The 111,431-nt window shown below is 53.6% G+C and carries 97 protein-coding genes and 4 tRNA genes (1 of these 101 only partly in view); 43 read left to right on the top strand and 58 right to left on the bottom strand.

Annotation, left to right across the window (positions count from 1 at the left end; genetic code table 11):
- A tRNA-Val gene (locus tag ACKC9G_RS06435) sits at positions 1 to 77 on the top strand.
- 23 nt (positions 78 to 100) lie between these two features.
- Positions 101 to 177 (top strand) — tRNA-Val (locus ACKC9G_RS06430).
- 77 nt (positions 178 to 254) lie between these two features.
- Here ACKC9G_RS06430 and ACKC9G_RS06425 read toward each other — a convergent pair.
- Together ACKC9G_RS06425 and ACKC9G_RS06420 are read right to left on the bottom strand one after the other, a co-directional pair.
- A complete protein-coding gene (locus ACKC9G_RS06425) occupies positions 255 to 677 on the bottom strand; it encodes an organic hydroperoxide resistance protein (RefSeq protein WP_411404108.1) in 423 nt (140 codons plus the stop codon).
- A gap of 215 nt (positions 678 to 892) precedes the next feature.
- Complete coding sequence (locus tag ACKC9G_RS06420; RefSeq protein ID WP_411404107.1) at positions 893 to 1,339, bottom strand: MarR family winged helix-turn-helix transcriptional regulator; 447 nt, start codon at positions 1,337 to 1,339, stop codon at positions 893 to 895.
- A 172-nt stretch (positions 1,340 to 1,511) separates the two neighbouring features.
- Here ACKC9G_RS06420 and ACKC9G_RS06415 point away from each other — a divergent pair, with 172 nt between their 5' ends.
- Positions 1,512 to 2,042 carry an N-acetyltransferase family protein gene (locus tag ACKC9G_RS06415; RefSeq protein ID WP_411404106.1) on the top strand — a complete coding sequence of 177 codons (531 nt, stop codon included), beginning with the start codon at positions 1,512 to 1,514 and terminating at the stop codon, positions 2,040 to 2,042.
- 18 nt (positions 2,043 to 2,060) lie between these two features.
- Here ACKC9G_RS06415 and uvrB read toward each other — a convergent pair whose 3' ends face one another.
- Positions 2,061 to 4,094, bottom strand: coding sequence for an excinuclease ABC subunit UvrB (gene uvrB, locus ACKC9G_RS06410; protein ID WP_411404105.1), 2,034 nt, complete (start codon positions 4,092 to 4,094; stop codon positions 2,061 to 2,063).
- A 348-nt stretch (positions 4,095 to 4,442) separates the two neighbouring features.
- Between uvrB and ACKC9G_RS06405 the strand changes: the two genes are divergently transcribed.
- The 5 genes from ACKC9G_RS06405 to ACKC9G_RS06385 all read left to right on the top strand — a co-directional run bounded on the left by ACKC9G_RS06405 (position 4,443) and on the right by ACKC9G_RS06385 (position 8,495).
- A complete protein-coding gene (locus ACKC9G_RS06405; RefSeq protein ID WP_411404104.1) occupies positions 4,443 to 6,341 on the top strand; it encodes a methyl-accepting chemotaxis protein in 1,899 nt (632 codons plus the stop codon).
- 124 nt (positions 6,342 to 6,465) lie between these two features.
- A tRNA-Asn gene (locus ACKC9G_RS06400) sits at positions 6,466 to 6,541 on the top strand.
- Positions 6,542 to 6,583: 42 nt separating this feature from the next.
- Positions 6,584 to 6,659 (top strand) — tRNA-Asn (locus ACKC9G_RS06395).
- Positions 6,660 to 6,804: 145 nt separating this feature from the next.
- Positions 6,805 to 7,977 carry a chromate efflux transporter gene (gene chrA, locus ACKC9G_RS06390; RefSeq protein WP_411404103.1) on the top strand — a complete coding sequence of 391 codons (1,173 nt, stop codon included), beginning with the start codon at positions 6,805 to 6,807 and terminating at the stop codon, positions 7,975 to 7,977.
- Positions 7,974 to 8,495, top strand: a complete 522-nt coding sequence (locus ACKC9G_RS06385) for a thermonuclease family protein (RefSeq protein WP_411404102.1) — start codon at positions 7,974 to 7,976, stop codon at positions 8,493 to 8,495. Before chrA ends, ACKC9G_RS06385 begins: the two co-directional genes overlap by 4 nt.
- A 72-nt stretch (positions 8,496 to 8,567) precedes the next feature.
- Here ACKC9G_RS06385 and ACKC9G_RS06380 read toward each other — a convergent pair whose 3' ends face one another.
- The 15 genes from ACKC9G_RS06380 to ACKC9G_RS06310 all read right to left on the bottom strand — a co-directional run bounded on the left by ACKC9G_RS06380 (position 8,568) and on the right by ACKC9G_RS06310 (position 30,109).
- A complete protein-coding gene (locus ACKC9G_RS06380) occupies positions 8,568 to 8,849 on the bottom strand; it encodes a ComEA family DNA-binding protein (protein WP_411404101.1) in 282 nt (93 codons plus the stop codon).
- 125 nt (positions 8,850 to 8,974) lie between these two features.
- Positions 8,975 to 9,478, bottom strand: coding sequence for a hypothetical protein (locus tag ACKC9G_RS06375; protein ID WP_411404100.1), 504 nt, complete (start codon positions 9,476 to 9,478; stop codon positions 8,975 to 8,977).
- A 266-nt stretch (positions 9,479 to 9,744) separates the two neighbouring features.
- On the bottom strand, positions 9,745 to 11,394 hold the full coding sequence (locus tag ACKC9G_RS06370) for a tyrosinase family protein (RefSeq protein ID WP_411404099.1): 1,650 nt from the start codon (positions 11,392 to 11,394) through the stop codon (positions 9,745 to 9,747).
- Positions 11,395 to 11,655: 261 nt separating this feature from the next.
- A complete protein-coding gene (locus ACKC9G_RS06365) occupies positions 11,656 to 12,273 on the bottom strand; it encodes a VOC family protein (protein ID WP_411404098.1) in 618 nt (205 codons plus the stop codon).
- A gap of 97 nt (positions 12,274 to 12,370) precedes the next feature.
- Positions 12,371 to 14,161: a sodium-extruding oxaloacetate decarboxylase subunit alpha gene (gene oadA / locus ACKC9G_RS06360; protein WP_411404097.1), complete on the bottom strand. Its 1,791-nt coding sequence runs from the start codon at positions 14,159 to 14,161 to the stop codon at positions 12,371 to 12,373.
- 23 nt (positions 14,162 to 14,184) lie between these two features.
- A complete protein-coding gene (locus ACKC9G_RS06355) occupies positions 14,185 to 15,603 on the bottom strand; it encodes an acetyl-CoA carboxylase biotin carboxylase subunit (protein ID WP_411404096.1) in 1,419 nt (472 codons plus the stop codon).
- 148 nt (positions 15,604 to 15,751) lie between these two features.
- The gene (locus ACKC9G_RS06350; RefSeq protein WP_411404095.1) at positions 15,752 to 16,228 is read right to left on the bottom strand and encodes a hypothetical protein; all 477 of its coding nucleotides are present in this window, start codon (positions 16,226 to 16,228) and stop codon (positions 15,752 to 15,754) included.
- A 246-nt stretch (positions 16,229 to 16,474) separates the two neighbouring features.
- The gene (locus tag ACKC9G_RS06345; RefSeq protein ID WP_411404094.1) at positions 16,475 to 18,469 is read right to left on the bottom strand and encodes a methyl-accepting chemotaxis protein; all 1,995 of its coding nucleotides are present in this window, start codon (positions 18,467 to 18,469) and stop codon (positions 16,475 to 16,477) included.
- A 155-nt stretch (positions 18,470 to 18,624) separates the two neighbouring features.
- Positions 18,625 to 20,622: a methyl-accepting chemotaxis protein gene (locus ACKC9G_RS06340; RefSeq protein ID WP_411404093.1), complete on the bottom strand. Its 1,998-nt coding sequence runs from the start codon at positions 20,620 to 20,622 to the stop codon at positions 18,625 to 18,627.
- A gap of 247 nt (positions 20,623 to 20,869) precedes the next feature.
- Positions 20,870 to 21,982, bottom strand: a complete 1,113-nt coding sequence (locus tag ACKC9G_RS06335; protein WP_411404092.1) for a hypothetical protein — start codon at positions 21,980 to 21,982, stop codon at positions 20,870 to 20,872.
- 172 nt (positions 21,983 to 22,154) lie between these two features.
- Positions 22,155 to 25,082: a response regulator gene (locus tag ACKC9G_RS06330; protein ID WP_411404091.1), complete on the bottom strand. Its 2,928-nt coding sequence runs from the start codon at positions 25,080 to 25,082 to the stop codon at positions 22,155 to 22,157.
- Entirely contained in the window at positions 25,079 to 26,191 is a 1,113-nt protein-coding gene (locus ACKC9G_RS06325) for a substrate-binding domain-containing protein (protein WP_411404090.1), read from the bottom strand. Before ACKC9G_RS06325 ends, ACKC9G_RS06330 begins: the two co-directional genes overlap by 4 nt.
- A gap of 97 nt (positions 26,192 to 26,288) precedes the next feature.
- Positions 26,289 to 27,218, bottom strand: a complete 930-nt coding sequence (locus ACKC9G_RS06320; protein ID WP_411404089.1) for a LysR substrate-binding domain-containing protein — start codon at positions 27,216 to 27,218, stop codon at positions 26,289 to 26,291.
- A gap of 548 nt (positions 27,219 to 27,766) precedes the next feature.
- Entirely contained in the window at positions 27,767 to 28,612 is an 846-nt protein-coding gene (locus ACKC9G_RS06315) for a universal stress protein (protein ID WP_411404088.1), read from the bottom strand.
- Between the two features lie 12 nt (positions 28,613 to 28,624).
- Entirely contained in the window at positions 28,625 to 30,109 is a 1,485-nt protein-coding gene (locus ACKC9G_RS06310; protein ID WP_411404087.1) for a SulP family inorganic anion transporter, read from the bottom strand.
- 756 nt (positions 30,110 to 30,865) lie between these two features.
- On the opposite strand from ACKC9G_RS06310, the gene ACKC9G_RS06305 reads away from it, so the two are divergent.
- The 7 genes from ACKC9G_RS06305 to ompW all read left to right on the top strand — a co-directional run bounded on the left by ACKC9G_RS06305 (position 30,866) and on the right by ompW (position 40,251).
- A complete protein-coding gene (locus ACKC9G_RS06305; protein ID WP_411404086.1) occupies positions 30,866 to 32,896 on the top strand; it encodes a putative bifunctional diguanylate cyclase/phosphodiesterase in 2,031 nt (676 codons plus the stop codon).
- Between the two features lie 323 nt (positions 32,897 to 33,219).
- On the top strand, positions 33,220 to 34,458 hold the full coding sequence (locus ACKC9G_RS06300; protein WP_411404085.1) for an amidase: 1,239 nt from the start codon (positions 33,220 to 33,222) through the stop codon (positions 34,456 to 34,458).
- Complete coding sequence (locus ACKC9G_RS06295; protein WP_411404084.1) at positions 34,451 to 36,022, top strand: gamma-glutamyltransferase family protein; 1,572 nt, start codon at positions 34,451 to 34,453, stop codon at positions 36,020 to 36,022. The genes ACKC9G_RS06300 and ACKC9G_RS06295 overlap by 8 nt, the downstream gene beginning before the upstream one ends.
- 113 nt (positions 36,023 to 36,135) lie before the next feature.
- Complete coding sequence (locus ACKC9G_RS06290; protein ID WP_411404083.1) at positions 36,136 to 36,948, top strand: sulfite exporter TauE/SafE family protein; 813 nt, start codon at positions 36,136 to 36,138, stop codon at positions 36,946 to 36,948.
- A gap of 10 nt (positions 36,949 to 36,958) precedes the next feature.
- Complete coding sequence (locus tag ACKC9G_RS06285; RefSeq protein ID WP_411404082.1) at positions 36,959 to 38,188, top strand: pyridoxal-phosphate-dependent aminotransferase family protein; 1,230 nt, start codon at positions 36,959 to 36,961, stop codon at positions 38,186 to 38,188.
- Between the two features lie 45 nt (positions 38,189 to 38,233).
- A complete protein-coding gene (locus tag ACKC9G_RS06280) occupies positions 38,234 to 39,445 on the top strand; it encodes an allantoate amidohydrolase (RefSeq protein WP_411404081.1) in 1,212 nt (403 codons plus the stop codon).
- Between the two features lie 164 nt (positions 39,446 to 39,609).
- The gene (ompW, locus tag ACKC9G_RS06275) at positions 39,610 to 40,251 is read left to right on the top strand and encodes an outer membrane protein OmpW (RefSeq protein WP_411404080.1); all 642 of its coding nucleotides are present in this window, start codon (positions 39,610 to 39,612) and stop codon (positions 40,249 to 40,251) included.
- Between the two features lie 68 nt (positions 40,252 to 40,319).
- Here ompW and ACKC9G_RS06270 read toward each other — a convergent pair whose 3' ends face one another.
- From ACKC9G_RS06270 to ACKC9G_RS06260, 3 genes are all read right to left on the bottom strand, one after another.
- Positions 40,320 to 40,793 carry a PA2169 family four-helix-bundle protein gene (locus tag ACKC9G_RS06270; RefSeq protein ID WP_411404079.1) on the bottom strand — a complete coding sequence of 158 codons (474 nt, stop codon included), beginning with the start codon at positions 40,791 to 40,793 and terminating at the stop codon, positions 40,320 to 40,322.
- A gap of 303 nt (positions 40,794 to 41,096) precedes the next feature.
- Positions 41,097 to 41,264 (bottom strand): DUF1328 domain-containing protein, encoded by a 168-nt coding sequence (locus ACKC9G_RS06265; protein WP_411404078.1) that lies wholly within the window; start codon positions 41,262 to 41,264, stop codon positions 41,097 to 41,099.
- A 122-nt stretch (positions 41,265 to 41,386) separates the two neighbouring features.
- The gene (locus ACKC9G_RS06260) at positions 41,387 to 42,082 is read right to left on the bottom strand and encodes a BON domain-containing protein (RefSeq protein ID WP_411404077.1); all 696 of its coding nucleotides are present in this window, start codon (positions 42,080 to 42,082) and stop codon (positions 41,387 to 41,389) included.
- Between the two features lie 487 nt (positions 42,083 to 42,569).
- Here ACKC9G_RS06260 and ACKC9G_RS06255 point away from each other — a divergent pair, with 487 nt between their 5' ends.
- On the top strand, positions 42,570 to 43,151 hold the full coding sequence (locus ACKC9G_RS06255; RefSeq protein WP_411404076.1) for a flavodoxin family protein: 582 nt from the start codon (positions 42,570 to 42,572) through the stop codon (positions 43,149 to 43,151).
- A gap of 57 nt (positions 43,152 to 43,208) precedes the next feature.
- Here ACKC9G_RS06255 and ACKC9G_RS06250 read toward each other — a convergent pair whose 3' ends face one another.
- Positions 43,209 to 44,057, bottom strand: a complete 849-nt coding sequence (locus ACKC9G_RS06250) for a hypothetical protein (protein ID WP_411404075.1) — start codon at positions 44,055 to 44,057, stop codon at positions 43,209 to 43,211.
- Positions 44,058 to 44,304: 247 nt separating this feature from the next.
- On the opposite strand from ACKC9G_RS06250, the gene ACKC9G_RS06245 reads away from it, so the two are divergent.
- Positions 44,305 to 45,513, top strand: coding sequence for a multidrug effflux MFS transporter (locus tag ACKC9G_RS06245; RefSeq protein ID WP_411404074.1), 1,209 nt, complete (start codon positions 44,305 to 44,307; stop codon positions 45,511 to 45,513).
- Between the two features lie 234 nt (positions 45,514 to 45,747).
- On the opposite strand, the gene ACKC9G_RS06240 is transcribed toward ACKC9G_RS06245, so the two are convergent.
- From ACKC9G_RS06240 to ACKC9G_RS06210, 7 genes are all read right to left on the bottom strand, one after another.
- Positions 45,748 to 45,969 carry a hypothetical protein gene (locus tag ACKC9G_RS06240; RefSeq protein ID WP_411404073.1) on the bottom strand — a complete coding sequence of 74 codons (222 nt, stop codon included), beginning with the start codon at positions 45,967 to 45,969 and terminating at the stop codon, positions 45,748 to 45,750.
- A 236-nt stretch (positions 45,970 to 46,205) separates the two neighbouring features.
- Entirely contained in the window at positions 46,206 to 48,098 is a 1,893-nt protein-coding gene (locus ACKC9G_RS06235) for a TRAP transporter permease (protein ID WP_411404072.1), read from the bottom strand.
- A gap of 5 nt (positions 48,099 to 48,103) precedes the next feature.
- Positions 48,104 to 49,036 carry a TAXI family TRAP transporter solute-binding subunit gene (locus ACKC9G_RS06230; protein WP_411404071.1) on the bottom strand — a complete coding sequence of 311 codons (933 nt, stop codon included), beginning with the start codon at positions 49,034 to 49,036 and terminating at the stop codon, positions 48,104 to 48,106.
- A gap of 121 nt (positions 49,037 to 49,157) precedes the next feature.
- The gene (locus ACKC9G_RS06225; RefSeq protein WP_411404070.1) at positions 49,158 to 50,474 is read right to left on the bottom strand and encodes a 2-oxo acid dehydrogenase subunit E2; all 1,317 of its coding nucleotides are present in this window, start codon (positions 50,472 to 50,474) and stop codon (positions 49,158 to 49,160) included.
- Positions 50,475 to 50,486: 12 nt separating this feature from the next.
- Positions 50,487 to 51,464 (bottom strand): alpha-ketoacid dehydrogenase subunit beta, encoded by a 978-nt coding sequence (locus tag ACKC9G_RS06220; RefSeq protein WP_411404069.1) that lies wholly within the window; start codon positions 51,462 to 51,464, stop codon positions 50,487 to 50,489.
- Positions 51,457 to 52,668 (bottom strand): thiamine pyrophosphate-dependent dehydrogenase E1 component subunit alpha, encoded by a 1,212-nt coding sequence (locus tag ACKC9G_RS06215; RefSeq protein WP_411404068.1) that lies wholly within the window; start codon positions 52,666 to 52,668, stop codon positions 51,457 to 51,459. Before ACKC9G_RS06215 ends, ACKC9G_RS06220 begins: the two co-directional genes overlap by 8 nt.
- 548 nt (positions 52,669 to 53,216) lie before the next feature.
- Positions 53,217 to 54,233, bottom strand: coding sequence for an NADP-dependent oxidoreductase (locus tag ACKC9G_RS06210; protein ID WP_411404067.1), 1,017 nt, complete (start codon positions 54,231 to 54,233; stop codon positions 53,217 to 53,219).
- 132 nt (positions 54,234 to 54,365) lie between these two features.
- Between ACKC9G_RS06210 and ACKC9G_RS06205 the strand changes: the two genes are divergently transcribed.
- The 14 genes from ACKC9G_RS06205 to ACKC9G_RS06140 all read left to right on the top strand — a co-directional run bounded on the left by ACKC9G_RS06205 (position 54,366) and on the right by ACKC9G_RS06140 (position 65,952).
- A complete protein-coding gene (locus ACKC9G_RS06205; RefSeq protein WP_411404066.1) occupies positions 54,366 to 54,917 on the top strand; it encodes a TetR/AcrR family transcriptional regulator in 552 nt (183 codons plus the stop codon).
- A gap of 130 nt (positions 54,918 to 55,047) precedes the next feature.
- Positions 55,048 to 55,536: a hypothetical protein gene (locus tag ACKC9G_RS06200; RefSeq protein WP_411404065.1), complete on the top strand. Its 489-nt coding sequence runs from the start codon at positions 55,048 to 55,050 to the stop codon at positions 55,534 to 55,536.
- Positions 55,537 to 55,883: 347 nt separating this feature from the next.
- On the top strand, positions 55,884 to 56,303 hold the full coding sequence (gene rbsD, locus ACKC9G_RS06195; protein ID WP_411404064.1) for a D-ribose pyranase: 420 nt from the start codon (positions 55,884 to 55,886) through the stop codon (positions 56,301 to 56,303).
- Positions 56,304 to 56,369: 66 nt separating this feature from the next.
- A complete protein-coding gene (gene rbsK, locus ACKC9G_RS06190) occupies positions 56,370 to 57,308 on the top strand; it encodes a ribokinase (RefSeq protein ID WP_411404063.1) in 939 nt (312 codons plus the stop codon).
- Positions 57,309 to 57,613: 305 nt separating this feature from the next.
- Complete coding sequence (locus tag ACKC9G_RS06185; RefSeq protein ID WP_411404062.1) at positions 57,614 to 57,841, top strand: hypothetical protein; 228 nt, start codon at positions 57,614 to 57,616, stop codon at positions 57,839 to 57,841.
- Between the two features lie 318 nt (positions 57,842 to 58,159).
- On the top strand, positions 58,160 to 58,753 hold the full coding sequence (locus ACKC9G_RS06180; protein WP_411404061.1) for a hypothetical protein: 594 nt from the start codon (positions 58,160 to 58,162) through the stop codon (positions 58,751 to 58,753).
- 264 nt (positions 58,754 to 59,017) lie between these two features.
- The gene (locus ACKC9G_RS06175) at positions 59,018 to 59,689 is read left to right on the top strand and encodes a GntR family transcriptional regulator (protein ID WP_411404060.1); all 672 of its coding nucleotides are present in this window, start codon (positions 59,018 to 59,020) and stop codon (positions 59,687 to 59,689) included.
- A gap of 124 nt (positions 59,690 to 59,813) precedes the next feature.
- Complete coding sequence (locus tag ACKC9G_RS06170; protein WP_411404059.1) at positions 59,814 to 60,605, top strand: amino acid ABC transporter ATP-binding protein; 792 nt, start codon at positions 59,814 to 59,816, stop codon at positions 60,603 to 60,605.
- Positions 60,606 to 60,626: 21 nt separating this feature from the next.
- On the top strand, positions 60,627 to 61,544 hold the full coding sequence (locus tag ACKC9G_RS06165; protein WP_411404058.1) for an aminotransferase class IV: 918 nt from the start codon (positions 60,627 to 60,629) through the stop codon (positions 61,542 to 61,544).
- Positions 61,545 to 61,576: 32 nt separating this feature from the next.
- Positions 61,577 to 62,413 carry a transporter substrate-binding domain-containing protein gene (locus tag ACKC9G_RS06160; protein ID WP_411404057.1) on the top strand — a complete coding sequence of 279 codons (837 nt, stop codon included), beginning with the start codon at positions 61,577 to 61,579 and terminating at the stop codon, positions 62,411 to 62,413.
- A gap of 85 nt (positions 62,414 to 62,498) precedes the next feature.
- Complete coding sequence (locus ACKC9G_RS06155; RefSeq protein WP_411404056.1) at positions 62,499 to 63,161, top strand: amino acid ABC transporter permease; 663 nt, start codon at positions 62,499 to 62,501, stop codon at positions 63,159 to 63,161.
- An 11-nt stretch (positions 63,162 to 63,172) separates the two neighbouring features.
- Positions 63,173 to 63,841 (top strand): amino acid ABC transporter permease, encoded by a 669-nt coding sequence (locus ACKC9G_RS06150; RefSeq protein WP_411404055.1) that lies wholly within the window; start codon positions 63,173 to 63,175, stop codon positions 63,839 to 63,841.
- Positions 63,842 to 64,139: 298 nt separating this feature from the next.
- Positions 64,140 to 65,141 (top strand): DUF3829 domain-containing protein, encoded by a 1,002-nt coding sequence (locus ACKC9G_RS06145; protein WP_411404054.1) that lies wholly within the window; start codon positions 64,140 to 64,142, stop codon positions 65,139 to 65,141.
- Between the two features lie 193 nt (positions 65,142 to 65,334).
- A complete protein-coding gene (locus ACKC9G_RS06140; protein ID WP_411404053.1) occupies positions 65,335 to 65,952 on the top strand; it encodes a LysE family translocator in 618 nt (205 codons plus the stop codon).
- 80 nt (positions 65,953 to 66,032) lie between these two features.
- On the opposite strand, the gene ACKC9G_RS06135 is transcribed toward ACKC9G_RS06140, so the two are convergent.
- From ACKC9G_RS06135 to ACKC9G_RS06125, 3 genes are all read right to left on the bottom strand, one after another.
- A complete protein-coding gene (locus tag ACKC9G_RS06135) occupies positions 66,033 to 66,953 on the bottom strand; it encodes a bestrophin family protein (RefSeq protein WP_411404052.1) in 921 nt (306 codons plus the stop codon).
- A 185-nt stretch (positions 66,954 to 67,138) separates the two neighbouring features.
- On the bottom strand, positions 67,139 to 67,396 hold the full coding sequence (locus ACKC9G_RS06130) for a hypothetical protein (protein ID WP_411404051.1): 258 nt from the start codon (positions 67,394 to 67,396) through the stop codon (positions 67,139 to 67,141).
- On the bottom strand, positions 67,393 to 67,980 hold the full coding sequence (locus tag ACKC9G_RS06125; RefSeq protein WP_411404050.1) for a hypothetical protein: 588 nt from the start codon (positions 67,978 to 67,980) through the stop codon (positions 67,393 to 67,395). The genes ACKC9G_RS06130 and ACKC9G_RS06125 overlap by 4 nt, the downstream gene beginning before the upstream one ends.
- Positions 67,981 to 68,440: 460 nt before the next feature.
- Between ACKC9G_RS06125 and map the strand changes: the two genes are divergently transcribed.
- Positions 68,441 to 69,229 (top strand): type I methionyl aminopeptidase, encoded by a 789-nt coding sequence (map, locus tag ACKC9G_RS06120; protein WP_411404049.1) that lies wholly within the window; start codon positions 68,441 to 68,443, stop codon positions 69,227 to 69,229.
- Positions 69,230 to 69,352: 123 nt separating this feature from the next.
- Here map and ACKC9G_RS06115 read toward each other — a convergent pair whose 3' ends face one another.
- From ACKC9G_RS06115 to ACKC9G_RS06105, 3 genes are all read right to left on the bottom strand, one after another.
- Positions 69,353 to 70,210, bottom strand: coding sequence for a pirin family protein (locus tag ACKC9G_RS06115; protein WP_411404048.1), 858 nt, complete (start codon positions 70,208 to 70,210; stop codon positions 69,353 to 69,355).
- An 86-nt stretch (positions 70,211 to 70,296) separates the two neighbouring features.
- On the bottom strand, positions 70,297 to 70,743 hold the full coding sequence (locus ACKC9G_RS06110; RefSeq protein ID WP_411404047.1) for a DoxX family protein: 447 nt from the start codon (positions 70,741 to 70,743) through the stop codon (positions 70,297 to 70,299).
- A 144-nt stretch (positions 70,744 to 70,887) separates the two neighbouring features.
- On the bottom strand, positions 70,888 to 71,802 hold the full coding sequence (locus ACKC9G_RS06105; RefSeq protein ID WP_411404046.1) for a LysR substrate-binding domain-containing protein: 915 nt from the start codon (positions 71,800 to 71,802) through the stop codon (positions 70,888 to 70,890).
- Between the two features lie 129 nt (positions 71,803 to 71,931).
- Here ACKC9G_RS06105 and ACKC9G_RS06100 point away from each other — a divergent pair, with 129 nt between their 5' ends.
- A complete protein-coding gene (locus tag ACKC9G_RS06100; RefSeq protein WP_411404045.1) occupies positions 71,932 to 73,155 on the top strand; it encodes an MFS transporter in 1,224 nt (407 codons plus the stop codon).
- Between the two features lie 123 nt (positions 73,156 to 73,278).
- Entirely contained in the window at positions 73,279 to 74,079 is an 801-nt protein-coding gene (gene dkgB, locus ACKC9G_RS06095) for a 2,5-didehydrogluconate reductase DkgB (protein WP_411404044.1), read from the top strand.
- Positions 74,080 to 74,185: 106 nt separating this feature from the next.
- Here dkgB and ACKC9G_RS06090 read toward each other — a convergent pair whose 3' ends face one another.
- The 6 genes from ACKC9G_RS06090 to ACKC9G_RS06065 all read right to left on the bottom strand — a co-directional run bounded on the left by ACKC9G_RS06090 (position 74,186) and on the right by ACKC9G_RS06065 (position 81,995).
- A complete protein-coding gene (locus ACKC9G_RS06090) occupies positions 74,186 to 74,965 on the bottom strand; it encodes an HNH endonuclease (RefSeq protein ID WP_411404043.1) in 780 nt (259 codons plus the stop codon).
- Between the two features lie 75 nt (positions 74,966 to 75,040).
- Positions 75,041 to 75,745: a hypothetical protein gene (locus ACKC9G_RS06085; protein WP_411404042.1), complete on the bottom strand. Its 705-nt coding sequence runs from the start codon at positions 75,743 to 75,745 to the stop codon at positions 75,041 to 75,043.
- 100 nt (positions 75,746 to 75,845) lie between these two features.
- Positions 75,846 to 76,637, bottom strand: a complete 792-nt coding sequence (locus ACKC9G_RS06080) for a hypothetical protein (RefSeq protein ID WP_411404041.1) — start codon at positions 76,635 to 76,637, stop codon at positions 75,846 to 75,848.
- A 414-nt stretch (positions 76,638 to 77,051) separates the two neighbouring features.
- Entirely contained in the window at positions 77,052 to 77,558 is a 507-nt protein-coding gene (locus tag ACKC9G_RS06075; RefSeq protein ID WP_411404040.1) for a GNAT family N-acetyltransferase, read from the bottom strand.
- Positions 77,542 to 79,731: a response regulator gene (locus ACKC9G_RS06070; protein ID WP_411404039.1), complete on the bottom strand. Its 2,190-nt coding sequence runs from the start codon at positions 79,729 to 79,731 to the stop codon at positions 77,542 to 77,544. The genes ACKC9G_RS06075 and ACKC9G_RS06070 overlap by 17 nt, the downstream gene beginning before the upstream one ends.
- Positions 79,732 to 79,916: 185 nt before the next feature.
- Positions 79,917 to 81,995, bottom strand: coding sequence for a response regulator (locus ACKC9G_RS06065; RefSeq protein ID WP_411404038.1), 2,079 nt, complete (start codon positions 81,993 to 81,995; stop codon positions 79,917 to 79,919).
- Positions 81,996 to 82,368: 373 nt separating this feature from the next.
- Here ACKC9G_RS06065 and ACKC9G_RS06060 point away from each other — a divergent pair, with 373 nt between their 5' ends.
- The 3 genes from ACKC9G_RS06060 (at position 82,369) to ACKC9G_RS06050 (ending at position 88,075) form a co-directional block, all read left to right on the top strand.
- Entirely contained in the window at positions 82,369 to 85,962 is a 3,594-nt protein-coding gene (locus ACKC9G_RS06060; protein ID WP_411404037.1) for an acyl-[ACP]--phospholipid O-acyltransferase, read from the top strand.
- Positions 85,963 to 86,158: 196 nt separating this feature from the next.
- On the top strand, positions 86,159 to 86,671 hold the full coding sequence (locus tag ACKC9G_RS06055) for a DUF4377 domain-containing protein (RefSeq protein ID WP_411404036.1): 513 nt from the start codon (positions 86,159 to 86,161) through the stop codon (positions 86,669 to 86,671).
- A gap of 261 nt (positions 86,672 to 86,932) precedes the next feature.
- Positions 86,933 to 88,075, top strand: a complete 1,143-nt coding sequence (locus ACKC9G_RS06050) for a helix-hairpin-helix domain-containing protein (RefSeq protein WP_411404035.1) — start codon at positions 86,933 to 86,935, stop codon at positions 88,073 to 88,075.
- 79 nt (positions 88,076 to 88,154) lie between these two features.
- On the opposite strand, the gene ACKC9G_RS06045 is transcribed toward ACKC9G_RS06050, so the two are convergent.
- The 3 genes from ACKC9G_RS06045 to puuE all read right to left on the bottom strand — a co-directional run bounded on the left by ACKC9G_RS06045 (position 88,155) and on the right by puuE (position 90,680).
- Positions 88,155 to 88,706, bottom strand: coding sequence for a hypothetical protein (locus ACKC9G_RS06045; protein WP_411404034.1), 552 nt, complete (start codon positions 88,704 to 88,706; stop codon positions 88,155 to 88,157).
- Positions 88,699 to 89,598 carry an EamA/RhaT family transporter gene (locus ACKC9G_RS06040; RefSeq protein WP_411404033.1) on the bottom strand — a complete coding sequence of 300 codons (900 nt, stop codon included), beginning with the start codon at positions 89,596 to 89,598 and terminating at the stop codon, positions 88,699 to 88,701. Before ACKC9G_RS06040 ends, ACKC9G_RS06045 begins: the two co-directional genes overlap by 8 nt.
- A 143-nt stretch (positions 89,599 to 89,741) precedes the next feature.
- Positions 89,742 to 90,680, bottom strand: coding sequence for an allantoinase PuuE (gene puuE, locus ACKC9G_RS06035; protein WP_411404032.1), 939 nt, complete (start codon positions 90,678 to 90,680; stop codon positions 89,742 to 89,744).
- A gap of 227 nt (positions 90,681 to 90,907) precedes the next feature.
- Between puuE and ACKC9G_RS06030 the strand changes: the two genes are divergently transcribed.
- Complete coding sequence (locus tag ACKC9G_RS06030; RefSeq protein ID WP_411404031.1) at positions 90,908 to 91,804, top strand: M15 family metallopeptidase; 897 nt, start codon at positions 90,908 to 90,910, stop codon at positions 91,802 to 91,804.
- Between the two features lie 9 nt (positions 91,805 to 91,813).
- Positions 91,814 to 92,245, top strand: coding sequence for a hypothetical protein (locus ACKC9G_RS06025; protein WP_411404030.1), 432 nt, complete (start codon positions 91,814 to 91,816; stop codon positions 92,243 to 92,245).
- A gap of 48 nt (positions 92,246 to 92,293) precedes the next feature.
- Here the strand turns inward: ACKC9G_RS06025 and ACKC9G_RS06020 are convergent, their stop codons facing one another.
- The 6 genes from ACKC9G_RS06020 to ACKC9G_RS05995 all read right to left on the bottom strand — a co-directional run bounded on the left by ACKC9G_RS06020 (position 92,294) and on the right by ACKC9G_RS05995 (position 99,129).
- Positions 92,294 to 93,073, bottom strand: coding sequence for an NYN domain-containing protein (locus ACKC9G_RS06020; RefSeq protein WP_411404029.1), 780 nt, complete (start codon positions 93,071 to 93,073; stop codon positions 92,294 to 92,296).
- Positions 93,074 to 93,226: 153 nt separating this feature from the next.
- A complete protein-coding gene (locus tag ACKC9G_RS06015) occupies positions 93,227 to 94,348 on the bottom strand; it encodes a M24 family metallopeptidase (RefSeq protein WP_411404028.1) in 1,122 nt (373 codons plus the stop codon).
- A gap of 64 nt (positions 94,349 to 94,412) precedes the next feature.
- Positions 94,413 to 95,660, bottom strand: a complete 1,248-nt coding sequence (locus ACKC9G_RS06010; protein WP_411404027.1) for a M20 family metallopeptidase — start codon at positions 95,658 to 95,660, stop codon at positions 94,413 to 94,415.
- A 57-nt stretch (positions 95,661 to 95,717) separates the two neighbouring features.
- A complete protein-coding gene (gene nikE / locus ACKC9G_RS06005) occupies positions 95,718 to 97,343 on the bottom strand; it encodes a nickel ABC transporter ATP-binding protein NikE (RefSeq protein ID WP_411404026.1) in 1,626 nt (541 codons plus the stop codon).
- The gene (locus ACKC9G_RS06000) at positions 97,343 to 98,170 is read right to left on the bottom strand and encodes an ABC transporter permease (protein ID WP_411404025.1); all 828 of its coding nucleotides are present in this window, start codon (positions 98,168 to 98,170) and stop codon (positions 97,343 to 97,345) included. Before ACKC9G_RS06000 ends, nikE begins: the two co-directional genes overlap by 1 nt.
- Before the next feature lie 11 nt (positions 98,171 to 98,181).
- A complete protein-coding gene (locus tag ACKC9G_RS05995; protein WP_411404024.1) occupies positions 98,182 to 99,129 on the bottom strand; it encodes an ABC transporter permease in 948 nt (315 codons plus the stop codon).
- 38 nt (positions 99,130 to 99,167) lie between these two features.
- On the opposite strand from ACKC9G_RS05995, the gene ACKC9G_RS05990 reads away from it, so the two are divergent.
- A complete protein-coding gene (locus ACKC9G_RS05990) occupies positions 99,168 to 99,299 on the top strand; it encodes a hypothetical protein (RefSeq protein WP_411404023.1) in 132 nt (43 codons plus the stop codon).
- A 107-nt stretch (positions 99,300 to 99,406) separates the two neighbouring features.
- Here the strand turns inward: ACKC9G_RS05990 and ACKC9G_RS05985 are convergent, their stop codons facing one another.
- Both ACKC9G_RS05985 and ACKC9G_RS05980 read right to left on the bottom strand, forming a co-directional pair.
- A complete protein-coding gene (locus tag ACKC9G_RS05985; protein ID WP_411404022.1) occupies positions 99,407 to 100,981 on the bottom strand; it encodes an ABC transporter substrate-binding protein in 1,575 nt (524 codons plus the stop codon).
- Between the two features lie 262 nt (positions 100,982 to 101,243).
- A complete protein-coding gene (locus tag ACKC9G_RS05980) occupies positions 101,244 to 102,521 on the bottom strand; it encodes a M20 family metallopeptidase (protein ID WP_411404021.1) in 1,278 nt (425 codons plus the stop codon).
- 75 nt (positions 102,522 to 102,596) lie between these two features.
- Between ACKC9G_RS05980 and ACKC9G_RS05975 the strand changes: the two genes are divergently transcribed.
- Together ACKC9G_RS05975 and ACKC9G_RS05970 are read left to right on the top strand one after the other, a co-directional pair.
- The gene (locus tag ACKC9G_RS05975) at positions 102,597 to 103,445 is read left to right on the top strand and encodes a GntR family transcriptional regulator (RefSeq protein ID WP_411404020.1); all 849 of its coding nucleotides are present in this window, start codon (positions 102,597 to 102,599) and stop codon (positions 103,443 to 103,445) included.
- 98 nt (positions 103,446 to 103,543) lie between these two features.
- Complete coding sequence (locus ACKC9G_RS05970) at positions 103,544 to 104,389, top strand: MurR/RpiR family transcriptional regulator (protein ID WP_411404019.1); 846 nt, start codon at positions 103,544 to 103,546, stop codon at positions 104,387 to 104,389.
- 110 nt (positions 104,390 to 104,499) lie between these two features.
- On the opposite strand, the gene ACKC9G_RS05965 is transcribed toward ACKC9G_RS05970, so the two are convergent.
- From ACKC9G_RS05965 to ACKC9G_RS05955, 3 genes are all read right to left on the bottom strand, one after another.
- Positions 104,500 to 105,522 carry a DUF2955 domain-containing protein gene (locus tag ACKC9G_RS05965; protein WP_411404018.1) on the bottom strand — a complete coding sequence of 341 codons (1,023 nt, stop codon included), beginning with the start codon at positions 105,520 to 105,522 and terminating at the stop codon, positions 104,500 to 104,502.
- A 128-nt stretch (positions 105,523 to 105,650) separates the two neighbouring features.
- Positions 105,651 to 106,715 (bottom strand): HlyD family secretion protein, encoded by a 1,065-nt coding sequence (locus ACKC9G_RS05960; RefSeq protein WP_411404017.1) that lies wholly within the window; start codon positions 106,713 to 106,715, stop codon positions 105,651 to 105,653.
- A complete protein-coding gene (locus ACKC9G_RS05955; RefSeq protein ID WP_411404016.1) occupies positions 106,712 to 107,182 on the bottom strand; it encodes a MarR family winged helix-turn-helix transcriptional regulator in 471 nt (156 codons plus the stop codon). Before ACKC9G_RS05955 ends, ACKC9G_RS05960 begins: the two co-directional genes overlap by 4 nt.
- Positions 107,183 to 107,435: 253 nt before the next feature.
- Between ACKC9G_RS05955 and ACKC9G_RS05950 the strand changes: the two genes are divergently transcribed.
- The gene (locus ACKC9G_RS05950; RefSeq protein WP_411404015.1) at positions 107,436 to 108,431 is read left to right on the top strand and encodes a hypothetical protein; all 996 of its coding nucleotides are present in this window, start codon (positions 107,436 to 107,438) and stop codon (positions 108,429 to 108,431) included.
- 34 nt (positions 108,432 to 108,465) lie between these two features.
- Here the strand turns inward: ACKC9G_RS05950 and ACKC9G_RS05945 are convergent, their stop codons facing one another.
- The 3 genes from ACKC9G_RS05945 to ACKC9G_RS05935 form a co-directional block, all read right to left on the bottom strand.
- A complete protein-coding gene (locus ACKC9G_RS05945; protein ID WP_411404014.1) occupies positions 108,466 to 108,702 on the bottom strand; it encodes a hypothetical protein in 237 nt (78 codons plus the stop codon).
- 117 nt (positions 108,703 to 108,819) lie between these two features.
- A complete protein-coding gene (locus ACKC9G_RS05940; protein WP_411404013.1) occupies positions 108,820 to 109,686 on the bottom strand; it encodes a dienelactone hydrolase family protein in 867 nt (288 codons plus the stop codon).
- Positions 109,687 to 109,773: 87 nt separating this feature from the next.
- Positions 109,774 to 111,431, bottom strand: partial view of a Lon protease family protein gene (locus tag ACKC9G_RS05935; protein ID WP_411404012.1) — the 3' portion only. The gene runs 739 nt beyond the window's last position; 1,658 of the gene's 2,397 nt are visible here — the last part of the coding sequence; its start codon lies beyond the right edge, outside the window; it ends in the stop codon at positions 109,774 to 109,776.

The raw sequence follows: 111,431 nt of genomic DNA, 5'->3' as shown, positions 1-111,431 counted from the left end.
AGGACTATAGCTCAGTTGGTTAGAGCACCACCTTGACATGGTGGGGGTCAGCAGTTCGAGTCTGCTTAGTCCTACCACTTCGATAGCCTCTCAAGATTTTAGGACTATAGCTCAGTTGGTTAGAGCACCACCTTGACATGGTGGGGGTCAGCAGTTCGAGTCTGCTTAGTCCTACCAAATTCTGCAAAAAAGCCGTCTAAGCGATTAGACGGCTTTTTTCGTTTCAGTCATCGAGCGCTGTGCTGATGGCTACATCACACCAGATTCAGCGTCACGTTGATGTTGCCGCGAGTGGCGTTGGAGTAGGGGCAAACCTGATGGGCTTTTTCGATCAGTGCTTCTGCTTCTGTTTTATCCATCTCGGGCAGGCTTATATCCAGTACCACATCAATCGCAAAGCCCACGCCTTTTGGATTCGCGCCGATGCCCACTGTTGCCTTGATGCTGGGTTCTTTTGGCAAGCGGATCTTGTCCTGTCCTGCTACAAACTTCATCGCGCCAATGAAACAGGCGGAATAGCCAGCGGCAAAGAGTTGCTCGGGGTTGGTGCCTTCGCCGCCTGCGCCTCCCAATTCTTTCGGGGTGCTCAGTTTCACATTCAGGCGATCATCCGAGGAAACGGAACGGCCATCACGACCGCCAGTGGAAGTGGCCTGTGCAGAGTAAAGGATGTTCATTGAGTCTTCTCCAAAATAATTTGTTATCGCGATAACTAGTTGGGGTGTTAAAAATGCCGCAATCCCAGGTGTTTAAAGCAGGCGATGCGGCGTGTGAAAATTAAGTTATCGCAATAACTATTATTGCGCAAGTAATATCTTCTTCATACGTAAATTCTTTTGAGGGTGCGAACTGCTATATCTTCAGTGGGATGTGACTCTGGAGGATCTGCGGCTCAGCTTTCCAGATGGCGGCTCAATTTTTCTCGCAGACGATCCAGCTGGGATTTTAACTGGCTAAAGTCTTCAGCGCTGGTGGCGCAAGCATCGATGATACAACGATTGACTTCACGGCCCTGAGCTTTGAGCGCCAGGCCTTTGGTGGTGAGCTGAATATTCAGTGCACGATCATCATCCAGTGCACGCATGCGCTTTATCAGACCATCGGCTTCGAGGCGTTTTACTACCGGCGTAAGTGCGCCTGACTTCTGGCCAAGACGTGCTCCGATATCCTTAAGACCAATGCCGTCTTCTTCCCACAGAATCAGCATGATCAGATACTGCGGATACGTCAGCCCCAGAGGTTCAAGCAATGGCTTGTAGATCTGAGTCATCGCCAGTGAGGTGGAGTACAGTGCAAAACAAAGCTGATTATCGAGATGTAGAGGATCAAAATTCTGCATAAAAGCTGCGCCGTGTTGTGACTGTAACTTAGCCTGAAGCGTAGTGATGAGCTTGCAGGTCACCGCTGTGTTTCTGCAGGGCAGGATAGTCAATCTGCTGGCCGGGGGATATGCTTTTTGCTGATTTTACAGGTCCGGCCTGCTCGTTCAGGCGGTTCAAAGGAAGTGTGCTATGGCGTCGGTTGACCATCCCATCGAGATTATTCCTGTCTCTGCCAAGGATTTTCCGCTGGAAGCGCTCAGCGAATTGCTGAGTGATTGCGTCAATCAAGGCGCTTCCATCGGTTTTTTGGCGCCCTGTGAGCGTAGTGTGTCGATGAGCTACTGGAATGCGCTTAAGCACAGCCTGAATGATGATTTATTGCTCTGGGTCGCGAGCACGCAAGGTCGCGTTGTGGGGACAATACAGCTTTCCTGCTGCACCAAGGCGAATGGCCTCCATCGAGCGGATGTACAAAAGCTCATGGTTAGTACTGCCAGTCGGGGCAAGGGCATTGCCCAGCAATTATTGGCGAGGCTGGAGTCGGCGGCGCAACAGAAGGGTATTCGCTTGCTGGTACTGGATACGGAGACAGGCTCCAAAGCAGAAGCCCTTTATGCCCGCTGGGGCTGGCAGCGTGCCGGCCAGATTCCGGATTTCGCTGCCTCACCCTTTGGAGAGCTTCGGCCCACCACCTTGTATTACAAACATCTGCCTGGATGAAAAAGACGGATGTAAGGTCTATTGCATCAGGACTTTTTTCTTAAGTTCGCTGAGTTCATCGCGGTAGCGAGCGGCTTCTTCAAACTCAAGATTCTTGGCCGCCTTGAACATCTTCTCTTCCAGCTCAGCAATCATTTTGGTGAGCTGCTTGGGTGACAAATGCTCGGTGTCGAGAATCGCTTCTTTCAGGCTACCTGCTGATTTGGTTTTTCCACGGCCATTGGTTTTCTTGCCGGGAGTGACCGCGCCTTCGAGGATGTCCTGCACGGACTTAAACACAGAGCGGGGCACAATACCGTGCTCGGCGTTGAACTCCTGCTGTTTAGTGCGGCGGCGCTCGGTCTCATCAATTGCCCTGCGCATGGAATCAGTAATGCGGTCTGCGTAGAGAATTGCGCGGCCCTGAGCATTACGGGCAGCACGGCCAATGGTCTGAATCAGTGAGCGATCGGAGCGCAGGAAGCCTTCCTTATCGGCATCCAGTATCGCCACCAGCGAGACTTCTGGCATATCCAGACCTTCACGTAGCAGGTTAATGCCGACCAGTACATCGAACTCACCCAAACGCAGGTCACGGATAATCTCGACACGTTCGACCGTATCAATATCGGAGTGCAGATAGCGCACACGGACATCATGTTCGGCTAAATATTCCGTCAGGTCTTCCGCCATGCGCTTGGTCAGGGTGGTTACCAGTACGCGTTCATCGCTGTCGACACGTAGGCGAATCTCTGAGAGCAGGTCATCAACCTGCGTCGTTGCGGGGCGCACTTCAATTTCAGGGTCGACCAGACCGGTCGGGCGCACCACCTGCTCGACAACCTGACCTGCATGTTCACCTTCGTATTTGCCGGGGGTGGCGGAAACGTAAATGGTCTGCGGCGAGATTCGCTCCCACTCATCAAACCGCATGGGACGGTTATCCAGCGCAGAAGGCAGTCGGAAGCCATATTCCACCAGGGTTTCCTTACGGGAGCGGTCGCCTTTGTACATGGCGCCTAACTGCGGGATTGTCACGTGGGACTCATCAATAACCAGCAAGGCATCAGCAGGCAGGTAATCAAACAGGGTGGGGGGTGGAGCACCGGAGTCACGGCCAGAGAGGTAGCGTGAGTAGTTCTCGATACCGTTGCAGTAACCCAGTTCGCGGATCATCTCGATATCGTAACGGGTTCGCTGCTCCAGACGCTGCAGCTCCAAGAGCTTGTTCTCTTTCTTGAAATATTCGAGCCGGTCAACCAACTCTTCTTCGATCTTTTCTACTGCGCCAAGGAGCTTTTCCCGCGGCGTGACGTAGTGGGTTTTCGGGTAGATTGTCGCCCGTGGCACAGAGCGCAGAACTTCACCGGTCAGCGGGTCGAAATAGCGAAGGGATTCCACTTCATCATCGAACAGCTCAATGCGAACGGCTTCTTCTTCAGACTCCGCAGGGAAGACATCGATAATTTCGCCACGCACCCGGTAGGTGCCGCGACCAAAGTCCAGATCATTGCGGGTGTACTGAAGTTCTGCCAGACGACGCAAAATACTGCGCTGATCAATCTGATCGCCCCGAACCAGATGCAGCATCATCTGCAGGTAGGATTCAGGATCACCCAAGCCGTAAATTGCTGACACCGTCGCCACGATGATGGCATCAGAGCGCTCCATCATGGCTTTGGTTGCCGATAGTCGCATCTGCTCGATGTGTTCGTTTACCGAGGCATCCTTTTCGATAAAGGTATCGGAGGAGGGTACATAGGCTTCGGGCTGATAGTAGTCGTAGTAGGAGACGAAGTATTCCACCGAGTTATTGGGGAAAAACTCTTTGAATTCTCCGTACAGCTGGGCCGCCAATGTCTTGTTGTGGGCGAGAATCAAGGTGGGTCGCTGCACATTGGCAATCACGTTGGCAATGGTGAAGGTCTTACCGGAGCCCGTGACACCCAATAGCGTCTGTGCTGACAAACCTTGTTCAATACCGGTGGTTAGTTCGCGGATGGCTTGCGGCTGATCACCGGCGGGCTCGAACTTGCCCACTACCTGAAAGCGTTGCTCACTGCGTTCGGCCATAGTGCTTGAATCTCTCCTGTCATGCTCTTTTTCGGACAGCACTCATGCTGGCGTCGAAAACGGACTCTAGTCTACGAAAATGCTGGTTGGGTAACCAGTTCTATATCGAGGCAGGCTCCCAATGTGCTCTAAGGTAAAACCTTAGTTGCTGCTTTCTCAGGTAATTCTTCATCTACCTGTACCTGCACGTATTCCAGCCGATGGCGCTATAAAGGTGCTATTACGCACGATTTGGACGCCCACTTGTCTTGTAAGGTTTTTTCTAATTGTTTAGTCATATAGATGAATGTTTTATCTATCCTCTGCAGCTTTTGATGCGGCAAAAGTGGCGGACTTCTAAGGAAATCTATGATGCAGTTGTCTTTACGTGCTCGCCTGCTGGGGGTGAGTGTTCTTGCTATCTTTGTGATAGTGGGGTCGATGGTGTGGCAGGCAAGTCAGTCACTGAAAGATCAGATGCTAAGCTCACTGCTGGCGGATGCGCAGCATTTCTCCGGTGCTTATGGTGAAGGTGTCGGGCAGTGGCTGGATGACCGGCGCACGGCTCTGCATGCACTGACTCGTTCCCTCGAGGCTAATGCAGACCAGTCTCCTTATGCCTTTGTGCGTCAGGCCTATGAGTCAGGCAGTTTTGGCGTGGCGTTCTATGGCACCGAACAGGGCAAGATGTACCGCCAGGACCCTGCATTGGATGCAAACAATGCTGGCTATGATCCTCGCAAAAAGAGCTGGTATCAGGATGCCTTGAGTGCAGGTCAGCTTGCTGTCTCTGATCCAAGCTTGAGTACAACCCTTAAGCAGATGGTGATTATTATCACCGAGCCTGTTCGTGTTCGCGGCCAGGTCGTAGGGGCGGCAGGTGCCAATGTGCCATTGGAGGTGCTCTCCAGGCGCACTCAGGCACTGGATGTTCCCGGTAAAGGCTATGCGATTTTGATTGATCGCAATGGGCTGATCATCGCGCACTCGGACAGCTCACAACAAAACCAGCCTATCGGTAAACTGAGCCCACTGTTTGAAGGCTCATCACTGAGTCATTTAATCTCTGACAACAAGCTCAACGAAGCAAATCTCGATGGCCGCGACCGCTTTGTCTACGCTCAGGCAATTCCCAATAGTGATTGGGCGCTGGTGTTCGTCATGGATAAATCCACCCTTATGGCACCTATCTATAAGCTGCTGATTCAACAGGTGATCATCGGTGCCGTATTGCTGGTGATCTTCTCTTCAGTATTGATGCTGCTGTTCAAGGTGATGTTCCGTAATCTGGAAAATGTCGCAATTGCACTGGAGGATATTGCTCAGGGCGATGGCGATTTAACGCAGCGAATTCCCGTGACTCGCAAAGATGAGATCGGGCGTGTGGCAGAGGGCTTCAATGACTTTGTTAGCCACATGCACGGCATTATCAGCCGTTTAAAGGGTACTTCGACGTATCTCACCACAGAAGCAAATGGTGTCTCCAGTGGTGCGACGGAGCGAAGCCAGCAGGTGCAACTGCAGCTGAGCGAAATTGATATGGTCGCCACCGCCGTCACCGAGATGGCCTCTGCGACAGAGGAAATCGCCGGCAATGCAGAGCTTACGGCTTCGGCGGCTCAGGAGTCTGTTGCTCTCTCCAAAGAAGGCCAGCAGCAGGTACAGCAGAGCCAGGGGTCGATTCGTAACCTGGCGGGTGAAGTGGAGCAGGCGACCGGCATCATTGCTGAGCTGAATAACCATGCCCAGCAGATTAGCGGCATTCTCTCGACCATTAGCGGTATTGCCGAGCAGACGAACCTGCTGGCGCTGAATGCGGCGATTGAAGCTGCACGCGCTGGCGAGCAGGGGCGCGGCTTTGCCGTCGTCGCCGATGAAGTGCGTGTGCTGTCGCAACGCACCCATGCCTCGACTGAAGAAATTCAGGGCATGATCGAAGTGCTGCAAAAAACCACTGGTAAAGCTGTCAGCATCATGGAAAAAGGTCATCGACTGGCGCAGACCAGCGTGGCAGATGCTGATGAGGCGCATCAGCGTCTGACTCAGATGACCGCCTCGATTGCTTCCATTGCCGATATGGCAACGCAGATTGCATCAGCAGCAGAAGAGCAGACGTCTGTCACCAACGAGATCAATCGCAACACCGAAGCAATTCGTGGGGTGGCTTCAGAGATGGCCAGAGAAAGTGAGTTTGCTGCCGAGCAGGCGGTTCGCCTGCATGATTTGGCCAGCGAGGTACAGTCTGAGGTTGAGCAATTCAAGCTCTGAGTTGCCAGAAACTGCGGGCAAGGCGGGAGGCAGCTTCGCTAAACGCCTTGTTTGCATTAGCTTTTTAAGGTTTTTCTTGACTCGGCAAGATGGATCAGTACTATAGGCGCCCGTGCTGAATTGTTCCCTGATAGCTCAGTTGGTAGAGCAGCGGACTGTTAATCCGTTGGTCGCAGGTTCGAGTCCTGCTCGGGGAGCCATCACAATGATCACTACGTTCTGATAGCACATCTCAAGGCTATTCCCTGATAGCTCAGTTGGTAGAGCAGCGGACTGTTAATCCGTTGGTCGCAGGTTCGAGTCCTGCTCGGGGAGCCACTTCTTTTTAAGGCGTTCTGCCTTAGGATTTTCAAGCCCTTTTCCAACGCCATACAGAAAGCTGTTTTAGCCCTGGTTTGCCTATCTATACGCTCAACTGGCATTGAGATACCCTTCGGTTCGGGTAATCACAGTGATGCTTTCGATGGGTCAGCCTTCCTCGTTTCAGATATTTCTTACGTTTCTTCGGTTGGGCTTAACTGCCTTTGGCGGTCCTGTCGCACATATAGGCTATTTCCACCGTCGATTTGTCATTGAGCAGTGCTGGCTAGGGGAGTCTCAGTTCTCATACATGCTGGGGCTTTGTCAGTTATTACCGGGCCCGGCGAGCAGCCAGTTAGGCTTACTGATCGGCTGGCATCTGGCAGGCTGGCGTGGAGCGCTGGGAGCCTTCCTCGGTTTTACCCTGCCATCAGCGTGCCTGATGCTGGCATTTGCTGGCGGCTTTAACTGGTTTGAGCAGCAGGGGCTGATGTCCTGGTTGCATGGCTTAAAACTGCTGGCTTTCGTGATTGTATTGGATGCCGTGCTGGGGATGGCGCAGCGGCTTTGTCACGATGGTTTTACTCGGTTGATTGGCTGTATGGCGCTGATAATGGTGCTTCTGATTCCGAGCTTTTGGGGACAGGGATTGGTGATTATTCTGGCCGGATGGCTGGGGCTGAGATTTACCCCTTCCGGGATGCCTGTGGCGATGCTCTCTCCCTCTGAGAGTCCAAGAGCGCTTATGGCGGCTCCCGGGCTTCGCTTGTTTGTGGTGCTCCTGATTCTTGCTTTGCTGCCGCTCGTTTCCGGAACGCTGTCGGTGTTCGCGGATTTCTATCGTTCCGGAGCCTTGGTGTTTGGCGGCGGCCACGTCGTGCTGCCACTGCTGGAGCAGGTAAGCCAGAGCCATCAACTGATGACTCCATCGCAGTTTATGGCGGGTTATGGAGTGGCGCAGTTGCTGCCCGGTCCTTTATTTAGTTTTGCCGCTTATGTGGGAAGTTTTTCTGGCGGTACTTCGCCCTCAATAGGGTTAGGCCTTCTCTGTATGCTGGCGCTTTTTCTTCCCGGTTTTTTGTTAGTGCTCAGCGTATGGCCCTGGTGGAAGGCGTTATCAGCCAATGCCTCACTGAAGCAAGGTATTAATGCGATGAACGCTGCGGTAGTCGGGATACTGGCTGCTGCGTTGTATTCACCGTTGTGGCAAACCACTATTTTTTCCCTGAGCGATGTGCTGATTGTAACGTTGGGGCTTGTGCTCTATCGCTATTGTCACTGGTCAATGGGGCGGCTGGCACTTGTCTGCCTGGTTCTCGGGAGATTATTCGGATGATGTGTTCTTCAGGACTGCAGAAATGGCTTAGAGCAGCGCTGTTGTTGGGCTTTAGCCTGTTGGCTCAGACGGCATTTTCCGCGGGGAAAGACCAAGAGATGGTCGGTGTGGTCAGCTATGTGGTCGATGGCGATACGCTGTATATCAATGCGCAATCACCCTCGGGGGAGAAGCCCAAACGGGTCAAGGTTCGCCTGCGCGGCATAGATGCGCCCGAGTATGATCAACCCTATGGCCTTGAAGCCAAAGCCTGGTTGGCCGAGCAGGTGTCTCACCATAAAGTGCATATTCGTTATCAGGGTTATGATGATTACGGTCGTATGCTAGGCACGGTGTATCTCGGTAAAACCAATATCAATCTGGCGTTGGTCAAAAATGGCGCAGCCTGGGCGTATCGACAATACAAACCGGGAAAGCGGATTCTGGATGCAGAAATGAATGCCAGGCAGGCAAGACTGGGGTTGTGGCATTCAGGTGCGGCCATTGCGCCGTGGGTTTGGCGCCACTCGAAGCGATAAGAAGCGTAGAACGTAGAAAGCGGGTCACGCAGAAAGCGCCCGCAACAGGCGCTTTGGTCAATCAGGCAGTGATCAGTTAGTGGAGGTTTCCACTTTGCTCAGGGTCAGGTTGTCGCGATTTTGCTCAACCGTCGCCTGACCAATACCTTTCACTTGAGTCAGCTCTTCAACCGAGCTGAAACTCCCATGGGCAGTACGCCACTCCACAATCGCCTGTGCTTTTTTCTCGCCAATACCTGTTAGCGCCTGAGCCAGCTCTTGAGCGGTGGCGGTATTGATATCGACGGGAGCGGCAAAGGAGAGAGAGGAGAAAGCCAGGCTGATACCGGCCAGAAGAAAACGAAGTCCTTTCATTTTTCATTCCTTGTAGAGAGTAGACCTCCCGATCCTGGGAGGCTGTTCTACTCTACAAGGTTCTTTGCCAAGAACAATAGGTGACCAGAGGTCAGAGAGAAATATTCCTGGCGGGTTTCATAGGCTTAGCAGGGCTGACCAATCTGGGAAACCAGATCCCGTGCTGCTGACAGGTGGCGAACAGACAACTGCGTCCCACCAAGGCCCACTACTGTCAGATGAGCGCATTTGTTGATTGGGTAGCCGATGGCTTCAAGGCGAACACTTTCAACACGATTGAACTTGATGTGTGCTTTATAGCTGACTGGCCAGCGGGCGTTAATGATCAACGCATCAGCCGTTACATCAATGGACATATTGAAGGTGTATAACAGCTGGAAAACCAGCTTCTTCAGGGCCCAAAGTGCCGGGATATAAAGCAGATAGGGGATGTAACCCGCCCAGGATACTGAGACAAGATCCTGAATAAAATCGATCTGCGTCAGTTCGGTCAGACCCAGTGTTAACCAGTGCTCCAAAGGAGCGAAGAGGGCATTGGCCAGAAGCAGCAGCACCACAAAGAGGATGACAGGTCTGATCAGGCTCAGCAGGCTGACGCGATAGGACGTCACTACCATTTCCGTTTGCATGTAATTTCCTTGCTATCTCGATAACAGGCTTAGGCACAGTCTGGCGGCAAAGCCAGTTGATGATTCACCGACCGCCTAGGATACCTGATCTGCGACGCATCGCCGTCATTTTTGTCACAGCATTTTTATTTAATTTACTCATATGGAGGTCGGAAATAATGAGATTTCCTGATCTCTAGGCAGGTAAAGAGAGAGCTTCGCAATGGCATATAGAAGGTCACGGTGCCTTGCACACCATGACCTGAAAGAACTTACCGTTAAAACAACTAGCGGATGGTTTTGAGAATGACGGAGTTCAGTACGGGAGAGGAGGCCGCAGATTTATCCGGTGCATGTGATGGGACAAGACGGATCTTCAGATTCGCGGGACTTCCCTGACCTGCTGCATTTTTCATCACCAACAAGGTCTGGGGTAACGCTATATGAAAGCTGGCGTTCTGTGCCATGTGCATTCCATGCATGGGGGGGCCAAAGAAGGCAATTGTACCGGCGTAGTAGGGGCTATCAGCAAAAACCTCTGTTACATCATCCGGAGCATTGACCAGAATATCAAACTCGCGCTGACTGGAGTTGCCGGTTGGGCGTGGAAGAACAATTTCGACGACCAGTTGTGCTTTAGCTTGCTGATGGGCCATAACTGCCTGAGACGGTAGGCTCAGTGTCGCTTCGTTATTCATAATATTGGCTTTGACCGGTGCCATTGTGTTCATGCCAGTGCTTTGCAGCGGCTGGACTCTGTCTCCAAAGCCTGGGCCATAGTCATAGCCAAACACCGATTTATCCAGATAGTCCTTGGCATAGCGACGACCCACAGGTTCCCCTTTGCTGTCGACATAGAACTGGAAGGGTTCGTTATCGTAGAGCTGTTTGTCTGCTGCAATGGTGGGCTGGGGGTTGCGACCAGCGGCTAGCTGCTGACGCTCCCAGACATCCCAAAGCCTGTCCATATTGGCATGGTGCAGGAAGAAGATGGGGTCCACCGGGGATAAGAAGTTGGTCATAAAACCAAAGGGGCCCGGGCTGACGGGGCCTACACCGCCGATGTAGTTGTGCACTTTGTTGTGCGGAAAGCCTTCTAGTACGGAGAATTTGGTGGTATCGCCCGGAGACACGGTATGAGAGTCCGTTTTAGAGCTGGCAAAGCTCATCCATTTGACTGACGGATCAATGGGCTCGACCGATGAGCTGTAAAACGTCTCTGGGCTTAAGCCAAAGGTCACCACCAAAGGGGAAACATCGAAGCTGGTTTTAGGGTCAAGTTTCGGGTTGTCAGCACTCAAATAGCGGGCACCACAGGTGTTTACGTAAGCCATGTTTCCTGCGATGGCTCCCTGAACACCGGGATCGTAGCCAATTACGCTGTTCCACAAATCATCAAAGGTGCTGTATCCACGCTCTTTCTGCTGGACTAGCTGAGAGGGCGTCAGGGTATTCCAGTAATTGCTTAGGGGGGCTTTGACGAAGTCGGTGAACTTTTGCAGGTTGCCTGTGAAGGCTGAGTAAGACGAATTGGTTGGTGTTAGAACACCTTCAAACATGCCCGCGGGAATTTCGGGAGTTTCCGTCCAGTCCCAGAAAGGCAGGGTAAACTCCGGGTTGCCGCTTAAATCACGGATAATCTGCTCGAAGTAGCCGATGTATCCGCGGTGCCACACATAGAACCACCAGTTCCCGTGAGGGCAGTCCATCATGTGAATGAAGGCGTAGCGAAACCAGTTGCGATGATCGGTCGCAGGCAGGTTGAGCATGGCCTCCACCCCTTTCTGGTAACTCTTAAGCATGGCCTGACCTTCCGGTGAGGTGACGCTATAGCGGGTATAGCGTGCTTTGGGTGCGGCAAACAGGCGTGGAGCTGATAGTGAAGCAGCGGCCAGGGAGCCCGCCACAATAAAGTCGCGACGTGTCATTTGTGGCATCGTGTCATTCCTTAACAGTGATGAAATATAAACGAACGAAAGGTGTGCAAATAAAAGATAGCAGCGCTTTTTCAATCTGTGAGATTTTTTAAAAAGTATTGAAGTGGTCGAGGCTGAAGGCCTGCCGATATCGGCAGGTTTGGCAGGTTAAGCCTGATCCGAGAGATCCGACTCTGATAATTAATCTTGTGGTCAGATATCCATAGGGACGTGGCGAATGGAAGTCAGAAATAACGGTCGCCGCTAGTGGCGGTATTGGCCTCAGAGGGTTACTGGCCCGGAAGGCGTCAGTAAGTGTGCTTTAAGCTCGGGGCGGGGGCCAGAGGTGAGTATGAGTTTGACTCCCTGTATCTCAAGCTGTTCAAGGCTTTGACCGAGGGCATCGGCATCAGGGTGGATGAGCTCCAGGCTTTCAAGGTTCAGTCCCGCGGTTTTAGGCAGGGTGTCTGCAGGCCCCGGGCTTTGCCAGTGAATCAGCGAAGGAAAGGTTCCTGCAAACCCCAGTGCGGCATTGGGGCGAAGGCCAAATTCCCAGCGCAGCTCACCACGCGAGAGCGCCATCGCCTCTTCAGGAAAAGGGTAGCCACGGCCAAGAAAGTGAGACCAGTCATCAATTGCTGCAACCCAGGTTCTCAGCGTTGGGGTATCCGGAGGACTATCCAGATCAAACCAGCGTGGGTGACTCGGGCTATTTAGGGAAGGGTCCACGGCGATGACTTCGATATATCCGCCATGCTCAAGAGCCAGCACCGCATTGTGCGTGCCCATGGCCAGATGCTGTCCGCCGGTGAGTAGTGGCAGCTGCAGGATATCCTCAACATAGCGTCGGCCAGTGTCGAGATCAGGCGCAGTCATCACCAGATGATCGAATCGAACCAAAATCGCTCTCCTCAGATACTTTCCCTAAAACTTTCACTGAGCCTAGACCGCCAAAGACGTCTTGGCCAGAATCCGGCGGCCTTGCTCCGTGTCGGTGTCAGCTTATATCAACCAGAATCTCACCGGGTGTGACTCGATCACCTTTCTGGATATAAACCTCCTGAACGGTACCTGAAACCGCTGCTTTCACCTCGGTTTCCATCTTCATGGCTTCAATGACCAGCACGGGCGCGCCTGCCTCGATGGCATCGCCCGCTTTGACAAGCACATCGACGATATTGCCCGGCATGGAGGTCGTGACATGGCCTTCTTTACTGGCTTTGCCACGCTTACCCTGTCCTCCGCTTCCCTGAGCATGTTCACCCTGAGTCTCCAGGTGAACTTCTTCCGGCATGCCATCAATAGTCAGAAAGAAGCTACGGTCCTGCTCACCACGAGGGCCTGCACCGGTAATCTGGATATCGTAAGTCTCGCCATGCAGCGTCACTTTAAAGGAAGTGGGAACAGCATCACTTTGAGGCTGGGTTCGTGGCAGTAACGGCTCTGGCGATAGCGTTCCTTCTTCACGCTCCTTGAGATAGGTGCGGGCGACTTCCGGGAACATCGCATAGGTCAGTACGTCTTCATCGGTTTTAGCAAGCTCGCCGATATCAGCGCGGAGCTTATCGAGTTCATCACTGAGCAGGTCGGCAGGACGACAGTCAATCAGTTCTTCATTGCCAATGGCTTGCTGGCGGATATGCTCATTCACAGCAGCAGGTGCCTTGCCATACCAGCCCTGGAGATAGCGTTTTACCTCATTCGTGATGGTTTCGTAGCGCTTGCCCGTGAGGACATTCATGACCGCCTGGGTGCCTACAATCTGGGAGGTTGGCGTCACCAGAGGCGGGTAGCCCAGATCTTTGCGTACGCGCGGAATTTCATGAAATACATCCTGAATCTTATCCAGTGCACCTTGTTCACGCAGCTGGTTGGCAAGGTTTGACATCATGCCACCGGGCACCTGGCTAATCAGTACCTGAGAGTCGACATCGTTATATTCGCTCTCAAACTGGTGGTACTTCTTGCGGATCTCACGGAAGTACTGGCTGATCTCCTGCAGCAGTTTGAGGTCAAGGCCGGTCTCATAACCTGCCGCATGCAGGGACGCGACCAGTGACTCCGTTGGTGGGTGGCTTGTGCCGCCTGAGAAAGAGCTGATCACGGTATCGACATGATCACAGCCTTCCTCCACCGCTTTCATCTGGCACATGGCGGCCATTCCCGAGGTGGCATGAGAATGCAGGAACAGTGGCACACTAAAGCGATCTTTCAGTGCCTTAACCAGATCGGCGGTGGCTTTTGGGGTAAGAAGGCCCGCCATATCTTTGATGGCGATGGAGTCTACTCCCATGTGAATCAGCTCATCCGCCAGCTTCACATAGGCACTTAACGTATGGACCGGGCTGGTGGTATAGCAGAGTGTGCCCTGCGCATGTTTTCCTGCCGCTTTGGTCGCTTCAATGGCGGTGCGCAGGTTGCGGACATCATTCAGCGCATCAAAAATACGGAACACGTCCATGCCGTTATCGGCTGCTTTCTGCACAAACGCACGGACCACGTCATCCGAGTAGTGGCGATAGCCCAGCAGGTTTTGACCGCGAAGCAACATCTGCAGGCGAGTGTTAGGCAGCGCCTGACGTAGCTTGGCGAGACGCTCCCACGGATCTTCACGCAGAAAGCGCACGCAGGCATCAAAAGTGGCGCCACCCCAGACTTCCAGTGACCAATAGCCAGCCTTATCCAGTTTGCCGCAAATCGGGAGCATATCTTCCGTGCGCATACGGGTGGCGATCAGGGATTGATGACCGTCTCTCAATACAACATCAGTAATATGAACTTTGGCCATAATGGCTACTCCTCGATGAATTCTCAGAGCCCCGCCTGTGCGGCGATAGCGGCAGCGATGGCAGCTGCCAGTGCCTCAGGGCGACGTTTAACTGAATAGTTGATCAGCTCAGGGTGAGCCTCGACAAAGCCGGTGTTGAAGGTTGCCGCTTTGAAATCCGGGTGCCTGAGAATGTTCTGGTAGTAGGGGATGGTGGTGGTGATGCCATAAATACTCATGTCACCCAGTGCTCGTTGTGAGCGGGCAACCAGCTCATCCCAGGTCAGTGCCCAAATCACCAGCTTGGCGCAGAGGGAGTCGTAGTAGGGGGGAATGGTGTAGCCGGTGTAGATCGCAGAGTCAGTTCTAACACCAGGGCCACCCGCAGAGTAGTAACGGCTGATGCGTCCAAAGCTTGGCAGGAAGCCGTTGCGAGGGTCTTCGGCGTTGATCCGGAACTGGGCGGCAAAGCCGCGAATGCTGACATCACTCTGGCTAAAACCTAAGGTTTCACCGGCGGCAATCCGAATCTGGGTCCGGACGATATCGATTCCGGTAATTTCCTCAGTGATCGTATGCTCGACCTGAACACGGGTATTCATTTCCATAAAGTAAAACGAGCCATCACTGTCCAGCAAAAACTCGACTGTGCCGGCATTACGATAACTCACCGCCTCCGCCGCTTTCACCGCCAGGCTTCCCACGTATTCACGTTGTTGCTGATCCAGCTGGGGCGAGGGCGCAAGCTCAATCAGCTTCTGGTTGCGGCGCTGAACAGAGCAGTCGCGCTCGTAAAGGTGAACCGTGTTGCCATGACTGTCGGCGAGAATCTGTACTTCGATATGGCGTGGGTTAACGATGCATTTTTCCAGAAAAACTTCTGCGCTGCCGAACGCCTTGGTGGCTTCGGAGATAACCCGTTGGAAGTTCTGCTGTAGCTCCTGGCGATCATTACAGCGGCGAATGCCACGGCCGCCGCCGCCAGAAGTCGCCTTGAGCATAATCGGATAGCCAATGCGCTCAGCCTGCTCAATTGCATCCTCAAGGTTGGCAAGATTGCCCTCGCTACCCGGTGTGACGGGAACACCTGCGGCAATCATGCTTTGGCGAGCCATGGTTTTATCGCCCATGGAGTGAATAACCTGCGCTTCCGGGCCAATAAAGATAACGCCGCGCTCAGCGCAAATCCGGGCCAGATCGGGGTTCTCGGAAAGAAAACCATAGCCGGGATGCAGCGCATCGCAGCCCGTTTCAACGGCGAGATTGACGATATGGTGAGGATTCAAATAACCGGCGAGAGGTTCTGCGCCAATGCAGTAAGACTCATCGGCCTTTTTGACATGCAAGGCATAGCGATCGGCTTCTGAGTAAATCGCCACGGCGCGAATGCCCATTTCCTGGCAGGCGCGAACTATACGAACGGCGATCTCGCCACGATTGGCAATCAGTATCTTTTTAATCACGGTAGTCACCTGTGATAGCGATTGATGGCTGCCCAAGCAGATTAAGCACTAACAGCGATGCGTGAAAGAGGGTAACAGGTAGACCTTAGCATAAATTTGCTGCGTTGCAGCATGAGTGGCAACGCAGCAGAGGTCGAGCGGAGAGGGTTTAGTGGGTGTTTTGCCAGGCGGTGATTAAGCCATTAATTTCTTTGCCAATGGCTTCAGGAATATTCTCAATGTAGAGGCTCATTAAACCGTCCGGATGGTGTACCACATCGCAGATAAATTGACTTTTACTGTCCGGGGCGAAGGCCTGAATCATCTTGTGGCAATCAATCAGCAAGGCATCAATAGTGCGAGCCAACGCTTCTGGGGTTCGTTCTGGAGACATGTCATGGGCCATGCGTTTGATGGCTTCCTTTAGCCGCGGGTTATCAGGCACATGATTGGCAATAATCGGCAGAAACTGCAGCTTTAAGCGTTCGGGGTGGTGATAGTCCGGCAGTAACTGAAGCTCAAAATGCGCATCGTTAGCGCCTTCAAAAACGGCAGCCTCATTGTTGAGACTCGCCAGAACCCATGAGTTGCCCAGTTGTTCATCGATTTGCTGACAAAGGGTTTTGAATTCTTGTTTTTCAAACATGTTGACCTCGCAAAGGTGAACTGCGCGCCGACTGGAGAAAAATCCAGCACCCGGAAGTCGCGGTGGTTCCCGAAATAGACCTTGTATGCATCAGGTGTTATATGAACTTAGCGGCCATGATGCAAGACAGACCATAGGCTCATCTGCCGGCGGTTGCGCCAGATCATGCCAGGTAGCGAGTGATGACTGCAGAAACAAAAACAGCCCCTTGCGGAGCTGTTGAAACGTGGCTTATTCCGTGAGATCTCAGACGTGAAAACGCTCTAACAGCTGGCGCTGGTTGCGGGCCAGTTCCAGCATCTGGCTGCTGCTACCTGCGGTGCGCTCGGCACCTTTGGCAGTTCGCTCCGCCGCTTCGCTGATACTGAGAACATTATGGCTAATATCCTGCGCGGTACTGCTTTGCTGCTCTGTGGCGCTGGCGATTTGCAGGTTGAGATCACGAATGTGGGTGATGGCCTCGACCATTTCTTCCAGCGTTGAGCCCGCAAGGCTGGCTGCCTCAACGCATTCATCGCTCTGTTTGCGGCTGTTATTGATAACCTGCACCACGTTGGAAATACCACCGCGCATCTGCTCAATCATCTGCTGAATTTCGCCTGTGGAGGCCTGAGTTCGGCTGGCAAGTGTGCGGACCTCATCGGCCACCACCGCAAAACCGCGCCCCTGTTCGCCTGCGCGCGCCGCTTCAATGGCGGCGTTAAGCGCCAGCAGGTTGGTTTGCTCGGCAATGGTGACGATGGCATCCAGAATACTGCCAATGTTCTGGCTGTACTGCTGCAACTGCTCAGTCGCGGTGCTGGCGTTCTTCATCTGATCAGCCTGGTTATGAATACTGCTCAGCGTACGATCAACACTGCTACGAACGTTGTCCGTCAGGCCTTTGGTGTTATCGACGGAGTTCATGGTGTACTGAGCCTGCTCCGCCACGTTCTGAACCGTGCTTTCCATCTCTGTCATTGCTGTTGCCGCAGAAGTCAGCTGCATTTTCTGATCCTGCACTGCACTCATGCTTTGTTCACTGATGGCCGCGTTTTCTTCGGCCATGACTGCAAGGCGGTCGGCTTCACCCGTCATTTGAACGATCAGCTCCTGCAGGGTACTGGTTAGCTTGTTGAGCTGAATGCCCAGCTGACCAAACTCATCCTTGCGGGACACATCAAAGCGGGAGCGCAGATCGCCTTCGGTCACTTTGCCCAGTATCTGACCGAACTGGCGAAGCGGTTTCCGAATACTGGTGACAACCCAGGTGCCAACCAGGAATGCCAGAATCAGCGCGGCAACACTGGAAATCATGATGATGGTGCGGCTGGCGGTAATGGTGCTGTCAGCATCATTAGAGGCAACCAGTGAAGCCTGATCCGCATCCTGAATCAGTTCACGAAGGGTGCTGAGGGTTACGCCCAGCTGCTTCTCGGTCGTGGCAAGGCTGGTACGGATTTTCTGTTGCAGGTCGTAGTCTTTTTCAATCAGCGCCAGCAAGCCGTCAGACTCAGTCAGTGCCTTACTGACCTGTCCCACCAGAGCTTTTACCTTGTTGGCATTTTGCGCATCGACATCAGCAAACTCTTGCAGGCGCTGCGCCATCTGGTCCGCCAGACCTTTAACATCGGCTCGCAGATTATCAATGTTCAGTGTGCTGTCGTAGTTGGCAAAGGCGGTTGCTGTTTTGGTCAGTACCAGAAGCAGGGCGTTGGACTGAACCTGTGGTCCGTTAGCGCCGTATTGGCGGTCGGCGCGAAGGGCATAGTTACGCAATACATTGCTGACACCCGAAAGTTTGCGCTCAAACAGCTTCTGAGCAGTACGCAACTGAGCATCGACCGTCAGTAGTTCCTTGTGCTGATCAAGCAAGGTGTTCGCCAGACGCTTGTAATCTGAGGCCACCTGACCTGCTGCAGCCAACGGCGCTTTGAGAGGGGACTCGTCATCCAGAGTACTGTTTAACTCCTCCTGCTTGGCAAAGAAGTCGCTCATGGCAGTGTCAAATTCCTGACGCTGCTTCTTCATGCGATCGGCATCTTCGGCGCTCAGGTAGTACTGCAGGGCATTCTGGGCAGCAAGAATATCGAGGTTCTGTTCGTACGAGCTTTTAAGCAGTGGTGTGGTTTCACCTGTAACTTCACGTAGCTTGCTATTAATAGCGCCCGAGCTTTGAAAGCCTGTCAGACCAATGCCAGCAAGCATGAGCAGTAACAGTACAAAACCCAGGATAATTCTCTGGCTGACGTTCAGGTTCATTGGCACCTCGAAACTAGCATTGGACCGGAATGTCAACGCTGGCAATCTCCCTTGATTGCCAGCGACCCCATAGGCCTTTAGTCCGGCCCGCTATATTCATCTAAGTTAATATATTCGTCTATATACTACTTAAGTGGAAGGTGATTGCTTAGAGTTCACGAAATCGTGAATCTTTGCAGAAGCTCCCGTTGCTGTTGAGCCAGCCCCAGCAGTGAGCGGCTGCTTTCTGCAGTTACCCGGGCTCCATTCGCTGTCTCTTCGGCAGAATGATTGATCTCAGAAACGCTGCGGCTAATTTCCTGAACGGTGGCTGCCTGCTGTTCTGTAGCGCTGGCGATTTCGATATTCATATCCTTAATACGCTGGATGGCAGCATCCATCAGGGAAAGCGAATCACCGGCGGATGCGGCTGTCGAGACGCACTCATCCGAGCTGGTGCGGTTTTCAGTCATCACATCAACCACTTCCCGAACGCAATGCTGCATCTGTTCGATCATGGCCTGAATTTCACCGGTGGAGCCCTGAGTGCGGCTTGCCAGCGTACGAACCTCATCAGCTACCACCGCAAAACCGCGTCCTTGCTCTCCCGCACGAGCCGCTTCAATAGCCGCATTAAGAGCGAGTAGGTTGGTTTGCTCAGCGATGTTACGGATAGCATCCAGAATCGAGTCAATTTTGTCGCTGTAAGTATCCAGTTGTCCGGTAACTTCTGCGCCGCGTTCAATCTGGCGTGCCTGAGTGTTAATGGTGGAAACGGTGGAGTCCACGCTGACTCGGGCGCGTTCTGCCAGCTCAGCATTATCGTTCACGGTTTCCAAGGTCATCTGCGCGCGGCCAGCCACATCATGGACGGTGCTTTCCATTTGCGTCATGGCCGACGCTGCCATTGCCAGTTGCTCTTGCTGATGGCGAATGGCATTCAGAGCAGACTCACTAATGCTGTTATTGGAAGCGGCCTGATGCTCCAGTGTATCTGCTGCTGCCTGAAGATCGCTCAGGGTGCTGCGTAGCATCTGCACAAGCTGGTTAAGGCTTTGACCCAAACGGCCAAACTCATCTTTACGCTTGTCATCAAACTGAACCCGAAGATCCCCTTGCGTCATGGTGGAAAGGGTTGTCCCAAAGGCCTTTAAAGGACGACGAATACTGTTAGTGACCCAAAGGCCAATGATGAGCGCTACGGCAATGGCTGCAAGGCTGACGGTCACCAGAATCAGGCGGCTTTTAACAATGGTGCCATCTGCCTGCTCGGTGGCATTCACTGAGGCGGCGCTGGCCTGATCTGCAAAAGCATTTAATTGCTCATAGGTGGCGCTAATCAGCTTGTCGGCCTTTTGCAGAGCCTGATCCTGGGTTGTACGAAGTTTCGCCCAGGCAAGATCGAGCTGATAAAGACCCTCTTCATTGGAGATATCAAAAAGAACTTTCTTGGTCATCAGGCCGGCTTTCATCGCCTGGCCCCGGTCGGCAGCTGAGAATTCTTTCAGGCGCTCTTCAATCTTGTCATCCAGCGTATCCATGGTTTCAGCCAGAGCGACAGGATCAGGATCAACCTTAAAACGGTCAAAAGTCAGTGTGATCTTATTCACTTCGTTCAGCAGGTTGTTGGACTGCACCTGAGGGCCGCCGGGTTCATTGCCTTTACGTGATGCATATTGCTGCAGGAAGTTTGCCAGCTTATCAGCCTGAATTTTGACCTGCTCCTGACGGCGACGCATTTTTCCTTCAAGATCCAGTGAGTCCTGATGCAGCTTTTGCAGGCTCTGTGCGGTGGTCTGGTACTCCATCGCATTGTCATGACTCTGGGTCAGGAGAGACTCCATTTCCGGACGGTTATTTAAGTACTTATGTAACGCATCACTGCTGGAAGAGTAGGAGTCCATGGCACCGGAAAAGTCCTGACTATAGCGCTTCAGGTCTTTGTCACTGCTATGGGATAGATAGTATTGCAGGGCAATCTGAGCCTGCAGTATCTGTGAAATCTGCTTCTGTGCCCCTTCAATGAGCGGGGTCGTTTCTTCCGTGACGAGATGAAGCTTTTGGTTGATCGTGCGATTACTGAACAGGCTGGATGCGCTGATGCCCAAAAGGAGCAATAACAGTGCTCCAAAGCCGATCAGTATTCGCTGTACAAGCGATAGGGACATGGTCATAAGCCAACCTCCATAATGCGGTTTGCAGAGGACACTCTGACCGCTCTTATTATTTTCGGACGGTACTGCTTAAAAAGTTCGAAAACCGGATTTACTACTGAATCCTGATACCTTTCAGTCTCTTATATTGGGTGGCATCTAGGCTACCCCCCATTGCAGTGTCTCCTTGGGTCTGTCATTAAATGTGGAAATAATTGCACGTTTCATCGTGGATAAAAGTCATGAATGAGATTCAAAAAAGCCTGTCTCAATTGACTTTTTGTTGCAGTGCAGGATGTTTCAGCAGCTGCTCGAAGGTGTTTTCGATATCTGATTGGCCGGGTAGTAATAAGTCACTGTGCCATTGCCAGGAGGGCAGGCGCATATTGGTATGGTCCAGTAATTCGTTGAGTTTTTGCTGTAGCAGCGTCAGCAATGTCTCTTCCTGACAAGGCCAGATCGCCAGAAAGGTTTCACCAAAGCGCCCAAAGCGCGCGCTCTCAGGCAGAGCTTCCTGCCAGATTATTTCCAGTTGGTCCAAGAGTCGTAAACAGCCAAGAAACCCCAAATGGCGCTGCCACTCATTCCATTGCTGGCAATGCCATACCATGGCCAGGTGTGGCGTTTTAAGCTGTGTCTGCGGAATCTCGATCAGGTTTTGCAGACTGCTTTTACTGACGGTGTTATGGCGGGTGATTTCGTACTGAGTACGCTCGTTATTGATATCTTCAGCCTGCACCAGCAACTGGGTTTGGTGCGCATCCAGATAACGCAGTTCCAGTTTATGCCAGCGCTCGCCAAAGGGGGTTTCCAGCAGGCGTTCACATTCAAAGCTTGATTGCCCCTGAAGCAGGCTTAGCATGCGCTCAGTTTCCTCACGCGAACCCACAAGATCCTCCAGACGAGTGACATGGTACTGAAAGGTCTGATGAAAGATCGGGTTGGCGCTGATCAAATGCAGGCCAGGCCCGTAAAGAGAAACCATGGTCGAGTTGGAGCCATGTGATACGCGTTGAATTTCTTCGACTTCACCGTGCTGATAGGGCGCCTCACAGAGCATGGCCATGTGGCCATCCGGCATGATGACACCGGAGAAGAGACACAGAACGCGCTTGGATTTTTGATTGGGGGTGAGCGTCCACCATTTGGTCAGGCGTTTGCCCTGACGAAAATCATCCAGATACTGGCAAAGAGTAACGTAGACGGCATTGGACATTTCTTTGCGAAAGTCGCGTGAGCAGAGTTCCTCGAGGTTAGGGCTATCCCATAACTCAAGTCCTGCTTCATTTGCCCACGCCAGTTTGTAGTTGAGGGTGTCATAAATCCAGACCGGCGTGGACAGTCGGGAAAGCATTACTGTTTGAAGATGTTCGGGCAGCAATATGGCTATCCTTAGTGTTTCTTGTAACGCCTGGTAATTGTCATTCTAGAAGTGTAATTCGGAAATACCAAATCAAATTACCCTTAAAAATGAAGGAAATGAGGCTATTCAAGACTAAGGGTGTAGAAGAGTTCGGAACTACAGTTTTTAACAATACTGGCGGCTGCCTATCTCACAGGCTGGTGGTTTCCTGAGCCAGCCAGCGCTTAAGAATGGCTTTAATTTCCTGACGCTTGAAGGGCTTGGAAATGAAATCATTCATTCCGGCCGCGAGGCAGCGGTCACGATCGCTCAGTGTCGTGTTGGCGGTTAGGGCAATCACCGGAGTCTGTGAGTAATGCTCAAAGCGACGTAGTCGTCGGGTGGCTTCCAGTCCATCCATGACCGGCATTTGCATGTCCATGAATACCAGATCAAATTGCTGCTGTTTGCAGATTTCGAGCGCAACTTCTCCATCACTGGCCACTTCCACCTGACAACCCAGTTTGACCAGAACGGCTGAGGCAAGGCGCTGGTTGATTGGGTTGTCCTCCACCACGAGGACGGAATAGTTGAGTTTGGGCTCTGGGGGCGCTTCTTGCTGAGGTGTCGATGCGGGGAGAGGTTCACCTGAGAGTAGGCGGACAATAGTGCTGCGTAATAGTCTCTGGCGTACGGGTTTGGGCTGGGTCGTGCTGAAAAAGCGTTTTACTTCCAGCGCCGGTGAAAAATTGGGGGTAGAGCTCAGTAGAATACGAGGAGCCTGATCGCACTGACCTTCAAGATGCTGCGCCAGAGCGAATGCATCCATATCAGGCATCGAGGCATCCAGCAGATAGAGCTGAAATGGACCTGACTCATCAATGGCTTGCAGTGCCTGAGTAAGGGTGGAGGTGGTAACGCACGTCATTCCCCAGCGTTTGACCAGAGAGCAAAATTGCTGACGGCTGCTGGTATTGTCATCCAGCACCAGCACTTTATTACCATCCAGCGGCTGCAGAGCTTCGAGATCCAGCGTCGGGTTAGGCGCGACTTCAGTGACCAACGTGAAAAAGAAGCGTGAACCTTCACCGGGGACGCTGGTTACGCCAATTGTCCCTTTCATTAGCTCGACCAGACGCTTACAAATGCTCAGGCCTAGACCGGTGCCACCATAGCGGCGAGTGGTGGAGGCATCCCCCTGGGCAAAAGGCTCAAACAGTGACTGGCGTGTTTCTGGCCGGATGCCAATGCCTGAATCGGTAACATCCACATAAATCACACGAGTTTCGCCCCGAAGTCGTTCCGCCCGAACGCTTAACGTGACTTCGCCTGTGTCTGTAAACTTAACGGCATTGCCAAGAAGATTGATCAGAATCTGTCGCAGCCGAGTGGAATCCAGCATGACAAAGCGTGGCACGGTTTCATCTATATCGCAGATAAGCTCTATGCGTTTTTCCGCTGCCTGAACGCTAAAGAGAGAGGCGGCATCCTCAATACAGTTATGCAGGTCGGTTTCCTGCAGGTTCAGCTCCAGCGCACCAGACTCGATCTTGGAGAAGTCCAGAACGTCATTGAGCAGACTTAGCAGTGCATTGGCGCAGTGTTGAGTCGTATCGACATACTCTTTTTGCTCGGAGTTAAGCGAGGTGTCATCCAGTAGCTGCAGATTACCGATCACGCCATTCATGGGCGTCCTGATCTCATGGCTGATGACCGCCAGGAAGTCGGACTTCGCCTGGTTGGCTCTCATGGCAGCATCACGCGCTAAGCGCATCTCATTTTCGACGCGCTTGCGAAGCGTGATATCCAGACCCTGACTGATGATGGCGCGTACCTGTCCATCAACGAACAGAGGGCGGAAATTCCATTGCCACCAGCCACTGCCATCCTCTATCTCAAGGTTATCAATGGGGTGACCCGCCGCCGCATGATCCAGCAGACGGTGCACTTCTTTTGGGAAGCAGTCAGTGATGCGAAGCGGAAGAATGGTGGGGTTATTACCACGAAGCTTGAAAGCCGCTTCATTGTACTGGGTGACAATGCCATCCGGGGTCCAGACCAGAATCGGCGAGAAGGCAGTATCAAAAAGATTGCGCAGGGAGGTTTCTTTTTCTGCGAGCTCGCGCACCACATTGCCGAGGCTTTGGGCAACCTGATCGTATTCACGGATACCGCTGGAAGGCATTTGTGGTGGATGCAACGTATCCTGTTGTTCCTTGGCATAGCGCGCAAGACGCCTGACCGGGCTGATGATTTTTCGGTGCAGTATGGCGGCAACAAGGATCGACATCATGAGAATCAGTAGTAACAGCTGAATAATCTGGCTGTTCAGATGTTGCTGTAGATTACTGTTCGCTGTGGAGGAGAGTGCCAGGCAGATCTGCAACTGCTTTTTCAGCGTCGCGAACGGGACAGGCTCGCAACTCCCAATACGCTTATGATCATCACCAAGATCCGGATTACCGTCACTCTGGAAGGCATTAGGCTGGTTGCGGGGTTCGGTGCTGGCAAGGATATGACTGCCTTTACGCAGGCTGACGATCTCTGCGCTGGATGACAGCCTGATTGCGTTAGCAAGACTCATGTTGTTATTGAGCACCACACCAAAGATAACCGTGCCTTCAACGGCGCCGGTATGACTATTAATGATCAGCTGTTTGTTGATCAGGATGTTCAGCGGTGTGGGGTTTGTCGATGAATTGACCTCCTTAAGCTGCCATTCCGAAAAATTCACGGGGTGGCGAAGCTCATTAACCAGCGTATCCAGCCCATAGAAAATGCTGCCGGGATCCGCCCAGACCAGCTCTGTGCCTTCCAGTAACATGGCGAAGTCAGGCCGGTTTCTGCCGAGTTCCTGCAGATGAATCTGCAAATCATCGGTTAATGCCTGAACCGTAAACTCATGTTCATGGTTGGTGACGTGGGAGAGGGTTACCAGTGCACGGGACTGACTTTCCAGCCAGTTGGTCATAAAGGTTTGGGAGCTATTATGGGCATGAGCCAGGCTGTTATCCTGCTCAATTTTCAAGAGGGCGTTAGTGTTTTCGTAAGAGCGATACAGTATCAGTGCTGAGGAAAGGGAGAGCGCACCCAATACCCACAACAACAGCACTGTAAACAGCGAGCGGCTCTTATTCATTCATTTTTATCCGAGTAGCGGAAAGCGTAGTCCCTGTATTCCTCAATCTTGTCGGCAGGCGTTGCCGGGGTCACAAGACGGAAGTCTCCACCAAATACCTGTGGGACCGCTTCTCCATTTCGGTCGCTATTAACAATCTCTGCCATGGCGATGGCGGCATCATCATTCATACGCATAACCGTTGCGACCATTCTGCCTTGTTGAATCGCATCCAGTTCAGCGGCGCCGCCGCCCCAGCCATTCACTGGAACCTTTCGCCCAAGCTTGTCCATGGCGTCCAGTGCACCCAGCGCAACATCGGTGCTACAAGCGTAAATAAAGTCCAAATGTGGGTGATTTGCCAATAATTCTTTAGTGACGTCTTCTGCTGATTTACGTGTCCCCTGGGTGTAGTAAGAGCTAAGCAGGTTAAAACGGTCATCCTTCTGCAACTGCTCGATAAAATAATCCCCCCTGAGACGGCTAACTAATCCGGGCCTGAAATACACCAGACCGTAATCGCGAGGTCCGGGGTAATGTTGGGCAAAAAAGTCCACGAGAAGGCGAGTCCCGGTCTGATGGTCAAAACCGATATAGGCGAGGGGAGGTGCGGACACCCAGCTTTTGATGGGTGTGGTGACATTCTGCAGGATGACTTTGGTGGTGCCGCTGGCCAGGATGAACTCAATCATCTTTTCCTGCTGCGGGCTATCCAGTGTCGTAATCAGGTAGTCGGGGTTTTCTTTAAGGATACTGGCAAATTGCCTGGCGATGACGGTGGCGTCTTCATCGGGTGAGAGGCTGTGGAGTGTGAGTTTGTATTTAACCTTGAGTTCATCAAGGCGCATCTTGAAGGCTTTAAGGTTTCGCCGCCAATAATCGGAGGTCTGAATCCCCGGATAGATGACGCTGATTGAGAGGGGGATGTTATCCGGTGAATTTTTGCTGGGAGCCGCAGGTTTTCTTACTTTCTGTGCTAATGCGTAGGCCAGGCTTTGTTGGGCGGGATGTGTTTCGAAATACAGATCCATCGGGATCATATCGTCATTAGCCAGCGTGGTTGTGGCAAGTAACGATGTCAGTGGAAGCGCAAGAAAAGCCAGAAGGCGCAGTGTATGTCTTCGATCCATCGGCTCGTCTCTCTGTTGTCACCTGATTTGTAACAGTATCAGGTGACAACAGATTGACAAGAATTATCCGAGTGAGTGGTTTTTGTTGTGGGTCAGATCAGTTCTGCTCAGCGGACTGTGATGTATCAAACGGGCCGCCACGGTTGTTTTCGAGGTAGGTCACCAGCTCGTCAAGGAAAATGCGCAGCTTGGTTGGCATCAGTCGGCGAGAGGGATAAACCGCCCAAATGGTTGCCGGCTCGATATCCCAGTCGGTCAGCAGAGGCTTGGCTGCTCCTGTGGCTTCCAGCTCGCGCATATAGGCCATCGGCAGACGGGCGATACCCAACCCGGTCAGCATCGCTTCACGACAGCAGGTCATGCTGTTGGCGCTAAGCACGGCGCGCGCTGTGATATGGACTTCGTCCTGATTCTGGCGGAAAGCCCAGTTCTGCTGCAGAAGGTTATCTTTCTCTATCACCATAAGGCGGTGATTGTGCAGATCAGTCGGGTGCTCAGGCACGCCAAACTCTTCAAGATACTCAGGGCTTGCGTAGAGTTTCAGTGGGCTGTTAAGCAGTCGGCGGCACACCAGTGAGGAGTCTTCCATGCGGTTAACACGGATCGCCAGATCGAAGCCTTCACCCACAATGTCGACCAGTCGCGAGCTCAGCTCCGCCTGAATCTGGATCTTGGGGTAGCGCTGCATGAACTGACCCATAAAGCGGCCCATAATGAGCTGGCCGAGTTCAGTTGGCATGGCCACTCGCAGAATACCGGAAGGTTCAGACTGGCTTCGAGTCACTGCCAGTTCAGCTTCTTCCAGCTCACGCAGAATCTCACGGCAGCGCTGGTAGTGCGCCTGGCCCACGTCAGTCAGGCTCAGCTTGCGTGTGGTGCGGTTCAGCAGGCGAACGCCCAGACGCTCTTCAAGTTGAGCAATTTTGCGGCTGATGGTGGATTTCTGTAACCCGAGATTTTTGCCCGCGGTAGTGAAGCTCTGAAGTTCAACAACCTTGATGAAAATAAGTAACTCGTTCAGATCCATGTATCACTCCTCTCTGCTGGGCACAGTGTCACTCAAAGTGTTTGCATGTGCAACAAACTTTATTGATCACTATAAAAATACCTGCGCACCAGTTTTGAGCGAGGTTTTAGCCATAATTCATGGTGCTGGTGCAAAAGCGTTCATGGTGCTTACCAGAAGCCTACTTTTGAAATCATTTTTTTCAATGTATACGGTTGGTTTTCTTAATAGATAAGCAATGAGCCTAAGTGTAGACAGGGTTTTTCAGGTTGAAATGAGGGTTTTCCCGAAGTTACTGGGCGGTGATTCCTGAGCATTCCCTTTTTGAGGATATTTGAGTGGCTTAAGAGCAGAGTTGGCACGCACATTGAATATAGTAATGTGCAGGGCAGATCTACCTTGTAGGTCTCCCAGATTAGGGCATGTTGACAATGGCGTCTTTTCACTCCGGTGAGAAGGCGCTTTTTTTTATCCTGGTCTTTGTTGATTGGGTGTTTGGGGTTTTTACGAACATAAAAAAAGCGGCATCAGGGAAACCTGTGCCGCTTTATCAAAAGCCTGAGCCTGTACTAGCGCAGAATGAGTAGCGGGATATCCACTGCGCACAACATGGACGTAGTGATGCTGCCAATCAAAAACTGTCGAATGCGTGAATGACCGTAGGCGCCCATCATCAGCATGTCGATCTGATGTTTCTCAATATAGTGCTGCACCTCGGGCTGGACCTCTCCTGCATGCACGGCAGAGTGGGCCGTAAAGCCCGCTTTCTCAAGACGATTTGTCGCCGCCCTGATCTGTTCATCCAGCACCGCCGTTTTTGCACCTACATGAAGAAGATGCAGTTCAACGCCCTGGAAGAGTGGGCTGCCAGCAAGCAGTACCAGAGATTTCTCAAGAGTGGGGCTGCCATCATAGGCAATCAGCAGTCGCTCTGGCGCTTTGAATTCATTCTGAGTAATCAAAATCGGCTTGTGCTGGGTGCGAATAATGCTCTCAATGTGACTGCCAACTGGATGAGCCTCATCATTCTGATTGCCTTGCTTGCCAACGATCAGCAGGCGTGTCGAGCTCTCCATCTCGGTGAGGCTATCAACAACATCACCATGACGCTGGCGGGTCTCAGCCTCCACTCCCTTCGATGCTACATGGCTTTTTGCTGTCTCAAGGATGGACTGGCCTTGTTTAATGGCAATTTTGGCGCGTTGCTCATCCAGTGAGGTCAGTTCCTCCAGCAGTTCGTTTTGTGTTCCCCAGCCCAGATGACCACTCCAGTCGTCTGAACCCGGGAAAAGCTGCTTATCGATGACATTCAGCAGCGTAAGCGGCGCGGACAGCTGTTTACTCGCCCACACCCCGTAGTCGCAAACCACAGGAGAGGCGGCGGAGCCGTCAACGCAAGCAACAACATGAGTCATGACGTCTTCCTTTTAGTGATCCATCAGGTTGGCGACCTGGTCAGGCTTATCATGAACAGCAAAGCGGTCCATGAGAGTGGCACTGGCCTGGTTCAAACCAATGACTTCTACCGTGGTTCCTTCACGGCGAAACTTCAATACGACTTTATCTAGAGCGCCTACGGCGGTGATATCCCAAAAATGGGCTTTGCTCACATCAATGACCACATGCTCCAGCACTTCTTTGAAATCAAAGCTGTTATTGAAGCGAGTCGTTGAAGCGAAAAAGACTTGCCCGATCACCTGATACGTCCGTTTTTTCCCTTCATCGGACGCTTCGCTACCCACATACAGGAACTGGCCGATTTTGTTGGCAAAGAACAGTGCCGAAAGGAGTACGCCGACCAGTACACCCATTGCCAGGTTATCGGTCAGAACCACCACGATAACGGTGGCAACCATGACAATATTGGTGCTGAGCGGGAAGGTGTGAATCTTGATCAGGGAATTCCAGTTAAAGGTACCAATGGACACCATGATCATGACAGCCACCAGCGCGGCCATGGGAATCTGTGAGACCCAGCGATCAAGGAACACCACCAGAATCAGCAGAACAATACCGGCGATCAGCGTCGAAAGACGAGTGCGACCACCGGACTTAACGTTGATTACCGACTGGCCGATCATGGCACAGCCTGCCATGCCTCCAAAGCAGGAGGAGACAATGTTTGCCAGACCCTGACCTTTGCATTCGCGGTTCTTATTACTTTCAGTGTCGGTAAAGTCATCAATAATGGTTGCGGTCATCAGGGACTCAAGCAAACCAACGACAGCCATCGCCAGGGAGTAAGGGAAGATGATTTCCAGACTGTGCAGGTTTAGCGGGATATCCGGGATCAGGAAAGTCGGCAGGCTTTCAGGCAGCTCTCCCATATCGCCTACGGTATTAATATCAACGCCGAAGAACATGCAGATACCGGTCATGACAATGATGGCGACCAGTGGAGAAGGTACTGCTTTGGTGACGTAAGGCAGCAGATAAATGATACCAAGAGCACCTGCTGTAATCACATATACCGGCCAGCGAATTTCCGGCCCGATCAGCTGTGGAAGCTGGGCGGCGAAAATCAGAATCGCCAGAGCATTAACAAAGCCTGTTACCACTGAGCGCGATACAAAGCGCATGAGGCTGCCAAGGCGCAGATAGCCAAAAATAATCTGGATGACGCCGGTCAGGAGTGAAGCTGCGAAGAGATACTGCAGACCGTGATCCTTCACCAGATCGGTCATCAATAGTGCCATGGCGCCAGTGGCAGCAGAGATCATCGCAGGGCGGCCGCCGGCAATAGCCGTGGTCACGGCGATGGCGAACGAGGCATACAAGCCAACCTTGGGGTCAACACCGGCGATAATCGAGAAAGCGATAGCTTCCGGGATCAGTGCCAGGGCGACGACCAGCCCTGAAAGAATGTCTCCCCGTGTATTGGAGAGCCACTGCTGTTTTAACGTTGCGCTCATGTAAATCCTGCTCTGCACGGCAAAATGAGTACGGGCCGTCCCTGACTGCTTCAGGTCGGCGTACTTCGTTTTTAGAGAAATCGGTGAAGCCCGTATGCTAGAGCAAAGCCCTCAGGATGGCAAAAACGCACGGCTGTCATATTTTGCAGGCACTGTGCAAGAAAGTCACAGGGTACAGCTGTGACTTCTGGCAGTGTTGAGCTATGTCAGAAAAAAGGCAGTAACTGCGCCTTATTATCTATTTCGTGCTCTTGGTTAGCTGCTAACTGCGTGATAGTGTGGAATTTACTGTCTGGATGAAAAACAGCATTAGGCGAAATGAAATTTCACTGAAGAATTTCGTTAGCAGATTAGCGAAGCCTTTATGCCTGACATCACCGATGTGTGACGAGAATGGTCAGCGTTCCTTGCAGTGGAATGTGATTTCATTGCCGGCAGCCATTTAAACTGCCTGACTTCATTTAACTAAAAGCAAGCTCTTATGAGTTGGTTTAGCGTTGCAGGTGGATTAAGCAGATGGTGTTGGTTCTCGGGAACCATGACGTCTAAGAAAGAATAGCTGAAAGATAGTGTACAGAATCGCTCTGTACCGTTGGCTTGGACCGACCTCTAATTAGGGTGGTTGTCGTGTTTGGCTGAAGGATGCAGCGAACCTTCAATCCTTAACTTTTCCATAAGGGTGCTGCCAAGGCAGCGGAGGACTCTTAATGGTTTCAGGATTTGTGAATCCCCATCGGGGTGATGGCAGGGACTGCCATGTTTAATCGTAGTATCAAGTCCGGTCTGATGATCCGTCTCGGCGCGGCATCCATTCTCTTCGCGGTCGTAATGATCGTCATTCAGCTCTATATCTCCACGGGCAGGCTGGCTAACAGTCAGGAAAATCTGCTGGAAGAGCTGCTCATTTCATCTGAAAAACCTCTCGCAGAAGCGATCTGGTCCTACGATGAGGTTTCTACGCGTAAGACCTTGGAAGGCCTGATGCGTCTGGATCAGGTGGCGGCAGTTAAAGTCACTCTGCAAAACGGTGAGCAATACGCGAGCTTCTACAAAGGCGAGGATCTCAAAACTTCTGCGTTGGCCACACTGGTGCTGCCAGAGCGCAAGATCGTGCATAAGTCTCTGGTGGCGCCTGAGTATTCTGGCAGCTTTGACGGCAAGCCGATTGGCACCCTGACTATCGAAGGCTCGAACGATTATCTGTTTCAGCAATGGACGGCGAGTTCGATCCTGCTGATGTCGACCCTTTGTGGCCTGATCCTGGCGCTTTTCTTTGTCTGGGCGTTTGTTCTAAACGGTTTTTTAAGTCGACCACTCAAGCAGCTGGCGGAACAACTGGTGCGCAAGCGTCCTGATGCCAACGGACGTCTGGTGCTTGATATCCCCAAAAACCATGAAGCCGATGAAATCGGTACTCTGGTGAATGCCTTTAATGAGAATTCCCGCGAGCTATCGGAGGCGAATCAAAGCGTGCAGCGCATGGCGACACGTGATCGTCTGACGAATCTGCCGAATCGTAACCTGGCGATGGAGACGCTGGAGCAGACTGTCAGCACGGCTGCAGCGGAAGGCAGCAAACTGGCTGTGTACTTCCTCGATATTGACCGCTTCAAGAACATCAATGATTCAGAGGGTCATGATCTTGGCGACAAGGTATTGATCCAACTGGCAGAACGCCTGACCGAGAACTTTCAGAAGCGCGGCTTTTTTGTCTCACGCCTTGGTGGTGATGAGTTCATGGTGATCAACGAAATCGCCGAGACGCCTGAAGGAATGGTGTCGGACGCCAATGCTTTACTGCAGCTGCTACGCACCAGCTACAGTGTCGAGGTGAAAGAGGGAAGCGAGCTTCAGAAGATTCACACCTCCGGCACCGTTGGTGTGGTGTTCTATCCGGATGATGGTGATAGCGCAGACATCCTGATGCGTCATGGTGATCTGGCGTTACTGAGTGCCAAAAACCAGGGTGGTGACCAGATCGGCTTCTTCACTAACGAGATCACCCAGAATATTCACGATAAGCTGCAGCTTGAGTCGCAGTTGGCGAAGGCTGTTGCCGAAGGCGGCTTTGAGCTTTATTTGCAGCCGAAGATGTCCGCCAGTTCCTTGCAGGTTGAGAGCTGTGAAGCACTGTTGCGCTGGTTCCGTAATGACGGAACCATGGTGCCACCCGATGTATTCATTCCTGTTGCTGAGTCGACGAGACTAATTATTGGTCTGGGAAATTGGGTGGTCGAAGAGGCATGCCGGATTATTAAAACCTGGATGGAGCAGGGCACGGCGATTCCTGTGGCGATCAATGTGTCTGTGATCCAGTTGCTCGAAGGTGGCTTTAGTGACTTCCTGATTCGGACAGCTGAACAATATGGTGTTCCTGCTCGACTGCTGGAGCTCGAGCTGACCGAGTCCACCCTGATAGACAATTTTGAGACAGTCATTGAAGAGCTAACGCTACTTCGTGATAAAGGCTTCCGAATTGCTCTGGATGATTTCGGTACCGGCTACTCCAGTCTTTCTAACCTGAATCAGCTGCCTATTGACGTTATCAAGGCGGATAAGAGTTTTGTTCGCAAGCTGCCAGAAGATGGGGCGATCACTCAGTTGATTGGGTCTATCGCTGAAGTTCTGGGAGTTAAGCTGGTGGCAGAGGGTGTTGAGACTCAGGAGCAGATTAGCTGGCTACGTGAGCATGGCTTTGATGTACTACAAGGCTTCTTCTTCAGTCAGCCGGTGCCGGTAAAGCGTTTTGAAACGCTCTTTTTTCAGCATAACCATGAGACCGTGTAGTCTCTGAAGTAAAGAAAAGGCTCATGACCGCTGGGTGATGGGCCTTTTTTTATGCCTCTATGCCTGAGGCGTAGTCTGATATTTGCTCACTCAATAGTTAAGTGGAGTTTGCTGTTGAACTCATTGATGAAATTATAGTTTCATTTGTTTGTTGAATAAGAACCTGCTTAGACTTGTTGTTTTTAGATGGGTCGGGTTGTGCATTGATCCTTGGTTGAAACTGGTGTATCAATAATTGATCTTCTGTGAAACTATAGTTTCTTTCCGATGCTCGCTAACTGGACCTCGGTTATAGCGACTTCTATCGTGCGCGGAGCCAGCCTATGAATGATCCCAAACTTCCAGAGACGGCTGGGCGCTCCGAGCTTCCCCTTTCCAGTCAGGTTGTCTCCCTTGATGACACCTCTGTCTATGCCGCTTCAGGGCCACGACACTGGCAAGTCACGACCACTGGCCCGCTCAAAGATAAACGTCTGGTTATCAAGGATCTTTTCTCAGTAGCGGGCTTTCATACCGGAGCGGGTAATCCTGACTGGCTAAGCAGCCATGATGCAGCAACGCATACCGCAGTGGCTGTCGAGCAGCTGATGAATGCAGGGTGTTATTGCCTGGCTCGCACTCAGACAGATGAGCTGGCTTATAGTCTTAATGGTATCAATGCGCATTTTGGCGTGGCCTCGAACCCTGTTGCCGAGGGCCGTTTGGCGGGAGGGAGTTCGAGTGGCTCTGTGGTCGCCGTTGCCCGGGGCGATGCGGATATTGGCCTGGGTACTGATACCGGAGGATCCATCCGCGTGCCGGCCAGTTACTGTGGAGTGTTTGGTTTTCGTCCCTCCCATGGGCTGATCAGTACTGATGGACTGGTTGCATTGGCGCCGCCCTTCGATACCGTCGGCTGGTTGTGTCGGGATGCTGCAACGCTCAGGCAGACTGGTAACGTTCTTCTCCCTGAGCAGTCTCTGTCTTCTTTCAGCAAAGTGCGTGTGCTCTTGCCTGAGTTTATCGATCAGGCCGTACTGAACTCAGTTACAAGTCTTCTATCTGATGACGCCGAGCCGGAGGTGACTCCTCTCCGAGCGGATTATCTCGCGGAACTGAGTCAGGCGTTTCGGGTACTGCAGGGTCGTGCGATCTGGCAAACCCATGGCGAGTGGATTACTCAGCAAAAACCTCATTTTGCCCCTGATGTCGCCTCTCGCTTTCAATGGTCTTCGACACTGACACAAGAGGATGAGGAACAGGCCAGCCAGATACGGGCGACCTTCCTGGAGGTCTTCAACACCTGGACGCAGGGCAATGCCCTTTTGGTATTGCCAACAACGCCCGGTGCTTCGCCGCGCAAGGATTTGCCTGCGCCAGCACTTGCAGCCTACCGCGAGCAGCTGATGGGGATGACGGCTTTGGCCGGTTTGGCGGGGGCGCCTCAGCTTTCCATGCCTGTGATGCAAAGCGAGGGTTGCCCGTGGGGGCTATCCTTGATGGCGCGACCGGGTGATGACCGCAGTTTGCTGGCATTGGCCGAATCTCTGAACTTCTCTACAGGAGCTTTCTTGCATGGCTGAAATTGCTTTCACTGCCCCTCATCATGCGGCCAGTCAGGCAGGTTATGACGTCCTTAACGCCGGTGGTTCTGCTATTGAGGCCATGGTTTGCGCGGCGGCGGCCATTGCGGTGGCTTATCCGCACATGAACAGTCTCGGGGGTGATGGCTTCTGGCTGATTCATCGTCCCGGTGAGGCGCCGGTTGCGATAGACGCTTGTGGTATCAGTGCTGCGCTGGCAACGCCCTCGTTCTATCAGGGAGAGTCGCACATTCCTGAACGAGGCGGTCGTGCGTGCGTGACCCTGGGCGGCACTCTTGCCGGATGGGAACTGGCTCTGGCTTCAGATCCTGACCGGCAATTCTCCCTTGAGCATTTGCTGGCTCCCGCCCGAACGCTGGCAGAAGAAGGCATTACCGTTACTGAGAGTCTTGTTCGTGCCAGCCACAAAACCTTTGAGGCATTACATGGCTTGCCTGCTTTTGCTGAGCTCTTCCTTGACGATGGTAAGGTTCTGACAGTCGGTAACAGGTTGCGTAACCCCGGTATGGTGAAGCTGCTTGATGATCTGGCAGCGCAAGGGCTCGAAAGCGCCTATCGTGGTCAAATCGCCTCGACTATCTGTGCCACTCTGGAGCGAGAAGGCAGCCCCCTGCGATTGACGGATTATGCTGCCTATCAGGCAAAAACCGTCACGCCACTGAGTGTCACTACGCGTCATGGGCAGCTTTATAACCTGCCGGCCCCGACTCAGGGAATTGCCTCGCTGATTATTCTTGCGCTCTACGACAGGCTTTGGCGCTCTGACTGGAGTGAAGCTGAACGTGTGCATCATCTGGTGGAGTGCATCAAGCAAGCCTTTCTTGTACGTGATCGCGAAGTTACTGACCCCAGCCGTTTATCTGAAAGATGGCATGAGCTTCTGACTGATCAGTCACTGGATGCACTGGCCGCCAAGGTTGATCCGGCACAGGCACTCGACTGGCCACGTCCCTCTGCTGCAGGCGACACCATTTGGATGGGGGCTGTCGATAAACAGGGCACGATGGTGTCTTTTATCCAGAGCGTTTACTGGGAGTTTGGCAGTGGTGTGGTGGTTCCTGAGTACGGTTTGATAATGAACAATCGCGGTACCAGCTTCTCTCTCGACCCCAGGCATCCCAATGCCCTCAAACCCGGGGTGCGACCTTTCCATACCCTGAATCCGGCGATGGCGCTTTTTAGCGATGGACGCAGGCTCGCGTACGGCACCATGGGCGGCGAAGGGCAACCACAGACGCAGGCTGCCGTATTCAGTCGTTATGCCTATGAAGGGCTGAGCCTTGAAGAGGCCATTGAGCAGGGCCGATGGCTGCTGGGGCGAACCTGGGGAGAGGTGTCGCATTCCCTCAAGCTGGAAGCCGATTTAGCCGCAATGATTAATGCTGAGCTGATGGCTCTGGGGCATGAAACCAGTGAAGTGCCCGTCAGAAGTGAGCTGATGGGGCATGCCGGCGCAGTACTTTGTCATGCGGATGGACGGGCGGATTCTGCCACGGACCCGCGCAGTGATGGTGCTGCACTGCAAGGGCGAGCCAGCGGCTGAAGACTTTATCCATTTCGATGAACAGGTTGCCTTGATGGGCTGACCATCTGTTGTAGCTAAAGTGAATGTACTTGAAGTGAACGTAGCTGAAGTAAGTGTATCTGGAGTGAATTATGGCTGAGTGGCTACCTGTGATTTTGGGATTGCTGGCAACGGGCGTTGTCGCAGGCATTCTCGCAGGATTATTAGGAGTTGGCGGCGGTATTGTGATCGTGCCGGTGCTGTTCTGGATGTTTCAGCACCTGGGCATTAGCCCGGCGACTGCCATGTCGGTAGCAACCGCGACCTCGCTGGCGACAATTGTCCCAACGTCGATTTCTTCCATTCGCTCCCATCACCGTCGTGGCAATGTGGATGTGGAGCTGTTGAAGCGCTGGGCACCCGGTATCGTCCTGGGCGTTATTCTGGGAGCGGTTGTCTCGACCCGGATTAATGGCCATTGGCTGACGCTGATGTTCGGTGTCATTGCCGTACTGGTCGCGCTCAACATGCTGTTCCGGGCCAAGGCAAAACCGCTGGCGGATACCTTGCCTTCGGTATGGGGCCAGCGTGTTCTTGGACTGATTGTCGGCGGGCTCTCCGTGATGATCGGTATTGGCGGCGGCACGCTGGGCGTGCCTCTGCTGACGGCTTTCAATGTGGCTGCCCATCGGGCTGTCGGCACCGCTGCCGCCTTTGGCTTACTGATTGCACTGCCCGGAGTGATCACCATGCTGGTCACGGGCGTTTCGCCGACTGATGCACCTGTCGGTACCTGGGGGTTAGTCAATTTTCCGGGGCTGATTCTGATTGTGCCGTTAACCGTGCTTTGTGCGCCGCTCGGCGTCGCGATTGGTCAGCGGCTTGATCAGGCCATGCTGAAGAAAATCTTCGCTGTGGCGCTGATGATTACCGGCGTTCGTATGTTAATTCAGGTATTGGGTTAAGGAGTCCGACATGAGTATTGCTTCATTACCGATTAACCCGCCACCACGCCTGCTGATGGGGCCCGGCCCGATTAACGCTGATCCACGTGTACTGCGGGCGATGTCTGCCCAGCTGATTGGCCAGTATGACCCGGCGATGACGGCCTATATGAATGAAACCATGGCGCTGTATCGTCAGGTATTTAACACCCGGAATCAGTGGACATTACTGATTGACGGGACGTCCCGGGCCGGAATTGAAGCCTTGATGGTATCGGCGCTGCGCCCTGGAGATGATGTGCTGATTCCGGTATTTGGCCGTTTTGGGCTACTGCTGTGTGAAATCGCCGAGCGCGCGGGCGCCAAGGTGCACACTATTGAAGTGCCATGGGGGGAAGTCTTTGACCCGCAGCAAATCGAAGAGGCCATTGTCCGTATCAGGCCACGAATGCTGGCGGTCGTGCAGGGCGATACTTCGACCACCATGCTGCAACCGCTGGAAGAGCTGGGTGCCATTTGCCGACTGCACGATGTGCTTTTCTATACGGATGTGACGGCCTCAATTGGTGGTAATGCGCTGGATACCGATGCCTGGGAGCTGGATGCTGTTTCAGGTGGTCTGCAGAAATGTCTGGCGGGCCCGTCCGGGAGTTCTCCGGTCACCTTAAGTGATCGCTACGTGGACTGGGTGCGCAAGCGCAGGCATGTGGAAGCCGGTATCGCGACAGCGGCCCATCAACATGGCGATGAGCCCGTCATCTGCTCCAACTATTTTGATATCCCGATGATTCTGGATTATTGGGGTGAGGAGCGGCTTAACCATCATACCGAAGCGACCAGCATGCTCTATTGTGCCCGGGAGTGCGCACGGTTGATTGTTGAAGAAGGCCGCGATCAAGCCATTGCCCGGCACAAGCTGCATGGTGATGCCATGCTGGCAGGAGTGCAGGGGCTTGGGCTAGAGCCCTTCGGTGATTTGCGGCACAAAATGAACAATGTGGTCGGCGTGTATATCCCCTCAACTGTGCAGGGCGATCAGGTGCGCGGTGCACTGCTGAATGATTTTGGTATCGAGATTGGTACGTCATTTGGTCCGTTACACGGCAAGATCTGGCGTATCGGCACCATGGGCTATAACGCCCGCAAGGATGCGGTGCTAACGACCCTCGCAGCTCTGGAGCAAGTCCTGCGACTGGCCGGACATGCCTGTGAGGCGAGCGGCGGTGTGAAAGCGGCACTGGCTCATTATGCGGGTCACTGAGCCATTCACTGATGTGGATTCCTTCTTAACTGAACAAGGAGCGGCATGATGGATATTGATCGCGTACTGGCTCGCTGTGATGAGTTGGCCGCGCTCTCTGCGATGGAGGGAGGCATTCTCCGTGCTTACCTCACCCCTGAACATCAGCAGGCCAACACATTAGTGGCTACCTGGATTGAACAGGCGGGCATGGCTTCCTACGTCGATGCGGCCGGTAATCTTTGGGGGCGCTATGAAGGTGACAGTGACAATGCCCCTGCCGTGATTCTTGGTTCGCATCTGGATACCGTGCCGAATGCCGGACGCTTCGATGGCATTCTTGGGGTGGTGCTCGCCATTGAAGCCATCGCCAGCTTTCATTCCCGGCAGAAGCGTTTTCCATTTGCGCTGGAAGTCGTGGGTTTTGCTGATGAAGAAGGCACGCGCTTTGGCTCGACGCTTTTGGGTAGCCGGGCTGTCGCAGGCACCTGGCAGCAGGACTGGTTTGCCATCAAGGATGCTGATGGCGTTTCCATGCAAGATGCCTTTAAGCGCTTTGGCCTGAAGCCTGAAAACATTGGTGATGCGGCACGCAGTCCGGCATCCGTCAAAGCCTATCTGGAAGTACACATCGAGCAGGGCATTGTGCTGGAGCATGAAGGTTTGGCACTGGGCACCGTTACCGCGATCGCTGGCGCTCGTCGCAAGCGCGTGACGATTTCCGGTCAGGCGGGTCATGCAGGAACAACGCCGATGCATCTTCGTAAGGATGCGTTGGTCATTGCAGCACACATCATCGCCATGATCGAGAAGAAAGCACGTACCTGGAATCTGGTGGCGACCGTCGGCCATCTGGAATGCAAGCCCAACGCGGTGAATGTGATTCCAGGTGAAGTGCTGTTCAGCGTCGATATCAGAAGCCCGATAGATACCTCCCGTGATCGCGCCTGGGCGGAAATTGAGGCTGGCATCATCACTACGGTCGGTTCTCGAAGTGGTGAAGTGCGCATCAAGGAAACTCACGCAGCGCCAGCGGCGCCCTGTGCCGAATCATTACAGCAGTTGCTGGATGATGCGCTCGTCGCCAATGGGCACCCGGCCTATCGACTGATGAGCGGAGCAGGGCACGACGCTATGGCGATGGCAGCGATTACCGATATTGGCATGCTGTTTATCCGAAGCCCCAAAGGTATCAGTCATCACCCCGCAGAAGCGGTGATCAAAGAAGACGTCGCGGCGGCGCTAGAGGTGCTTATCAGCGCTATTGAACGTATTTAAGGGGGTTAAGGGCGAATCTTTTGCGCTGGATCAATCTTTGACGGACATCCTTTGCAACGCCTTGGCAGCTATTGAGCAGGATCAATAGTCAGACCGTGCAAGAGTGGTAATTTGCTCCTCAATCGAGAACGGCCCAAGTGTCAGAATCTATTGAGGAAAATGCCATGAAAAAAGCAGCGCTGAGTTTATGTGCCCTTGCAGTCTCGGCTGCGCTGATCGCACCGGTTTCTGCCCATGAGGCGGGAGATATTATCGTCCGTGCTGGTGCGCTGAATGTTAGCCCCCATGAGAGCAGTGACGATGTACTGGGCCTTGGCGAATTTAACCTGACTGACAATACCCAGCTGGGCCTGACTTTCAGCTACATGGTCACTGATAACTGGGGTGTTGAGCTGGTAGCAGCAACGCCTTTCAACCACAGTGTTAGCCTTAACGGCGTGGGTAAAATTGCCTCGGCGAAACATCTGCCACCCACACTGCTAGGCCAGTACTATTTCGGCCAGTCAGATTCAGCGATTCGTCCTTATGTCGGGCTGGGGGTGAACTACACCTTCTTCTTTGATGAAGACTTCTCCAGCACCGGCAAGTCTGCAGGGCTCAGTGATCTGGACATGAGCAGCTCCTGGGGGCTGGCAGCCGAAGCGGGTGTGGATCTCAAGCTGACTGATAACATCTACGCCAATGCCTCAGTCTGGTACATGGATATCGACACTGACGTCACCTTCAATGCCGGAGGCTCTCGCCAGAAGATCAAAACCGAGATCGACCCGGTGGCCTTTATGATCGGTGCGGGATACCGCTTCTAAATCAGGTCGTACGGACGTAAAAAAGGGAGCCTCAGCTCCCTTTCTCTTTGCGATGCACTGTCAGTGGATCAGTGCGTTTTCGGCATGTTGTCTTTCATATTCATCATGCGGTCATGCGCCTTATGCATCTGCGTTAACTGCAGATTCAGGCGGTTTTCCAGCTCCGGGCTTTGTACTTCATGGATGGTTTCCTGAAGTTCCACCAGAGTTTTGTCCTCCACCTCTTCAAGCTCTTTCACCAGGACATAATCTTCCTTGGCCTCACGAGTCACTGCCACTTTCATATCAGCGTACCACTCGTGCAATTTGTGAGTCATGGTGGTTTTGGTTTCCAGAGGCTCCTTCATGCGGATTTCATATTCCGGGCGCAGATCACGGATGATGGCATCGCGGGAGGCTGCCTGATCATTAAACAGGCGCTTCAGTGCTTCATCGTCGGTTTTTTCTGCGGCGTGCAGGTAAAACGATTTGGCGTCCTCGCAAATGTCGAGAAAAGAGGCGAGAGCCTTTGCATCACTTTCAGAAATTGTTTTATCCAACATGTTGATACTCCTTTGTCACCGTCGCCTGCTCTTAATTTGCCGATCAGTGTGTCTGGTAACCGGCTGTGAGGCGGCGAGGTAAGCTGCCATTTGTTCGATAGTCCGTATCGAAAAATTATCCTTTAGCCCCCGATTAGGCAGAGCCAGTCGCTAGTGAGTGGCATTGTGTTTGATCTAACAGGGGGGACAAATGGGTTGGGTATTGAGGTGGCCCTGTTATCAGGCCTGAGAGCGGTAGGAGAGCATTGCTCTGCCTACCGTTTAACAAGTCAGGATCGGGTTAAAGACGCAACCCTGACGGTGCTACACCCGTGGTGGTCGACGACCCAGAATCAGGAAGACGACAAACATCACCAGGAAGATAATGAACAGAATTTTAGCGATACCGGCAGATGCCGCAGCAATACCACCAAAACCCAGAGCGCCGGCTACCAGCGCCAATACCAGAAAAATCAGTGCCCATGAAAGCATAACCAAACTCCTTGGAAAGCCTATGTCCCATCAATTGGGGGCTTTGCATCCTGTGGGCGGCATCCGGCTGGATGCCGCGTTAACATTCACTCTTCAGTACGTCTCATTAACTGCCGGGTGAATTACTTGGCCGCAACGGTCAGGTGATCGACAACATCGCTCACACCGTCAACGTCTTTGGCAACCTGAATGGCTTTATCTTTCTCTGCTTTGGAGTCAACAGAGCCGGTCAGGGTAACTTCACCGCTGGGTGCGGTATCTACATTGATGGCAGTACCGGAGATATCGGAATCCATCAAGAACTTGGTTTTGATTGTTGCTGTGGTAGTGGCAGCATCAACCTTTGCCATGAAGGAAGACTTTCCGGAAGCATCCATGTCGTCATCATTCATGCTGACATCATTGTCAGTACTAACGGTCAGGTTGTTTTTCACACCAGTAACACCATCGATGTTTTCGGCAAGCTGACCTGCCAGTGATTTATTGATTTCTGAATCAACGTTACCGGTCAGGGTAACTTCACCTTTTTCGACTTCGGTATCGATATCGAAAGGGTTCAGGTTTTTATTCATCAGATATACCGTTTCAATACGGCCATCCAACCAGGCATCTTTCATTTCGCCTTTCCAATCATCGGATTTGGCATGAAGATTATTCTGACCATTTACCTTGGTGGCATCACCGGTTTTGGTCATTTCAGTTGACTGAGTGTCCACCTTATTCATGTCCGTATCACTTTTCATGGTATCGGCATTAGCCAGTACAGGCATTGAAGCGATAATGGCAGTAGCGATAGCTGTTTTAAATGTACGTTTCATGATGTGAGCTCCTTTTCACAGTGGTTTGCAGGAATTACTAGAGCAGAGAGCGTGCCAATTTTTTAAGTTGTTGAAATGTAAGGTTTTTATAATTTATTTTGAAAAATAAGTTCTGGCTTTCTGTGATATTTACCGAGTAAGAAAAGTAATTCTTTCATTGTAAAAAATAGACTGTTTCAGCCTGGTTTCGTGGTTATTTTTGTTCAAAAAAAAGTAATGCTTTTTGTTTCTTGGGGGTTGAGTAACGCCTGATCAGACTTTTCGTGTTTTTAGAAATTTCTATCAGAGTCGGTGGGGTAAATATCGAGATGATGGGTTAATGGAAAGAAACACAATAGACTGAAGTGAGAAGTTGCGCTGATATAAGTTGCTTGGGCTTTCCTAAGAATTGTCTTGCCTGATATCTGCCCTTATAGGTCATCTGAGTTATTAATGCTGCTATGACTTATTGGTTATCGGCAGGTTGAAGCACTTAAAGGAGGAAGTTATGGCACGCATCGTAGTGATGTATCACAGCGGTTATGGACACACAGCCAAGGTAGCGGAGGCTGTGCTGGAAGGTATTCGCTCTGTCTCAGGGGTGGAGTCACAACTACTTGAGATTGATGCTGACGGCAACTTGCCCGACGGTGGCTGGGAAACGCTCAAAGTCTGTGATGCTATCGTCATGGGCACACCAACCTATATGGGTGGGCCATCCTGGCAGTTCAAAAAGGTGGCGGATGCCAGCAGCAAGCCTTGGTTTGCACTGGACTGGAAAGACAAGATGGCGGCAGGTTTCACCAACTCCGCTTCAATGAACGGTGACAAGGATATGACCCTGCATTACCTGATGACGCTGGCGATGCAGCACGGCATGTTGTGGATCGGTACCGGTATGCTGCCGTCCAACACCAAGTCCGCCGGGCGCAATGACATTAACTATCTTGGTAGCTCAGCCGGTTTGATGACTCAGTCACCCTCGGATGCTTCCACTGATGAAGGCCCGTTGCCCGGTGATCTGGATACCGCACGTGAATTTGGTATCCGGATTTCTGAATCAGCACTGCGCTGGATGGCGGCACGATAAATCTCACCTCATAAAAAAACCGGCTCAGGCCGGTTTTTTTGTACTCGAAGAAAATGCTCAGAGCTTGTCGATAAAACGCTGAGCGTAGAGATCAATACTCGGCGTCATGGATTGCATTACGATAGTTTTGCTGAGGTTGATCATCCACTGGGCATCATCGCTGGCAAGGTCATTCGAGAATTTTTGCAGGGTTGCATCCTTCACGTCGCGATAGGCATAGGCCAGAAACTGCATCCCCGGGCGGCTCTTCTCGTAGTTCTGTGCTTCGTTTTTCAGGTTCTCGATCATGCTATCGAGATCCTTGCGCTTAATATATTTGAAGTCCTCCTGCTCAGCCGCCTGTGTTTTCAGTGATTCAGACAGCTGCAGAAGAATCGCCGTCATCCATTCGCTGGAGCGGGTTTGCTCATCAAGTTTGGCGAGCAGCGCCAGGCGCTCTTTACTCAGGGGGGCTTTATCAAGGCTTTCCAGGTAGTCCCGGACGTTTTGCTGATAAATCGGCAGACTGGCCTCGGCTTCCAACCCCAGCAGTTTGTGATGGACAGGGTCTTTGGCAAAGGCGATGGCCTTGCTGGCAGGAACAGGGTTATAGCTTTTCGCCAGCAACTCCCGTGCGCGAGCGCTCATGGGCTCCAGCATCAGCACATTACTCATCAGTGCTTCCATCTGGGCAACATCCGGGGGCACTGGCAAATGTGTCGCAAGGCTCACCAGCAAGCCGCGACGACTTTCTGCGGCAATCAGAAAATCCTCCATGTGGCTTTGCTCATACAAGCGGTCCACGGGAGTTTTCGGCGGTGGCGGCGGGTTAGCGCAGGCGTCAGTGGGCAGTAGGGCCATCAGGCTCAGGCCGACTGCAGCCAGTAACGGTGAAAAGCGGCGGGCGTTCGCGCGAAATAAAGTCATGCATCCTGTTCCGTAGAAAGTGATTCCTGCCGGGGAGTTTACTGATAAAGCGGGCGCTGACAAAGGACGAGTCAGACTGTTGCGCAGTAAGTATTGGTGTTGTGTGACTGAAACCCCGAAACTGGCCTGCTGGAGCCTTGGCTATACTGCTTTTTTGTGGATTGACCGTCTTCATCGGGCGGAACATCACGAGCCATCGCCATGAGTATAGACGCTTCATCACGCACTGCCTGAAGGTTGTCCTTTTATGAAAACATCACCCGCGCTGGGGTTGGTTGAGTTTGTCGCGCTGTTCGCCCTGATGATGTCGCTCACCGGCTTATCGATCGATGCACTTTTACCGGGCTTTACGGCCATTGAGCACACGCTGAATGTACCGGATGCCCGCAACCTTCAGCTGATTGTCTCGCTGTTTATTCTGGGTATGGCGATGGGGGAAATTGTTTTTGGCCCTCTGGCCGACGCCATCGGGCGCAAACGGGCGATTGTACTGGGTATCAGCATTTATCTGCTGGGTTCGCTGGTGGCGGCGAGTGCGACCAGCCTTGAAATGCTGCTCATTGGCCGAGTGATTCAGGGGGTAGGCGTTGCCGGGCCGAAGATTGCTTCCCGGGCGCTGATTCGCGATCAGTTTGAAGGCGATGCCATGGCGCGGATTATGTCCTTCATCATGATGATCTTTATCCTCACGCCCATGATTGCGCCTTCCATCGGTCAGGGGATTCTCTTTATCGCCGATTGGCGGGCCATCTTCGGGCTGTATTTGCTGATGGCGACCGTCGCGCTGACCTGGCTGATGATTCGCCAGCCTGAAACCCTGCTTAAAGAAAACCGCATTCGTTTGCACCCGGTCACGCTGGTGAAAACCTGCGGACTTATCGTTCGTCATCCGCGGGTGATGGTTTGTACCCTCATTGCCGGCATGTTGTTTGGCACCTTGCTGAGTTATGTCAGCACTTCTCAGGCGATTTTCACTGATGTTTATCATGCCGGTGAGCATTTTCCGTTGTACTTTGCGCTGCTGGCGTTGGGTAGCGGTGTGGCTTCCTTCATCAACAGCCGTTGGGTGATGCGCTTTGGTATGCAGAAAATGATTACCACGGCGCTGGGAATTATGGCCTGCGCAGCCGCCGTGTTGTGGCTGGTGAGCTTGTATTTCGATGGTGCGCCGCCTTTGCCCGTGTTCTTGCTGGGAGGCTTTTTCCTGATGTTCGCCACGGGGTTGCTATTCGGTAACGTCAATGCGCTGGGCATGAAGTACCTGGGCCGTGTCGCCGGTACGGGCGCCTCATTGATGTCATCTTTTTCCAGTGGGCTGGCCGTACTGATCGCTATTCCGGTCGGACGGCTTTATGACGGCACCGTGCTGTTGATGCCTGCGGCCTTCTTTTGCTGTGGACTGATTGGTCTGGCTTTAATGTTGTGGGCACGCACAACTCATGAGCGATCTGTATAGCGGAAAAACCGGTTCGAGCCAGAAGTTTGATAGGCAGTAGAACAACAATGTTGCAGAGTGCGGCAGAGAAAGGTCTGGAAGAGTAGGCATCATCCCCAAGCGGGGGAGACGTTCATTGCAGCGCCAGATGCGAAAGATCTGAAAGGATGGATAGTACTTCTAGACTTTATGCTTTTTGTTGCGGGGGACTGGCGAGAGCCAGCCAACCACCATCAACTTAAGCCGTCAGCCGAATCAGGCGTGACGGACAAAAGTGTTCAGGTAGTGGCCAGCGCTCATCAGTGCGCGAGGGATAAAACGGACAACAGCGTTGTAAGCAGCGGTCAGGCCTTCAGCGATCAGCTCAGCGCGTTCTGCTTCAGCACGCATGCGGATAACTTCAGTTTTGGTGTAGTTGGATAGGTCTGCACGGTCCAGCAGTTCAACAACGCTCAGCTCTTTAAGTTCGGAGTTCATAATTGCTTCCTCGTTATCTATTAGACTTTAGATGTAGTTAATCTTATTAGCCTTTGGTCTAAAGCGGTAGCGACGAATACTAAAGTGACTGCTGAGCTGAGTTCATCATTTGATTGTTGTATGCATAAAGGGTGCAGAGTTTAAGTGTTTGAGAATTCAATGAAATCCAGTGCTGGCGTGAGGTAGAGACAAAAAAAGCGACCCTGGGGTCGCTTTTTGTTTTTTGAATGCTGAGTTTAGTCGTCGATATGAGTACGGCGACGATCCCAGACGCAAATACCGATCAGAACAATCAGACCGACAATGCGGATGTAGGGGTTTTCAATCAGCATGGCGGCCGCGATGATCAGCAGAACCGCACGAAGCGCTGGATTCAGGCGGTGGAACAGACGCCCCTCAACACCACAGGCAAAGCCGATGATCAGGCCGATACTGGCGAGAATGGCGATGGTGAACTGCACCCCCGTTTCATCGGCGCGCCATAGCAGGCCGCTGTAGGCCATCATCAACGGAATGATGAAGAAGCCAAAGGCGAGCTTGAAGGCTTGCACTGCCGACTTCATCGGTGATGCCCCCGCGATGCCTGCGCCAGCAAAGGCAGCCAGAGCAATCGGTGGTGTCACGTTGGAGGTCTGGGACAGCCAGAACACGATCAGGTGAGCAGTCAGCACCGGCAGGCCAAAGGCGCCCAGTGCAGGAACCGCCATGACTGACAGCACGATGTACGCCGCGGTGACAGGCAGGCCCATACCCAGAATAACCGCCGCGATAGCGATCAGGATAAAGGCACCCCAGAGGTAGCCGCCGGACAATGCCAGTAGCGCCTGGGTGAACTGCAGGCCAATACCGGTCTGGCCAACCACACCAACCACCAGACCAGCGGTCGCACAGGCGGCACTGATCGGCAGAATCATCAGCGCACCATCACGAAGGCCAGCCAGCAGCGCCTTGTAGGAGACCCAGGTCTTACGACGGGTAAAGGCGGCGACAACGATCGCTAGGCTGCCTGCCAGACCCACCCACACCGGTGAGTAGCTCATCAGCAGCAGAACGGTGATCAGGATCAGCGGCACCAAATAGTGCCAGCCTTCCTTCATGACCTTGCCGACTTTCTCAACATTGGTCATGCCTTTCAGACCCAGTTTGCAGGCCATCAGGTGGACGTACAGCAGTGTACAGGCGAAGTAGAGAATGGCCGGTGCAATGGAAACCAGCAGAATTTCAGAGTAGGGAAGCCCGGTGAACTGCGCCATAACGAAGGCACCTGCACCCATGACCGGCGGCATGATCTGTCCACCGGTGGAGGCGGCAGCTTCAATACCGGCGGCCTGCTCAGGCTTGTAGCCCAGCTTTTTCATCATCGGGATAGTCAGAGCGCCGGTGGTAACCGTATTGGCAATGGCGGAGCCTGAAATGGAGCCCAGTGCAGCCGAGGCCAGAACCGAGGCTTTCGCCGGGCCGCCACGGTATTTGCCGGCGATAGCGAAAGCACAGTCGATAAAGAACTGGCCAGCACCGGTCACCTGCAATAGCGCACCAAAAAGAACGAAAACAAAGACAACGCCTGCGGAGATAGCCAGCGGTGCACCAAAGACACCGTTGGTGGAGAAGATGTGGAAGCGAATCATCTCCTGCAGATCAAAGCCTTTGGAGGCCAGGTTGTCAGGCAGGACGTTGCCAAACAGCGCATAGGCCAGAAAGATGATAGCGATGGCGCTCATCACCCAGCCGACAGTGCGGCGTGTTGCCTCCAGCAGAATCACGATCAGGGCGGTGCCTGCGTAGAGATCCAGCTGCGTCAAACCATCCAGCAGAAAACTCAGGTCATCATAATCAAAGGTGGTGATGCGGTAGCCCGCCCAGAGGCTGAGGGCGATACAGACCAGATCAATCACTCTGCCGCCAAGATAGGCGCCTTTGCCAAGGCGTTTGGGCAGGGTGGGATACGTCAGGAAAATCAACACCAGCACCCAGCTCAAATGAATGGGCAGGAACTGAGGAGCGGAAAGTTCAGCGGCCAGACCGTGCCAGATCTGGAAAAGGGTCATGGCAATTGCCACGGCCCCTAGCAAAAAATCGAACCCGCCCAGACGGGCGGGTTCGACCACAACATTATTCTGCTGTTCCATTCAGGTTACTTGCCTTTGTTCTCTTCCATATAGGTTTGTGCTGCAGGCAGCAGCGGCGCACCCTGAAGCATGCTCATGTTGTCGACGGTGGTGGACTTGGCGACAGCCAGGTTGCTGCGGATCTGGTCCATGTTGTCGAAAGCGGAGCTCAGCATCTGCTTGGCCAGTTTGGGGTCGAGGTCTTTACGAACGACCAGCACGTTCCACACCGCAGGAGCGGTAAAGGCTGGAACACCCTTGTAGGTTTCAGCGGCGACTTCAGTGCTGGTGTAGGCTGGCAGCGCTTCGTGGACTTTAGCGATCTGCTCAGGGGTGAAGTTTAGTACGCGAACATCACGGGTCAGGGCCAGCTCGGTGATCGCACCAACGCCTGCAGAACCGATGATGGCACCTGCGTCGATCTGGCCGTTAGCCAGGGCTTCGGTGGTGGCGGTGTAGTTCAGGCTCTGAGCCTTGTAGTCATCATCCGCGACACCCAGTGCACGCAGGATGGCAGTGGAACCCAGACGAGTACCTGAACCAGGCGCGCCCACAGAAACACGCTTACCTTTCAGGTCCTCAACGGATTTGATATCGGAGTCTGCAGGAACAACGAACTGCACGACGTTGGGGTAAAGGGCCATTAGAACGCTGACATCCATAGGCTTACGGAAAGGCTTCTCGCCATTCACTGCCTGCAGCACCGCATCGCCCATGGCGATACCGGCCAGCTGCTGACCACCTGCGACCTTGATGATGTTCTCAACAGAAGCGGCAGTGACTTCAGCACGAGCGTTGAAGTCAGTGATGTTCTCGCTCCAGATCTTCGCCAGCATGCCGCCATACGGGAAGTAGGTGCCGCTCTGGCTACCGGTTCCGATGGAGTAGTTGGCAGCTGATACGGGCAGTGCGACAGCCAAAGTGGCGGCTGCAAGAGTGCGTTTAATCCAGGAAGCCATGCTCGAGTCCTTCTATCTAGTTGTATTGTTGTCCACTGAGTCTAAAGATAGCGCTGTCATTGTCGTTTCGACTTTAGTTCTACATCGTTTCAAAAATGTATCGGTGAGCGGATGATTTCGGTCAACTCAGGGTGCTTAGCAAGCTGATCGGATCCTCCAGAAAGCCCCGCCACGTGGCGCAAAAGCGTGCCATTGTCCCGCCATCAATAACCCGATGATCCGCCGACCAGGACACCACCATTATTTTTCTCGCCTGCACCTGACCGTGCTCATCAAAGCGCGGCAAAGTCTGAATATGGCCCATGGCAAGAATCGCGACCTCTGGCGGGTGAATAATCGGCGTGGTAACGGTGCCACCCAGTGCTCCAATATTGGAGATAGTGATGCTGCCGCCGCGCAGGGAGTCCAGATTCAGCTTGCCTGCCCTTGCGGTCGTTGCCAGCTCGCTGACCTCCCTTGCCAGTTGCATGAGCGACAGGTTCTGCACCTGTTTGATATTCGGCACCAGTAGCCCTTTGGGGGTGTCGACGGCCATGCCGATATTGATGTCAGAAAGATAAGTCAGCTCGGTGGCGTCCTCATTCAGGCGGCTGTTCATGATCGGATGGCTCTGAATGGCGAGCGCCATGGCTTTCATAAAGAAGGGCATCAGCGTCAGGTGAACCTGCTGTTTTTCAAAGCGCGGCTGCATTTGTCCGCGCAGTTCTTCCAGTGTGGTCAGATCCAGCTCATCGGCGAAGGTGAAATGCGGAATGGTCGAGACCGAAAGCTGCATCTGTTTGGCCATGGCCGCCTGCAGACCACGAATGGGCTCGACACGGTCCACAGCGCCGATGGCAGCATCATGTTCAGTGGCAATTGGTGTCGTCTTGGCAGTGTTGACCTCTTTAGCCTCAGTAACGGCGCTGGCAAGTGCTGTTGCTGGGGCATGAGTGGCTGAGGAATCATGAGTTGCCTGAGCCACATGCTCGCCGGAGAAACGCAGCAAATCCTCTTTCAAAACGCGACCGGCTTTACCGCTGCCCTGAACCTGCTGCAAATCGATGCCCTGTTCGCGCGCAATACGGCGCACTGCAGGCGTGGCCAGGGCTCGTTCAGCCTGATGCTCAACGTCGGTTTGCGGATCTTGCTGGAATGGAAAATCAGCGACTTTCGCTGGGCTTGCGGCGTCCACGGGATGGTCATTGCTGGCCTCAGAGCCCGGTAGATCAATGGCAAAAAGCGGAGCATGCACCCTGGCGGTCTGGCCGACCTGATAATACAGCCGTGTGACCTTGCCGCTGTGCATGGCGGGAATTTCCACCAGCGCTTTATCCGTCATGACTTCGGCAACGGGCTGATCCTCCTCGACCTGTTCGCCTTCCTTCACCAGCCATTCGACCAGTTCACACTCCACGATGCCTTCCCCGATGTCGGGTAAGATGAAATCCACTTGCATGACGCGGCTCTCCTAGTAATTCATGGTGCGCTGAATGGCAGCGAAGGTTTTCCATTGATCCGGCATGTATTCCTTCTCCAGCGCCAGCGGGTAGGGCGTATCCAGACCGGTCACTCGCAGGATGGGCGCTTCCAGTGACAGGAAGCAGCGCTCCTGCACGCTGGCGGCGATCTCAGCACCAAAGCCACTGGTGAGCGGGGCCTCATGGTTAATGACCAGACGCCCGGTTTTACGCACCGAAGCGGTGAGCGTCTCCACATCCCATGGCAGCAGCGAACGCAAGTCGATCACTTCACAGGAGATGCCTTCGGCGGCGGCAAGATCGGCTGCTTGTTCAATGGTTTCCACTTGTGCGCCCCAGGCCAGCAGGGTGATGTCCGTGCCTTCGCGGACGATGTCGGCTTTGCCCAGCGGCAGCTCGTAATCCTCTTCCGGCACGTCGTTAATACAGGCGCGATAAAGGCGTTTGGGTTCAAAGAAAATCACCGGGTCCTGCTGACGGATGGCGCTTAATAGCAGCCCTTTGGCCTGATAGGCATTGCGCGGCACGACCACAGTGAGGCCCGGCGTGTGAGTGAAATAGGCTTCCGGCGACTGGGAGTGATAATGCCCGCCGCGAATTCCGCCGCCGTAAGGCGTACGAATGGTAAGACCACCGACGCGAAACTGGTTTCCTGTGCGATAACGGAACTTGGCGGTTTCATTCACGATCTGATCGAAAGCCGGGAAGATGTAATCGGCAAACTGAATCTCGGCGATGGCGGTGGTGCCGCCTGCCGCCAGACCGTTGGCAAAACCAACAATGCCCTGTTCGGTCAGGGGCGTGTTGAAGCAGCGCAGTTTGCCGTACTTTTCCTGTAGATGGCTGGTGGCGCGGAACACGCCGCCGAAATAGCCGACGTCCTCACCAAAACAGAGGGCGGATTCATCCGTCTGCATGGCGATATCCAGTGCGCTGTTAATGGCTTGCAGCAGGTTCATATCACTCATGGCGTGACCCTCCTGCAGGCTCACTTATGGCTTTGCCTGCAATGGGATAATGCTCGGGGTAATTGGCCACATGTGCCGTGAGCTGATCCAGTTGTTCCTGAAGATGCCAGGGCACCGCTTCGTAGACGTCGGTCACCAGCGTATCCAAAGTGACGCAGGGGCGTTTTTCTGCCGCTTTCATGGCGGAAAGGATGGCTTTTTTCTCAGTCTCACGAAGCTCGGCATCCTCTGCTTCCGTCAGCCAGCCCTGATTGAGCAACCACTGGCGATAGCGATTCACCGGATCCTTACTGCGCCAGTGCTCTTCTTCTTCCTTGCTGCGATACCCGCGCGGATCATCAGAAGAAGAATGGGCACCGAGGCGATAGGTCATGGCTTCAATCAGTACCGGTTGCTGCTTTTCTACCGCCATTTTGCGGGCGGCCTGAGTCGCCTTGAAAATGGCCAGCGCATCGTTGCCATCCACCCGAATGGTATGCAGGCCATAGCTCAAACCACGCGGGGCAATACCATCACCGGCACACTGCTCGCTCACGGGAGTGGAAATGGCATAACGGTTATTGCGGCAGAAGAAAATCACCGGCACCCGCAGCACACCCGCCATATTCAGCGCTGCATGAAAATCACCCTCGGAAGCCGCGCCTTCGCCAAAAAAGCACAGCACGCAGTTGTTGCCACCACGCGCTTTAATGCCGTAGGCATAGCCGGTGGCCTGGGGGATTTGCGTTGCCAGTGGCGAGGAAATGGTCATGTAGTGCAGGTCTGCCGCGCCATAGTGAATCGGCATCTGGCGGCCTTTGCCCAGGTCCTCGGCATTGGAAAACAACTGGTTCATAAAGTTGTCGAGGGAATAGCCACGGTAGGCGATGGCGCCCTGTTCGCGGTACTGGGCGAAGATCATGTCGTCCTCGGCCATCGCCGCCGTGGAGGCAATATCCGTCGCTTCCTCGCCGGACTCGGTCATATAAAAGCTGATGCGGCCCTGACGCTGAGCCGCGAGCATGCGTTCATCCAGCGCGCGGATTCGCACAAAGGTGTGGTAGATACGAAGCGCGGTGGCTTGTTCTATCTCTGGTAACTCGGCTTTGGGCCAGGGCGTACCGTCTTCCTTCAGGAGGCTGAACGTCGGGATCGTCAGGTCATCTCGGGTGATAAAGCGCAGCCGATGGACCTGTACATCGACCGGTTTGGCGTGACTGTTCATAGGCTACCTTCTTGTTGTTATCGTCAGGTACAAATCATGTTTGCCGGAAGGTCGCCAAACCCGGATCGGGGCACGGTCGCAGACGGGGTATGTCATAAACCGAGGGGGCCTTCGATGAGCCTTACTGTCTTGGTTGTGTGTCTGCTTTGTCTTTTGTGCGCTGGGGCATTTCACAGGGTTGAGGTATCTGCCTTGTGTGCAAGGCAGGGTGATGGGAACGCTGGCGGGCAGTGGCGCCCGTGGGGTGAACCTCCTTGCAGCAGCGAGTCGCTGTGCGTTTTATTCTTGTTGTGGTTCTTCTTTTCTGAGGCTTTCAGGGCCAATCGGCAACCGTCAAAAGTCCTCTTTTAACGTCGCTTTCTAACCCTAGGACAGCTTTTCCTGTCTGTAAATTAAATTGGTGCAAGGTGTGCAATATTTGCTGTCCTGCACAATTTTTTCTGTGGGCCGGCACAATGTTCTCTGTGAGCCTGAACCATTTTCTCTATGAGAAAGTTCGCCGGGTTTTTACGCCGATAAGCGCTCACCCGACGAGCTTCCGAACGGGTTCAGACCGTCAACACCAGCTTGCCGCGGATATGACCTTTGGCTGCACGGATGTGCGCTTGGGTAGCCTGTGCCAGCGGATACTGGCTGTCGATGGTCACCTTGATGATGCCTTGCTCCAGCAGTTTGGCGAGTTCATCCAGTTGCGCGCCATTGGAGCGCACCTGCGTCGTTGAGACGTTAACTCCTGCGTGCCTGGCCGTTTCAAAGCCATCAAAGCCCAAGGGGAAAATCGGGAAGAGGGCACCACCGCGATTGATGATGGCGATAAAGCCTTCGGCGTGTGCACCGCCGACGGCATCCACCACCAGATCGACAGGGTCGACTGCTTCTGTCACGGAGGTTGTGGTGTAGTCGATAAACTCATCAGCACCCAGCTCGCGCAGGAAAGCCTCATGTGCGCCAGAGGCCACTGCAACCACGTGGGCTCCCTGCCATTTGGCAATCTGCACCAGAAAATGACCGACACCACCGGCAGCGCCGTTGATCAGCACGCGCTTACCTTTCAGGGCAACCGGCTGATGCTGTGCGGCTTGCAAAGGGTTGGCCTCGTTATGACCCAGGTCCATCAGAAACTGCCAGGCTGTCAGCAGCGACATCGGCGCAGCGGCGGCTTCTTCATCACTGATCGCCGAAGGTTTGTGGCCCAACTGGTGGGCGGGCACAGCCACATATTCAGCATAAGCGCGGCTTTCTCCGGCTAAGCCTTCAGGAAAGCGCACCATGGAATAGACCGCATCGCCGACGGCAAAGCCTGTCACGGCTTCGCCCAGGCTGACGACTTCTCCGGCGATATCCGTTCCGGGAATCAGCGGAAACTCGACCGCCGGTTGCCACTCTGGCGGCAGCATCTTGTAGCCATCGCGCAGATACCAGTCCGGCGGGTTAATACCCACTGCACGGACTTTCACCAGCACCTCATCAGGCCCAACGACAGGGACGGGCGCCTCTTCAAAGCGGAGCACGTCTGGCCCACCGAACGTATGAAGTTGCACGGCTTTCATTGATTGCGGCTGCATGCTGCTCTCCTCAGAGTCATGAATCTTTCAATAACGGAGCAGTGCTCATATTATGAGTCCTAGCGAATAACTAAATAGGAACACTGCTCCGTTTAATATGGGGAGCAGTGCTCCGTTTGTCAATGGTGACCTATGCGAGCGGATGCACAGCAGAACTATCAGCAGCTTTTAACCATCGCCCAGCAAGAGTTTGCCGAGCAGGGCGTGAATGCCTCGCTTCGCAATATCGCCCGTAAAGCCGAGGTCGGCATGGGCACGCTGTACCGGCATTTTCCCAATCGTGAGGCACTGCTTGAGGCAATTCTGCGTTCAAGCTTTGATGCGGCGGCCGTGCGGGCGCGGCACGTGGCGGAGCAACACCACAGTGAAGAGGCGCTGATGCTGTGGGTGAGTGAAATCACTGAATTTACCTACACCCATCAGGGCATCATCCAGCTCATGATGGGCGCGATTGAGGATCTGGACTCCGCCCTGCATTCCTCCTGTGTCAGCTTGCGTGCCGCAGGAGCGGAATTGCTTCGTAATGCGCAGGAGGAGGGCAAGGCGAGGGCGGATTTAAGCGGCGATGAACTCTTTGACCTCATCGCCGCGCTGGCCTGGCTGAAAGAGCAGCCATCCTCCGGCGTTCGGGCCGAGCGGCATTTTGAGATTCTCTCGCGGGCCATTCTGACGGCGCCTCGCTAACCGGAGGCGCATAGTCCTTCATTGCGCGCTGACTTGTTTGTGCGAGCAAGTCACGCTCCGGCGTAAGTTGTCTATGCTTGAAAGAGGCCCGTGCCGCGGCGTTCATTTCTGAAGGAGTGAGGAAGCCCGAATGCAATTTCAACTGACTTACGATGCGATGGAAGACCGTCTGTTATTGCGTGTGAATGCCGGTGATAAGGGCATTCTGGGTTTCTGGCTGACCCGCCGTTGCTGCCGGATTTTATGGAATATTCTGCAGCAGCGTATGGATGCCAGCCTCATCGAGCAGCACATGCCGCAGGATGCCAGCGCCAGCAGCTGGATGAAAAATTCCCGCAGCCATCAGGCTTCTGCCGAGCTGACCATGCAGGAAGAAGAGCAACCCGCTGAACTCACCAGTGCCCCTCTACTGGTTACCAGCATTCGTCACGGCACCCATGAAGACCGGCACATTATCGGGCTTTTTGATCAGAAAGAGCATGGCGAGAACTTTCTGCTAAACGATGGTTTGCTCTATGGGTTAGCCAACGTGTTGCAGCAGGTCACTGAGCGCAGCCAGTGGGATCTGGCCTTAAGCTTTGGCGAATCATTAATGCCGGGGACCGAGCGCTTGCAATAAAAGAGGGCGGTTTACCTCACTCGAGCGGTTCTTGCGCAGCGCAAGCCGCCTCGGTGCTTATCAGTCCATTAGTCTTATAGCTTGCCAGCTCGTTTCAGCATTGATGCGGTTTTACCTCATCTGTCACTAAAGGCCGATTGCAGGAACGCGAATAGCCCCGCCATTATTACCCCGGGCAAAAGCCACCGCAGGCAACAGCGGCCTTGCCGGCTTTTACCTTCGATATTTCTCGTGTTTCAGCCACGTGCGTGGGTGAGTGTTGCGCTGCCTGGGGGCGGCGACTCCGCACGTGTCGTCCTGAACAATAAAAACAGGTCGTGCCTCGACCAATTCTCAGGAGCAATGCCATGCGATTGGCGACGTTACTCAACCATCCCTTGACCGACGTGCTGGCAAGGCTTGGTCACACCGATGAAATCACCGTGGGTGATGCCGGGCTTCCGGTGCCCAACGGCGTGCCGCGCATTGATCTGGCTGTCAGCCGTGGCATCCCGCAATTGCAGCAGGTGCTGCGCCCGATGCTGGAAGAAACCGCCTTTGAAGCGGTCATCCTTGCAGAGGAAATCCGCGAACACAGCCCGGAAATGCACGAACAGCTTTGTGCACTGATCAACAGCGTGGCGGCCACGCGCGGTATCGACATCAGCTTGAGTTACGTGCCCCACGAGCAGTTCAAGTCGCGCTCGGCCAACAGCAAAGCCGTGGTGCGCACCGGCGAATGTACGCCTTACGCCAATATCATTCTGATTGCCGGCGTCGCGTTTTAAGCCGCAGGGTGTTTTCTTTTTATTGATTTACGGGCAGCACAACACTGCCCCACAGGCGAGCACATCATGGATAAGCCTCTTATCGTTCTCGGCAGCGTCAATGCCGACCATATTCTGCAGGTTCAGGATTTTCCCCGCCCCGGTGAAACCATCACCGGCCACGGTTATCAGGTGGTTGGCGGGGGCAAAGGCGCGAATCAGGCGGTCGCTGCGGCGCGTCTGGGTGCCAAAGTGCGCTTTATTGCAGCCATTGGTAATGATGACACCGGCCAGCGTATGAAGGCCGGTTACGAAGCCGATGGCATTGATACCTCCACCATCAGCGTGGAAAACGTGCCCACCGGCATCGCCATTATTTATATCAACGCCAAAGGCGAGAACTGCATCGGTATTTCTGCAGAAGCCAATGCACTGCTGGATGAATCCCGCGTGCAGCCGCACCTGGCGGCAATTCGTCAGGCTGGCGCACTGATCATGCAGCTCGAAACCCCGTTAAGCGGTTGTATGCTGGCAGCAGAAGCGGCCTGCGAAGCGGGCGTCCCGGTGATTTTGAACCCCGCACCGGCCAAAGAACTGCCCGATGACTTCCTGCAGTACATCGACATCATCACCCCCAACGAAACCGAAGCCGAGGTACTCACCGGCATCGCTGTCACGGATGAAGCCGCCGCGGCCGAAGCGGCAGAGATTCTGCATGGTAAAGGCATCGGTACCGTGGTGATTACCCTTGGCTCGCGTGGCGCTTTCTTAAGTGAAGTGACTGACGAAGGCACCGCACAGCAGCTGATTCCGGGCTATCGCGTGGAAGCCGTCGATACCACCGCCGCAGGGGATACCTTTAATGCCGGGCTAATGGTCGGGCTGCTTGAAGGCAAAACACTGGCGCAGGCGATGCCTTTCGCCCATGCCGCTGCAGCACTGTCCGTGACCCGTTTGGGTGCACAGACGTCAATTCCGAAAAGGGAGGAGGTGTTGGGTTTTTTGGAAAGAGAAAATTCTCTTTAAAAGAGGTGTGTAAAGCTATTGGTGCGTGAGTTGGACTCGGAAGTGCGGCTCTCGCCTCTGCTTATTTGCTGCGAGATGCAACATAAAGAATGGTCAGTATCAGGTAGTTATGGATGTTGTGTTGTGGATTAGTGCACACATATCACTCAATTGAGTATGCTCATATTTAACGGATAAGAATTTCTTTAGTTAATTTTTATTCAATCAATACTATAAAATTGATGACTAGAAATGAAAGGTCTGAAAAATATATGTCGCGAGTTTTTATGTAGAAAATATAGTCACGCATTACACGAACATTCTTTATGCTGTTTTTAATTGGGTTAATAATGAAAATCAATGATTTTCCAAAAGGAACTGAATTCTTCATCAAGGAGTTTGATGTCCCGTTGGCAAATATCCCAGATAAAGGTTGGGTTAACTTCTTCGGTAATAAACCTAGGCCATACGAAGTTTCTGGATTAAATCCTGGAAATAATTGGCCGGCTAGTAGCTTTGAAGAGTGGAAAAAGGTTGTTGACGAATCAAAGTGATTATTTTTAATATTTCACAAATGAGCGCATTAACTCTTTACGCAAATTTTGAGCTTTCGAGCTTATTAAAATCCCAAGCTATCGCAGCACCAGGCTTTGTTGCACAAATCAGAATAGGCCCCGTGTTGTCGAATGAAGGGGCTTTGTTGCATAAATAGATCACAGCTTACAACGGACCTTTCCTCAGACGGTTGTTGGCCGTTATTTTGCCCCAGCCGTCTTCAGTACTGAAAGTACCAGCCTTGGTGCGCGTTTCAAGTATCCCGCTTTTCCTGCCTTGAAGTTTGATAGTTCGCAATGATAAGGCTATACGTTGATATGAATATAATTAAAAGTGCTGCACTAATAATTTCTTGCATGGCTCTATCTGCCTGTTCCTCACCTATAAAATTGTCTGAAAGTAAATTTGATAATGCTGAGCTAATTGTCGCAGATAGTTGCGGTAAAGCGATTGTAGATAAAACCGATTATCTACATATCCAGTTTACTCTTCAGAGCCCATTAAACTTATCTGGTAAAACACTTTCCTCTGAAAGTGCGCTACTTGGAAATGCTTATGACAGTGAGTCGCCAACATTAGCAGGTTACGTTGGTTATTGGGATAGCCACGGTCAGCTCAAAGGTTGGGCTAGAGGAGAAGAAGATCTCGTGCTGCCCAAGGGAAGTAAAATTGATGCTTTTATCTTTCCTAACTTATCTTGGGACACTCGCAGATACAGTGCTGACGGTAAGGTTTATCAATTAGCTAGCAATGATTATGAGAAAATCTCGCTTAAGCTAAAAGCTATTGATGGAATGAGGGTATCTGATAGTAGTGAAGTTTTTGAAGTTGACCGAGATAAGGTCTTAGCAGCCATTAAAAGCAAAGAGCCGAAAGCTTATACCCTAGTGTCAGATACTACCTGCTTGTAGTGATGGATTTCGCTTAAGTAGTTTTTAATGAGTTATGGAGTTGGCTTGGATGTTTGAAGTTCTCAGCCAAACTCCATAACGCCCCCCTTCAGTGCAAAATCTCCCCATCTTCACCTCGCAAGTCGTTGCTCCAACACCCCGGATTCTCCCCATCCCCTTGATTTAACAGCATTTCTCTAGTGCAAATAAAAAGTTGGCATTATAAGTGCTTTTAAAATTATCAATTGTCGACAGGCGACAAACGACAGCAAATGGATGGCAGTGATGAATATTTCTCCAATCGCACCGCGCAGCACCTTGAGAACCGAGGTCGGCGAGAAGCTTCGTAAGGCGATTCTCGACCGCGAGCTGGCGCCGGGTTCGAAGATTGTGGAGTCCAAACTGGCGACGCTGTTTGGTGTCAGCCGTGCGCCGTTGCGTGAGGCGATCTCCGCGCTGGTGGAGGAGGGGCTGATTATTCATGAACCCTTCAGCGGCTATTTTGTGCAGTCCTTAACCGAGCAAAGCCTGCGGGATTTGTACGGCATTCGCCGGGTGCTGGAGTGCTTTGCCTTCGAGTGTATTTGGGACAAGCGCACGCCTGCCTACTTCTATGAACTGGAGCGTCGCTCTGCGGTGCTAACGGCGGCGATTACCTCCGGTGACCGTCTGGCGGCTATCGAGGCGGAGCTGGCACTGCACGGCACGGTGTATGAGTACTGCGGTAATGAGCTGTTGCTCGGTATGTGGCGCGGGCTTTCCGGCCGCTTGCAGTTGTACTGGTCATTGCATCAGGAAGTGCATGGTCGCAAGGGCGCGAAGCTGGATGGTCATGATGATTACATCGCGTTCTCCAAAGCGGACGACATCAACCTCATCAGGCAGGAGGTGGTGGAGCACGTCGAGCGGGGAATGGAGCAGGTGCTGCAATCGGTCAGAACCCATAACGGCGAGTGATTTTAATTCGGCAGCATGATCAGGGTTTTCAAACGCTGGCGAGCATCACCGATGAGTTAGTAAGACGCTTCACCCGTGACGGGCGATTCGATCACTGGAAATTCGCAAACGAGAAAGAGTCTGCATGATGAACGACACCCTAATGCGCATTTCAGGGCTGCATAAAAAGTTCGGCGACCTTCACGTGTTGAAGGGCGTGGACCTTGAAGTCAAAAAAGGCGACCGGATTGCCATTATCGGCGGCAGCGGTTCAGGTAAAAGCACCATGTTGCGTTGCCTGAACTTTATGGAGATTCCGACCCTCGGCAAGATCGAGATTGATGGCGAGCTGATCGGCAAGGAATACCCCAATGCCAGATCCGAGGAGGAGCGTATTCGTTACAGCGAATCGTCCCTGTGTGCGGTTCGCAAGAAGGTCGGCATGGTGTTCCAGCAGTTCAACCTCTTTCCGCACATGACCGTACTGGAAAACGTGATGGAAGGGCTGATTCAGGTCAAAGGCCAGAGTAAGGATCAGGCGCGGGAAACCTCCCTCAAACAGCTTAAAAAAGTCGGCTTGCTGGAAAAGCAGGATGTGTACCCCTCACGGCTTTCCGGTGGCCAGCAGCAGCGCGTTGCCATTGCCCGGGCGCTGGCGATGGAGCCGGAAATTCTGCTCTTTGATGAGCCGACTTCCTCCCTTGACCCGGAGCTGGTGGGCGAGGTGCTGAACGTGATCAACGAGCTGGCCGATGAAGGCCGCACCATGTTGCTTGTCACCCATGAACTCGGTTTTGCCTATCACTTTGCCAACAAGGTGATCTTCTTTGCTGACGGCGTTTTGCACGAAGTCGGCACCCCCGAAGAAGTACTGAAACACCCTCAGAAAGAGCGTACCCAGGACTTTATCCAGCGTTTTACGGCTTTCCATTTCTGATTCCCTGAAAGGTAATACCCCATGACACAGGCTCGCTCGACCACCAGTTCTCAGGCGTATGTTCCTGATACCCGTAATGATGATGTGCTCGTTTATGTGAACGGCGAATTTGTGCCGAAAAGCCAGGCCGTGGTGTCGGTCTTCGACAGTGGCTTTGTGCTGGGCGATGGCGTCTGGGAAGGCATTCGCCTGAGCAAGGGCAAGCTGGTGGCGATTGATCAGCACATTGAGCGCATGTTCCAGGGCGCGCAGTCCATCGAGCTGGATATCGGCATCAGCCGTCAGGAGATGGTTGATCTTCTGTGGGAAACCCTGCGCATCAATGGCATGGAGGATGGCGCGCATATCCGCCTGATGGTGACCCGTGGCAAGAAGCACACCCCGAATCAGGACCCGCGTTTTGCGCTCGGCAAAGCCACGATTGTGATCGTCGCCGAGTACAAGGTGATTGACCCTGAGAGCAAGAAGAAGGGCATCAAGCTCTTTACCTCGACTTACCGTTGCAGCGGCCCGGATATTTTTGACCTGCGCCTGAATTCCCATAGCCGCCTTAACTTTATTCAGGCGCTGATTCAGGCCATTAATGCCGGCGCGGATGAAGCGCTGATGCTCGACCCTCACGGTTTTGTCGCCAGCTGTAACTCCACCAACTTCTTTATCGTGCGTGATGGCGAACTGTGGACTTCCACCGGCCATTACAACTTCAACGGCATCACTCACAAGACAGTGATGCGCCTGGCCAAAGAGAACGGGATTCCCCTTCGCGTTGGCAACTTTACCCTCGCGGAGGTTTATACCGCAGATGAATCCTTTATCACTGGCACGCTCGGCGGCCTGACCCCGGTGGCAGTGGTGGATGGCAAGGTCATCGGAGATGGAAATCCGGGGCCGGTTTTCAAGGCACTTTCGGAGCTTTATGCGCAGTACATCCAGAACTGAACCCTGACATTCTCCCGCGAGAGGTATGACCTATGCCCCTGATGAAAAATACGCTGACCCACGTTGCTGCCGCTGTCATGAGCCTTGGCCTGACCATGGGAGCGATGAGCGCCCATGCCGCTGACAACACCCTTGAAGCTATCAAGGAAGCCAAGGTACTGAAGATTGGTGTGGCACCGGGCGATCCCTGGTATTTCAAAGACCCGATCACCGGCAAGTGGAGCGGTATCGGCGTGATGGTCGGCCAGCGTCTGGCGGATGATCTGGGTGTGAAAATGCAGACCGTGGAAACCACCTACGGTAACTCGGTCGCTGCGCTTCAGGCTAAACAGTTTGATGTGATGCTGGTGCTGGATGCCACTGCTGAGCGCCGCAAGGCACTGGATTTTCCCGAGACTCCGCTGCTTTGGTACAAGCAGGGCGTGCTGGTGAAAGACGGCATCACCGCGACTAACTGGCAGGATCTCAACACGGCTGACAGCCGCATTGGTGTGGCTCTCGGGACGGCGACTGATCGTGACCTGACCAAGCGTCTGCCGAATGCCAAAATCGAGCGTTTCGCCAATACCGATGAAACCATTGCCGCCTTTATGGCCGGTCGTGTGGATGGCTTTGCGTTCTATCACCCGGCGCTGGCCATTGCGCTTTCCCACATCAAGAAGGGCAAGCTGCTGGTGCCGGAGCCTGTGATCGAGCTGCCGACCAGTGGCGGTATTCGTAAAGAGGATGACAAAGCCTTCCTGAACTTCCTCGATAGCGAGTTCAAGGCCATGAACGCCGATGGCAGCGTTAACAAGATCTACACCGATTACATGTCCTCCAAGGGCCTGAATCCTGCGGATCTGCCAAGCGTCGAAAAGAGCAAGTAACCCGTGAGGCGGTGCGCGGCTAGTCTGCGCGCCGCTCTTTTCACTGACTTGCGAACTGTCTGGAAATTCTGAACAGGCCTTCACTATGAGCTATCAATGGGACTTTTCCGGCGTCTGGGAGCACAAGGACATGCTGCTCACCGGCTTGCTCGGCACGGTAAAACTGGCGGCAATCTCGATCTGTCTTGGCATTGTTGTCGGGCTGCTGGTGGCGCTCATGAAGATGTCGTCCCGGCGGGGGCTGAATATTCCGGCGAATATCTTTATCGAGTTTTTCCGTAACACACCGCCGATTGTGCACTTCTTCTGGTTTTTCTATGCCTTGCCGATGTTCGCAGGCATTAACCTTTCTCCTTACTGGGCGGCGACCATTGCGCTCTCGACCCAGTCCGGAGCGTTTTATGCTGAAGTCTTCCGTGGCGGCATTCTTTCCATCGACAAAGGCCAGTGGGAAGGGGCGAAAGCCATCGGCATGACGTATCGCAAGGCGCTGATTCGCATCATTCTGCCGCAGGCCGCGCGGCGCATGGTCGGGCCTTTTGTCGAACGTACCTTCGAGCTGACCAAAACCACCACTCTGGCCTCAACGCTGGCCTATGCGGATTTGCTGTATCAGGCAATGCAGGTGAACAGCATTACCTACCGGCCACTGGAAACCTATTCCACCATCGCGGTGATGTATTTCCTGACCCTGCTAACCCTGAGCATGTTGATCAAGCTCGCTGAACGAAAAATGGTTATCCATTAAGGAGCTATGGCATGGACATAACGTGGGATTCCGAAGTCGTCGCCAAAAGCCTGCCGGTGCTGCTGCAAGGGGTGCAGATGACCGTGGAAATCTGGGCGGCGTCCTTTGCCGTCGGCATGATTCTCGGTGCGCTGCTGGGTTTGGGCCGAACCTCTAACATCAAGGCCGTGAATTATCTGAGCATCGCCTACGTGGAAGTGTTCCGAAACACGCCGGTGCTGATCCAGCTGATCTGGTTTTACTACGCCTTTCCGGTGCTGACCAATTACCAGATGTCGCCGGTGTTGGCGGCCTTTCTCGGCCTGACACTGAACACCTCTGCGTACTGCAGCGAAATCTATCGAAGCGGCATTTTGTCGATTCCGCGTGGCCAGTGGGAAGGCGCAAAAGCCATCGGCATGACCTACACCCAGACCCTGAAGCGCATTATTTACCCGCAGGTGTTCAAGCGTATGCTGCCTGCCTTCACGAATCGCGGTATCGAGTTGGCGAAAATGACCTCACTGTGCTCGGTGCTGGCGGTGGAGGAGATCATGTACAAAGGCCGTTTGCTCAGCTCGGCGTATTACAAGCCGCTGGAGATCTTTACCGTGGTTGCCATCATCTACTTCTGCGTGATCTATCCCGGTAGCCTGTTCTCCAAATATCTGGAGCGCCGCTACGCCCGTTTTGATAAATAACGGCACCAGGGAAGCCAGGCAAAACGCCGGACACGCTAAGTGCTCCGGCTTTTTTTTGTGTCATGTCTATCAGGTACAAAGGAGAAAAAAGTACAGATTCAGAAACTCTGTTTACTTTCGTATTTTTGTCCTCACTTTGTGCTAACTATCGCGGTTCATCCTCATTTATAATCCCGGCCCGCTGGCGCCGCCGGCCACGTTTGCGATGGATCGCGCCTTAAAACCGAGATCTCAGTCTGCCCGCCAAGTGCTGCGAAGGGCATGTTCGCGCGTGTTTGCCCCAAATGGAGTTGTTCCTGTGAGTACCCGTCCTTTGCAGATGCTGCGTTCTGCAATTCTTCCTCTGGCTTTTGGTTTTACTCTGTCTCTTGGTCTGACCGCTTGTGGCGGTGATGATGAGGCAACCCCGGCTGCTGCCCAGCAAACTTCCCAGTCTCAGGCTGACCAGCAAGAGATCATGAAGTACAACACCTACATTGATGCTGCTAACCAGATCAATACCTCTTTCAGTCAGGAGCTGGCTGAGCATATTGACCGTTACAGCGAACCGCTGAAACAGGGCAAAAAACTGTCACTGTACTCTGTGCCGCTGACCGGCCTGGTGGATCGTGTGAATGCCAAGCTGAAGGAAGCGATGGCAATGCCTGCGGCGATGGATGATCTCGACCCTGTCGCCAAGCGTTTCTCCGAGGCGTTAAGCACGCTGGCTCCGCTGAACAGCGAGCTTGAGAACTACGCTAACTCAAAAGGCTACCTGTCTGATGACAGCGCCAAGGCCCGCGATATGGATGCTAGTTATGTGGCAGCGCTGACCGCTGTGGCCGAAGCCGAACAGGCTTTCTTTAACGGCCTTGAAGAGCGTGATCAAAAGAACCTTCGCGATGCCTTCGAGCAGGCCACTCCCGGTACTTCAGAGTATTTCCGTGCCGGTATGATCGTACGTGCGCGTGATTCCCTGAAGGCAGGCGATGAGTTCTTCGCCAGCCAGGGTTCAACAGAAACTGCAGCAGCCTTTAAAACCTCACTGGATAAAGTCGCTGAAATGTCGGATGGCTGGTCCAAAATGGTCCGCGAAAATAACGGCGGTACTGTTCCTGCGACCTGCAATTCTGTGACCAGTCAGGTCAACTTTATGGTGTCCGCAGGTCGTGATGCGATCCAGAGTGCTGAGCGCGGCAACTATAAAATCGACCCTAATGATTTGATGACAGGTCGCCAAAACACCATGCGCACCGATGCCAGCCGTCTGCAGCATAACTACAACAATCTGGTCGCTCACCTGAATAACGGTGGCTGCTAACCGCTGATGCGCCTGCCTGCTGATCCTTAAGGTGAGGTGGGAGCGGTACTGCTAACGCCACACTGGCGTGCAGGATGAGTCAGCAAAAAGCCGGACACGATAAGTGTTCCGGCTTTTTTTATGCACGACGCCTGAGAGAGGGCTACCTTACAGAGGTGCTTTGCTCTGATTCACTATGGAAAAGGACAGCTGGATGATTTCTCTTGAGTTTCTGCTGACATCGCTGGTGGTGGTGTTAATCCCCGGCACCGGGGTGTTGTATACCGTGGCGACGGGCCTCTTTGTCGGGAAACGCGCCAGTGTCTTTGCTGCGCTGGGCTGCACCCTCGGAATTATTCCCGCGTTACTGGCAAGTGCATTGGGGCTGGCGGCCATCTTTCATACCAGTGCCTTGGCCTTTCAACTGGTGAAGTATGCCGGCGCGGCGTATCTGCTGTATCTGGCATGGCAGATGTGGCGCTCCTCAACGCCCCTTGCCGTGGCGGGAGATAAACAAACCACGGGCTATGGCGGGATTGTCGCCAAGGGCTTTTTGCTGAATATCCTGAACCCCAAGTTGTCCATCTTCTTTCTGGCCTTCCTGCCGCAGTTTCTGCCTGCCAGCTCGTCCGCCGTGCTCAGTAACATGCTCTTGTTGGGTGGCATCTTTATGCTGATGACTCTGGGCGTTTTTATTCTCTATGGGCTGCTGTCGGGTTGCTTCAGTGCCTTTATCGTTAAATCACAGCGGGCCAGCGTGATCATTCAGAAAGGCTTCGCCGGGAGTTTCGCCGCGCTTGGTCTTAAGCTGGCGCTTACCGAGCGCGGGTAATGAGAAGTGCTTAAAACAAAAAGGCCGGACACCGCAGGTGCTCCGGCCTTTTTATTGGGCGTTCGGCTGAAGCCTGAGTGTTACAGCAGCACGCCGTCTTTCGCTTCAATGGCGGTTGGCAGGTCTTTCTCACCCAGCAACATGCGCACATTAATCTCGATATTGCGGCTCATGGCATCCAACGCAAGGTCATTGGGCTGGGCATCGAAGGGGTCGGAGATCTGGTCACCCAGCGCATCCAGACCAAAGAAGGTATAGGCCAGTACGCAAACCACAAAGGGGGTGAGCCAGCCAATGCTGTCGACCAGACAAAAAGGCAGCAGGAAGCAGTAGATGTGCACGAAGCGGTGCAGCATCAGAATGTAGGGGTAGGGGATCGGGGTGGATTTAATCCGCTCACAACCGCCGTGCATATTGGAGAGGCGGTTCACCTGCTGGTCGATGGTGGTCATCACGATGCTATCCGCGCCTTGTGCACGACAGGCGGAGGTAAAGGCCGCGCCAATGCGCAGCAGTAACAGGTTGGGCGCGTTATCCGAGGCTTTAAGCTCAGTGATTTCTGTGGCGGGTAACAGGGCCTGGGCTTCCGCACCCAGCGGCAGGCCACGTTGGTGATCGCGAATCACATAGGCAAAGGCTGCCACCCGATAGGCGAGGCTCTGTTGCTCCGCGCGGGAGAGGTTTGGCAGCAGGGTTAGCGTCTGGCGGGTCAGGTTTCGGGCCACAACCAGCACTTCGCCCCAAAGGGTTCGCGCTTCCCAGAAACGCTGATAGGCAACGGTGTTACGAAAACCCAGGAAGATCGCCAGCGTCAGACCCCAGAGGGTAAAGGGCGTGGCGGTGAGCACCAGCTTGTAGTCATACAGGGTGCCGTGGGTCATCACAACCAGTGAGCTGAGCAGTACAGTGAAGAGTACCTTGGGCCAGATCACGGAAATAATGGTGCCTTTGAAGGCGAAAAGCAGTTCAAGGAGGCTGGGTTTCTGGTCGTGAATAATCATGCTGAACTCAGAAGGAGCGTCAGAGCACAAAAGGCAGTGCATCGGGTGCCGCCGGCGAGGGCCGAACAGGGGTGATGATCGAAGATTGCTGCAGTGCGATCAAGGCGCAGGACGCACCAGACATGATTTTTCCCAGATTGCCGCGCGTCTTGTGTCTACTCGTCGCGCGGCAACCTGCAGGAAGTTTATTGACGCTGGCGCTGGAAGATCAGCTTATAGAGTGTCAGCAGGGCGAAGATCACCACGAAGGCGGCGACAAACCAGGTCGCGAACAGGGCAAACAGCGGTGCGATATTCAGGGTGCAGCTATCGCTGGCGGAGGGGTCGTTCACGTAGGTACAAAACTCTTCCATCGGGTTGTGCTGAACCGCAACGTAATCCATGTACAGCCCCAGTAACACGCCTGCCAGCGCCGCGAGGCCAAGTCTCAGTTTTAACGTCATTTGTTCACCTTCCATAGCTGTTTCTGGTAGATGGTGGCGACGCGTGCACCGTAGTCGCTCACAATTTCCTTGCCCATAAAGTTATAGATTGAGGCAATTTTTGCAACGGAAGGGTCAGATACCCGGTCCTGAATGCGCTTAAGAATTTTGGCGCCGGTATCAATGTTGTTGCGGGTATCTTCCAGAAAAGTCTCATCGACGCCGAGATCCTTCCAGTAGGTGTAGCTGACATTCATCGGCAGGATGGTGTTTCGCCACGGATAGATTTTGTCGTAATAGCCGTGGGTGGTTTCCAGATACATGATGGCGCGGATCAGGTCCGCATCGAGGTTATGCGTATTCGCCGCTTCATTGATGGCGGAGAAATTAGCCTTGGTCACATCAAAATAGCTGAGCTCGATCATCGGCTCGGAGCCATCGGCCCCAAAGTTGTCGACAATGTTAAAAAGCGCGGGGGTGTCATCAATAATGCTTTGGTGACGCTCACGGGAATTTTGCAGCACAGGCGCGCTGTTACCGCTGTGAGAGTTTTTGCCCAGTCGAATTTTGGAGTGTTGATCCTTCGGATAGATAACGGGATACATGATGAATCCTTTCCCTGGAGTCGGCATTAAGTGTCAGGCGTTCGTGGAAAGGCAGGTTAGCGGGTTTGGACGGGAGGTTGAACCTTGCTACGGGCAATTGAAACAAAATCATGCTCATGCCTTTTATTGGAAAAGCCATCCTTCATTAACCACTTACTTCGTTGATAAAGAGATAAACGGTGGATCGGTCATCATGCGGGATGAGAACGGATTTGTTGGGAAGGTTTTTATCTCTTTCTTGTTAACCGGGTATGGATTTTTTGCCTGCCTCTCTTGCTGATTGTGCTTTACCTTCGGCGCAGACACTGAAGCTAAAGGCAGCCATTTGGCGGCCTTTTCTTTTCGAGGTTAGGGCTCATCCTCCTCAGGGTGTAGAATGCCCACCATTCGGCGCTTAGGCGCAATTCTGGTTTTGGTTGTGCGCGACTGTCGGGCAGCCGCAAGGTAAGGAAGTAAGCAGGTGGACGACGATATTATTTTGAAAAATGCCGATGAGCTGGCGCTGATGCGTGAATCCGGCCGGTTACTGGCCTCGGTGTTCGCCTATCTGGACACCAAAATCAAGGCAGGCATGTCCACTATGGAAGTGAACGATCTGGTAGAGCATTACATCGTTCACGATCTGAAATCCCGTCCGGCGAGCAAGGGTCAGTACGGTTTTGAGTATGTGCTGAACAGCTCCGTTAACCATGTGGTTTGTCACGGTGTGCCTTCCAAGAAGCAGCTGCTGGCGGATGGCGATATCGTCAATATTGATATCACGCTGGAGAAGGGCGGTTTTATTGCCGATTCCAGCAAAATGTACATGATCGGCGAGGTATCCCCGCTGGCGAAGCGTCTGGTGGATAAAACCTACGAGGCCATGTGGGAAGGAATCAAGGCGGTGAAGCCGGGTGCCACGCTGGGCGATGTTGGCAATGCGATTCAGCGTTATGCCGAGCAGCACGGTTACTCCATTGTTCGTGAGTATTGCGGACATGGGATTGGCCGTGAGATGCACGAAGAGCCGCAAGTGGTGCACTACGGTCAGCGCGGGCGCGGTGAGGTGCTTTGCGAAGGCATGACCTTCACCATCGAGCCGATGATCAATCAGGGCAAGGCCAAGGTGAAAACCAAGAAAGACGGCTGGACGGTCGTGACGGCAGATAAAAAACTCTCTGCCCAATGGGAGCACACCATTGCCGTGACTGCAGAGGGTTACGAGGTGCTGACCCTGCGTGAGGAAGAGCGCGAAGCGCTGGGGCTGTAAGGCCCGATCCTTTCGTGGCCAGCGCCTTCCATAACCTGGCCCTTCGATAACAGGCTAGAAAGCATCGACCAATAAAAAAGCAGACATGATGTCTGCTTTTTTTGTGCCTGAACCTAAGCCTTATCAGAACTTGCCGGCGCGGAAGTCTCGCACCGCTTGCTCCAGCTCTTCATGAGTATTCATCACAAAAGGCCCCCATTGCGCGATGGGTTCACGTAGCGGCTGGCCAGCGATGATCAGCAGTTTGGCTTCTTTCAGCGCGGTGAGCTGAATACCGGTGGCCTCGCTGGCGTTGTTCAGAATGCCCATGCGGCGAAACCCGACCTTACGGCCTTCGGCGCCAGTGCTGATTTCCCCTTCATACACATACACAAAGGCATTGTGCCCGGCCGGAATGTCCTGCCAGTGGCTGGTGCCTTCGCTCAGGTGCACATCGATATAGAGCGGGTGAGTATCCGGACGCTGCACCGGGCCTTCAACGCCTTCACTGACACCTGCCAGTACCGTGACCTGTGCGCCAGATTCGCTGGTGTAGGTCGGTAGTTGATCCGGCGTTAAGTCCTGATAGCCGGGGTCAATCATCTTGTTTTGGGCGGGCAGGTTTACCCAAAGCTGGAAGCCATGCATCAGGCCGTCTTCCTGCTCGGGCAATTCGGAGTGCACCAACCCACTGCCTGCTGTCATCCATTGGGCGCCGCCGGAGACCAGCAAGCCTTCATTCCCCTTGTTATCGAAATGACGCATTTTGCCGGCAAGCATGTAGGTCACGGTTTCAAAGCCGCGGTGCGGATGGTCAGGGAAACCCGCGAGGTAGTCGCCGGGGTTATCTGAACGGAACTCATCCAGCATTAGAAAGGGATCAAGACGCTTCTGCAGGTCCTGGGTGAGAACGCGCTGAAGCTGAACACCGGCGCCGTCAGAGGCGGGCACACCTGCGATCAGCTGTTCAAGTTCGCGGCTGGTTCGAGTAGAGGTGGTCATAAAGGCTCCGGAATACCTGGGTGTGATGTGGTTCGGCGCAGGCGAGGGGAAAGTCGTCTGCGCCGTGAGTCTGCCTGGTGATCGAATCAGGCGAGTTTGTGAGCGTGCTTGCCGAACAGCAAGTGATCGAGGCTAAAGCCCGGCGCACCGTGGTAAGCCACCAGCAACAGGCCGCCGGTAATGGACAGGTTTTTCAGAAACTGGGTCATCTGCTGGCTGTTCTCAGGAGAGAAGTGGAAGAGGAACGCGGTCGCCAGGGTGAAAATCGCCAGAATCAGAGCAATCGGGCGGGTCAGAAAGCCCACCAGCAAGGCCGCGCCACCGCCGATTTCCAGCAGAATCACCAGCGGCAGCATAAAGCCGGGTACGCCCATGGATTCCATATAGCCCTGCACTCCGGCATAACCTGCGCCGAGTTTGCCGACACCGGCGACGATAAAGAGCGCAGCCAGTAGGGCGCGGGCCACCAGATTAACGGTGGGGGTCGCCAGTGAGGGGTTCTGTGTGGCGGTCAGTACGTTGGGGTTGCTCATGATTCGGCTCCTGAATCGAAATCGGTCGTTAGGTTCACTCATCTGAGTGGTGACTTGATGCTGTTCAGAGTAGATTCGGGCGACAATCGATAAAAGCGTAATAATTCGTCGGGCTTGATAGAAATATTCGAACGAGTTTAACGGCTAGGGCGCTGGCTCAAGACCGGTCATGGGCGTCGTCGCCAGATAATCCACAAAAGCCCGCACGCGCGAGCTGACCGCAGTATTGCGATAGAACACCGCATGAATTGGCTGATGCTCAATGCGGGTTGAGGCACTCAGCACTTCCACCAGTTGCCCTGACGCCCGGGCATCATGGCTTAAAAAATCCGACACACAGAGAATGCCTTGCCCCGCAATGGCCAGTGACAGCAGGGTTTCGCCAGAGGAGGCGGCCACGTCCGGCACGATGGGCGGCATCGACTGCAGCTGGCCTGCACGTTCAATTTGCAAGGGCCAGTGGTTTAAATGCGCCGGTCGGGTAAAGCCCAGCAGGGTATGCTGACTCAGTTCATCCGCCGTCGCGGGCGTCCCTTTTGCGGCAAGATAGGCCGGAGAGGCGAGTACCCGCAGGCGTGACTGACCAAGATGGCGGGCGCTCAGGGTGGAATCCTTCAGGTAACCAATGCGGATGGCGACATCGGTGCGCATTTCCAGCAGATCAATATTGCTGTCCGTTGATGTCAGCTCCAGCTGAATCCCCGGATAGCGGCGACGAAACTCTCCAATTACCGGCGCCAGCGCATGGGACATAAAGGTCGCAGCGGCATCGACGCGCAAACGACCTTCCGGCGTGCGGCGACTGTTCACCACGCTTTCTTCTGCCTGCGTGAGGGCTTCCAGCAGGCGCTCGGCCTCGCGAAGAAGCACTTCACCCTCTTCCGTGAGCTGCATGCGTCGCGTGGTGCGTTGTAGCAGGGTCGTTTCCAGCCGTTCTTCCAATCGCGACAGCCCGCGGCTGATGGCCGAGGGGGTTTGCCCCAACAGCTCGGCGGCGCGTGACAGGGAACCCGCGCGAACGACCGTGGAAAAAAGTGTTAATTCATCGGAGGAAAGCATTAACCACACCTGAGACTTTTGATTTGAACGCAAAAGTATTGTGCTGACTCGTGTGTTTTTCGCAAGTAATCCCCTCGTCACAATAGCGGCATACCTCAATGACCCTGACTTGTTACGGGAGAATGTCTTATGCCTCTTGCTCTCTGGGCGCTGACGATCAGTGCCTATGCCATCGGAACGACAGAATTTGTGATTGTCGGGCTGCTGCCCGGTATCGCTCAGGATCTGGACGTCAGCCTGCCATCGGCGGGGCTGCTGGTCAGTCTCTATGCTCTTGGCGTGGCCATCGGAGCGCCGGTATTAACGGCACTCACCGGACGCTGGCCGCGCAAAACCGTATTGCTCTGCCTGATGGGGCTTTTCACGCTGGCAAATCTGTTGGCCTGGCAGGCGCCGGGTTATACCAGCCTGATCAGCGCTCGCGTGCTGACGGGGCTGACTCACGGCGTGTTCTTCTCCATCGGTGCGACCATTGCCACCTCACTGGTCAGCAAGGAAAAGGCCGCACGTGCCATTGCCATCATGTTTACCGGGCTCACCGTGGCCTTGGTGACAGGCGTGCCGATTGGCACCTGGGTGGGTGAGCATTTTGGCTGGCGGATGACCTTTGCGCTGGTCAGCGGGCTGGGCGTGATTGCCTTTCTGGGCTGTGCGCTACTGATTCCACGGGGTGCAAAACCCCAGAATCCGGCGCCACTGCGTAGCCAGTTTTCGGTCCTGAAAACGCCTGCACTATTGAAAGTCTACGCCATGACTGCGCTGGGCTATGGCGGCTCTTTTGTCGCCTTCACCTTTCTTTCACCCATTCTGACTCAGGTGACCGGCTTATCGGTGAATGCCGTGGCGCTGGTATTGCTGGTGTACGGCGTGTCCGTGGCTATCGGCAATCTGGCGGGCGGTATGCTGTCTGACCGGCTGGGTGCCGTGCCTGCACTTAAGTGGGTGTTTGGCTTGCTGGCGCTGGTGTTGGTGCTTTTTGGCTTTGCCGCACCGCATCCGTTACTGGCCATTCTGGTGGTATTGGCCTGGGGCGCCGTCGCTTTTGGTAACGTGCCACCGCTTCAGGTGCTGGTGGTGAAACAGGCTGAAGTATTTACCCCCCATGCCGTGGATGTCGCATCAGGCCTGAATATCGCGGCGTTCAATGTCGGGATTGCCGGTGGTGCCTTTATCGGCGGGTTGATAGTGGAGCGCTTCGGCCTGATGAACACTCCGTGGATCGGTGCGCTACTGGTACTTGCCGCCTGGGGGCTGAGCTGGACTGCTCATCGCCATCCCAAGGCCGCAGCAACTTCAGGCGAAGCCCCGGCTCAACGTGGGGCGAAGGCGGAAGAAATTTCCTCCGCGACCTGAGTTATTGATGTTTAGCCAATGATGGGAAGTGCGACTTCCCCGCACCTAACGATAAGGCTGTCCACTGCCGGGCAGCCAGCGTCAAGACGCACGCTACAGGACAACCATTACAGGAGTAGAACCATGCAGATTCCACATCTTGGATTAGGGACTTTTCGCCTCAAAGGACAGACCGCTTATGACTCGGTCGCCTCGGGGCTCAAAGCCGGTTATCGCCATATCGATACCGCGCAGATTTACGGCAATGAAGAAGAGGTCGGTAAAGCCATCGCCGACAGCGGCATTCCCCGTGATGAGCTTTTTATCACCACCAAAATCTGGACGGACAAGTTTGCAGAAGGGAAGCTGATCCCCAGCCTTCGTGAAAGTCTGGACAAGTTACAGGTCGAGAAAGTCGACCTCACCCTGATTCACTGGCCCTCGCCTGATGACAAAGTGCCGGTCGAGACCTATATGACGCAGCTTGCTCAGGCGAAAGAGGAGGGGCTGACCGCCAATATTGGCGTCTCCAACTTCACGATCAGCCACATGAAAAAGGCCATTGATGCGGTCGGTGCCAAGGCCATCCTGACTAATCAGGTTGAGCTGCATCCCTTCCTGCAGAACCGGCCCATTGTCGAATTCTGCGAAGCTAACGGTATTTTACTGACAGCCTATATGCCGCTTGCGTACGGCAAGGTGATGCATGAACCCATGCTGAAAGGGCTGGCGGAAGCCTATAACACCACACCGGCGGTGGTGGCTTTAGCCTGGGGTCTGCAGCAGGGCTATGTGGTGATTCCATCCTCGACCAAGCCTGAGCATCAGAAGATCAACCTGCTGGCAAAGGCGCTGGAGTTTACCGATGAGGAAATGGCAGCGTTGGCGACCCTGGACCGGGACGACCGACTGGTCAGCCCGGACTTTGGGCCGACATGGGACTGAATAACCAAAGAAAAACCGGGTGATTCCCGGTTTTTTTACATTGGCTGCCTAGACACGGTTTTTGTGTCGCTTTCGTAAAATGCGTTCAAGCTTACGCTCTTGTTGGCTATTTTTTCATAAATTGAAAGCGTTGTTTCAAATTATTCGACATGATTTCTTGAATGCTATCCAAGGCAACGAGGCCATTATATTTCCAATATTCACTTTCTTTAAGAGAAGAAGATATAAATACTCTTCCAGTTTCGTCTATCCCGATTAAATTTAGATCGTATAGTGTGTGGATATCTGACCTTAATAGAAGGCCATTAGATACTGAATAGTTGCTATCAATTGAATGTGGAACTATATGTGCCGCCTCTAATACTCCTTCAATGGCGCACTCTGTAATGCAACAACGCCCGTCGAAATATGAGAGCAAAGCTTTTCGGAATTCTGGCTGACCACGCCGTGTTTTTATAGCCTTCAAGGTCACATCGTCAACTGGATGTTCTTGATTAAGTTGTAGCGCTTCTGAGGTTTCTTTTGGTTTCGTAGCTGATTGTTTTTCTGTTCTTAAAATTGAAAGAGGCTTCTTAACAGCTGCTTGAACCAGATGCTCGAACTCTTCGGCAATCTCGTAACCATGTACTGAGCGCTTATTTAATCCTATTGAACCTCCACGCTGTTGATTGATGGTTTTAGCCCTGACCTTCCAGCCATCGTTTACAACACGATTGATTACTTCAGCAATATTGTCGGTGTATGTACCTTGCCCATGGCGATCTTGTTCACCTGGCTCTGTTAAAGCGAAGCCGTAGCGCCCTGTACTTTTCTGAGACTTTTTATACGGATAAAGTCTGTCGCCATTATCAGCAACTAACACAAACCTTTTATCTACAGTTTCCACTTAACCCCTCTTTTTATAGCTAAGGATCTGCTTTAGCAGATCCCAATGAGTAAAGACAACGATTAAAACTAGTTGTTAGACGAGGTACTTGGATAGTACATCGGTTTTCAGTGTCTCGATTAGACTGTCCATCGATGCCAGATGAACTTCTTCGTGATTAATATCTTTGATAGAGGTTAATGCTAATTCTTTTCCCCAGTCAGGAATAACTGTGGAGTTGGATATGAATTTCTCACTTAGTTCAACGGATTTATCTTGTGGAAGGTGCTTGTCCAGCAGGTTAAATTCTTCGAAATGCTCAAGGAAACTCTTTCTCATAGCTCTTTCGCTCTTCTCAATTACCTCAATCAGATAATAGCCAAATGCGGTATGAGATACCGCTCCACTTCGATTAGTTACTGGTGATGGAGAGATTATAAGTGGGAAGTCATTATTGATATCCGCTGCAGAACTAATATCGAGTCCTCTATGTATTATGCTATTGCGTAGTTCGCGAAGATAATTATAGTTATTTTTTCCATCTGGAAAGTTTTCGAAACTTAGATTTTTATAAAGTAGATCCCGAAAGTGGGTGTTATTGGGATAATTGCTTTCTAAAAAAAGCTCAGTTGCGGATAATAGTCCAGCAAAATACTGCGAATAATATTGCCGCAAATTTTTCTTGTTTTCGACAGAAAGGGGGTATCGTAAAGTTATAGCGTTTCGCAATGAGAGGTTTTTAAGTTCAAAATACCACTTTACAGCTGAAAGCATTTCAGAGGTGCGTATAATATCTTCCATGGTAAATTCCTTTCTAGAACTCGGTTCATCTAACGACCGCATTTGCGACTGACTTGGAGCAGGGTGAAAACCAGTTCGATAATATGCGCTTGTTAAAGCCTTATTGTTCAGGAGTGATGAAAACTATGACAGGGACTCCATTTACCTCTCTTGTAAGATCATTTTCTAAGCCTTTGGGGTTTGCAACTCGCCCCTCTGGATCATATACAAAACAGACAAGCGTATTACAGTCTGGGTGTGCTTGGTATCGTTGAGAGTCAATTATAAGTTGTTCACCAACCTCTTTCGCTGATAATCCTTGTCTGGTTTTCTTAAGTTCGATTATTATTTTTTCTTGTTTAATGAGGAAGTCTACTCGAGATGCGGAGCCTGCATAACTTGGAGTATATTCCTCTGGTCTTACATCATCGAAGTATATCCGTAATAAGGAATGAAAAAGGTCTTGGACATCATACTCATCTTCTATCTCAATTGTACTTCTGGAACCGTATCTTGACCGTAATTGTCGAGCTACTTTGTGAAAACGTCGAATTAGTAGCTCTACTTTACCAATTGCTGATAATTCTTGTGTTAATGATTCTAGGTCTTCTTTCCAATATTCCTTTATTTCATCAATAAGTGACTCTAAAACCGTAATCGCATATCTTACTCCGTTTTTATAGGCATTATCGAATGCGGAGTTTGGTGTTGCTGTGGTAAATATTCCCAAAGAATATCGAATCTCCATGAAATCCTTTGAGTGCCGGGTTTTCTCTCCAAAAATTCTCTCTATGGCTACTTCTGTATCTCTACGCCATTTATTGAAATCACTGCTTCCTCTGCGCTCCCCCGCCAGTTGACAGGCTCTTTCCTTCAAATTTTCAAGTCTTTCAATAGCTTCAGTTTTATTCAATGCTAATTTCTCCTTGCAGCACTAGCATTTTAATACTGTGTATTCGCGTTTTTGCTTATGTAAAGAGCTGAGAAGCGCTCACTCAATGAGGGTGTAAATTGGATAAAGGATGAACCACAGCTATTCTCCTCCATTGAAAACAAGCATGCGTAAATACATGAAAGGTTGTGGGTGGTTTACCACAACACAATATCCATAATTACCTGATACTGAACTATATTGCTTGTTGATTCTAGCTACAAATAAGCACTTCTGCCTCGGTCAGCGTGCAGGCACTTAACATATCCTCACTGAATCAAGCGTTATATCTACTTCCATCGGCTGACCCATCCGGAACAGATGGGAATCCAGAAATATATGTGCCATATAAAAAGGGAGCCGTAGCTCCCTTTTTATATGCAGCGTTCATGAGGTTTACGCAGAAATCGGCGCGGCAAATTCCTCGCCTTCCTCAATCATGCGCTCCATGGTGTAGAGGTATTCATCCTCGGCGATTTGTTTAAAACCAAAGCGTTTATAGAGGCGGATGGCCGGGTTCTGTTTGAACACCTTCAGCAGGTAGCTGCGACAGTTGATCTGACCGGCAATCCAGAGGGTGCGAAGCAGCACTTCGGCGCCCAGCCCCTGACCGTGGGTGCGAGGTTCCAGCTGGATATCCCAGAGGTAAATATAGGGCTGCTGGATTTGCAGACGCAAAACGCCTAATGGCTCGCTGTCAGGTTTGCCGGGGTCATGCAGCACCATGTTGACGGTATCCGTCCACTGGGAGTTGTAAATATCCGTGCTCCACTCAAGGCCGGTTTCGACGTAGTAGTGGTTCATGTTTTTGTAGGTCAGATCATGGGCGTATTGCCGATCTTCCTCGCTTGCTTCCCGTAATAGCAGGGGAATGCGCTGGGTGGTTTCAGTCTCGCTCATCATCCGTAAACTCCGCTGATAAGGACAACTCGGGAAATAGTCTGGCCGTTTGCAGCGTCATGGGCCTGAGTTGTACCTGCTCGGTATCCAGGCGGCTGTCGATCACACGCAGCGCCTGCACCAGGGTGAAGAAACGCTCGCGCTCGGTCGGCGTTAGTTCACTTTGAATCGGTAAAATCTGACGAAGATAAAAAAGGCAGATATTCACAATCTGCTGTTCCTTGAGAGTACCTTCCCGACAACTGCTAACGCCAGCCTGAACCAAGTTGAGTTTGAGCGCTGGCGGGACTTGCACGGCTTTTATCGCCCGCAGTAGCCCAAAAAAGGCCGGCTCGAACTGATCCGCCCGGTAGGTGCCGATGCTGTTGCCGATGAGGCGTCGAATCTCCGGCGCAAGGTGTTCACCACCCGGCGCAGGCAGAAGCTCAAGGTAAGCGATGGCTGCCATGTGCTGGGTTTTCTGGTTAAGCCGCTTCTCAATACTGAGGTGCAGGCTGTCGGCCAACAGCCATTGATAGCGCTCTTCGATAGCCGCTTCCCAGCTCCAGAAATCCAGACGCTTGCCGTGCACTTCCCGCGGAGTCTGGCGCTGGGCTTCGATGCGCAGGTCGTGCAGTACTTCGCGTTTGGCGTCCTGATACTGTTGCTCAAACAGGGATTTGCGCTGACGCGACTGACGAAGGCGCTGCCGTGCGCCTTGCTGTCGGTGATAGAGCGCCTGGCGTGAGGCAAGTCGCCGCTCAAGGCGCTGACGGGGTGAACCCTCAAGGCCGCGAAGCTGTTCCTGACTGGCCTGATGGCGTTCATCAAGGCGGTTTTGCAGTTCGCTGGAGAAGTCGCGCCCGAGTCGTTTGAAGTGCAGTTTCATCAGCACTTCATCGGAGAACTGATTGGCCAGATCCAGCCGCAGGAAGAAGTTCATCAGCTCATCGGTCAGGCGTTGAGCCAGCGTTTCATCGCCGCGCTGCCAGTATTCATGGGCCTGAATAATCAGTGCCTTGATGCGCAGATCAGCATGCTTCGGGTAGCCCTTGAGCACTTGCGTCAGGGTTTTGTGCAGCTTTTTAAAACCGCGCCTGGTATTTCGGTCCGGCAGTCTGGCGTGGGGGCGATGGCCCCAGAGAATATCCCGATAGGTTCGCGAATCCCGGCTGCCCGTGTGGTGATGTCCATAAAGAATGCTGCGAAAGGCACGTTCGGCGACATCGTACTGGCGGTTCAGAAAAGCAATATGGCCGAGCAGGCTTTGCTTATGCAGGGACAAGGGGCTCAGGACACACGCCAGTTCCATGGCGTACTGGGCCAGATCGAAATCCTCCTCAAGGCAATGTATGCGCGCGAGCCAGTCGTAGGCTTCAAGGCTCATCAGCGGTTGGTTCAGCAGCTCAGCAAAACAGCGCTTTGCCTGCGCCAGTCGTCCCATAAAGAAGTTACTGATGCCTTGGCCCATGACTGCCCAGGGGGTGGTGTAGTCGCGTTCGGACATTAGCCGGTAATGGCGCTCCGCTTCCCGATAAAAGGCGGCTTCCACCAGCGTGTGCCCCAGCAGTCGCTGTGCTTCCTCGACAAAGGGGCTGTCCTTGCTGTGATCCCGTTGTGAGGATTCCCGAATATGTTGCTGCAGCCATTGAATGGCGCGGCGGTCATTATGCTGGTCCAACGCATCAAAGGCGGGTTTGAAGTAATGGCGAAGCTGCGCCATGCGGGTGATCTTGTCGATCAGATCAACAGCGCGCAGGGGCTTGGCCAGATAGTCATCGGGGGATTCTTCCAGCGCTGCAAAGCGCATGCGCTCGGTATCCTCGCTGGTCATCATGATAAACAGGGTGGAATAGGGCAGCAGGCGCTGGCGCCTTGCATCAGTGAGCAGCGATTGGCCGTTTTCACGGGTGCCGCGCAGGTCGAAGTCACAGATGACGAGGGCGAAGTGGTGCTCGCGCAAAAGCCGAATGGCGGTGCTGTAGTTGTTGGCTTCGTAGAGGTTGCTGGCACCGCCGCGCCAGAGCATATCCTTGAAGGAGGCAATCATCGGTGCATGGCTGTCGATGATCAGGATCTTCTCGCCAGCGAGCACTTCCGGTACGAAGCGCGCAAGGGTTTTGACGCCCGGTGAATAGCCATCACTGGCGGTTTGAAGCTCCTCGGCACCGGGCCGGACAACGCTTGTGTGTGACATCCCTGATTTTCTCGATAATGCGTGAGCAGCCTGGCTACATCGAACGGGCAATACGTGACTAAAACGGCTGAAAGATCAGGACGATCCGTCTTACTTGGGTACTGCAACGAGGCTTCCGGTTCCCTGGAAGCTGAGCGAAGGGGCTAACCATAACAGCCCCGGCGCGATCAGGGCACCTTTAGACTTTATTCTGCGGCGGCTTTTGGCAGGTCGAGTTGGCTATCGATGGAGCGAAGGGCCTGAATCAGCGTATTGAGGCGGTCTTTTTCGATCTCTTCCATCTGCGCCTGATTCGCCAGCAGGGGTTTGATGTAGAGCAGACAAATATTGTAGATCTGCTTTTCCTTGATACTGCCTTCACGGCAACTGCTCACCCCGGCCTGAATCAGGTTGAGCTGAATGCTGCAGGAAGGTGGCACCTGTTTAACGGCCCGCAGAAAACTGAAAAAGGCCGTTTCGTATTGCTCCCGCTGATAAGCGCGGATGATCTCAACCAGCAACTGCTGCAGAGGTTTATTCGCCAGTTCGGATTCAGGCATGGGCAGCAGCGAGAGATAGCCGATGGCTGCCATGGACTGACTTTTTTGGGTGAGGCGTCGCTCAATGGCGGCGGTGAGCTTGTTGTTCATCAGCCAGCGGAAGGTCTTGTCGATCTCAATTTCCCACTGCCAGTAATCCATTGGCTCAACATCCATCCGCTTTTGTACTTCTCGCTTGGCCTCGGCCTGCAGGTCATGCATCACTTCGCGTTTGGCATCCTCGTACTGCTGCTCAAAGATCTGCCGACGCTGGCGCGACTGGCGGAGCTTGTTCTGTGCCGATTGCTGGCGCTCGTTAATGGCCTGTTTGGCGGCAAGGCGCTGTTTGAGTTTCTGGGAGGAGTCTTCAAAGACCTTGAGACTGGTGCCGGCTTTCTCTTCGGCCTGGGTGGCCTTGCGCTCAAGCAGGGCCTTGTACTCCCGGTGGAAATCCCGGCCCAGTCGCTTGAAGTGAATCCTGATCAGCACTTCATCTGCCACCTGATTGGCAAACTCCAGACGTGAGTAGAAGTTCAGCAGCTCATCGGTCATCTGGTGGGCGAGGTCCGTTTCCTCCCGCTGCACAAAAACTTCTGCCTGAATGATTGCTGCCTTGATGCGCAGGTCGGCATGCTTGGGCAGGCGCTGAATCACTTGTGTCAGGGTGCGGCTCAGCTTGTGCAGACTGCCTGCGGCATCTTCTTCAGGTTCCCGCTGATTGGGCTGATGGCCCCAGACAATATCGCGGTAGGCTTTCGGGTCGACATAGTGAGCCTGATGGTGCCCAAAAAGAATGCTGCGAAAGGCTCGCTCCGCCACGCCATACTGCTGGTTCAAAAAGGCGATATGCCCCAGCAGGCTTTGCTTGTGCAGAGATAGCGGGCTGGCCGATACCGCCAGTTCCATGGCGTACTGGGCAAGGTCGAAGTCTTCCTCCAGACAATGAATACGCGCCAGCCAGTCATAGGCTTCAAGGCTCAGGATCGGTTTATCCAGCAGTGAGGCAAAGCAGCGTTTGGCCTGCGCGAGCCTGCCCAGAAAGAAATTGCTGATGCCCTGACCCATGGTGGCCCAGGAAATCTCATATTGCTTGTCCACGCTCTCGCGGTAATGCTTTTCTGCTTCGCGGTACAGGGCTGAGTCAATCAGTGCTTTGCCGAGCAGACGACGGCAGTGCTGTTCACTCGCGGCGCTCGGTTTGCTTTTGAGTTTTTGCTGCAGCCATTGAATGGCGCGTCGTTCATTGCGGTCATCGAGGGCTTCAAACACCGGCTTGAAATAGCCGCGCAGTTTGGCCATGCGGGTGATTTTGCTGATGAGGTCAACAGCGCGGATGGGTTTGTTGAGGTAATCATCCGGGGCTTCCTCCAGCGCTGCATGGCGCATTCGCACCGTATCTTCGCTGGTCAGCATGATAAACAGCGTGGAATAGGGCAGGAGTTTCTGACGGCGAACATCCGTCAGTAGTGACTGGCCACCTTCTTTGGGGCCTTGTACGTCGTAGTCACAAATAATCAGGGCAAAGCGGTTTTCACGGATCAGGCGAATGGCAGAAAGATAATTATTCGCTTCGTAAAGCTTGGTGGCACCGCCTCGGTACAGCATATGTTTAAGCAGAGCGATCATTGAACCGTGATTGTCGATGATCAGAATTTTTTCACTGGCGAGATTTTCCGGCACGAAGCGAGGCAGCGCCTCCTGCGTCGACTCAACCAGAGTGTGGCTTGCTTCGGTGAGGTGTGACATCCCTGACGTCCTCCCTGTAGCCTCGTTAAGGTGGGTGAAGATGTTGCGTAGGGTGTACTTGCGTCATTTGTGACTTTCTTGTTGCTCGTTTTGTGAACAAATATGTCCCAAGGTTCCCTGTGTGAGTGAGTCCGGGGCAATTTGGCGGTGAAATTAAGGCGGGTGTCAGGGAAAAAGCGCTATTTCGCAGCTGCAGCACGTCTGCAGAAGATTGTGAGATTGATGCTTTTTGAACAAAATAATCGGCGCTGTCTGCCGCGCTTGAAACGTTTTTGCACACTTTCCCGATCAATGGTGCGGCAGCGGGCAGGTAGGATAATCAAAAGCTCTGCGGGGTATCGGCAGGGATGAGCATGACGGAACAGGAGTGTCGATGTTAGCTCTCAGACGAATTCAAGGCGCATTTCCCTTTCTGATCGCGGTTTTTCTTAACGCGTTCACCGATCTTGGTCACAAGATCATTATTCAGAATACGGTGTTTAAAATTTACGATGGCCGCGAGCAGATCATGCTGACTGCCATCGTCAACGCGCTGATCCTGCTACCTTTCATCCTGTTCTTTATCCCGGCGGGTAACAGCTCGGATAACCTTCCCAAGGACAAGGTGATGCGCCGCTGCGGCTGGGCGGCGGTGGTTCTGACGCTGGGTATCACCCTTTGTTACTACCTCGGCTGGTTCTGGCCTGCATTCCTGATGACCTTCCTGATGGCCGTTCAGTCGGCATGGTACAGTCCGGCCAAGTTTGGCTATCTCAAAGCCATGTTTGGCAAGGAGCACCTGGCCGAGGCCAATGGCCGGGTTCAGGCCATTTCGATTCTTGCCATTCTGGCGGGCACCTTTGCTTTCTCGATCCTGTTTGAACTGCGCTACGACACCAGCGCCATGTCGCCAAATGAAGTCGTCAGCCATCTGGCGCCGCTGGGTTGGGCTTTGGTGCTGTGTGCGGTGTTTGAGCTGGCGATGCTGTATCGCGTTCCGCAGTTGGAAGAAGCCAGCAAAGAGCCGGTCGCCAACTCTCTGCTGCACTCCTTTAACCCGACGCTACTTGGAAAACAGCTGCAGCCGGTGATGCGTTCACGGGCTATTCGCCTGTCGATTCTCGGGTTAGCGGTGTTCTGGTCGGTGGGGCAGGTCATGTTGGCGGCCTTTCCGGCTTTCGCCAAAGCCACCACAGAGATTGATAACACCATCGTTATTCAGGGCATTCTTGCCAGCTCCGGCATCGGTATTGCCATCGGTTCAGCGCTGGCGGCCCGCTTTTCCCGTAACTATATCGAGCTTGGGCTGATTCCTCTGGGGGCTGCCGGTATCGCGGCGGGCTTGTTGTTGCTGCCTTCCTTAACGACTCCGATGACCTTTACCGCTGATTTTCTCTTTATCGGTCTGATGGGGGGTCTTTTCATTGTGCCCCTGAATGCCCTGATCCAGTTCCACGCCGGTGAGCATGAACTGGGCCGGGTTATCGCCGGTAATAACCTGTTCCAGAACATCGCCATGGTGATGTTCCTCGGCATTACTGTGCTCTTCTCTCTGGCGGGCATTGATGGACAGGCACTGCTGGTGCTGATTGCCTTTATTGCCCTGATCGGCGGGCTTTATACCGTGGCGCGTTTGCCCCAGAGTCTGGTGCGTTTTGTGCTCTCGCGGATTCTGGCTCAGCGTTATCGCATTGAAGTGCAGGGCATGAAAAACATCCCTGAGAAGGGCGGTGTTCTGCTGCTGGGTAACCACATCAGCTGGATCGACTGGGCGGTGATTCAAACGGCCTGCCCGCGTCCAGTGCGCTTTGTCATGGAACGCAGCATCTATGATCGCTGGTATCTGACCTGGTTCTTCCGTGCCTTTGGCTGTGTGCCTATTGATGCGGGTGCTGGGAGCAAAAGTGCCCTGAAAGCGGTGACTCAGTTACTGAATGAAGGTGAAGTGGTCTGTGTTTTCCCGGAAGGGGCGATCAGCCGTAATGGTCATCTGGGCACCTTCCGTCAGGGCTTTGAACGTGCCTGTAAGGATGTCACTGAACCTGCTGCCATTATTCCTTTTTATCTGCGCGGCCTTTGGGGCAGCCAGTTCTCCCGTTCCTCTGCCCATGTGCGCGCGACTCGCCGCTCCGGGCGCTACCGTGAGCTGATCGTGGCTTTTGGTGGCCGTATGGACGTGTCCAGCAGCGCATCAGAGGTGAAAAAACGCGTCTTCGATCTTTCCATAAGCTCCTGGCAAACCCATGTGGATGAACTGCCCAGCCTGCCACGCGCCTGGATGGAAGGCATCAGCCTCCTGCGCTGGCGTCCGGCCCTGCATGATGCCGATGGCCGTCAGACCTCCGCCTGGCGTTCTCTGACTGGCGCCATCTGCCTGTCGCGCCGGGTAAGAAATATGGAAGGCGATAATATCGGCATGCTGTTGCCCACCGCATCAGCGGCGATGGTGGCCAATATGTCGGTGCTGCTGGCGGGTAAAACGCTGGTGTGCCTGAACTACACCGCCAGTGTCAGTGCGCTTAAAGCCGCAGTGGAAAGTGCCAATATTAAAACCATCTGCACCTCGCCACGTTTCCTTAAAAAGCTGGAACAGCGGGGCATTGACCTCAGTGAAGTCTTTGCCGACGTTACCGTGGTTGAGCTTGAGAGCGTCGGTAAAACGATCAGGAAGCCTGAAGCCATCGCGACGCTGGCCATGGTTGTCCTGTTGCCGGTTCGCCTGCTTAACCGACTGGTCAACCGAAGCCGTGATCCGCAACAAACCGCCGTGGTGCTGTTTTCCAGTGGCAGTGAAGGCAAGCCAAAGGGGGTCTGCCTGACCCACGCCAATATCATGGCCAACGTCAAACAGGTGTCGGATGTCCTGAATACCCGTCAGCGCGATGTGATTCTGGCCTCCCTGCCGCTGTTCCATGCCTTTGGCCTGACCGTGACGCAATTTCTGGCGATGATTGAGGGGATTCCCGTGGTTTGCTGCCCGGACCCCACGGATGCGGCGGCGGTCGCTAAAGCCGTAGCGCGTTTCCGCGTGACGATTATGTGCGGCACTTCCACCTTCTTCCGGATTTATTCCCGTGCCAAGCGGGTCCACCCGATGATGCTGGAAAGCCTGCGGATTGTGGTGGCCGGGGCAGAGCGCCTTGATCCAGCGGTACGCAAAGCCTTCACCCTGCGCTTTAACAAGGAAGTGCTGGAAGGTTACGGCGCAACGGAGACGACCCCGGTTGCAGCCGTGAACCTGCCGGATGCGCTGGATACCCGTTACTGGACCGTGCAGTTGGGTCATAAGGAAGGCACCGTGGGGATGCCATTACCAGGCACCAGCGTGCGCATTGTCGACCCTGAAACGCTGGAGTCCATGCCCACAGGGGAAGACGGCATGATTCTGATCGGTGGCCCGCAGGTAATGCAGGGTTATCTGAATGATCCTGAGCGTACCGACAAGGTGATTCGCATCATGGATGGTATCCGCTGGTACATCACCGGTGATAAGGGCCACATTGATGAAGATGGCTTCCTGACTGTTGTTGACCGCTACTCACGCTTTGCCAAGGTGGGTGGTGAAATGGTGAGTCTTGGTGCGGTGGAAGAAGCGGTCAACAAGGTGCTGGGCGATGAGGTCCGGGTCATGGCCGTAGCCGTCCCGGATGAACGCAAAGGTGAGGATATCGTCCTGCTGAGCGAGGAAGACGTCACGCTTGAGAGCCTTCGCAAAGGCATGAAGGATCAGCAGGTCAGCGCATTACTGGTGCCTGCCAAAGTGCTGCAGGTCGAGAAGTTACCTGTGCTTGGCACCGGAAAAGCTGATCTTGCCGGAGCGAAAAAGCTGGCGATCTCGCTGCTGGAAGGTGGTGATGAGACTGGCGCTAAAGCATCTGCTGCCGATGCCAACGCCAATGGAAGTGACAGCAGTAGAAGAGACAGTAGTGGAAGTGACGAGAGTGAAAGCCACAAGGCAGCGGAATATAAGGACCGCAGCGACAGCTAGCCCTGAGCTGGCTTGCCTTTAAGCAACGGCCAATAAAATTGTTTCATCCTTGCTCCCATGTTTATGACGATTATGGGGAAAGATAAGCCGGGTAGGGACACCGCCGCCCGGCTCGTCTACAATACGCACCTTCGATTTCACGGCGGCCTTCGGGCAGCACCTGCTTTTCGCGGAAATACACTAAGAGACTGCTAGCGTGTTCCAACCAACCACCTCTCTGAAACTCCTCGCCACCGCATTGATGGTCGCTGCTTTGAGCGGCTGTATGGAAAACATCAAAATGCCCTCCATCTCCATGGACAGCTTTGGTTTTGGTGGTAATTCTGCTGAGGATGCCTCTCAGGAGGAAGCAGCGACAGAATCCGCAAGCAAGGCCAGGAAAGGCGCTGAGCAGGAGTACATCGATGCTGATCCGTATTCCGAGAAAGACATGGTGGTGTATGTTTCTAACCGTCCACGTCCCTGCGATAAAGGCATTTATGGCCTCTGTCTGGAAGTGAAGCAGGAGCCGGGTGATGACTGGCGTTTGCTGCCTGACCCGATTCAGGGCTTTAACTATCAGGCAGGTTACTACTACACCCTGGAGGTGCATCGTGCGCCCAAAGTTGGTGCTTCCGCGGGCCAGCATCCTGTCATGATCTGGACCCTGAAAAACATTATCGACAAGACCCCCGCTGTCCGTCTGAAGGACGGCTCCAGCCCTATCTGATCGACTTTTTCCTTGTATTTAAAAGAACTCTTCCCGGGTCAGCACTCGCTGGCCCGACTTCTGCACGGTATATCTTTTTGTGCAGGCTTTTGACACCCAACTGTCACTTGAACGCGCTAGGGTAAATTTTTCTAAAAATTGACCTGACATAGTGCATTTATAGGCTAGTCTATAGGCGCGTTTAACACCGCCCGGATGCGGTAGGATGGATCGCCCGTCCTGTTCCGATGGCGCAATTCCGGTGTCTAAAAGGAGTTTTCGATGTCCCAGCTTGATGGGCGTTTAACGACGCCAGCGTTTTTCATGGAGCCATTTGGCTACCGTTTCGTTGGTGACCAGGTTGAGCTACATGCCAACTTCGACACCCAGGCATTATCCTCAGTCTCCGGCGCGACTTTGCTGCTGGCGGCGAGCCCTAAATATCCTACCAACGACAACCCCCCCATTATTATTGCTCAGAGCCCGGTCGCTCTGGACGATAACCGCTGGCAGGCTTCACTGACTGCCTCTGCACCCGCAGGCAAGCAAGCCTGGGTATTGGCATTCGAGCTTCGTGATGGCGAAGGTAAAGTGCTACAGCACAGCCCTTTCATTAATGCCCAGCGTTTCCTACAGCCCTCCATTTACGGCGAAACCCGTCTTTATCGTGAGCAGGGCGTTGCTTGCCTTGAACTCGGCGAAGTACGTAATCCACGTGAGGCCAGCAACCTAAGCGGTAGTTTGAGCCTTGAGCTGTGGCGCCTGCCGACGTCCTACCACGGCGGTGGCTTTGAAGGTCAGCTGATGATTCAGCGCTCACTAGGCCGTATTGCCGGTCAGCAACAGTGGAGCAATGTAAAGCTGCTGCTGGATGAGAGCGCAGAAGAGTGGAAAGACGGCCTGTGCCTGATGCTGCGTGAATGGACACCGATGGGTTATGTGACCCGTGACTATCTGAACCTGACTGCTGCTGAACATGAGCAGATTCAGGAACTGGCAGTCAGTGAGCACCAGATCCCAGCCATTACCGCCGTGCCTGAACACCGCGTGGATGTGGCGCCTGAGCCCCGCAAAGATGCCGTACTGGAGCCCGCAGCCAAGCCAAAAGCCGTTGCAGAGCCAAAAGCCGTAGCAGAACAAAAAGCAGCAGAGCCAGAAGTGAAAGCCAAAAAACCTGTCGCCAGCAAAGGCAAAGCGGCTTCAGGTAAGCTGGAAGCCAAGCCTGTCGATATCAACGTTGAAGGCATTGGCTGCTCTATCAACTCGGCGGCTGAAAAAGAGCTGACGAAAGTGAAGGGCATTTCCCCGAAACTGGCGAAAGAAATTATCTCCAAGCGCCCTTATACCACCATTGATGATTTATTGGTGATCCGTGGTTTGGGTAAAAAGAGCCTGGATAAGCTTCGCCCAGCTTTGTGTCTATAAAGTAGGCTATAGCAGCAGGCTTAAGGCATTCTGCTCTGAGTAATAAAAAACCGGCGTTACTAAAGTAGCGCCGGTTTTTTTATATTGTATTTTGTTTAATTATTTCGACTATTTTGCTAAGACTAATTTTGTTTTCTTCAACTGAGGAGTTCCAAAGATAATTAATTGTTTCTAATACGTCTTTCTTGTTTTCCACATCATTATTATCTTTTGCTCTTTTAAATTTTTTAATTTCTTCTGATGAACATAGTACTGCATAATCTTTATTGCACAAAATAGCCCAGTTTTCACTTTCATACCATACAACAGCATAAATTGGGAGACCATACTCTGGATTCTTTTTGTATGTTCTATTTCCTTCCTCAGAGAATAATTTTTGGATTGAGTCTTTATTCGAAGAAAATGCACGATAAAGGCTGTCACTTGCATATTTATTCTCGCCATCTTTGGGGTTTTTTAATACGCCAAATCTTGAGGCCGCGTGTTTTCTCCAAGCAAAATGCTCATGTACTGCAGCAAATTCAAGACATTCATTTTCATTGTTTTTTATAACGTTCCAGTTTGAGTTCATTTTTTCCTCAATATGTTCAGTCAGATTGATAGAAATATATAATATTACTCTGTCAAGCATTCACAATCCCAAGCACGCTTAGCAAAAGCGCAGCCATTCCCACCATTTCCCGTGCAGTAAAGCGTTCGCGAAACACTCGCATGGCGATAATCAGGGTAAAGAAAAACTCCACTTGCCCCAGGGTTTTGACCAGTGCTGGCAAGGTCAGAGTCATGGCGGTAAACCAGCCGATGGAGCCCAACAGGCTGGTCACACCAACGCCCAATGCCAGTGGCCACTGAGTAAACAGAGCCTTAAGCGCGTGAGGTGTGCGAATGGCCTGATAGCCAACCAGCAAAACAAACTGCAGGCTGATCATATAAGCCAGTGTGGTAGCCGCACTGGCAACCAGATCCGCATGCAGTGACAGGCTGGCCTGTCGCAACCACAGGGATGAGAGCGCAAAGCATAAGCCGCAGCTGATGCCATAGAGTGCGGAGGATGAGGTCAGATACGCTTTCAGGCTACGGCGCGCTTCGGGCGCCGCTCTGGGTGAGAGCAGCACAATCCCGACAGTGCCTGCCAACACGCTAAGCCAGCCAACGGGCGACAGGTTGACGCCCAAGAACACAAAACCCACGACGGCGATCAGCATTGCCTCGGACTTGGCGTAGCTCACACCAATAGCGAAGTTTCGTTGCTGAAACAGTCGCACCATTAACCATGTCGCCATTATCTGTACCACCGCAGAAAGCGAGGCATAGACCAGAAAGCGCGCGGGCAGGGCATTGAAGTGAATATCGGCATCCGATGCCATCACCGTCCAGTAAATCCAGACCAGCGGTAGCGCATAAAAGTAGCGGGCAAGAGTGGTCGTGGTGGCAGAAGAGCGCGCGGATAAGGCCTTTTGCATGGCCGTGCGAATCGACTGCATAAAGGCGGCCATCAGGGTCAGGCCAATCCAGAGAGGCATGGGAAGTGCTCCATTGTCAGGCGCATCACTGCGCGGTAGCGAGCTTGTCTCGCCTTCAAGCCACACAGTCTAGGTAGGCAGGAAGGCGAGGGACAATGGTCATTTTTGATGGCTGCCATTCCCTCAGGGAATAGCTTTGTTAATCAGGATTTTTTCGGGTTATAGGGATGACGATCAACCCAGTGCCGGGCAATCTCTTCTCGTTTACAGATCCAGGCTTTGTCATGGGAGCGAACATAGTCAATAAAACGCATCAGGGAAGCGGCACGCGCCGGGCGTCCGATTAAACGGCAATGCAGGCCAATCGACAGCATCTTCGGTGCGGTTTTACCTTCCTGATAGAGTACATCGAAGGCATCTTTCAGGTAGGTGAAGAACTGATCGCCGGAGTTAAAGCCCTGCATCGCGGCAAAGCGCATGTCATTGGTGTCGAGAGTGTAGGGCACGATCAATTGTGGCTTGCCGGTGGAATCACACCAGTAAGGCAAATCATCAGCGTAGGAGTCGGCATCGTAGAGAAAGCCACCATTCTCGACGACCAGCTGATGGGTCTGCGGGCTGGTGCGGCCGGTGTACCAGCCAAGCGGCCGCTGGCCGGTGAGTTTTTCGTGCCAGTAGATGGCTGCTTCCATGTCCTCACGCTCAGCCTCAATGCTGTGGTTCTGGTAGTTGATCCAGCGATAGCCATGGCTGGCGACTTCCCAGCCTGCTTTGAGCATGGCTTCAACTGCTGCGGGGTTACGGCGCATGGCCATGGTAACGCCGTAAACCGTGACGGGGACTTCTCGCTCGGTAAAGATGCGATGCAGGCGCCAGAAGCCAGCACGGCTGCCGTATTCATACAGGGATTCCATGCTCATATGGCGCATGCCGGGAATCGGCGGAGTGCCGATCATCTCCGACAGGAAAGACTCTGACGCCGCATCACCGTGCAAAATGGCATTCTCAGCGCCTTCTTCATAATTGATGACAAACTGCACCGCGACGTGCGCGCCATTAGGCCAGTCAGCATGGGGCGGCTCTGCGCCATAACCGATCAGATCGCGGGGGTAATCAGGCTCAAATGGGCTTAAATCAGTCATCCTTGGGCATCCATTAGCAGGAAGGGTTTTCTTGAAATCGCATACAAGGCTTGTGCCATCCGGCAAGTGTAGACCGGTTGCCGTCGTTGGGCTTCGACAGCAAAAAGGCAGAAAGAACAGTCCTGTGCGTAATGATGGAAGCTATGTTTACGCCTCCTTGGTTTGTGTAACAAATTGTTTATCTGTAGGATGGCAGACCTTCATTCAAGACAAGCAAAGGAAATGCAGTGAGCTCTGTTGCCGCGCAAGTACCCGCAAGCACCGATTCCTTCAATGGCTATAACCTTCGCATTGGCGATTCGGACAAGAAGAAAATCTGGGGTGGCAAGGCCATCGCGACTGACGAGGGTAACTACGTCAAAACCCTGCAGGAATTCCTGATTACAGTAGGAGTTCTGCAAGAGGCCGCTGATGGTGGTTTCGGTAAGAAGACTCAGACCGCGCTGCAGCGCTTCCAGTGGAACGCCAAGAACATCAGCTACAAGCTTAAAGACAAATCCATTATGGAGCTGGCGCCCGTCTTCAACGGTGATGTGAACGGTATCCTTGATGAGCAGACCAAAAAGGCCATTGCCCGCTGGAAGAAAAACCTGACGGTGTGTACGGGTGATCTGGTGCGTATCAAGGAAGCGAAGTATACCAACATTACTTTCAGCTCCAGCCTTCGCAAGATTGATAGCCCTTATGTGAACACGGGCGAGCTGGTTGTCTCCAAGGCGCTGATCCCTTATCTGGATGAGATGAACAATCAGGCGGTCACCCTCAAGATCAAGCTGCATGTGAATCAGGCTTTGCGAGAGCAGGGCGTTCCTCCGAAAGGTGCTGTCGTTACCCCTGCCACGCGCAGCCAGCATTACCTTGGCCATGCGCTGGATATCAATATGGTGGATGGCAACAGCTGGAACTCCAGCACGGATTTTAAAAACAAGAAAGAAACCGACAATGCCAAGAAGTTCATTAAAAAGATGAAAGAATTTGGCATGCGCTGGGGTGGCGATTTCGCCCCTGTGGATACGCCACACTTTGATTTTCAGATTCCGGCAGATTCCTTTGCTTATGAAGCCAAGTTCTTCTTTAATCAGCGCAGCATTGCGCTGAAAAGCATGATTCCACTAATTGACTGAGTAATTGCCATGTTGAAAACCTTTATTGCCAGTCTGGCGATTGTGACGCTAACCGGCTGTGTGAGTGCCCCTACGCAAGCCACCCAGGATGCCTGCACCCGCTATAATAATGGCGATGCGCTGATGGTGCTTTCTGCTCATCCGCAGGATGACAGCGAGTTCTACGCTGACTGGTCCTACTACCTCAACGGCTTCGAGGCCAAGCATAAGGCTTACACGGTGCTGGATGACGATGCGCAAATCGCCAAAACCTTTGAGCCTTACTCTGTGCTTTTTGTGAAAAAAGGCCAGCCTGCTTACCTGCTGGAAAAGACCGTCGAGCCGCAGTTCTATGATGTCGCTGATCGCCTGACTTCAGGTAAAAAAGTCGCTGCTGATATGCAGTCATTTATGCCCGAAGAAGTCGCTGAAGATAAGGTGGCCGGCATTCTCTGCCGATAAGCCTTCGTGAAAAGAGAAAACCCTGATGCTGAAAAGTGTCAGGGTTTTTTAATGGTTAGTTTCAGCTATTTGCTTCTGATTCTGCCTTCTTTTATCTCTTACTAATAACCCAGAACCATTAGTCTTCTTAATTTCAAAAAGATCAATCGCCATGAAAAGGTCACTAAGCTTCTTAAAACCATAATTGCGCTGATCAAATGATGCATGGTTTGAAATGTTTTTTCCCACTAAACCAAGGCTAGCCCACCCATTATCTTCTTCAACTGACTCTATTGCTTGGCGCAACATATTAATAAGTTTGGTATCACTCTTAATGTTTTTTACCGGCTGTTTACTATTTGAAATTTTGGGTTGGGACTTAATAGTTGGATTCTGAGGCTTGACTTTTTGATCCGTGCTAGGGGTATCCAGATATAAAAAACGTGAACAACTATTCACAAATGCATTAGGTGCTTTACGTTCACCAAAACCTATAACAATCTTACCATCTGCCAAACAGCGTGTGACTAGTGGTGTAAAATCACAATCTGAAGAAACGAGACAAATGATATCGATATCCTTCGTATAAATGACATCCATTACGTCAATAACTAATGCCATATCTGTGGCATTCTTCCCTTTGGTAAGATCAAACTGTTGTATTGGCTGAATCGCATATTCATGAAGACAATTCTCCCAGCTTTTTAAAGTGTCGCTTTTCCAGTTGCCATATGCTTTGCGTATATTGACTACACCATAGCGAGCAAGCTCGGAAAGAATTTTATCGATATGTTTTGCTGGAGCATTATCTGCATCAATAAATACTGCAATTTTTTCTTTGTCGTGCACTCAGCATGTCCTTTCTCTAGGGCTTTTAGAGGAGATAAGCAACTGTCTGAATGCTACTTTTAACCCTTAAGGAGGCTTCAAATCAATTATTTGAGACAGATATTTCTTAGATCACCGCCCACTTAGATAGTCTTTTTCATTTTTTCCTGATTCTCACCCCACCCACATCAACTCCCTCGGTAACTGAGTTAGTCTTTTCCCGCCTTCCGGGGTGACCTGGACTGTTTCGCTAAAGCCGAGCCGGCCAGCGGAGACATACATATGGAATACCATATTCTCCTCCAGCGTCCAATGGGCCTTGGGGTGGAAACAGTAAGAGAAGTCACTGAGCCTCGGTGTGCGGGCGTAGAGCCCCAGCGCATAGCCGGTGACGTTGGTGTAACTCTCCCGAAGCCCCGCTTTTAGTACACCTTCCCGAAGCATTGCATCGATATCACAGGCGGTTTCGCCCGGTTTCATGGCGGCGATTTGTGCATCCTGCAGGCGGATCAGCTCTTTGGAAAAGTGCTGTAAGGTCAGGCTGGGCTGGCCCATGTGGATTGGCCGCATCACCCGCGCTGAATAGTTTTTCACTTTGGGAATCAGTTCAACGTGGAGTACATCGCCTGTTTGTAGCGCATCATCCAGCTGATGAGAGTGGAGAAAGGCGTTGTCCCCTGCGGCGCGGACGATAGGGCCGGTATCGCCGTTATCCGCACCGGCGCGCAGAAAGTGTCCGGCGGCAATGGCGGCAGCTTCACGCGCGCTGTCGCCCAGTCGGATCTGCTGGTGAATCGCCATCAGGCTTTCATCAGCAATGCGGGCCGCACGTTCAAGATAGCCAATTTCGAGGGTCTCCTTGATTTGTCGCAGGCGGTCACTGATACCGGGCAAACTGGCCCAACGGGTAAGTGGCAGGCCTTGTCGCAGCCGCGACCAGCTCTCGACCGTGCAACCATAGGAATGGGGATCAAAACCGATATTGGCCTCGGTGTAGCCACGGGACTTAATGCTGTTGATGACTTCAAGCCAGCCATCTTCGTGATCGTCATAACCCTGAATGTCTTCCACCCAGGAGGATTGCCGGCAGGGGCCAATATCCAGATTACGAATCACATACCAGGGCTCACCTTCCAGTGGCACCAGCAGCACGCGGTATAACGTTTCCGAGGCGGTGTAGCCGCCCAGCCACGCCATTAATTCCGCATGATCGACCAGCAGCAACTCCGCTCCGGCGGCCTTCATGACGGCGCGGGTTCGGGCCAGTCGGTGCTGGAAATGGTCAGACGTCATCATGTGAGGTGGCTCCGGCAGAGGGGGAAAGTGCGGCGCTTTCGCACCGCTCATGTCGCGTGATAATTCAGGCCAGTTCGCAGATATCGACTATCGCGAGCATGTAGACCTTGATCATGTCGATAAAATCGCCGATATCGACGCGTTCGTCCGGCATGGTGTTGTACTTGCCGCCGGGGCCGCAGACGATGCCTTCCATGCCCAACATTTGATAGAAGTGCGCCGCATCTGTGCCGTAAAAGGCCGGTGGCGTGATAACGCCGGTCGGCTGGGCTTCTCCACGCACCTGCTCATAAGCGCGGTTCACACTTTTGACGATGCGGGACTCCGGCGAAACCTCAAAGGGTTTCATCAGTGGCATACGGCCACTGTCGTTAATCAGGGTGGCTTGCAGGCCAGGATGACGTGCGCAGAGCTGATCCAGCAACGCCTGAATATCCTCCAGCACGGATTCAACCGTTTGGCCCGGAGCATAGCGTGCTGAACCGCGCAGACGGGCGAAGTCCGCCACTTGCGGCGGGCGCCACTCATGCAGTTCACGACCCAGCGCCGCATGCGCCACACCCACATGACCACGGTTGATCTTAAGGTGCTCCTCGGATTTGGCACCGCTAAAGGTCATGGTGTTGATCTGCGGAATCAGCTCAACTGCAGCCGCCAGCGCATCCACAGCTTCTTCTCGCTTTGAGAGATGGCGAGTGTCACCGGTGATCTCGATGGTGAACATCAGCGAGCCTGCGTGCATGGTCAGGGCTTTGAGATCAGTGGGTTCTGAATTGATGAAGTAGTCGGCTTTGACGCCCTGTTCGATGGCGGCAATGGTGCCGATACCGCCCTGCAGCTCGCCGACGACGTAAGTCAGGATCACATCACCCTTGAGCCTGATGCCTGCATCGCGCAGGGTTTTAACGGCGCAGAAGTAGGCGGCGTCACCTGCTTTCATGTTGGAGACACCAATGCCGTAGATAAAGTCATCGTCGACCTTGCCGCCCCAGGGGTCGACGGTCCAGCCTTCAGTGACCGGATTGGTATCAAGGTGGCCGTTGAACAGCAGGCTGGCACCACCGCCAGTGCCTTTCCAGGTGCCGATGGCATTCAGGCGCTCGCCGGGCACGGGCTGCAGTTCGCTTTGCAGGCCAAGCGCTTTCATCTGGCCGTCCATATAGCGGGCCAGTTCACGCTCACCTTCGGTTTCGCTATAGCTTTTGTGCTGAGCCATGCGTGAGAGGAAGTTCAGGCAGAAGTCACGATCCACGCTGTCCAGCAGTTGCCGGGGTGTCAGCGTGTTGTTTTCGGTGGAGACGTTAGCAGTCATGGTAAGCATCCGGTATGACAAAGAAGGTCCGTGTCGCGCGAGGTTGATGGCCACCACTCAGGTGGCAGGCTGCGCCGGTCGGGGCACCGCACCCAGCAGGGCGCGGGTGTAGTCGTGTTGTCCGCCGTGTTCCGCGAGGTCTTTCACCCGTGCCGTTTCGACCAGATCACCGCGATACATCACCACCAAACGGTGGGCGACCTGACGAATCAGGTTGAGATCGTGGGTGATAAAGAGATAGGCCGTGCCGTGTTTGCGCCGCAGTTCGAGCAACAGCTCGATCACGGTGGCCTGCACGGACACATCCAGCGCGGCGGTAATCTCATCGCAGATCACCAGCTCCGGTGCGGCAGCAAAGGCGCGGGCAATGGCCACGCGCTGCTTCTGGCCACCGGAAAGTTCGTGGGGGTAGCGCTTGGCGAACTCCGCCGGCAGGCGCACTTCTTCCAGCAAACGGGCGATGGCTTGCGCTTCTGTTTCGCCTTTGGGTAGACCGTAAAGCCGAAGCGGGCGAGCGAGAATGTCGTAGATACGCTGGCGTGGGTTCAGGGAGGCATCCGGATGCTGGAAGATAATCTGCACCCGGCGACGGTAATCCTTGTCCATTTTGCTGACATCTGTGATGACGCTGCCGCAATAGTCGATCTCGCCAGAGAAGGGCACCAGCCCGGTCAGCGCTTTGGCCAGTGAGGATTTGCCAGAGCCTGATTCGCCCACCACGCCGACGATTTCACCGGCGGCAACTTCAATATCCAGCTGGCGGGCTGCCACGGTTTTCGGCGTCTTGCGACCGCGCAGGCTATCCCAGAAGCCCGGACGACCGTAATAGACGCTCAGGTCTTTGACATTCAGAAGTGCCTGACGATGGGGCACGCTGTCCTCATTCAGCAGGCGGATATCCGGGTTTGGCACAGCGGCCACCAGCTTACGGGTGTAGTCATCCTGCGGCATGGCAAAGATGGTTTTTGCCGGAGCCTCCTCGACCAGCTTGCCCTTATTGAGCACACACACGCGGTCTGCCACCTGGGATACCAGCGCCAGATCGTGGGAGATGTAGAGTGACGCCACGCCGGTTTCTTCACGCAGACGCTCAAACAGGCTCAGAATCTGCGCCGAGCTGATAACGTCCAGTGCGGTGGTCGGTTCATCGAAGATCAGACAGTCGGGTTTGCAGGCAAAGGCCGTGGCGATGAGAACGCGCTGCTTTTCACCACCGGAGACTTCGTGGGGATAGCGTTTCATCATCCCTGATGGATCCTTGAGATCGACATCGCGCAGCAGTTGTTCACCCAGTTGCCAGGCTTCTTTATGGCTAAGGCCGCGATGGCGTGTCAGCACTTCAATCACCTGCTCACCCAGCGTTAAGGTCGGGTTAAGCGAGGCGCTCGGGTCCTGAAAGATCATGCCGAGTTTGCCACCGCGCAGGGCTTCGACCTGGTGCGTTGGCATCGTCAGCAGGTTGTCACCATTCAGGCTGATGCTGCCGCCCAGTTCATGAGCGTTACCTGCCAGATAGCGCATGATCGACCAGCTAAGGGTTGTTTTACCGGAACCGGATTCACCCACCAGACCCAGCACTTCGCCTTTGCTGACGCCAAGGGTGATGTTATCCAGCACACGTAGGCGACCCTGTGGCACCTGATATTCCAGGGTGTAGTCACGGATATCGAGAATAAGGCTCATCAGTGGCTCCTTGGGTTCAGGGCGTCACGCAGACCGTCGCCCAGCAGGTTGAAGCCGATAGCAACGACGGCAATGGCAAGTCCTGGGATCAGCATCATCCAGGGGGCCTGGAAGAAATAACGGCGGGCTTCGGCCACCATCAAACCCCATTCAGGTTCTGGCGGCTGGGCGCCGAGTCCAAGAAAGCTCAGGGTGGCAAACAGCATGATGGCGAAGGCGACGCGAATGGTGGCCTCAACAATGATGGGAGCAACGATATTGGGCAGCATTTCCCGCAGGATGATGTACATCGTGGATTCACCGCGAGCGATCGCTGCGTTGACGTAATCCTGCCGACGTGCGGCAAGGGCTACGCTGCGGGCAATACGCACCATGCCGGGAATAAAGGCAATGGTGATGGCCAACACGGCATTCATACTGCTTTTGCCCAGAGTGCTGACAATCAGCAGGGCAAACAGCAGGCTCGGAATCGACATCACGGCATCCATGGTGCGCATGATGGCTTCATCAATCTTGCCACCGAGGTAGGCGCTGGCCGTGCCAATCACGGAGCCGATGACCATTGCCAGCCCTGTCGCCAATAAGGACAGCAGAATGGTGGCACGGGCGCCGATCAGAACACGGCTGAAAATATCCCGCCCCATCTGATCAGTACCGAACCAGAAGTCGAGGCCGGGGGATTTATAGCGCGAAAGAATGGAAAGGGCTTCCGGGTCATGAGGCGCCAGAGCCGGGCCAACACAGACCAGCACCAGCGCGACCAGAAGAATAAAAGAACCGATAACCCCTTGAGGGGTACGCAACAGACGTTTGATTACCGCGCCCATAGATGTGCTCCTCAGGAGAATTGAATGCGACGGTCTAACCAGGCGTAGGCCAGGTCAGCCAGGAAATTCACCACGCAGTAGGTGGCGGCCAGAATCATGACGCCAGCCTGAATGGCGGGCAGGTCACGGGAAGCCACGGCGACGATCAACTCACGACCAATACCGGGTATGGCGAAGATTTCCTCTACCACGACAATACCGCCGAGCAGATAACCCACATCCAGTGCGACGATGGTAATGGTTGGCAGCAGGCCATTGCGCAGGGCATGACGCAGCAACACGCGGCGACGGGAAAGCCCCTTGAGGCGGGCGGCGCGGATGTAATCGGTGTGCAGTACATCGACCATTTCCGAGCGCACCATGCGTGAAACGTGTGCCACCATGATCAGCGACACGGTAATCACCGGGAGCACCAGATGGCTGATGCCATCCCAGAAATTCTCCGTTAAAGGCACATAGCCGGTGGCAGGAAGTAATTGCCATACATCCGCAAACAACAGCAGAAGCAGGGTCGCGGTCACAAACTCCGGCAGGGAGACGCCGACATAGGAGAGCACGCTGACGATCAGATCTGCCGCCTTGCCGCGCTTCACTGCCGACAGAATTCCAAGCGGAATGGCAATGGCGAGCATCAGCGTCAGAGAGAACGCCGCCAGAATCAGGGAGCGGCCAAGGGCATCCAGCAAGGTGGTGGCCACCGGCAGACCGGTCCGCATGGAGGTGCCAAAGTCGCCACTGAAAACACCGGTCAGCCAGTGCCAGTATTGCAACCACGCCGGTTCATTAAGGCCAAGCTTGATGCGCAGAGCCTCCAGCGCTTCCGGTGTCGCGGACTGCCCAAGCAGGGTCACGGCCGCATCCGCCGGTAAAATCTGAGTAATGCCAAACACCAGCAGCGACACGATCACCAGGGTATAGATGACCAGCAGCAGACGCTTGAAGAGATAAGAAGGTGTCACGCCAGGGTTTCCTTCAACGGATAAAGCACGCCATCTCTGTGAAAAGCCTGAATCAAACCTGGCCTTTCTTTTCCGCTGAGATGGCGGTCTTTCTGGAAAACGTGCCTGCCCACAATGGCGTGGTTGCTCACGCAAAAGTCAGGGAAGGCACCAGTGGTATTCGCAGCTGAACCAAAAAAAGCTCGGCAACGCCCCTTGCTTCGGGGTGACTCACCTACGGCATAACTACAGCATTGTGCCGGGTGAGCCTCCCCGTGAAGGCAAGTGAGGTGCAGACTTAAGCGCGCTTGGGCGCTTTCTCGGTCAGCCAGACTTCATCCAGACGGAACACCGCGCCACGGGGATGCAGCTGGTAACCGCCGACATAGTCACGCTGCGCAGAGAGCACATCGAAGAAGGCCGGAATGATGGACGGCACTTCCTTATGCATCAGCTCCTGCGCGGTGGCGTAAAGCTGGCGGCGTTCGTTTTCATCAATGGTCTGCTGGGCTTTCTTCACCGCGGCATCAAACTCGCTGTTGTTCCAGCGGGTCTCATTCCAGGCGGCATCGGAGGTGTAGAGCAGAGAGAACACCGAGTCTGCCGAGGGCTGCATGTTGTAGAAACCAACGTAGAAGTTGCCTTTCTTCCAGACCTGATCCAGATAGGTGGAGTGAGCCATGGTTTCGACGTCGATGTTAAAGCCGGCGGGCTTGGCCATTTCACGGATGGCAATCGCCAGCTGAGTGCGGGTGGAAGGCTTGTCCGAAGCGATCAGCTTGATGCTCAGGCCATCGGGATATCCCGCTTCGGCCAGCAGTTTTTTTGCCTGCTCGATATTGGTTTTGCGAAGAGGAATGTCTTTGTAGAAGTGATAGGCGGAGCTGATCGGCGTGTCATTACCGGGTGTGCCGTAGCCTTCGGCAACGAAGTCGATCATGGCGTTGCGGTCGACGGTCAGGGCCAATGCCTGACGAACACGGACATCATTGAAGGGCTTCACATCACAGGCCATGTTGACGTTCAGGAACTGGCCGGACGGTACGCGCAGGGCATTGACGCCGGAAGCACTGGCAAGGCGCTGATACTCGGTCGCCTGGGCCGCCATCATCAGATCCGTGTCACCGGAGATCAGGGCAGAGCCTTCCGCAGTGGGATCAGGGTAAACCAGGACTTCAACACCATCGACATGAGGACGGGCCGGGTCATAGAAGTGCTCGTTACGGGCAACAACGATTTTGCGCTCCGGCTCGTAGGACACCAGCTTGAAAGGGCCGGTACCAATAGCTTCATTGGACAGGCGGTCCATCTGGCCACCTTCAATGATGCTGGCCGGAATAATTTTCGCCGAAGGGTAGGCCAGATTAATCGGCAGGTCAGCATAAGGCTGGCTCAGGGTGATCACCAGAGTCTGGTCATCGCTGGCGGTGACATCGCTGATAGGGCCGATATTCTTGCGGCCAGTGGCGGCGTTATCGGGGTTCAGGATCGCTTTCAGAGAAGCCGCGGCATCTTTTGCGGTACAGGCGCTGCCATCATGGAACACCAGACCCTTACGCAGGGTGAAGGTCCAGGTGGTCAGGTCATCATTGGCCTGCCACTTCTCCGCAAGATCCGCTTCAACCTGCATGTCCGGGCGCAGGCGAGTCAGACCGCTGTAAAGCAACTCGGCCACCAGATATTCAGGGTTAACACGGGTTTTCAGCGGGTTCAGCACTGCCGCTGCCTGATCAACACTGATACGCAGAATGCCGCCTTTGCGTGCTTCGTCCGCAGCCCACAGGCTCTGGGACCAGGGAAGCAGCGTGGCACCCGCCAACAGCGCTGAGCCTCCCAGAAACTGACGACGGTTCAGGCCTTTTACATCTGTCATGGCACTTATCCTCTCAATAAAACAATTTGATCGGGACCCGGGCATGACCCGCCGACATTTTCGGGGTATCAGGCACGCCAGGGTGGCGATGTTGACTTGGGCAATGGCAGCTCGTTGGCTACTTTAATTTTTTAAGAATAGTTATTAATCGACGATCTTTTTCAGCAGCCGGGCAGACTGCCGGGATTCTTTTTCTTGTGACGGCTCAGGTGCAATAGCCCCGAGCCGTGGGCTCTTTTTTCAGATGAATCCGCTCAGCGAGTCAGGCTGCCGCGGGATCAAAACCTTCGGCCAGATACGCCAGAATGGATTGCGCCAGAGCGACGACGTCTTCCATGGTGGTGTACTCATCGGAGGCATGAATGCGATTGTCCGGCCGGGCAAGGCCACCCAGTAGCATTTCTTCAATTCCGGCTTGTTGCACCCAGCCCATGTCAGAGCTGGTGGATGAGCCCCAGACGCGGAAATCCTCAGGTGCATAGCCAAACCCAAGAGATTGCGCCGCCTGCCAGCGTGGCTGGTTCGGACCAACGGGGTCACTCACTGGCGCCAGATGGCCAATCATTTCATGGCTGACTTCCAGCACCGGGCTATCCTTCATGGCGCTTTCGATACAGCTCAACAGCTCAGCCATCACGTCCTCAAAAGCTTCTTCCGGCGCATAGCGGCGGTTAATCAGCAGCTCAAATGCACCCGGAACGGTAGAGCCTTTGCTGCCACCGTGAGCAGCAGCCAGCGTCAGCCGCGAAGTGAGGGGTTTGCCTTCAAAGTGGGGAGGGGATGGCATTGCCGACTCACGCTGTTCCACCTCGGTTTTCAAGGCATAAAGTGCGTTCATCAGCGGCAGACTGTGCTCGATCGCGTTGATGGCGCCGACAGGATCACCTGAATGTGCAGAGCGGCCTGTGATGCGAATCACCAGATCAATACTGCCAAAGCAGCCACCCCAGATACGTGGCGTGGCGCCGCCGTTAAAACTCAGAATGTGGCCCTGTACCAGACCTTGCTCAGCGAGGTAACGAATGCCGGGGTACAAACCGCCTTCCTCGTCCGTACAGAGCAGCAGGCTGGGCGAAAAGCGCAAGGGCAGGTTAGCGGCTTTGGCGGCCCGCAATGCCGCCAGTGCTGCCACCACGGTGCCTTTCATGTCCGCAGCACCCCGGCCAAAGAGCTTGCCTTCGGCGATGGTGAGTTCCAGCGGTTCATGGGTCCAGCCGTCGCCGGGTGGCACGGTATCCGTATGAAAATACAGGCTGCAAACGTCCTTACCCGGCAGATTGGCTTCTGCCATCAGGTTGATGCGCTCACCGTAAACGCTGCCATCACTGGTGCGCCAGAGCGCTTCAGGTACACTGACGCGCTTGCACTCAAGACCCAGCGGTGCGATCAGCTGTTCCATCAGATCCGCAAAGGCGCCATAACCATTACCGGGCGGAAAGCAGGTATCGGTGCGGAGCATGGCTTGCATGTCTTCCAATATCTGAGCCTGATCTTCAGCGATGGCAGCTAAGGCGTCTTGCAATGGGGTCGTTACAGTCATTTTGGAACAGCCTTTGTATTTCTATATAGATTATAGATAATACAGGGAGAGACCGAGGTCAATAAGGAAATCACAATGAGCAAGTCGCAGAAGAGCACCACCTCTGGGGAATCCTTGCCCTCCACTGCGCTGGTCGAGGATCAGGCATCTGGCCAGACGGGAGCAGCTTCGGCAAGTCAGGATGCCGCTTTCCCGCGTCTTAGTGAGATGGAGGGCGCACCCTTATATGAAGTGGTGAAGCGCTATATTTCCGAAGCGATTGTGATGGGTAACTGGGCACCCGGAATGGTGCTGCCGGCAGAGAATGTACTGGCAACCAATTTCGGTGTGTCGGTTGGGACCGTCCGCAAGGCGCTGGCTGAGTTGACCTCGGAAGGCATGCTGATGCGCCGTCGAAAGACCGGCACGGTCGTCACCGGCTGGGCACCTTTGCATAACCTGCGCTATTTCTTTCAGTACTTCCGTTTGCATGACAAGGAAGGCGCGCTCCTGCGCTCCAATACTCAGGTACTGGATTTACAGCGAGGCGGAGCGACTGACGATGAAGCCCGCAAGCTGCAAATCAATGTCGGTGATGAGGTCATACGTTTGCATCGCCTGCGTGAAGTCGCGGGTATTAATGCCATGCACGAATACCTGACCCTGCCAGCGGCGCGCTTGCCCGATTTTCCTGAGGCAGAGCAACTGCCGGCACTGCTTTATCGATATCTGCTGGAGCATTACGGGATTCGGGTCGCTGCGGTACGCGAGCAGCTGACGGCAGCGCTGGCAACAGAAGAGGATGCGCGTCTGCTGAATCTTGAGCAGCCCCATGCCATCATGGTGATCGACGAGATTTCCTTCGACCAGACCACCATGCCAGTGATTCTGGCGCAGCACCGTGCAAGTACCGAGCACTTTACCTATATCAATGAGGTGAGGTAGGCGGAGATCGGACTGCTCGCATCCTCCGTCGCTGAGTTACACTCTATGAACAGCGTGAGGGCTATTAACAGCGTGAAGTCCAGCCATTCAGGAATCCCATGAAGCAGATTGATCAACATATTCGCGAGCGTTACGCCGAGCTGACTCAGCAGGAGCAGAAGCTGGCGGACTTTATTCTCGCGCATCTGGAGGATTTCTCGGCCTATAACTCCGTGGAATTGGCTACAGCCTGTAATGTCTCCAAAGCCACCGTCAGCCGCTTTTTCCGCACGCTGGGGTATCGTGATTACCGGGAAATGCGTGAGCAATACCGGCAGTTGCGACAGGCGGGCGTGCCTGTGATGGCGAATGATGAGGAGCGCGGTGGCGATGTGTTCGAGCAGCACTTGCTGCGCGAGGCTGAGAATCTCAGACAGGGGATGGTGGCATTACGATCGCTGCCACTGGATGACATCCTTGAGAAGCTACTGTCAGCAAAGTGCATCAGGCTGGTGGGTTATCGGAACTCCTATCCGGTGGCGCTGCATTTTCGCCAGCAGTTATTGCAGGCACGTGGAAGCGTTGAGCTGTGCCCCAGCCCAGGTCAAACCCTGGGCGAAGAACTGGTCTCACTGACCGGGGATGATCTGGTGGTGGTCGTTGCCTTTCGGCGGCGGGTGCGCCAGTTAGAAGCCTTGCTGAGCCATCTTCATGCGCAGGGCATTCCGGTGCTGCTGCTGGCAGATGCGACGGCCGTTGGGCTGGCGGATAAAGCTCGCTGGTGGGTGCAATGCCCCCTCGACAGCATTTCCGCTTTTGACAGCTACAGTACAGCGATGAGTTTGGTGAATGTGTTGGTGAATGGAGTCTTTCACCGAGCGCCGGAAGCCAGCCGTGAGCGGGTGAATGCCATTGCAGAGCATTACGCGGCCCTTGAGGAACTGGCTCCGGTCACGTGGGAGTAGTCCTCTTTCGCTCTCACGTTTTTGCTTTCCTGCTTTACTATCTCTTCTCTTGATCTGCAGCAGTGAGCTGCTGCCAGCGGCTTGTCGCTGATCTACCGCACTGATCTGATCTATCGTACATCGACCACATAGCGGGTGGAGTCAAAGCGGTTGAGGATCAGGTGCAGCAAATAGACCAGTGTCAGGGTAATCACTACGGCGCCTGCCACCGAGGAAATACGGTAGAGCGCGCTGTAAATCAAATCCTGCTCCGGCTTCAGGTACTGACCAAAGATAATGCATAGAGTCGTCATGCCTCCAAAGGCCACGCCAGAACCCGGCCCTTCCAGATGATGCACTCGCGCAAATAGCAGCATGCCGATAAAAAAGGCGAGGGCAGAGAGGGTTACGTGGGTGTACTGGGTGAACAATATCAGCTGAATCACGATGGCATAGCTTGAACCCAGCAATGTGCCCTTGGCGCGTTTGATACCCGCCACCAGGACGCCGGACAAGGTCATCGGCAACAGAATAAGGATGGTGGTGGCCTGCGCGGAAAGGGAGTCACGCAGGTCCGCCACCTGAAACACCACGAAGGAGATAGTGGTGATAACGGCGCCCAGTAACGCCTGATGGCGTACCTGTTCAATAGGTTTCTGAATCGCGGGAGGAGGTTGTGGCGTCTCGCGCTGAGGCAGAAAGAACAGCACTACACTACAGACCAGAATCGAGACACAGACGGAAAGCACATTTGCCCAGGCCATAGGGGCAAAAGCCATGTCGGGATAGCTGCCGAAGTGCAGGAAAATATTGGTGTTGAGCACAGATGTCGCGCCAAAAAGCATATACATGCCTTTCGCCATGCAGCGAAACAGCGACAGCATAATGATGAAAAACAGTACTACAAACACCAGCTGGTGATGCTGTAGCAGGTTATACACCAGCAACATGCTGGCCGTGACTACGGAAGAGGACAGGGTCTGCAGGGCCACAAAACCGTTAAACCGGGGTGCCAGCCCCAGCATCAGTGTTGGCAGGACAGCATAGAAGACACCCCAGTCATCCAGATCAGCGACTTTGGAAATCACCAGTCCGATGGTGGCAGCGATGGCAATCCGCAGTATTTTTCGAAGATGTTCGTGACTGTTAATCATGATGTTTTCTGATCTTGCCTGTGAGGTCCTGCCTTGCAGGAGGTCGCTGACATGCCTGACGGCGCATTCATCAGCGCGGGGCGGGCATGCCGCCCCTGAATCTTCAGTACTTTGTAGATAGTCAGTAGTTAGTAGATAAAGTGCAGCAGACTGACGCCGTAGATTTGCAGGTATCCGAAGAAGTGAGCAATCGGATTATGCGTGGGCAAAAGCTGCACGGTGGCACGAGAGCCAACCACCAACGAGTTGGGCGGAGTCTCGGTCAGTGCAAGGTTAAGACGCACACGCTGTGCATCACGCACCCAGCGGGTGGTGTCTTCGGCTTTCGCCAGCTCACCATCAGGTGTGCCCTGCGCCACGGCGACACCGTGGTCGCGGTGTTGAACCACTGCTGGGAAAACCTTGCCGGGCAGCGCATCAAAGACCACGGCTGCAGCAGTATCGTGATCCACATGCAGCAGGCTTTTTTCACGAAAATCGGCAGTGATCCAGGTCGCATCATCGGCGACCAGTGCAATCACCGGTTTGTTGGCTACCGCCATGGTGCCTGCTTCCAGCTGCAGATCAGACACAAACCCGGACGTTTCAGCACGCACCTGAGTTCGGGACAGGGCAAGCTCTGCCTGGGCCAGCTTGTTCTGAGCCTGTAGCGTTAAAACACTGACACCGTCCTTCATCCCTAATTCAGCCCTGATGGAAGCAATATTGGCTTCATTCACGGCAAGCTGAGCCTTGGCTTTCTTGAGCACGGCAAGGGCATCATCACGCTGCTTAACCGGAACACCGCCGTTTTTCACCAGCGATTGATAGCGTTGAACATCATGGGCGGCGTTTTCATAGCTGACCTGAGACTGTTCCAGGGTCGCTTCAGCGCTTTTAAGGGAGGCTTGCAGCTGCAGGACTTTCTGCTCGGTTTGCTGCGCATTGAGCTTGGCCTGTTCGACATTCAATGTGTAATCGCTCGGGTCAATACTGAACAGCACATCGCCTTTATCGACATGGGCATTATTGGTCACCATGACCTGATCAATCTGACCGGATACCCGAGGTGCTACCTGTACCACATAACGCTGCATGCGGCTTTCAGTGGTGATCGGCATGAAAAGATCAGCCAGTACGAAGTAGGCAAAAAGGGCTACAAAGACCGCAATGGCGATTTTTACCCAGCGGTGAAAGAGTTGTTCGGCACTCATGGGGTGTCCTCCTGTACTGCTGAAGGCACAGCTTTATTACGTTCGCTGAGGGTGTAGAGATTACGATGCATGGCTTCAAAGGCAGTGCGAAGCGCGGCCAGGTCATCTTCACTGATTCCCGCCAGAGCATCTTCCTGTACCTGTTGTCGGCAGCTATTGATGCGATCCACCATGGCGCGCCCGTCGGGCAGCAGGTAAAGCAGCTTGGCACGGCGATCAGTCGGGCAGGGGCGGCGTTCAATCAGGCCTTTGTTGACCAGAAAATCCAGTGTGCGCACCAGCGTTGGCTGTTCCACGGCCAGCTCTTCTGCTAGATGGCGCTGGGAAATACCTTCACCGGCTTCAGCAAGATGAATGATGGCAATGCCGGTGGATTGCGTCAGGCCAACGGAGTTAAGAGCGCTGTCCAATGCACTGCGCCAGAGGCGCGCGAGATGGTGAAGATGGAAACCATAGCTGTAATTCATGGTGTGGCTGCAATATTGGTTAGGATGCTAACTATTATCCGGCTAACTATTAGTCTTGGCTAGAGTCATCTATATGTTTCAGCGTTGCATCAATGCAACAGCAGAAAAGCATTGTTGGGCGCGGGAAAATGCTTTGAAATGAGAGACTTAATCGCTTCATCTGGATATGCATCAGCAGTCGTACGACATGTACAGGCCATGAGAAGTGAGTGTTAAGGGTGTTGTTAAAGGTGTTGTTAAAGGGTCTAAAACCATGCTGAAGCGTAAAATTGTTATTGCTGTGTTGCTGATTCTTATTGCGGGCCTTTTTGCAGCAAGCTGGTTTACCCGCGCTTTCACACGTCAGGGCTTGCAGAACTTTGGGCAGAGTTCGCAGGGTGCGTTCGGGTGGGTCGTTAATGGCAGTAACCCCTGGCAGGATGCGCTTTCCTTTGGCTTGATGGGATCCGCCGAAAAAGCGGCCACGCCCTGGTTGCCGATCAAGGGCGACATGCAGCTAACCTACTGGCCTCTGCATGTGGCGGGTGAGGGACAGGTTGAGGTACGCGATACGTCAATCCCCTTGCATCTTTCCGCCGGAGTGAAGCAGGCCTGCATTCAAGCTGACCCGGACTTTACCGGTGCTCCCTGGCTTTTGATGAAAGGCATCAGTCTCTCCGGGCAATGGCTGGTAAATACCTGCCAGCCCTACAATCCTCAGTTGATTCCGCAAGTGAGTCTGAACCTTGAGCAGGGTGCACTGGATCTGGGTGCGGCCGTTACAACCTCTCATGTAGAGCTGACCGACAGTCAGGTGACGCTTCGTTCGGATCAGCTGGGATTGCACGTTGGCACTGCGACGTTGACACTGCCACGCATTCCGCCGCTGTCCTTTACCGACCTGCAGGCCCAGCTGACACCTGCTGATGCAGAATTCTGGAATGAGAGTGCGGGCAATATCGATACTGACCTTTCCGGTGATATTGGCTGGACCGGAATGTCGACTCATGTTCAGGCGCATGCACAGTGGCGTGTTGCTCATCAGGGCGGCGCGACATTGAAGGTTACTCAGGCCGTGTTTTCAGGAGGCAATCTGCCTGGGCTGTCAGGTGAGGCTGAGCTTGGCTTTTCAGCAGCAAAACAACTCACGGCGGGGAAGGTTCATCTTTCAAATCCACCTCCAATGATTCGTTTGCTGTTAACCGGAACCATGGCGGGGAAGGGGGATCTAGAGGGCGTGTTTAAAGAGGGCGAATGGAGTTGGCAGTGACTAGTAGCGCTGCATGCGGACGCGCTGTCCGAAGTCAGTGATGGTGAACGGTTTCGTTGATCAGCGCGCCAAGACGAATCAGCCCTGAAAGTACACACATGGCAATGCCAACCACCAGCATGGTCCATTGGTAATAAGGAAGCGCGTAACCCTCGGGAGATACCTTGATGGGGGTTAGCATATCCACCAGCGCAAGGCCGGTAATCAGGACGCCTGCGGAGTTTAGTAATATCAGCGCAAACTGCATGGGTGTAGAAAGCGAATCACTCATCGCCAAGCCCTCTGGCACGTTATCTCATCCATTCCGAATGGCTGCAGTGTTTTTGCACTGCAGCACCCCGATAAATAATCTATAGAGCCTGTTACGATGTTTTTCCAGTTTCAGATCCTAGCTGGCGCCAAGGTGTTTATTCAAAAAGGCTAAAGTTCTCTCCCACGCCAGATCCGCGGCGGCCTTGTTGTAACGGGCTTCGTTAGTGTCATTGTTGAAGGCGTGATTCACCCCCTCATACACGTACTGTTCATAGTCGATATGGTTCGCTTTCAGGGCATCCTCATAAGCGGCCATTCCCGCGTTAATCCGTTGATCAAGACCCGCATAGTGCAGCTGTACGGCAGACTTGATTTTGCTGACATCAGCGGCCTCTGGCTGGCGGCCATAGAAGGATACGGCAGCATCGAGTGCCGGCTCATGCACTGCCAGCTGATTTGCCAGACCGCCTCCCCAGCAAAAGCCGACACAGCCCCAGTTTCCTGAGGTTTCAGGCTGCTCATCCAGATAGGCAAAGGCGGCGCGGTAATTTTCGATGGTGTCGCTCATCGAAAGCTTGGGAAACAGGGCTTTTGCCTGCTCGGGATCCTCTGGAGTGCCACCCAGCGGCGAGAGAGCATCCGGTGCCAGCGCCATATAACCTGCCAGAGCAATGCGGCGGGTAATATCTTCAATGTGTGGATGCAGTCCTTTGTTCTCATGAATAACAATCACTGCAGATTGCGGTGCAGAGGTTTTCACAGGCTGAGCCATGTAGGCGCGCATGTTGCTGGTGTGACCAGGATAGGTGATGTAACCCGTTTGCAGACGCTTGTCTTCAGGGGAGACAACTGCCGCCTGGGCGTAGTTGTTTTCCAGCAGGGGCAGTAGGGAAAAAGCCAGCGCAGAGCTGCCGGCTAGTTTGCCGAGGCGTGCAATGAACTCCCGGCGGGGCATGGTTGAGTGGGTGTATTCATCGTAGAGGTCGATGTATTTTTGTTCCATGTTTCACTCTCCGTTCCATCCACGGGAAGCCTCCTTGGTGGAGGCTTCCCTAGACTACTATGGGCGTGCAACGACGGATTACAAGTCTCAGCCTTCGCCTTCGTCATCACCGAAGTTCAGGCTGATTTCTGCCAGCTCTTCCAGACGCTCAATCACCTGTGCATTCAGGCTGCGTTTCGGGAAGGAGCCGTCCTTGCGCGCCTTGCCAGGCGAGCGGCCAGTCAGCAGCTCAAGCGCTTCATCGACACTGGAAACCGCATAGATGGCAAAATTGCCCTCTTCAACGGCCGCCACGACTTCCTGGTCCAGCACCAGATTTTCCACGTTGCTGACAGGAATGATGACGCCTTGCTTGCCCGTAAGGCCCCGGGCCTGACAGACACGGAAGAAGCCTTCGACTTTCTCATTCACACCGCCGATAGGCTGAACTTCACCATGCTGATTCACTGAGCCAGTGATCGCCAGAGACTGCTTTAATGGACATTTGATCAGTGCTGAGATCAGGCAGCAAAGCTCTGCCAGAGAAGCGCTGTCACCGTCAATGTAACCGTAGCTCTGCTCCATGGCGATGTGCGCACACATGGTCATGGGGGTCTCCTGAGCGTACATGTTGCCAAGATAACCGGACAGGATCATCACCCCTTTGGAGTGAATGGACTGACCAAGGTCAACCTCGCGCTCAATATCGACAATGCCTTTGGAGCCCGGATAAGCGGTCACACTGATACGTGCCGGCGCGCCGAACTGGGCATCACCAATGGCCATAACGGTCAGGCCGTTGATCTTGCCGATCGCTTCACCGTCAGTATCAACCAGTACCGAGCCTTCCAGAATCTGCTTGGTGACTTCCTCGCTGACACGCCCTGTACGCTCACGTTTGGCGGCCAGTGCGCGGCTCACATGTTCGCTGGTGATTTCCTCAGCATGAGTCAGTCGTGCCATGTATTCGGCTTCACCTAACAGCTCGAACAGCTCACCAATTGAGGCGGTCATGTGTTTCTGGTGTTCAGCCAGACGGGCACTGTGGGTGACCAGACGAATCACCGCATCTTTGGTCAGCGGCAGATAGCTTTCCTTGTCGCAGCGGTCGCGCAGCAGACGACAGAAAGACATCAGGTTATCGCCAGTGCGTTCGATGTAGTCTTCGTAATCCACCAGAACACGGAACATCTCGCTGAACTCAGGGTCCAGTGATTGCAGAGCGTAATAGATTTCACGCGAGCCAATAAGGACGACCTTGACATCCAGCGGCAGGGTTTCCGGGCTCAGGGTAGTGGTGTTGACCAGACCCATCTCGGCGTAGGGGGACTCAATCTTGAGCTCACGACTTTTCAGTGCGCGTTTGAGGGCTTCCCAAACGTAGTCTGAAAGCACCTTCTCTGCATCAACAATCAGATAGCCGCCGTTAGCCTGATGCAATGCACCACCGCAGATTTGCTGGTAGTTAGTCACCAGCGCGCCCTGATCATGCAGATATTCAATGCGGCCAAAAAGGTTGTTGTAGGTCGGATGGGGCTCATACACCACTGGGGTACCGGAAGTCGCGGTACGCGAGACCACCAGATTCGGGCTATAAAGCATTTCCAGCGTCTCGCGACGGCCTGGCTCATCCTTGCCTTCGGAATCAATCAGCTCATCAATCACGACTTTTTGCAGGTTCTTCATTACCTCTTCGAGGTAGTCCTTGACCTGATCATTGTCAGAGTAGGTTTCCTGCATTGGTGCGATCAGAGGCTCAATCGCTG

Source organism: Pokkaliibacter sp. CJK22405, from assembly GCF_046614695.1.
GTDB lineage: Bacteria > Pseudomonadota > Gammaproteobacteria > Pseudomonadales > Balneatricaceae > Pokkaliibacter.
This window is presented reverse-complemented; position numbering and strand designations above follow the sequence as displayed.

What these genes read in the sequence shown, in the direction of transcription:
- ACKC9G_RS06155 (WP_411404056.1), top strand. Translation starts at nt 62,499, where the DNA reads ATGAGCTATCAATGGGACTTTTCCGGCGTCTGGGAGCACAAGGACATG.
- ACKC9G_RS06110 (WP_411404047.1), bottom strand. Translation starts at nt 70,743, where the DNA reads ATGAGCAACCCCAACGTACTGACCGCCACACAGAACCCCTCACTGGCG.
- ACKC9G_RS06405 (WP_411404104.1), top strand. Translation starts at nt 4,443, where the DNA reads ATGATGCAGTTGTCTTTACGTGCTCGCCTGCTGGGGGTGAGTGTTCTT.
- ACKC9G_RS06015 (WP_411404028.1), bottom strand. Translation starts at nt 94,348, where the DNA reads ATGATGACGTCTGACCATTTCCAGCACCGACTGGCCCGAACCCGCGCC.
- puuE (WP_411404032.1), bottom strand. Translation starts at nt 90,680, where the DNA reads ATGACTGATTTAAGCCCATTTGAGCCTGATTACCCCCGCGATCTGATC.
- ACKC9G_RS06260 (WP_411404077.1), bottom strand. Translation starts at nt 42,082, where the DNA reads ATGAAACGTACATTTAAAACAGCTATCGCTACTGCCATTATCGCTTCA.
- ACKC9G_RS06130 (WP_411404051.1), bottom strand. Translation starts at nt 67,396, where the DNA reads ATGACGTTAAAACTGAGACTTGGCCTCGCGGCGCTGGCAGGCGTGTTA.
- ACKC9G_RS06075 (WP_411404040.1), bottom strand. Translation starts at nt 77,558, where the DNA reads ATGATGAGCGAGACTGAAACCACCCAGCGCATTCCCCTGCTATTACGG.
- ACKC9G_RS06105 (WP_411404046.1), bottom strand. Translation starts at nt 71,802, where the DNA reads ATGCTTTCCTCCGATGAATTAACACTTTTTTCCACGGTCGTTCGCGCG.
- ACKC9G_RS06280 (WP_411404081.1), top strand. Translation starts at nt 38,234, where the DNA reads ATGATGGATATTGATCGCGTACTGGCTCGCTGTGATGAGTTGGCCGCG.
- chrA (WP_411404103.1), top strand. Translation starts at nt 6,805, where the DNA reads ATGGGTCAGCCTTCCTCGTTTCAGATATTTCTTACGTTTCTTCGGTTG.
- ACKC9G_RS06140 (WP_411404053.1), top strand. Translation starts at nt 65,335, where the DNA reads ATGATTTCTCTTGAGTTTCTGCTGACATCGCTGGTGGTGGTGTTAATC.
- ACKC9G_RS06235 (WP_411404072.1), bottom strand. Translation starts at nt 48,098, where the DNA reads ATGGAACAGCAGAATAATGTTGTGGTCGAACCCGCCCGTCTGGGCGGG.
- ACKC9G_RS06220 (WP_411404069.1), bottom strand. Translation starts at nt 51,464, where the DNA reads ATGAGTGATATGAACCTGCTGCAAGCCATTAACAGCGCACTGGATATC.
- ACKC9G_RS06375 (WP_411404100.1), bottom strand. Translation starts at nt 9,478, where the DNA reads ATGCAAACGGAAATGGTAGTGACGTCCTATCGCGTCAGCCTGCTGAGC.
- ACKC9G_RS06300 (WP_411404085.1), top strand. Translation starts at nt 33,220, where the DNA reads ATGAATGATCCCAAACTTCCAGAGACGGCTGGGCGCTCCGAGCTTCCC.
- ACKC9G_RS06350 (WP_411404095.1), bottom strand. Translation starts at nt 16,228, where the DNA reads ATGTTTGAAAAACAAGAATTCAAAACCCTTTGTCAGCAAATCGATGAA.
- ACKC9G_RS06320 (WP_411404089.1), bottom strand. Translation starts at nt 27,218, where the DNA reads ATGGATCTGAACGAGTTACTTATTTTCATCAAGGTTGTTGAACTTCAG.
- ACKC9G_RS06215 (WP_411404068.1), bottom strand. Translation starts at nt 52,668, where the DNA reads ATGAACAGTCACGCCAAACCGGTCGATGTACAGGTCCATCGGCTGCGC.
- ACKC9G_RS06165 (WP_411404058.1), top strand. Translation starts at nt 60,627, where the DNA reads ATGACACAGGCTCGCTCGACCACCAGTTCTCAGGCGTATGTTCCTGAT.
- ACKC9G_RS06050 (WP_411404035.1), top strand. Translation starts at nt 86,933, where the DNA reads ATGTCCCAGCTTGATGGGCGTTTAACGACGCCAGCGTTTTTCATGGAG.
- ACKC9G_RS06065 (WP_411404038.1), bottom strand. Translation starts at nt 81,995, where the DNA reads ATGTCACACCTCACCGAAGCAAGCCACACTCTGGTTGAGTCGACGCAG.
- ACKC9G_RS06415 (WP_411404106.1), top strand. Translation starts at nt 1,512, where the DNA reads ATGGCGTCGGTTGACCATCCCATCGAGATTATTCCTGTCTCTGCCAAG.
- rbsD (WP_411404064.1), top strand. Translation starts at nt 55,884, where the DNA reads ATGCGATTGGCGACGTTACTCAACCATCCCTTGACCGACGTGCTGGCA.
- ACKC9G_RS06230 (WP_411404071.1), bottom strand. Translation starts at nt 49,036, where the DNA reads ATGGCTTCCTGGATTAAACGCACTCTTGCAGCCGCCACTTTGGCTGTC.
- ACKC9G_RS06210 (WP_411404067.1), bottom strand. Translation starts at nt 54,233, where the DNA reads ATGCAGCCGCAATCAATGAAAGCCGTGCAACTTCATACGTTCGGTGGG.
- ACKC9G_RS06250 (WP_411404075.1), bottom strand. Translation starts at nt 44,057, where the DNA reads ATGACTTTATTTCGCGCGAACGCCCGCCGCTTTTCACCGTTACTGGCT.
- rbsK (WP_411404063.1), top strand. Translation starts at nt 56,370, where the DNA reads ATGGATAAGCCTCTTATCGTTCTCGGCAGCGTCAATGCCGACCATATT.
- ACKC9G_RS06305 (WP_411404086.1), top strand. Translation starts at nt 30,866, where the DNA reads ATGTTTAATCGTAGTATCAAGTCCGGTCTGATGATCCGTCTCGGCGCG.
- ACKC9G_RS06310 (WP_411404087.1), bottom strand. Translation starts at nt 30,109, where the DNA reads ATGAGCGCAACGTTAAAACAGCAGTGGCTCTCCAATACACGGGGAGAC.
- ACKC9G_RS06205 (WP_411404066.1), top strand. Translation starts at nt 54,366, where the DNA reads ATGCGAGCGGATGCACAGCAGAACTATCAGCAGCTTTTAACCATCGCC.
- ACKC9G_RS05945 (WP_411404014.1), bottom strand. Translation starts at nt 108,702, where the DNA reads ATGAGTGATTCGCTTTCTACACCCATGCAGTTTGCGCTGATATTACTA.
- ompW (WP_411404080.1), top strand. Translation starts at nt 39,610, where the DNA reads ATGAAAAAAGCAGCGCTGAGTTTATGTGCCCTTGCAGTCTCGGCTGCG.
- ACKC9G_RS06115 (WP_411404048.1), bottom strand. Translation starts at nt 70,210, where the DNA reads ATGACCACCTCTACTCGAACCAGCCGCGAACTTGAACAGCTGATCGCA.
- ACKC9G_RS05975 (WP_411404020.1), top strand. Translation starts at nt 102,597, where the DNA reads ATGAGCAAGTCGCAGAAGAGCACCACCTCTGGGGAATCCTTGCCCTCC.
- ACKC9G_RS06265 (WP_411404078.1), bottom strand. Translation starts at nt 41,264, where the DNA reads ATGCTTTCATGGGCACTGATTTTTCTGGTATTGGCGCTGGTAGCCGGC.
- ACKC9G_RS05950 (WP_411404015.1), top strand. Translation starts at nt 107,436, where the DNA reads ATGCTGAAGCGTAAAATTGTTATTGCTGTGTTGCTGATTCTTATTGCG.
- ACKC9G_RS05985 (WP_411404022.1), bottom strand. Translation starts at nt 100,981, where the DNA reads ATGACAGATGTAAAAGGCCTGAACCGTCGTCAGTTTCTGGGAGGCTCA.
- ACKC9G_RS05955 (WP_411404016.1), bottom strand. Translation starts at nt 107,182, where the DNA reads ATGAATTACAGCTATGGTTTCCATCTTCACCATCTCGCGCGCCTCTGG.
- oadA (WP_411404097.1), bottom strand. Translation starts at nt 14,161, where the DNA reads ATGGCCAAAGTTCATATTACTGATGTTGTATTGAGAGACGGTCATCAA.
- ACKC9G_RS06370 (WP_411404099.1), bottom strand. Translation starts at nt 11,394, where the DNA reads ATGCCACAAATGACACGTCGCGACTTTATTGTGGCGGGCTCCCTGGCC.
- ACKC9G_RS06315 (WP_411404088.1), bottom strand. Translation starts at nt 28,612, where the DNA reads ATGACTCATGTTGTTGCTTGCGTTGACGGCTCCGCCGCCTCTCCTGTG.
- ACKC9G_RS06225 (WP_411404070.1), bottom strand. Translation starts at nt 50,474, where the DNA reads ATGCAAGTGGATTTCATCTTACCCGACATCGGGGAAGGCATCGTGGAG.
- ACKC9G_RS06295 (WP_411404084.1), top strand. Translation starts at nt 34,451, where the DNA reads ATGGCTGAAATTGCTTTCACTGCCCCTCATCATGCGGCCAGTCAGGCA.
- ACKC9G_RS06045 (WP_411404034.1), bottom strand. Translation starts at nt 88,706, where the DNA reads ATGCTTGACAGAGTAATATTATATATTTCTATCAATCTGACTGAACAT.
- ACKC9G_RS06420 (WP_411404107.1), bottom strand. Translation starts at nt 1,339, where the DNA reads ATGCAGAATTTTGATCCTCTACATCTCGATAATCAGCTTTGTTTTGCA.
- ACKC9G_RS06290 (WP_411404083.1), top strand. Translation starts at nt 36,136, where the DNA reads ATGGCTGAGTGGCTACCTGTGATTTTGGGATTGCTGGCAACGGGCGTT.
- ACKC9G_RS05940 (WP_411404013.1), bottom strand. Translation starts at nt 109,686, where the DNA reads ATGGAACAAAAATACATCGACCTCTACGATGAATACACCCACTCAACC.
- ACKC9G_RS06245 (WP_411404074.1), top strand. Translation starts at nt 44,305, where the DNA reads ATGAAAACATCACCCGCGCTGGGGTTGGTTGAGTTTGTCGCGCTGTTC.
- ACKC9G_RS06150 (WP_411404055.1), top strand. Translation starts at nt 63,173, where the DNA reads ATGGACATAACGTGGGATTCCGAAGTCGTCGCCAAAAGCCTGCCGGTG.
- nikE (WP_411404026.1), bottom strand. Translation starts at nt 97,343, where the DNA reads ATGAGCCTTATTCTCGATATCCGTGACTACACCCTGGAATATCAGGTG.
- ACKC9G_RS06380 (WP_411404101.1), bottom strand. Translation starts at nt 8,849, where the DNA reads ATGAAAGGACTTCGTTTTCTTCTGGCCGGTATCAGCCTGGCTTTCTCC.
- ACKC9G_RS06085 (WP_411404042.1), bottom strand. Translation starts at nt 75,745, where the DNA reads ATGGAAGATATTATACGCACCTCTGAAATGCTTTCAGCTGTAAAGTGG.
- ACKC9G_RS06040 (WP_411404033.1), bottom strand. Translation starts at nt 89,598, where the DNA reads ATGCCTCTCTGGATTGGCCTGACCCTGATGGCCGCCTTTATGCAGTCG.
- ACKC9G_RS06385 (WP_411404102.1), top strand. Translation starts at nt 7,974, where the DNA reads ATGATGTGTTCTTCAGGACTGCAGAAATGGCTTAGAGCAGCGCTGTTG.
- ACKC9G_RS06325 (WP_411404090.1), bottom strand. Translation starts at nt 26,191, where the DNA reads ATGGATCGAAGACATACACTGCGCCTTCTGGCTTTTCTTGCGCTTCCA.
- ACKC9G_RS06010 (WP_411404027.1), bottom strand. Translation starts at nt 95,660, where the DNA reads ATGACTGCTAACGTCTCCACCGAAAACAACACGCTGACACCCCGGCAA.
- dkgB (WP_411404044.1), top strand. Translation starts at nt 73,279, where the DNA reads ATGCAGATTCCACATCTTGGATTAGGGACTTTTCGCCTCAAAGGACAG.
- ACKC9G_RS06200 (WP_411404065.1), top strand. Translation starts at nt 55,048, where the DNA reads ATGCAATTTCAACTGACTTACGATGCGATGGAAGACCGTCTGTTATTG.
- ACKC9G_RS06025 (WP_411404030.1), top strand. Translation starts at nt 91,814, where the DNA reads ATGTTGAAAACCTTTATTGCCAGTCTGGCGATTGTGACGCTAACCGGC.
- ACKC9G_RS06160 (WP_411404057.1), top strand. Translation starts at nt 61,577, where the DNA reads ATGCCCCTGATGAAAAATACGCTGACCCACGTTGCTGCCGCTGTCATG.
- ACKC9G_RS06340 (WP_411404093.1), bottom strand. Translation starts at nt 20,622, where the DNA reads ATGACCATGTCCCTATCGCTTGTACAGCGAATACTGATCGGCTTTGGA.
- ACKC9G_RS06100 (WP_411404045.1), top strand. Translation starts at nt 71,932, where the DNA reads ATGCCTCTTGCTCTCTGGGCGCTGACGATCAGTGCCTATGCCATCGGA.
- ACKC9G_RS05970 (WP_411404019.1), top strand. Translation starts at nt 103,544, where the DNA reads ATGAAGCAGATTGATCAACATATTCGCGAGCGTTACGCCGAGCTGACT.
- ACKC9G_RS06345 (WP_411404094.1), bottom strand. Translation starts at nt 18,469, where the DNA reads ATGAACCTGAACGTCAGCCAGAGAATTATCCTGGGTTTTGTACTGTTA.
- ACKC9G_RS06135 (WP_411404052.1), bottom strand. Translation starts at nt 66,953, where the DNA reads ATGATTATTCACGACCAGAAACCCAGCCTCCTTGAACTGCTTTTCGCC.
- ACKC9G_RS06070 (WP_411404039.1), bottom strand. Translation starts at nt 79,731, where the DNA reads ATGTCACACACAAGCGTTGTCCGGCCCGGTGCCGAGGAGCTTCAAACC.
- ACKC9G_RS06425 (WP_411404108.1), bottom strand. Translation starts at nt 677, where the DNA reads ATGAACATCCTTTACTCTGCACAGGCCACTTCCACTGGCGGTCGTGAT.
- ACKC9G_RS06255 (WP_411404076.1), top strand. Translation starts at nt 42,570, where the DNA reads ATGGCACGCATCGTAGTGATGTATCACAGCGGTTATGGACACACAGCC.
- ACKC9G_RS06240 (WP_411404073.1), bottom strand. Translation starts at nt 45,969, where the DNA reads ATGAACTCCGAACTTAAAGAGCTGAGCGTTGTTGAACTGCTGGACCGT.
- ACKC9G_RS06185 (WP_411404062.1), top strand. Translation starts at nt 57,614, where the DNA reads ATGCTGTTTTTAATTGGGTTAATAATGAAAATCAATGATTTTCCAAAA.
- ACKC9G_RS05965 (WP_411404018.1), bottom strand. Translation starts at nt 105,522, where the DNA reads ATGATTAACAGTCACGAACATCTTCGAAAAATACTGCGGATTGCCATC.
- ACKC9G_RS06060 (WP_411404037.1), top strand. Translation starts at nt 82,369, where the DNA reads ATGTTAGCTCTCAGACGAATTCAAGGCGCATTTCCCTTTCTGATCGCG.
- ACKC9G_RS05960 (WP_411404017.1), bottom strand. Translation starts at nt 106,715, where the DNA reads ATGAGTGCCGAACAACTCTTTCACCGCTGGGTAAAAATCGCCATTGCG.
- ACKC9G_RS05980 (WP_411404021.1), bottom strand. Translation starts at nt 102,521, where the DNA reads ATGACTGTAACGACCCCATTGCAAGACGCCTTAGCTGCCATCGCTGAA.
- ACKC9G_RS06000 (WP_411404025.1), bottom strand. Translation starts at nt 98,170, where the DNA reads ATGGGCGCGGTAATCAAACGTCTGTTGCGTACCCCTCAAGGGGTTATC.
- ACKC9G_RS06180 (WP_411404061.1), top strand. Translation starts at nt 58,160, where the DNA reads ATGAATATAATTAAAAGTGCTGCACTAATAATTTCTTGCATGGCTCTA.
- ACKC9G_RS06330 (WP_411404091.1), bottom strand. Translation starts at nt 25,082, where the DNA reads ATGAATAAGAGCCGCTCGCTGTTTACAGTGCTGTTGTTGTGGGTATTG.
- ACKC9G_RS06175 (WP_411404060.1), top strand. Translation starts at nt 59,018, where the DNA reads ATGAATATTTCTCCAATCGCACCGCGCAGCACCTTGAGAACCGAGGTC.
- ACKC9G_RS06125 (WP_411404050.1), bottom strand. Translation starts at nt 67,980, where the DNA reads ATGTATCCCGTTATCTATCCGAAGGATCAACACTCCAAAATTCGACTG.
- uvrB (WP_411404105.1), bottom strand. Translation starts at nt 4,094, where the DNA reads ATGGCCGAACGCAGTGAGCAACGCTTTCAGGTAGTGGGCAAGTTCGAG.
- ACKC9G_RS06270 (WP_411404079.1), bottom strand. Translation starts at nt 40,793, where the DNA reads ATGTTGGATAAAACAATTTCTGAAAGTGATGCAAAGGCTCTCGCCTCT.
- ACKC9G_RS06285 (WP_411404082.1), top strand. Translation starts at nt 36,959, where the DNA reads ATGAGTATTGCTTCATTACCGATTAACCCGCCACCACGCCTGCTGATG.
- ACKC9G_RS06170 (WP_411404059.1), top strand. Translation starts at nt 59,814, where the DNA reads ATGATGAACGACACCCTAATGCGCATTTCAGGGCTGCATAAAAAGTTC.